116 protein-coding genes, 1 tRNA gene and 1 riboswitch (2 of these 118 only partly in view) are annotated in these 110,926 nt (G+C 68.2%); of the genes, 63 read left to right on the top strand and 54 right to left on the bottom strand.

Annotated elements, in window-relative coordinates:
• The 3 genes from EV653_RS26240 to EV653_RS26230 form a co-directional block, all read right to left on the bottom strand.
• Positions 1-365 carry the 5' portion of a PadR family transcriptional regulator gene (locus tag EV653_RS26240; RefSeq protein ID WP_134106325.1) on the bottom strand. Its footprint begins 331 nt before the window's first position, so the window shows 365 of its 696 coding nt (coding positions 1-365); its start codon is at positions 363-365; the stop codon falls past the left edge of the window.
• Positions 366-471: 106 nt separating this feature from the next.
• Positions 472-888: a GNAT family N-acetyltransferase gene (locus EV653_RS26235; protein ID WP_134106324.1), complete on the bottom strand. Its 417-nt coding sequence runs from the start codon at positions 886-888 to the stop codon at positions 472-474.
• Entirely contained in the window at positions 888-1,841 is a 954-nt protein-coding gene (locus EV653_RS26230) for a GlxA family transcriptional regulator (protein ID WP_134106323.1), read from the bottom strand. The genes EV653_RS26235 and EV653_RS26230 overlap by 1 nt, the downstream gene beginning before the upstream one ends.
• A gap of 82 nt (positions 1,842-1,923) precedes the next feature.
• On the opposite strand from EV653_RS26230, the gene EV653_RS26225 reads away from it, so the two are divergent.
• The gene (locus EV653_RS26225) at positions 1,924-2,187 is read left to right on the top strand and encodes a hypothetical protein (protein ID WP_134106322.1); all 264 of its coding nucleotides are present in this window, start codon (positions 1,924-1,926) and stop codon (positions 2,185-2,187) included.
• Here the strand turns inward: EV653_RS26225 and EV653_RS26220 are convergent.
• Complete coding sequence (locus EV653_RS26220) at positions 2,175-3,353, bottom strand: DUF418 domain-containing protein (protein WP_134106321.1); 1,179 nt, start codon at positions 3,351-3,353, stop codon at positions 2,175-2,177. The two genes, EV653_RS26225 and EV653_RS26220, sit on opposite strands and share 13 nt — an antisense overlap.
• A gap of 94 nt (positions 3,354-3,447) precedes the next feature.
• Between EV653_RS26220 and EV653_RS26215 the strand changes: the two genes are divergently transcribed.
• Positions 3,448-4,272 (top strand): class I SAM-dependent methyltransferase, encoded by an 825-nt coding sequence (locus EV653_RS26215; RefSeq protein ID WP_134106320.1) that lies wholly within the window; start codon positions 3,448-3,450, stop codon positions 4,270-4,272.
• 7 nt (positions 4,273-4,279) lie between these two features.
• On the opposite strand, the gene EV653_RS41330 is transcribed toward EV653_RS26215, so the two are convergent.
• Complete coding sequence (locus tag EV653_RS41330; RefSeq protein WP_166679560.1) at positions 4,280-4,420, bottom strand: hypothetical protein; 141 nt, start codon at positions 4,418-4,420, stop codon at positions 4,280-4,282.
• Between the two features lie 103 nt (positions 4,421-4,523).
• On the opposite strand from EV653_RS41330, the gene EV653_RS26210 reads away from it, so the two are divergent.
• Positions 4,524-5,381: a DNA-formamidopyrimidine glycosylase family protein gene (locus EV653_RS26210; RefSeq protein ID WP_134106319.1), complete on the top strand. Its 858-nt coding sequence runs from the start codon at positions 4,524-4,526 to the stop codon at positions 5,379-5,381.
• A 37-nt stretch (positions 5,382-5,418) separates the two neighbouring features.
• Positions 5,419-5,844 carry a DUF2871 domain-containing protein gene (locus tag EV653_RS26205; protein WP_134106318.1) on the top strand — a complete coding sequence of 142 codons (426 nt, stop codon included), beginning with the start codon at positions 5,419-5,421 and terminating at the stop codon, positions 5,842-5,844.
• Positions 5,845-5,861: 17 nt separating this feature from the next.
• Here EV653_RS26205 and EV653_RS26200 read toward each other — a convergent pair whose 3' ends face one another.
• Entirely contained in the window at positions 5,862-6,698 is an 837-nt protein-coding gene (locus EV653_RS26200; RefSeq protein ID WP_134106317.1) for a hypothetical protein, read from the bottom strand.
• A 124-nt stretch (positions 6,699-6,822) separates the two neighbouring features.
• Between EV653_RS26200 and EV653_RS26195 the strand changes: the two genes are divergently transcribed.
• Positions 6,823-7,146 carry a rhodanese-like domain-containing protein gene (locus EV653_RS26195; protein ID WP_130445605.1) on the top strand — a complete coding sequence of 108 codons (324 nt, stop codon included), beginning with the start codon at positions 6,823-6,825 and terminating at the stop codon, positions 7,144-7,146.
• Between the two features lie 42 nt (positions 7,147-7,188).
• Here the strand turns inward: EV653_RS26195 and EV653_RS26190 are convergent, their stop codons facing one another.
• Genes EV653_RS26190 through EV653_RS26180 form a run of 3 tightly spaced genes read right to left on the bottom strand, consistent with a single transcriptional unit; the run spans position 7,189 to position 10,067 of the window.
• Positions 7,189-8,313 carry a sensor histidine kinase gene (locus EV653_RS26190; RefSeq protein ID WP_166679559.1) on the bottom strand — a complete coding sequence of 375 codons (1,125 nt, stop codon included), beginning with the start codon at positions 8,311-8,313 and terminating at the stop codon, positions 7,189-7,191.
• 32 nt (positions 8,314-8,345) lie between these two features.
• Positions 8,346-9,497, bottom strand: a complete 1,152-nt coding sequence (locus EV653_RS26185) for a sensor histidine kinase (RefSeq protein ID WP_134106315.1) — start codon at positions 9,495-9,497, stop codon at positions 8,346-8,348.
• A 27-nt stretch (positions 9,498-9,524) separates the two neighbouring features.
• A complete protein-coding gene (locus EV653_RS26180; RefSeq protein WP_134106314.1) occupies positions 9,525-10,067 on the bottom strand; it encodes a hypothetical protein in 543 nt (180 codons plus the stop codon).
• A gap of 155 nt (positions 10,068-10,222) precedes the next feature.
• On the opposite strand from EV653_RS26180, the gene EV653_RS26175 reads away from it, so the two are divergent.
• The 3 genes from EV653_RS26175 (at position 10,223) to EV653_RS26165 (ending at position 15,246) form a co-directional block, all read left to right on the top strand.
• Positions 10,223-10,882: a response regulator gene (locus EV653_RS26175; protein WP_238160088.1), complete on the top strand. Its 660-nt coding sequence runs from the start codon at positions 10,223-10,225 to the stop codon at positions 10,880-10,882.
• A gap of 78 nt (positions 10,883-10,960) precedes the next feature.
• Positions 10,961-14,326, top strand: a complete 3,366-nt coding sequence (locus EV653_RS26170) for a phosphodiester glycosidase family protein (protein ID WP_134106312.1) — start codon at positions 10,961-10,963, stop codon at positions 14,324-14,326.
• Between the two features lie 11 nt (positions 14,327-14,337).
• Entirely contained in the window at positions 14,338-15,246 is a 909-nt protein-coding gene (locus tag EV653_RS26165) for a S66 peptidase family protein (protein WP_134106311.1), read from the top strand.
• Here the strand turns inward: EV653_RS26165 and EV653_RS26160 are convergent.
• The 3 genes from EV653_RS26160 to EV653_RS26145 form a co-directional block, all read right to left on the bottom strand.
• On the bottom strand, positions 15,218-16,996 hold the full coding sequence (locus EV653_RS26160; RefSeq protein ID WP_238160087.1) for a S9 family peptidase: 1,779 nt from the start codon (positions 16,994-16,996) through the stop codon (positions 15,218-15,220). The two genes, EV653_RS26165 and EV653_RS26160, sit on opposite strands and share 29 nt — an antisense overlap.
• A 1,113-nt stretch (positions 16,997-18,109) precedes the next feature.
• Positions 18,110-19,888, bottom strand: coding sequence for an ABC transporter ATP-binding protein (locus EV653_RS26150; protein ID WP_134106309.1), 1,779 nt, complete (start codon positions 19,886-19,888; stop codon positions 18,110-18,112).
• Positions 19,885-21,645, bottom strand: a complete 1,761-nt coding sequence (locus tag EV653_RS26145) for an ABC transporter transmembrane domain-containing protein (RefSeq protein ID WP_134106308.1) — start codon at positions 21,643-21,645, stop codon at positions 19,885-19,887. Before EV653_RS26145 ends, EV653_RS26150 begins: the two co-directional genes overlap by 4 nt.
• A 139-nt stretch (positions 21,646-21,784) precedes the next feature.
• On the opposite strand from EV653_RS26145, the gene EV653_RS26140 reads away from it, so the two are divergent.
• Positions 21,785-23,194: an MFS transporter gene (locus EV653_RS26140; protein WP_134106307.1), complete on the top strand. Its 1,410-nt coding sequence runs from the start codon at positions 21,785-21,787 to the stop codon at positions 23,192-23,194.
• Here EV653_RS26140 and EV653_RS26135 read toward each other — a convergent pair.
• Entirely contained in the window at positions 23,181-24,194 is a 1,014-nt protein-coding gene (locus tag EV653_RS26135) for a GTP pyrophosphokinase (RefSeq protein WP_134106306.1), read from the bottom strand. The two genes, EV653_RS26140 and EV653_RS26135, sit on opposite strands and share 14 nt — an antisense overlap.
• 149 nt (positions 24,195-24,343) lie before the next feature.
• Between EV653_RS26135 and EV653_RS26130 the strand changes: the two genes are divergently transcribed.
• The 5 genes from EV653_RS26130 (at position 24,344) to EV653_RS26110 (ending at position 29,431) form a co-directional block, all read left to right on the top strand.
• Entirely contained in the window at positions 24,344-25,537 is a 1,194-nt protein-coding gene (locus EV653_RS26130; RefSeq protein ID WP_134106305.1) for an ATP-binding protein, read from the top strand.
• A 147-nt stretch (positions 25,538-25,684) separates the two neighbouring features.
• Complete coding sequence (locus EV653_RS26125; RefSeq protein WP_238160086.1) at positions 25,685-26,449, top strand: DUF3152 domain-containing protein; 765 nt, start codon at positions 25,685-25,687, stop codon at positions 26,447-26,449.
• A gap of 31 nt (positions 26,450-26,480) precedes the next feature.
• The gene (locus EV653_RS26120; RefSeq protein WP_134106303.1) at positions 26,481-27,314 is read left to right on the top strand and encodes a hypothetical protein; all 834 of its coding nucleotides are present in this window, start codon (positions 26,481-26,483) and stop codon (positions 27,312-27,314) included.
• The gene (locus EV653_RS26115; protein ID WP_134106302.1) at positions 27,311-27,973 is read left to right on the top strand and encodes an alpha/beta fold hydrolase; all 663 of its coding nucleotides are present in this window, start codon (positions 27,311-27,313) and stop codon (positions 27,971-27,973) included. Before EV653_RS26120 ends, EV653_RS26115 begins: the two co-directional genes overlap by 4 nt.
• A gap of 18 nt (positions 27,974-27,991) precedes the next feature.
• Positions 27,992-28,110: riboswitch (TPP riboswitch) on the top strand.
• Positions 28,106-29,431 (top strand): purine-cytosine permease family protein, encoded by a 1,326-nt coding sequence (locus EV653_RS26110; RefSeq protein WP_134106301.1) that lies wholly within the window; start codon positions 28,106-28,108, stop codon positions 29,429-29,431. Its footprint overlaps the riboswitch before it by 5 nt.
• Here EV653_RS26110 and EV653_RS26105 read toward each other — a convergent pair.
• The 5 genes from EV653_RS26105 to EV653_RS26085 are packed head-to-tail and all read right to left on the bottom strand — an operon-like array spanning position 29,373 to position 34,150.
• Entirely contained in the window at positions 29,373-30,590 is a 1,218-nt protein-coding gene (locus tag EV653_RS26105; RefSeq protein WP_134106300.1) for a cation:proton antiporter, read from the bottom strand. The genes EV653_RS26110 and EV653_RS26105 overlap by 59 nt on opposite strands.
• Before the next feature lie 38 nt (positions 30,591-30,628).
• Positions 30,629-30,859: an anti-sigma factor family protein gene (locus EV653_RS26100; RefSeq protein ID WP_134106299.1), complete on the bottom strand. Its 231-nt coding sequence runs from the start codon at positions 30,857-30,859 to the stop codon at positions 30,629-30,631.
• Complete coding sequence (locus tag EV653_RS26095) at positions 30,856-31,485, bottom strand: RNA polymerase sigma factor (RefSeq protein WP_238160084.1); 630 nt, start codon at positions 31,483-31,485, stop codon at positions 30,856-30,858. Before EV653_RS26095 ends, EV653_RS26100 begins: the two co-directional genes overlap by 4 nt.
• A 23-nt stretch (positions 31,486-31,508) precedes the next feature.
• On the bottom strand, positions 31,509-32,213 hold the full coding sequence (locus EV653_RS26090; protein ID WP_134106297.1) for a flavodoxin family protein: 705 nt from the start codon (positions 32,211-32,213) through the stop codon (positions 31,509-31,511).
• Positions 32,214-32,221: 8 nt separating this feature from the next.
• Complete coding sequence (locus EV653_RS26085; RefSeq protein ID WP_134106296.1) at positions 32,222-34,150, bottom strand: thiamine pyrophosphate-binding protein; 1,929 nt, start codon at positions 34,148-34,150, stop codon at positions 32,222-32,224.
• Between the two features lie 86 nt (positions 34,151-34,236).
• Here EV653_RS26085 and EV653_RS26080 point away from each other — a divergent pair, with 86 nt between their 5' ends.
• Both EV653_RS26080 and EV653_RS26075 read left to right on the top strand, forming a co-directional pair.
• Entirely contained in the window at positions 34,237-34,854 is a 618-nt protein-coding gene (locus EV653_RS26080) for a hypothetical protein (protein ID WP_134106295.1), read from the top strand.
• Between the two features lie 16 nt (positions 34,855-34,870).
• The gene (locus EV653_RS26075) at positions 34,871-35,554 is read left to right on the top strand and encodes a class I SAM-dependent methyltransferase (protein ID WP_134106294.1); all 684 of its coding nucleotides are present in this window, start codon (positions 34,871-34,873) and stop codon (positions 35,552-35,554) included.
• A 90-nt stretch (positions 35,555-35,644) separates the two neighbouring features.
• Here EV653_RS26075 and EV653_RS26070 read toward each other — a convergent pair whose 3' ends face one another.
• Together EV653_RS26070 and EV653_RS26065 are read right to left on the bottom strand one after the other, a co-directional pair.
• Positions 35,645-36,226: a methylated-DNA--[protein]-cysteine S-methyltransferase gene (locus EV653_RS26070; protein WP_134106293.1), complete on the bottom strand. Its 582-nt coding sequence runs from the start codon at positions 36,224-36,226 to the stop codon at positions 35,645-35,647.
• On the bottom strand, positions 36,219-36,713 hold the full coding sequence (locus tag EV653_RS26065; RefSeq protein ID WP_134106292.1) for an RNA polymerase sigma factor: 495 nt from the start codon (positions 36,711-36,713) through the stop codon (positions 36,219-36,221). Before EV653_RS26065 ends, EV653_RS26070 begins: the two co-directional genes overlap by 8 nt.
• 313 nt (positions 36,714-37,026) lie before the next feature.
• On the opposite strand from EV653_RS26065, the gene EV653_RS26060 reads away from it, so the two are divergent.
• From EV653_RS26060 to EV653_RS26040, 5 genes are read left to right on the top strand one after another with little or no spacing between them, the layout of a single operon-like run.
• A complete protein-coding gene (locus tag EV653_RS26060; protein ID WP_134106291.1) occupies positions 37,027-37,569 on the top strand; it encodes a flavin reductase family protein in 543 nt (180 codons plus the stop codon).
• The gene (locus EV653_RS26055; protein ID WP_134106290.1) at positions 37,562-38,605 is read left to right on the top strand and encodes an ABC transporter substrate-binding protein; all 1,044 of its coding nucleotides are present in this window, start codon (positions 37,562-37,564) and stop codon (positions 38,603-38,605) included. Before EV653_RS26060 ends, EV653_RS26055 begins: the two co-directional genes overlap by 8 nt.
• Entirely contained in the window at positions 38,602-39,441 is an 840-nt protein-coding gene (locus EV653_RS26050) for an ABC transporter permease (RefSeq protein ID WP_134106289.1), read from the top strand. Before EV653_RS26055 ends, EV653_RS26050 begins: the two co-directional genes overlap by 4 nt.
• Positions 39,417-40,130 carry an ABC transporter ATP-binding protein gene (locus EV653_RS26045; RefSeq protein ID WP_134106288.1) on the top strand — a complete coding sequence of 238 codons (714 nt, stop codon included), beginning with the start codon at positions 39,417-39,419 and terminating at the stop codon, positions 40,128-40,130. Before EV653_RS26050 ends, EV653_RS26045 begins: the two co-directional genes overlap by 25 nt.
• Positions 40,127-41,464: an LLM class flavin-dependent oxidoreductase gene (locus tag EV653_RS26040; protein WP_134106287.1), complete on the top strand. Its 1,338-nt coding sequence runs from the start codon at positions 40,127-40,129 to the stop codon at positions 41,462-41,464. The genes EV653_RS26045 and EV653_RS26040 overlap by 4 nt, the downstream gene beginning before the upstream one ends.
• Positions 41,465-41,512: 48 nt before the next feature.
• Here EV653_RS26040 and EV653_RS26035 read toward each other — a convergent pair whose 3' ends face one another.
• Entirely contained in the window at positions 41,513-42,490 is a 978-nt protein-coding gene (locus EV653_RS26035; protein WP_166679558.1) for a zinc-binding alcohol dehydrogenase family protein, read from the bottom strand.
• Between the two features lie 39 nt (positions 42,491-42,529).
• Between EV653_RS26035 and EV653_RS26030 the strand changes: the two genes are divergently transcribed.
• The 3 genes from EV653_RS26030 (at position 42,530) to EV653_RS26020 (ending at position 45,046) form a co-directional block, all read left to right on the top strand.
• A complete protein-coding gene (locus tag EV653_RS26030; protein ID WP_134106286.1) occupies positions 42,530-43,354 on the top strand; it encodes a glycerophosphodiester phosphodiesterase in 825 nt (274 codons plus the stop codon).
• Positions 43,355-43,594: 240 nt separating this feature from the next.
• Positions 43,595-44,011 (top strand): ATP-binding protein, encoded by a 417-nt coding sequence (locus tag EV653_RS26025; protein WP_134106285.1) that lies wholly within the window; start codon positions 43,595-43,597, stop codon positions 44,009-44,011.
• Between the two features lie 66 nt (positions 44,012-44,077).
• Positions 44,078-45,046, top strand: coding sequence for a DUF5926 family protein (locus EV653_RS26020; protein ID WP_134106284.1), 969 nt, complete (start codon positions 44,078-44,080; stop codon positions 45,044-45,046).
• Between the two features lie 253 nt (positions 45,047-45,299).
• On the opposite strand, the gene EV653_RS26015 is transcribed toward EV653_RS26020, so the two are convergent.
• Both EV653_RS26015 and EV653_RS26010 read right to left on the bottom strand, forming a co-directional pair.
• Positions 45,300-46,517: an arginine deiminase gene (locus EV653_RS26015; protein WP_134106283.1), complete on the bottom strand. Its 1,218-nt coding sequence runs from the start codon at positions 46,515-46,517 to the stop codon at positions 45,300-45,302.
• Positions 46,518-46,653: 136 nt separating this feature from the next.
• Positions 46,654-47,241: a dihydrofolate reductase family protein gene (locus EV653_RS26010; RefSeq protein WP_134106282.1), complete on the bottom strand. Its 588-nt coding sequence runs from the start codon at positions 47,239-47,241 to the stop codon at positions 46,654-46,656.
• Between the two features lie 199 nt (positions 47,242-47,440).
• On the opposite strand from EV653_RS26010, the gene EV653_RS26005 reads away from it, so the two are divergent.
• Both EV653_RS26005 and EV653_RS26000 read left to right on the top strand, forming a co-directional pair.
• Entirely contained in the window at positions 47,441-48,247 is an 807-nt protein-coding gene (locus EV653_RS26005; protein WP_238160083.1) for a glycosyltransferase family 2 protein, read from the top strand.
• Positions 48,244-49,788 carry a DUF2029 domain-containing protein gene (locus EV653_RS26000; RefSeq protein WP_134106281.1) on the top strand — a complete coding sequence of 515 codons (1,545 nt, stop codon included), beginning with the start codon at positions 48,244-48,246 and terminating at the stop codon, positions 49,786-49,788. Before EV653_RS26005 ends, EV653_RS26000 begins: the two co-directional genes overlap by 4 nt.
• A gap of 26 nt (positions 49,789-49,814) precedes the next feature.
• On the opposite strand, the gene larC is transcribed toward EV653_RS26000, so the two are convergent.
• Positions 49,815-51,152: a nickel pincer cofactor biosynthesis protein LarC gene (gene larC / locus EV653_RS25995; RefSeq protein ID WP_134106280.1), complete on the bottom strand. Its 1,338-nt coding sequence runs from the start codon at positions 51,150-51,152 to the stop codon at positions 49,815-49,817.
• Positions 51,152-51,868: a nickel pincer cofactor biosynthesis protein LarB gene (gene larB / locus EV653_RS25990; RefSeq protein ID WP_134106279.1), complete on the bottom strand. Its 717-nt coding sequence runs from the start codon at positions 51,866-51,868 to the stop codon at positions 51,152-51,154. Before larB ends, larC begins: the two co-directional genes overlap by 1 nt.
• Positions 51,869-51,979: 111 nt before the next feature.
• Between larB and EV653_RS25985 the strand changes: the two genes are divergently transcribed.
• Entirely contained in the window at positions 51,980-52,456 is a 477-nt protein-coding gene (locus EV653_RS25985) for a DUF4446 family protein (RefSeq protein ID WP_134106278.1), read from the top strand.
• A gap of 1,446 nt (positions 52,457-53,902) precedes the next feature.
• Here EV653_RS25985 and EV653_RS25980 read toward each other — a convergent pair.
• A complete protein-coding gene (locus EV653_RS25980; protein ID WP_134106277.1) occupies positions 53,903-55,495 on the bottom strand; it encodes a diacylglycerol kinase family protein in 1,593 nt (530 codons plus the stop codon).
• Between the two features lie 138 nt (positions 55,496-55,633).
• Here EV653_RS25980 and serS point away from each other — a divergent pair, with 138 nt between their 5' ends.
• Positions 55,634-56,908, top strand: coding sequence for a serine--tRNA ligase (serS, locus tag EV653_RS25975; protein WP_134106276.1), 1,275 nt, complete (start codon positions 55,634-55,636; stop codon positions 56,906-56,908).
• Positions 56,905-57,693: an HAD family hydrolase gene (locus tag EV653_RS25970; RefSeq protein WP_134106275.1), complete on the top strand. Its 789-nt coding sequence runs from the start codon at positions 56,905-56,907 to the stop codon at positions 57,691-57,693. The genes serS and EV653_RS25970 overlap by 4 nt, the downstream gene beginning before the upstream one ends.
• Positions 57,694-57,831: 138 nt before the next feature.
• Here EV653_RS25970 and EV653_RS25965 read toward each other — a convergent pair whose 3' ends face one another.
• Positions 57,832-58,386 carry a WhiB family transcriptional regulator gene (locus EV653_RS25965; protein WP_238160081.1) on the bottom strand — a complete coding sequence of 185 codons (555 nt, stop codon included), beginning with the start codon at positions 58,384-58,386 and terminating at the stop codon, positions 57,832-57,834.
• A 575-nt stretch (positions 58,387-58,961) separates the two neighbouring features.
• Here EV653_RS25965 and EV653_RS25960 point away from each other — a divergent pair.
• On the top strand, positions 58,962-59,771 hold the full coding sequence (locus EV653_RS25960) for an HAD family hydrolase (protein ID WP_238160080.1): 810 nt from the start codon (positions 58,962-58,964) through the stop codon (positions 59,769-59,771).
• A gap of 5 nt (positions 59,772-59,776) precedes the next feature.
• Here EV653_RS25960 and EV653_RS25955 read toward each other — a convergent pair whose 3' ends face one another.
• Positions 59,777-60,391: a bacterial proteasome activator family protein gene (locus tag EV653_RS25955; RefSeq protein WP_134106273.1), complete on the bottom strand. Its 615-nt coding sequence runs from the start codon at positions 60,389-60,391 to the stop codon at positions 59,777-59,779.
• An 86-nt stretch (positions 60,392-60,477) separates the two neighbouring features.
• On the bottom strand, positions 60,478-61,008 hold the full coding sequence (locus EV653_RS25950) for a CGNR zinc finger domain-containing protein (protein ID WP_134106272.1): 531 nt from the start codon (positions 61,006-61,008) through the stop codon (positions 60,478-60,480).
• Between the two features lie 25 nt (positions 61,009-61,033).
• Here EV653_RS25950 and EV653_RS41325 point away from each other — a divergent pair, with 25 nt between their 5' ends.
• Positions 61,034-61,195 carry a hypothetical protein gene (locus EV653_RS41325; RefSeq protein ID WP_166679557.1) on the top strand — a complete coding sequence of 54 codons (162 nt, stop codon included), beginning with the start codon at positions 61,034-61,036 and terminating at the stop codon, positions 61,193-61,195.
• On the opposite strand, the gene EV653_RS25945 is transcribed toward EV653_RS41325, so the two are convergent.
• Complete coding sequence (locus EV653_RS25945; protein ID WP_134106271.1) at positions 61,179-61,751, bottom strand: TetR/AcrR family transcriptional regulator; 573 nt, start codon at positions 61,749-61,751, stop codon at positions 61,179-61,181. The genes EV653_RS41325 and EV653_RS25945 overlap by 17 nt on opposite strands.
• Before the next feature lie 71 nt (positions 61,752-61,822).
• Between EV653_RS25945 and EV653_RS25940 the strand changes: the two genes are divergently transcribed.
• The gene (locus tag EV653_RS25940) at positions 61,823-62,239 is read left to right on the top strand and encodes a VOC family protein (protein ID WP_134106270.1); all 417 of its coding nucleotides are present in this window, start codon (positions 61,823-61,825) and stop codon (positions 62,237-62,239) included.
• A 103-nt stretch (positions 62,240-62,342) separates the two neighbouring features.
• Here the strand turns inward: EV653_RS25940 and EV653_RS25935 are convergent, their stop codons facing one another.
• The 3 genes from EV653_RS25935 to mobA are packed head-to-tail and all read right to left on the bottom strand — an operon-like array spanning position 62,343 to position 64,773.
• On the bottom strand, positions 62,343-63,320 hold the full coding sequence (locus EV653_RS25935) for an NAD(P)H-quinone oxidoreductase (RefSeq protein ID WP_134106269.1): 978 nt from the start codon (positions 63,318-63,320) through the stop codon (positions 62,343-62,345).
• 16 nt (positions 63,321-63,336) lie between these two features.
• The gene (locus EV653_RS25930; RefSeq protein ID WP_238160079.1) at positions 63,337-64,200 is read right to left on the bottom strand and encodes a phosphotransferase family protein; all 864 of its coding nucleotides are present in this window, start codon (positions 64,198-64,200) and stop codon (positions 63,337-63,339) included.
• A 33-nt stretch (positions 64,201-64,233) separates the two neighbouring features.
• Positions 64,234-64,773, bottom strand: coding sequence for a molybdenum cofactor guanylyltransferase (gene mobA, locus EV653_RS25925; protein WP_134106267.1), 540 nt, complete (start codon positions 64,771-64,773; stop codon positions 64,234-64,236).
• A 41-nt stretch (positions 64,774-64,814) separates the two neighbouring features.
• Between mobA and EV653_RS25920 the strand changes: the two genes are divergently transcribed.
• From EV653_RS25920 to EV653_RS25900, 5 genes are all read left to right on the top strand, one after another.
• Positions 64,815-65,606: a carbon-nitrogen hydrolase family protein gene (locus EV653_RS25920; protein ID WP_134106266.1), complete on the top strand. Its 792-nt coding sequence runs from the start codon at positions 64,815-64,817 to the stop codon at positions 65,604-65,606.
• 58 nt (positions 65,607-65,664) lie between these two features.
• Positions 65,665-66,693, top strand: coding sequence for an Rv2231c family pyridoxal phosphate-dependent protein CobC (gene cobC, locus EV653_RS25915; RefSeq protein ID WP_134106265.1), 1,029 nt, complete (start codon positions 65,665-65,667; stop codon positions 66,691-66,693).
• A gap of 147 nt (positions 66,694-66,840) precedes the next feature.
• Complete coding sequence (locus tag EV653_RS25910; protein WP_134106264.1) at positions 66,841-67,419, top strand: BatC protein; 579 nt, start codon at positions 66,841-66,843, stop codon at positions 67,417-67,419.
• A 440-nt stretch (positions 67,420-67,859) separates the two neighbouring features.
• Entirely contained in the window at positions 67,860-69,092 is a 1,233-nt protein-coding gene (locus EV653_RS25905; protein WP_134106263.1) for a cupin domain-containing protein, read from the top strand.
• Between the two features lie 460 nt (positions 69,093-69,552).
• Positions 69,553-70,479 (top strand): sucrase ferredoxin, encoded by a 927-nt coding sequence (locus EV653_RS25900; protein ID WP_134106262.1) that lies wholly within the window; start codon positions 69,553-69,555, stop codon positions 70,477-70,479.
• An 18-nt stretch (positions 70,480-70,497) separates the two neighbouring features.
• Here EV653_RS25900 and EV653_RS25895 read toward each other — a convergent pair whose 3' ends face one another.
• On the bottom strand, positions 70,498-71,097 hold the full coding sequence (locus EV653_RS25895; protein ID WP_134106261.1) for a gamma carbonic anhydrase family protein: 600 nt from the start codon (positions 71,095-71,097) through the stop codon (positions 70,498-70,500).
• A 413-nt stretch (positions 71,098-71,510) separates the two neighbouring features.
• Here EV653_RS25895 and EV653_RS25890 point away from each other — a divergent pair, with 413 nt between their 5' ends.
• A complete protein-coding gene (locus tag EV653_RS25890; RefSeq protein WP_134106260.1) occupies positions 71,511-71,714 on the top strand; it encodes a hypothetical protein in 204 nt (67 codons plus the stop codon).
• Here the strand turns inward: EV653_RS25890 and EV653_RS25885 are convergent.
• The 4 genes from EV653_RS25885 to EV653_RS25870 all read right to left on the bottom strand — a co-directional run bounded on the left by EV653_RS25885 (position 71,696) and on the right by EV653_RS25870 (position 76,218).
• Positions 71,696-72,238 (bottom strand): DUF3224 domain-containing protein, encoded by a 543-nt coding sequence (locus EV653_RS25885; protein WP_134106259.1) that lies wholly within the window; start codon positions 72,236-72,238, stop codon positions 71,696-71,698. The genes EV653_RS25890 and EV653_RS25885 overlap by 19 nt on opposite strands.
• A gap of 485 nt (positions 72,239-72,723) precedes the next feature.
• Positions 72,724-73,638, bottom strand: coding sequence for an aminoglycoside phosphotransferase family protein (locus EV653_RS25880; RefSeq protein ID WP_238160078.1), 915 nt, complete (start codon positions 73,636-73,638; stop codon positions 72,724-72,726).
• A gap of 52 nt (positions 73,639-73,690) precedes the next feature.
• The gene (locus tag EV653_RS25875) at positions 73,691-74,908 is read right to left on the bottom strand and encodes an MFS transporter (protein WP_134106257.1); all 1,218 of its coding nucleotides are present in this window, start codon (positions 74,906-74,908) and stop codon (positions 73,691-73,693) included.
• A gap of 74 nt (positions 74,909-74,982) precedes the next feature.
• Complete coding sequence (locus EV653_RS25870; RefSeq protein WP_134106256.1) at positions 74,983-76,218, bottom strand: MFS transporter; 1,236 nt, start codon at positions 76,216-76,218, stop codon at positions 74,983-74,985.
• 92 nt (positions 76,219-76,310) lie between these two features.
• On the opposite strand from EV653_RS25870, the gene EV653_RS25865 reads away from it, so the two are divergent.
• Positions 76,311-76,399: transfer RNA gene (locus EV653_RS25865), tRNA-Ser, on the top strand.
• Between the two features lie 100 nt (positions 76,400-76,499).
• On the opposite strand, the gene EV653_RS25860 is transcribed toward EV653_RS25865, so the two are convergent.
• Positions 76,500-77,312 carry a hypothetical protein gene (locus EV653_RS25860; RefSeq protein ID WP_134106255.1) on the bottom strand — a complete coding sequence of 271 codons (813 nt, stop codon included), beginning with the start codon at positions 77,310-77,312 and terminating at the stop codon, positions 76,500-76,502.
• 519 nt (positions 77,313-77,831) lie between these two features.
• On the opposite strand from EV653_RS25860, the gene EV653_RS25855 reads away from it, so the two are divergent.
• The 6 genes from EV653_RS25855 (at position 77,832) to EV653_RS25825 (ending at position 81,101) form a co-directional block, all read left to right on the top strand.
• The gene (locus EV653_RS25855; RefSeq protein WP_134106254.1) at positions 77,832-78,137 is read left to right on the top strand and encodes a hypothetical protein; all 306 of its coding nucleotides are present in this window, start codon (positions 77,832-77,834) and stop codon (positions 78,135-78,137) included.
• A 458-nt stretch (positions 78,138-78,595) separates the two neighbouring features.
• A complete protein-coding gene (locus EV653_RS25845; protein ID WP_134106253.1) occupies positions 78,596-78,937 on the top strand; it encodes an ArsR/SmtB family transcription factor in 342 nt (113 codons plus the stop codon).
• A gap of 3 nt (positions 78,938-78,940) precedes the next feature.
• Positions 78,941-79,447, top strand: coding sequence for an SRPBCC family protein (locus EV653_RS25840; protein ID WP_134106252.1), 507 nt, complete (start codon positions 78,941-78,943; stop codon positions 79,445-79,447).
• Complete coding sequence (locus tag EV653_RS25835) at positions 79,447-80,112, top strand: dihydrofolate reductase family protein (protein WP_134106251.1); 666 nt, start codon at positions 79,447-79,449, stop codon at positions 80,110-80,112. The genes EV653_RS25840 and EV653_RS25835 overlap by 1 nt, the downstream gene beginning before the upstream one ends.
• A 51-nt stretch (positions 80,113-80,163) precedes the next feature.
• Positions 80,164-80,685, top strand: coding sequence for a GNAT family N-acetyltransferase (locus EV653_RS25830; RefSeq protein WP_134106250.1), 522 nt, complete (start codon positions 80,164-80,166; stop codon positions 80,683-80,685).
• Entirely contained in the window at positions 80,685-81,101 is a 417-nt protein-coding gene (locus EV653_RS25825; protein WP_134106249.1) for a hypothetical protein, read from the top strand. The genes EV653_RS25830 and EV653_RS25825 overlap by 1 nt, the downstream gene beginning before the upstream one ends.
• A gap of 17 nt (positions 81,102-81,118) precedes the next feature.
• Here the strand turns inward: EV653_RS25825 and EV653_RS25820 are convergent, their stop codons facing one another.
• Positions 81,119-81,847, bottom strand: coding sequence for a DinB family protein (locus tag EV653_RS25820; RefSeq protein ID WP_134106248.1), 729 nt, complete (start codon positions 81,845-81,847; stop codon positions 81,119-81,121).
• A 124-nt stretch (positions 81,848-81,971) separates the two neighbouring features.
• Between EV653_RS25820 and EV653_RS25815 the strand changes: the two genes are divergently transcribed.
• Entirely contained in the window at positions 81,972-82,961 is a 990-nt protein-coding gene (locus EV653_RS25815) for an acyltransferase domain-containing protein (protein WP_134106247.1), read from the top strand.
• Positions 82,952-83,713, top strand: a complete 762-nt coding sequence (locus EV653_RS25810; protein ID WP_134106246.1) for an alpha/beta fold hydrolase — start codon at positions 82,952-82,954, stop codon at positions 83,711-83,713. Before EV653_RS25815 ends, EV653_RS25810 begins: the two co-directional genes overlap by 10 nt.
• On the opposite strand, the gene trpD is transcribed toward EV653_RS25810, so the two are convergent.
• Together trpD and EV653_RS25800 are read right to left on the bottom strand one after the other, a co-directional pair.
• Positions 83,691-84,749, bottom strand: coding sequence for an anthranilate phosphoribosyltransferase (trpD, locus tag EV653_RS25805; protein ID WP_134106245.1), 1,059 nt, complete (start codon positions 84,747-84,749; stop codon positions 83,691-83,693). The genes EV653_RS25810 and trpD overlap by 23 nt on opposite strands.
• A 148-nt stretch (positions 84,750-84,897) precedes the next feature.
• A complete protein-coding gene (locus EV653_RS25800) occupies positions 84,898-85,686 on the bottom strand; it encodes a glycoside hydrolase family 16 protein (protein ID WP_134106244.1) in 789 nt (262 codons plus the stop codon).
• Positions 85,687-85,771: 85 nt separating this feature from the next.
• Between EV653_RS25800 and sigJ the strand changes: the two genes are divergently transcribed.
• On the top strand, positions 85,772-86,650 hold the full coding sequence (sigJ, locus tag EV653_RS25795) for an RNA polymerase sigma factor SigJ (protein ID WP_134106808.1): 879 nt from the start codon (positions 85,772-85,774) through the stop codon (positions 86,648-86,650).
• Here sigJ and EV653_RS25790 read toward each other — a convergent pair.
• On the bottom strand, positions 86,589-87,368 hold the full coding sequence (locus tag EV653_RS25790) for a phosphotransferase (RefSeq protein WP_134106243.1): 780 nt from the start codon (positions 87,366-87,368) through the stop codon (positions 86,589-86,591). The two genes, sigJ and EV653_RS25790, sit on opposite strands and share 62 nt — an antisense overlap.
• A gap of 76 nt (positions 87,369-87,444) precedes the next feature.
• On the opposite strand from EV653_RS25790, the gene EV653_RS25785 reads away from it, so the two are divergent.
• On the top strand, positions 87,445-88,713 hold the full coding sequence (locus EV653_RS25785) for an FAD-binding oxidoreductase (RefSeq protein WP_134106242.1): 1,269 nt from the start codon (positions 87,445-87,447) through the stop codon (positions 88,711-88,713).
• Between the two features lie 71 nt (positions 88,714-88,784).
• Here EV653_RS25785 and EV653_RS25780 read toward each other — a convergent pair whose 3' ends face one another.
• Both EV653_RS25780 and EV653_RS25775 read right to left on the bottom strand, forming a co-directional pair.
• Positions 88,785-89,720 carry an SH3 domain-containing protein gene (locus tag EV653_RS25780; RefSeq protein WP_238160075.1) on the bottom strand — a complete coding sequence of 312 codons (936 nt, stop codon included), beginning with the start codon at positions 89,718-89,720 and terminating at the stop codon, positions 88,785-88,787.
• A gap of 210 nt (positions 89,721-89,930) precedes the next feature.
• Positions 89,931-90,578, bottom strand: coding sequence for a TetR/AcrR family transcriptional regulator (locus EV653_RS25775; protein WP_134106241.1), 648 nt, complete (start codon positions 90,576-90,578; stop codon positions 89,931-89,933).
• Between the two features lie 56 nt (positions 90,579-90,634).
• On the opposite strand from EV653_RS25775, the gene EV653_RS25770 reads away from it, so the two are divergent.
• Together EV653_RS25770 and EV653_RS25765 are read left to right on the top strand one after the other, a co-directional pair.
• Positions 90,635-91,156, top strand: a complete 522-nt coding sequence (locus EV653_RS25770) for an ester cyclase (RefSeq protein WP_134106240.1) — start codon at positions 90,635-90,637, stop codon at positions 91,154-91,156.
• 143 nt (positions 91,157-91,299) lie between these two features.
• Positions 91,300-92,067 carry an enoyl-CoA hydratase/isomerase family protein gene (locus tag EV653_RS25765; protein WP_238160073.1) on the top strand — a complete coding sequence of 256 codons (768 nt, stop codon included), beginning with the start codon at positions 91,300-91,302 and terminating at the stop codon, positions 92,065-92,067.
• Here EV653_RS25765 and EV653_RS25760 read toward each other — a convergent pair.
• The 3 genes from EV653_RS25760 to EV653_RS25755 all read right to left on the bottom strand — a co-directional run bounded on the left by EV653_RS25760 (position 92,038) and on the right by EV653_RS25755 (position 94,127).
• Positions 92,038-92,400, bottom strand: a complete 363-nt coding sequence (locus EV653_RS25760; RefSeq protein ID WP_134106239.1) for a YciI family protein — start codon at positions 92,398-92,400, stop codon at positions 92,038-92,040. The genes EV653_RS25765 and EV653_RS25760 overlap by 30 nt on opposite strands.
• Positions 92,401-92,480: 80 nt before the next feature.
• Positions 92,481-92,636 carry a DUF6131 family protein gene (locus EV653_RS41320; RefSeq protein WP_166679556.1) on the bottom strand — a complete coding sequence of 52 codons (156 nt, stop codon included), beginning with the start codon at positions 92,634-92,636 and terminating at the stop codon, positions 92,481-92,483.
• Between the two features lie 96 nt (positions 92,637-92,732).
• Positions 92,733-94,127, bottom strand: a complete 1,395-nt coding sequence (locus EV653_RS25755) for an MFS transporter (protein WP_134106238.1) — start codon at positions 94,125-94,127, stop codon at positions 92,733-92,735.
• Between the two features lie 180 nt (positions 94,128-94,307).
• Between EV653_RS25755 and EV653_RS25750 the strand changes: the two genes are divergently transcribed.
• The 4 genes from EV653_RS25750 (at position 94,308) to EV653_RS25735 (ending at position 97,571) form a co-directional block, all read left to right on the top strand.
• Positions 94,308-94,661: a YciI family protein gene (locus EV653_RS25750; RefSeq protein WP_238160211.1), complete on the top strand. Its 354-nt coding sequence runs from the start codon at positions 94,308-94,310 to the stop codon at positions 94,659-94,661.
• Positions 94,658-95,884, top strand: a complete 1,227-nt coding sequence (locus tag EV653_RS25745; RefSeq protein WP_134106236.1) for an RNA polymerase sigma factor — start codon at positions 94,658-94,660, stop codon at positions 95,882-95,884. Before EV653_RS25750 ends, EV653_RS25745 begins: the two co-directional genes overlap by 4 nt.
• Positions 95,885-95,887: 3 nt before the next feature.
• Positions 95,888-96,553 carry a hypothetical protein gene (locus EV653_RS25740; RefSeq protein WP_134106235.1) on the top strand — a complete coding sequence of 222 codons (666 nt, stop codon included), beginning with the start codon at positions 95,888-95,890 and terminating at the stop codon, positions 96,551-96,553.
• Between the two features lie 700 nt (positions 96,554-97,253).
• Positions 97,254-97,571 (top strand): MerR family transcriptional regulator, encoded by a 318-nt coding sequence (locus EV653_RS25735; RefSeq protein WP_134106234.1) that lies wholly within the window; start codon positions 97,254-97,256, stop codon positions 97,569-97,571.
• A gap of 26 nt (positions 97,572-97,597) precedes the next feature.
• Here EV653_RS25735 and EV653_RS25730 read toward each other — a convergent pair whose 3' ends face one another.
• Both EV653_RS25730 and EV653_RS25725 read right to left on the bottom strand, forming a co-directional pair.
• The gene (locus tag EV653_RS25730) at positions 97,598-98,149 is read right to left on the bottom strand and encodes a DUF4240 domain-containing protein (RefSeq protein ID WP_134106233.1); all 552 of its coding nucleotides are present in this window, start codon (positions 98,147-98,149) and stop codon (positions 97,598-97,600) included.
• Between the two features lie 40 nt (positions 98,150-98,189).
• Positions 98,190-98,993: an alpha/beta fold hydrolase gene (locus EV653_RS25725; protein ID WP_134106232.1), complete on the bottom strand. Its 804-nt coding sequence runs from the start codon at positions 98,991-98,993 to the stop codon at positions 98,190-98,192.
• 78 nt (positions 98,994-99,071) lie between these two features.
• Between EV653_RS25725 and EV653_RS25720 the strand changes: the two genes are divergently transcribed.
• A complete protein-coding gene (locus EV653_RS25720) occupies positions 99,072-99,707 on the top strand; it encodes a TetR/AcrR family transcriptional regulator (protein WP_134106231.1) in 636 nt (211 codons plus the stop codon).
• Between the two features lie 3 nt (positions 99,708-99,710).
• Here EV653_RS25720 and EV653_RS25715 read toward each other — a convergent pair whose 3' ends face one another.
• Positions 99,711-100,760 carry a lysylphosphatidylglycerol synthase transmembrane domain-containing protein gene (locus EV653_RS25715; protein ID WP_134106230.1) on the bottom strand — a complete coding sequence of 350 codons (1,050 nt, stop codon included), beginning with the start codon at positions 100,758-100,760 and terminating at the stop codon, positions 99,711-99,713.
• 65 nt (positions 100,761-100,825) lie between these two features.
• Positions 100,826-101,902 carry a LacI family DNA-binding transcriptional regulator gene (locus EV653_RS25710; protein ID WP_238160072.1) on the bottom strand — a complete coding sequence of 359 codons (1,077 nt, stop codon included), beginning with the start codon at positions 101,900-101,902 and terminating at the stop codon, positions 100,826-100,828.
• Between the two features lie 197 nt (positions 101,903-102,099).
• On the opposite strand from EV653_RS25710, the gene EV653_RS25705 reads away from it, so the two are divergent.
• The 6 genes from EV653_RS25705 to EV653_RS25680 all read left to right on the top strand — a co-directional run bounded on the left by EV653_RS25705 (position 102,100) and on the right by EV653_RS25680 (position 107,672).
• Positions 102,100-102,447 (top strand): L-rhamnose mutarotase, encoded by a 348-nt coding sequence (locus tag EV653_RS25705; protein WP_134106229.1) that lies wholly within the window; start codon positions 102,100-102,102, stop codon positions 102,445-102,447.
• A gap of 15 nt (positions 102,448-102,462) precedes the next feature.
• The gene (gene rhaI / locus EV653_RS25700; protein ID WP_134106228.1) at positions 102,463-103,626 is read left to right on the top strand and encodes an L-rhamnose isomerase; all 1,164 of its coding nucleotides are present in this window, start codon (positions 102,463-102,465) and stop codon (positions 103,624-103,626) included.
• Entirely contained in the window at positions 103,627-105,660 is a 2,034-nt protein-coding gene (locus EV653_RS25695; RefSeq protein WP_134106227.1) for a bifunctional aldolase/short-chain dehydrogenase, read from the top strand.
• Positions 105,661-105,668: 8 nt separating this feature from the next.
• A complete protein-coding gene (locus EV653_RS25690) occupies positions 105,669-107,090 on the top strand; it encodes a rhamnulokinase (RefSeq protein ID WP_134106226.1) in 1,422 nt (473 codons plus the stop codon).
• Positions 107,091-107,095: 5 nt separating this feature from the next.
• Entirely contained in the window at positions 107,096-107,338 is a 243-nt protein-coding gene (locus EV653_RS25685; protein WP_130445686.1) for a helix-turn-helix domain-containing protein, read from the top strand.
• 67 nt (positions 107,339-107,405) lie between these two features.
• Complete coding sequence (locus EV653_RS25680) at positions 107,406-107,672, top strand: hypothetical protein (protein WP_134106225.1); 267 nt, start codon at positions 107,406-107,408, stop codon at positions 107,670-107,672.
• Between the two features lie 10 nt (positions 107,673-107,682).
• Here EV653_RS25680 and ilvA read toward each other — a convergent pair whose 3' ends face one another.
• Positions 107,683-108,957, bottom strand: coding sequence for a threonine ammonia-lyase IlvA (gene ilvA / locus EV653_RS25675; protein WP_134106224.1), 1,275 nt, complete (start codon positions 108,955-108,957; stop codon positions 107,683-107,685).
• Between the two features lie 232 nt (positions 108,958-109,189).
• On the opposite strand from ilvA, the gene EV653_RS25670 reads away from it, so the two are divergent.
• Complete coding sequence (locus tag EV653_RS25670) at positions 109,190-110,056, top strand: HIRAN domain-containing protein (protein ID WP_130445689.1); 867 nt, start codon at positions 109,190-109,192, stop codon at positions 110,054-110,056.
• Positions 110,057-110,103: 47 nt separating this feature from the next.
• Here EV653_RS25670 and EV653_RS25665 read toward each other — a convergent pair whose 3' ends face one another.
• Positions 110,104-110,926 carry the 3' portion of an NAD(P)H-binding protein gene (locus EV653_RS25665; protein ID WP_134106223.1) on the bottom strand. 2 nt of this gene lie beyond the right edge of the window, so the window shows 823 of its 825 coding nt (coding positions 3-825); its start codon straddles the right edge of the window (only 1 of its three bases is visible, at position 110,926); its stop codon occupies positions 110,104-110,106.

Raw genomic sequence — 110,926 nt, 5'->3', positions numbered from 1 at the left:
ACGGCACGATCCGGCGGCAGAGCGGGGAGATACGCGAGACCGGCCTCCAACGGGTGGAACTCGCGCGACGGCGTACCGACCAGCTCGGTCAGCCAGTCGCTGAACTCGGCCTCGCCGGCCGCGGTGATCTGGTAGACAGTCCGCTCGGGCCGGTTGCCCTCCCGGACCGTCTCCAGCGCCTCGATGAAGCCGTGCTTCTCGAGGGCCGACACGATCGAGTAGAGCGAGCCGTAGTTGACCTTGATGCTCTGGTCCTTGCCGCGGGCCTTGAGCATCGTGGAGATCTCGTAAGGGTGCATCGGCCGCTCGCCCAGACACCCGAGCACAGCGAACGCCAGCGGATTGCCGACCTTGCGCCTGGCCATGAGAACTCCTCGATCTCGATTACTCGAAATCGAGTATTAGGTCGCGAGTATCCGGTGTCAAGTATTGAGGCACGCGAACGCCCGGGCGCGGCGTCACGTGCGTCGGTCAGAGTGGCTTCACCCAGCGAGACCACTCGGGCTGGGGCGCGTAGCCGGCGGTCGACCAGACCCGATGGGCCGGCTCGTTGTCGTCGAGCACCATCGCGTCGGCCCGCGTCCCGCCGTACGACGCGAAACGGGCTTCGGCCCGGGCAACCAGCTCGCGGCCGATGCCCTGGCGCCGGTGCGACGGAGCGACCGCCAGCCGGTAGAGATGGCAACGCCACCCGTCCCACCCGACGATGATCGAGCCGACGACAACATCGTTGTCCACAGCAAGAATCAGCGCTTGCGGGTCGCGGTCGATCAGCCGCAGTACGGCGTCGGCGGAGTCCGGCGGACGATGCGAATCCTCGGCCGCACCGGCCCAGAACTCCATCACTGCAAGGGCATCCGACGACTCGGCGTTGCGGTAGGCGACCATCAGCTGGCGGTCTGGAATGTGCGGCGGTAGTCCTGGGGTGGGACGCCTACCACTCTGCGGAAGTGATGCCTCAGGAGCGCCGCTGTCCCGAATCCTGATTCGGACGCGATCTGCTCGATGCCCATCCGGGTCTGTTCGAGCAGCGTACGGGCGCGGAGCACGCGCTGGGTGGTGACCCATTTCAACGGCGTCGTCCCCGTCTCGGCCACGAAGCGGCGGGCGAAGGTGCGCTCGGACATCTGCGCGCGCCGGGCCAGCGCGGGCACGGTGTGATCGGTGGTGAGGTTGTCGATCATCCAGTCGAGCACCGGCTGCAGGCTCTCCCCCGACGACTCCGGCACCGGTACGTCGACGTACTGCCGCTGGCCGCCGTCACGCTGGGGCGGGACGACCATCCGGCGGGCGATCCGGGTCGCGACCGCACTGCCGAGCTCGCGGCGGACCAGGTGCAGGCACGCGTCGATGCCGGCCGCCGTACCGGCGCTGGTGATGATGTTGCCGTCGTCGACGAACAGCACGTCCGGGTCGACCTTCGCGGTCGGGAACTGGCGCTGAAACCCCTCGGTGTACCGCCAGTGCGTGGTGCACGGCCGGCCGTCGAGCAACCCTGCCGCGCCCAGGACGTACACCCCGGAGCACACGGTCAGCAGGATCGCCCCACGAGCCTCGGCCCGGCGGAGTGCCTCCAGGATCCGCTCGTCGTACTCATGCCGCCAGGTGGTCGCCGGGATGCCGATCAGATCCGCATCCTCGAGCTCCTCCAGCCCGTACGGCGCGATCACCTGCGAGTGGGTGCTGGTGTCCATCGGCCGGCCCGGGGTGGTCGAGCACACCTTGAAGTCGAACGGTGGCACGCCGTCGCCAGTGCGGTCGATCCCGAACACCTCCGCGAGCACGCCGAACTCGAACAGCGCGACGTCTTCCATGAGCACCACGGCGACTTTTTGCAGCATGGAGCCAGTATGGCAGGAATTTGTCGAACTATGTCAATAGTGCCACTGGTGGCAGGATCTCTATGGTAGAATCATTACTGCCATGACCGGATACGTAGTTTTCGTAGTACTCGTGCTGGCTGTGATCGCAGCTCTGGAGATCAGCAACAGGCGCCACGCGACCGGTCCGGCGGCCGGCCCGAAGGGTGCCTGGATCGCCGACGACCGCGACGTGGCCCGGACTAAGCTCGACCTGCTGGCGCTCGGCGCAGCGGCCAAGCCCTTTGCCCACAAGCCCGCATCGACCACCGGGACCGTGCACACGATCCGCACCGCCCGGCTGCACCACGGCCGTCACGCGGCCTGATCGATTCTTCGCCAGCTGGGGGCGGTCGCGTTCGTGACCGCCCTCAGTGCTCCTTCGACGGGGCCATAGCGGAAGTTGTTCAGCCACATGTGGCTGAGGATCACCTGCAGGACGAAGATCCCGACCGCGAAGCCCATCGTCTCCAGAGGCGACACCTGACCCACCAAGCCGAACCCGACGCCGGTGAAGAGCAACAGCGTCGCCACTGATTGCCCCAGGTAGTTCGACAACGCCATCCGGCCGGCCGGTGCCAGCAGGCGGCGGATGTCCTCGCCGCGATCGGTGTGCATGAACCGCAGCAGCGAAGCGGCGTAGGCGGCCGACAGGAACGGTGCGGTGAGCACGCTGATCAGTACGCCGCGGGTGTCGCTGTTGCCTCCGAGCGACGCGTAGTACACGCCGCCGGTGATGCCGACCGTGAAGCCGACCAGCTGGATCAGTCGTAGTACTGCCTCGTTGCCGTTGAGGTTCTTGAGCATGCGGCGCCGTCCGACCACCATGCCGACCAGGAAGGCAGCCAGTGTTGTCGGGCCTTGCACAGCCAGCAGAGACAGCCCGTACGTCGGCAGTGCGCGCACGTGCTCGCCGATGACGTCGCTGAACGAGCCGGCCAGGTTCGCAGTGGTCTGCTGCGCGGCTGAGACCGCAGCACTCGGGTCGAGGATCGCTGCGGTGTCCAGGAACACCGATGCGGCCGCCAGCGTGACGAAGAGGTACGCGTAGATCGCGCCGGCGACTATGAGCGCCGTACGGTCCTTCACTCGACGCATGCCCAGCAGGACGAGGCCGATGATCGCGTAGACGCTGAGGATGTCGCCGGTGATCAGGAAGACTCCGTGCAGTACGCCGATCACGAACAGCCCGCCGAGCCGCCGCAGCATCCGCGGCCTGAACGCAGCGCCCGCCCGCTGCGCCGCCTCCATCTGCAACTGGAAGCTGTAGCCGAACAGGAACGAGAACAGCAGGTAGAACTTCATGTCCACGAAGGCCGTCGAGAGCCAGCGCACCGACTGATCGAGCCAGGAGTTGTACGCCGGGTCTTCCGCAACGTGGATCGGGAACCCGGAGGCGGCGAAGGTGATGTTGACGACCAAGATGCCCAGGAGGGCGAAACCACGCAGCGCGTCGATGTCCTGAATGCGCGTCCGATCCAGTACCTGGCTCATGCCGTCCAGCACATCAGTCCGGCACCCGGCGCGCAGTCGCGCTGAATCCTCTTCGAGGGTGGAGTTACCTCTACCCCCGAATACCCTCGGACCTGTGACTGACTATCGGGACGTCAACCGGGCCAACTGGGACGAGCGGGTGCCGGCTCATGTGGCGTCGCCCAGCTACCACGTGGAGCAGTTCCTCGCCGACCCGTCGTACCTGAGTGAGGTCGTCCGGTTCGACCGGCCGCGGCTCGGTGATGTGAGCGGACTGCGCGGCGTACACCTGCAGTGCCACATCGGCACGGACACGGTGTCGTTGGCGCGGCTGGGTGCGCGGATGACTGGGCTGGACTTCTCACGGCCGGCAGTCGACCAGGCGCGGTCGATGGCGGATCGGCTCGGGTTGGCGATGGACTTCCACGTGGCCGATGTGTACGACGCGGTGGAGGTGCTCGGCGCGGCGGCGTACGACTTCGTCTACACCGGGATCGGGGCGTTGTGCTGGCTGCCCGACATCCAGCGGTGGGCGCAGGTCGTCGCCGGGTTGCTGAAGCCCGGCGGACGGCTGTTCATCCGCGAGGGGCATCCGATGGTGTGGGCGCTGAGCGCCGGCCCGGAGGTCCCCGAGTTGCGCTTCCCGTACTTCGAGACCGCGGAGGCGATCGTCTGGGACGAGGGCGGGACCTACGTCGAGACCGAGGTCGAGTTCAGCACCACTGTCACGCACGAGTGGAACCATGGGCTCGCCGAGACCATCACCGCCGTACAGCAGGCCGGGCTGGTGTTCGACTCACTGACCGAACACGACAGCGCACCCTGGAACGCCCTCCCCGGTCTCATGACCGAGGACGGCGACGGTGAGTGGCGCCTGACGGACAATCCGCACCATCTGGCCGCCACCTACACCCTCCAGGCCCACAAGCCCGCCCAGTAGGCCCGACTCAGCCGGCCCGGCGCTGCTGGACCTTCTGGAATGCCTGCTTGATCTTCTGCTGGTTCTCCGGCTTGCTCAGCTCCCGCTGCGCAACCTGCACCAACTTGGCGACCACAGCGCCCTTCACCAACGTCTTAACAAACCCCATCAGGGCCTCCCAAACTCTGTTGCCCCCGACGCTACCGTCCGCCACAACCCCCTTCCATGGGTAATCCTCCGGAACTGTCCCTGGCATCAGGCACACTAGGGGCGTGCCTGAGTTGCCGGAGGTGGAGTCGCTGGCCGCGTTTTTGCGGGAGCGGGCGGTTGGGCATGCGTTCGTGCGGGCTGACATCACCGCTATCAGTGCGCTGAAGACGTATGACCCGCCGGTGTCTGCGATGGTCGGGTTGCTGATCGACGACGTGCAGCGGCATGGGAAGTTCCTGGACATCTCCGCGCAGGGCGTGCACCTGGTGATCCACCTGGCTCGCGCCGGCTGGCTGCGGTGGAAAGAGGAGCAGAACACCGGACTGGTCCGGCCGGGCAAGGGGCCGATCGCGCTCCGGACCGTCCTGGACGACGGCTCAGGGTTCGACCTGACCGAGGCCGGGACCCAGAAGAAGCTCGCGGTGTACGTCGTCCGCGACGTCAACGAGGTCCCCGGGATCGCGCGGCTCGGGCCGGACCCGTTCACGCTGTCGCTCGAGGACTTCGGTGACATCCTCAAGCGCCAGGGCCGGGTCCAGCTCAAGGGCGTCCTGCGCAACCAGTCCGTGATCGCCGGCATCGGCAACGCCTACTCCGACGAGATCCTGCACGTCGCGAAGATGAGCCCGTTCAAACCCGCCTCGAACCTGTCGGAGGACGAGCTCAAGACGCTGTACGACGCGATGCGTGAGACCCTGCAGGACGCGGTCAGCCGCTCCGCGGGCCTCGCCGTACAGGACCTGAAGTCGGAGAAGAAGTCCGGCCTGCGCGTCCACGGCCGCAAGGGCGAGAAATGCCCGATCTGCGGCGACATCGTCCGCGAGGTCAGCTTCGCCGACTCCTCCCTGCAGTACTGCGCAACCTGCCAGACCGGCGGCAAGCCACTGGCCGACCGCCGATTGAGCAAACTGCTCAAGTAGAGCCGGGATAAGCCGCTCGGCTAGTAGGTTCCCGCCCATGCGGAAGATCTACGTGGCAGCACACGTCTATATGATTCTGGGGCTGGTCAGCGGGCTGTACTACCGCGAGCTCACGAAGGCCAAGGACTTCACCGGCGACTCCCAGCTCGGCATCGTCCACACGCACATCCTCGCGTTGGGCATGCTGTTCTTCCTGATCGTGCTCGTGCTGGAGAAGCAGTTCACGCTGACCTCGGGCAAGCTGTTCGACGCGTTCTTCTGGGTCTACAACGCTGGCCTCGCGCTCACGATCGGGATGATGCTCGTCCGGGGCACGATGACCGTGCTCGGTCACCAGGCCGGCGCCGCGCTCGACGGCATCTCTGGCCTGGGCCATATCGTCATCACGCTCGGCCTGATCTTCTTCTTCGTCAACCTCGGCAAATGCCTGCCCGTGAAGGAGAAGGCGGAAGCGCTCAAGTAGTCAGCTGGTCGAAGCGGTCACAGGGCCACGACGTACGGCGAGGAGGCCGACCGTCGGCCTGCCTCCAAGCGGACCCTCAGCTCGTGCCGGCCGGACGGGCCGGCGACGCGGGTCGCCCATCCGACGGATCGGCCCGGCTCGAGCCCGTCGAAGGTCCACGCGTGCTCGGTTGCGGACCATTCCGATGGCAGCGGCAGCTCGACCTCACCTCGCGCCGGCGTACGGCCGAAGTTCGTCACCACCACGGTGACCTCATCGCGGCCCGGATGGATCGAGGCCAGCACCGTGCCGACCTGCGCGACGAGCACCCGCCGTACGCCGATGGGTATCGCCAGCGGCATGACCCGAAGCGCAGGCATCGGGAAGGGGCCGATGGTGGTGCGGGTGAGTTGCTGGCCGGTCACGGCGTACCGGCGGCCGGCCAGGCGGATGTGGTGCTGGCTGTCCAGCTCGACCATCCCGACGAACCGTACGGCGACATCCATGGCGCGGCGCGCGACCAGGTGAGCCTTCGCGCCAGTTGGCGTGAGGTCCCAGACACCGTCGGCGTTGGCGGTAACCGTGTCCGGTGGCACGATCCGCAGCTTGCCCTGCAGGGCGACCCGGACGACAGGTGACTCGCCCGAATCGGGCAGCCGGACGACCAGGTCGTCACCGTCCTGACGCCAGGTCAACGCACGACCGGTGTGGTCCTCGACGACGTGCAGCGGGGTGGTCGCGAGACCAGGGAGGCGTACTTCGTGGTCGGGTGGACGGCGGGCGATCCGGAGCAGCAGCAGCTCACGACTCCGCAGGATTGCCTCACCCCAGGGTTGCGGTTCGAACTCTCCCGGGATCCCCTGAATCAGCGCCACCGCAGCCTCCTTCGAGCCACGGTCCGAAATCCGCCGCCCGGTGTCAAGAGCTTTCCGGACTCCGGGCAACCGCCTTCCGGAACCGGCCACCTGCGGGTACCACCGGTCTGCCATGCTTAGGGGTATGTTCCGGAACCAGGAGATCCCCGCGGTGGTCGTGGCCGAGCTCGACGACGAGCTGCTCGCCGAGGCGTTCGTGCTCGACGTGCGTGAGCCGGACGAGTGGGATCGCGGGCACATCGAGGGCGCCGTGCACATCCCGCTCGGCCAGTTGCAGGACCGGGTCGGCGAGGTGCCGCTCGACCAGAAGGTGCTCTGCGTCTGCGCCGTCGGCGGCCGCTCCGGCATGGCCACCCAGTTCCTGAACCAGCTCGGCCGCGAGGCGATCAACCTCGACGGCGGCATGCACGCCTGGCAGACCTCCGGCCGTCCCGTCAGCACCAACTGACGTTCAGCAGGAGCTGAAGCCGCAGCGTTTCCACCGGCTGGCTCAGCTGCGACGGCCCGCTCCCGCCCGCCAGGCACGTCGGCGGTCGCTGCCCGGCATCGTCGCCTCGACCAGCCAGCCGTCGGCGACCGGTCCGGCGATCAGCTGACCACCCAGCTCCTGCACGCGTTCCCGCAGCCCCGCCAGCCCGCGCCCGGTCCCGGACAGCAGCGGCCGCCGCTGGACTGCGTTCCCGTTCTCCACGCGAACGGTGAGATCCCGGCCGGCGCCGTTCACCACAACGCGAACCGCAGCACCCGGCGCGTACCGCAGGGCGTTCGTCAGACTCTCCTGCACGACGCGGAATGCCGCATGCGCGACCGGCGCCGACACCCCGTCGCGCGAACCCTCGAATCGGCACGAGACGTCCAGCCCGCTCCGCGCTGCCCGCGTGACGATCTCCTCGATCAGCGACAGATCCGGCCCGCCGACCTCCACTCCACCCAGCAGCTCGACCAGTCGTCGCAGGTCCTCGTGCCCTTGGCGCGCCGACTCGGCCAGCCCGGCGAACACCTGCGACGTACCGACCGGATCCCGATCCACCAGCCGCTGCCCTGCCGCTGCCTGGATCACCATCACGCTGATCGCGTGCCCGACGATGTCGTGCAGCTCGGAGGCGATCCGCGCCCGCTCATGCCGTACGGCGAGCTCGGCGAACAGCTCGCGCTCCTCCTCGAGCTCACGCCCGCGTCGTGCGAGCGCCTCGGCCGACTCCCGGTGCAACCGCAGTACCGTGCCGGCCAGGAAACTCGGCACGCTGAACATGATCAACGGCACCTCGATCTCGCCGCCGAGCACGAACCAGAGAACGGCCAGGTACGCCGCCAGCACGGCCGCGACCACCCACGACGCGCGCCCGGACCAGCCGAGCGCCGCGACCAGCGTGAGGAGCGCGAGGATCGCGAACGTGGTATCCGGGAACCAGCCGTATGCGTTGAGCGCGACCGGAACCAGCAGGAGCGCACCACCCGCAACGGCGACCAGCCGCGGATGGCTCCGCCACCACATCAACATGAGCCCACCTGCCAGCAGACCTGCGGTGAACAGGTTCCCGCCGACCGACGTGGGCCAGCCGTGGATCGCAGTCGGCACGGCGACGGCCGCGGCGACCAGCACCACGATCCCCACCTGCTCTAGCCTGCGTCCGGCGTTCATGTCGCTCAGCCGACCACCGGCAGTTGGGCGACCGCGCCCGCCCGCCCCTTGGTGACCTTCACGTCGACCGAACCGCCGAGCAACTTCGCACGTTCCTTGGCCCGGGCAACCGCGGCCTTCAGATCGGCCGCCTCGCCCACCTGTCCGTTCACCCGGATCTCGAGCGCATCGTCCTCGAACCGCACCGACACCACGATCGGCGCGTCGGCGTGATCGGCCAGTGCGGTGACGAGATGCTCGACGATCCGGTACGCCGAAAGCTCAACAGTTGCAGGCAATACGCGCGGGTCGCCGGTCACGACCAACTGCGAGTGCGCCGTACGAAGCCGTGCAAGCAACGTGTCGAGATGAGCCACCGTCGGCGTCGGAGCGAACGCGACATCATCGCCGCGCAGCAGCCCGACGATCTCCCGCATGTCGTCCAACGTCCGCCGGCTGCCCGACTCGATCGACTCCAGCACCGCCCTCGCCTCCGCGGGTGGCAATCCGTCCGCGGACTCGGCCGCCGTGGTCAGGTCGGCCAGCCGCTCCTGCAGCAGCCCGTCGAGTTGCCGCGAGAGTCGTGCCCGGTCGTCCGCGACGTCGAGCGCCGCCCGTTCGTCGCGCAATTGCCGCAACTCCGCCTCGCGGTCCGCGAGCTCTTGGTTCAGCGCCGTACGACGACGAGCCGCCAGCCCCACGCCGAACACGATGCAGACGATCGGCAGCGCCAGGATGATCGCGCCCGGGCCCGTGGTCGCGTCGATGACCAGCACCAGAACGGTCAGTACGACGCTGAGCCCGCACACGATCCACGCAGTTCTCCGCTTGGCCGCCAGCGCCCCGAGGAACGCGATCACGAATGCGAGCGGGAGACCCGCACCGCAGCGGGTCACCCACCCGAACAGCAGGTCGTGCGCGGCCATCGCGAGCACGGAGACCGTGGCGACGGCGAGGATTCCTCGCCGCCACCACAGCACCGGAATCGTCGCCGCCGCGAACACCGGAATCATCCAGAACGAGTGCGAGCTCTGGGCGTGCACCATCGATCCCTCCGCGATGGCGTTGCGCACCTGGGCCTCTGACGTCTGGGTGTTCTCAAGCATCAGCAGGACGCCGAGCAGGGTGAGACCACCCGCGATCCCCCAATCGCGAAGCTTGATCCCGGTGAAGACCATGGCCTGCTCCCTACTCCAGCGATCCGCTCAGGCGGCCGTGTGCTCGTGCACCGGCGCGATCCCCCCGGACCGCTTGGTGACTCGATTCTGCACGAGTACGCCGATCCCGTAGAAGAGCGCGATCCCCGGCAGTGCGATTGCCAGTGCGCCCGCCACCGTGTCGATCGACGCGTCCCGCCACAGCATCACGAGCTCGAGCACGACAATGCCGCCGAGACCGATCAGCTGGTTCAGCCACGAGCCGGCGAAACGCGCCACGGCGTACGCGAGCGCGAAGCCCAGCGGGATGACGACGCCGCAGCGGGTCACCCAGCCGAACGCGATCACGTGCGCCAGCGTGGCGACGGCGGTGACGCCGACCACCGCGAGGATGTTGCGCCGGCGCCACAGGATCGGCAGCGTCACCAGCAGGAAGACCGGCAGCATCGCCCACGTGGTCGTCGACAGCGGATGCGGCAGGTCGGCGTCGGTGGCCGTGATGTTCTCGACCATCAGCAGCACACCCGCAGCGGTCATGAGGCCGGCCAGCACGTAGTCGAGGGGCCTGATCCCCTTCAAGATCTCGTTCATCGGTTTGTCCCTTCGTCCCCGGGTCGTTTGACCCCATGCAGCGAAGGTAGATTTCGGCGTCCGTCGTCCACGTCTGGCGCAAGAACGATCCTGCCGGGGCGGTGTCGTCCGCAGGGATGACGGCGTAGGCCCCACGGATGACGCACAATCACCGTGTGTCCGAGAAGATCCGCGTGCTGGTCGCCGACGATCAGACCCTGGTGCGTACCGGGTTCCGGGTGATCCTGGAGGCCGAGGGCGATATCGAGGTCGTCGCCGAGGCCGACACGGGTACTGCGGCCATCCGGCAGGCTCAGCTGGTCGCGCCGGACGTGATCCTGATGGACATCCGGATGCCCGAGCTGGACGGGCTGTCGGCGACCGAGGAGATCCGCCGGCAGCCGGACCCGCCGACGATCATCGTGCTCACGACGTTCGACCAGAACGAGTACGTCTATCGCGCGCTCCAGGCCGGGGCGGCCGGGTTCCTGCTGAAGGACTCGCCGTCCACCCGCCTGATCGCCGCGGTCCGCGCGGCGGCGACCGGCGATTCACTGATCGAGCCCGCGATCACCCGGCGGCTGGTCGAGCGCTTCGTCGAACCGGTCGTCGCCCAGGGACTGCCGCCCGAGCTCGCGACGCTGACCGACCGGGAGCTCGACGTACTGCGGCTGATCGCGCGCGGGCTGTCCAACGCCGAGATCGCGGCGGAGCTCGTGGTGGCCGAGACGACTGTGAAGACGCACGTCGCCCGGCTGCTCACCAAGCTCGGGGTCCGCGACCGGGTCCAGGCCGTCGTGGTGGCGTACGAGACCGGATTCGCCAACCGCCACTGAACAATCGGTGAAGGACCTTCCGATTCCGTCGTAGAGAAGTTACTTTGTCACAGCTGTCCGTCCGCTGGGGAGGCTCCTGTGACGCTCGTTCGTGCTCTGACCACAGCCGTAGGCGTTGGCGGCCTACTCGCCGGCGTACTCGTCAATCCAGCCCTCGGGCAGACCGCCGACGGCATCTCGGACGCCGCGATCGCCGAGGACGGCGTCCTGACGTCGCGAGTGGACAGCCCGGTCGCGCCGGGGGTGAACTACACGTCCTTCGAGCGCCTCGACCCGAAGGGCTGGCAGCGCGGCGACATCCTCGACACCGACCTGGACAAGCACGGCGTGACCGTCGACCTGGTCAACAACGGCGGCAAGGTGTCGGGCGGCCAGCCGCTCAGTCAGCAGCTCGCCCGCAAGGGCGCGATCGCCGGTGTGAACGGCGACTTCTTCGACATCAACGACACCACCGCACCGCTCGGCGTGGGCGTGGAATCCGGGAAGCTGACGAACGCGCCGGCCGCCGGCCACAACGACACCGCTGTGATCGGCAAGGACGGGCTCGGCAAGATCGCCGAGCTGTTCCTGCAGGGCACGGTGACCGATGGCGCCACCAAGCTCGAGCTGACCAACCTGAACTCGCCGGCCGTCAACACCGGCGGCATCGGCCTCTATACCCCGGAGTGGGGCGACGCGGCCCGGACCCGGACCGTGGACGGCCTGCCGACCGTCCGCGAGGTGATCCTTCGCGACGGTGTGGTCGTCTCGTCGGCCACCACTCCGGCAACCACTCCGTTGGCCGCCGGCGAGCAGGCGCTGATCGGTCGCGAGGCCGGCGCCGACGCACTGACCGCGCTGCAGGTCGGCGACCACGTCGACGTCGCGTACGGCCTGCGTCCCGACGCCGCCGATGTCGCGGCCGCGGTCAGCGGCAACTACCAGCTCGCGAAGGACGGCAAGGTCCCCGACGACGTACCCGATGCGGATCTCGCGCCGCGGACCGCGATCGGGTTCGACGCCGACGGCAGCCGGATGATCCTGCTGACCGTCGACGGCCGGGCGACCGGATCGCGCGGGCTGTCGCTCAAGGAGATGGGCCGGCTGATGATCAGCCTCGGGGCTGACGACGCGCTGAACCTCGACGGCGGCGGCTCGTCCACGATGCTGGCCCGTACGCCGGGAAAGGCCGCGCCGGACGTGGTCAACGACCCGTCCGACGGCGGCGAGCGGCTGATCCCGAACGGTCTCGGGCTGCTGCCGGTCAAGGGTTCCGGCAAGCTGAAGGGCTTCCGCGTCGAGTCCGTCGGCACCTCCCAGGAAGGGCCCGACGCCGACGTCTCACGCAGTTCCCGCGTCCTCACCGGACTCAGCCGGGTCCTGAGCGCCACCGGGTACGACGAGACCTACGCACCCGCCTCCGGTACGCCGTCGTGGTACGCGGGCAGCAACGTCCGCGTCGACCAGCAGGGCGTCGTCACCGGCCGCCGCGCGGGCGACGTGATCGTGACCGCGACCCGCGGCGCGGCGAACGGAAGGTTCCCGATGACAGTCCTCGGTACGCCGACCCGCCTCGCCCCCTCGACGCGCCAGGTCTCGCTCGCCGACTCCACCGCCAAGGGCTTCTTCGAGGTCGACGGGTACGACGCCGACGGGTTCTCCACCTGGATCGAACCGCGGGACGTCAAGCTCAGCTACGACCCGGCCGTCGTCAAGGTCGTTGCCGCACGCAACGGTTTCGAGGTGAACGCGCTGACCGACGACGCGGTCTCGACCGTGGTCACCGCGAAGGTCGGTGCCCTGAGCACCCAGTTGAGCGTGACGTCCGGTCTGACCAGCACTGTGGTCGACAAGCTCGACGATCTGACCAAGTGGGCGGCGAACGCCGTACCGGTCGGTGCGGCGACGGCATCGCGCTCCGCTGCGGAAGGACATGACGGCGGACAGGCGATCGCGCTCGACTACTCGTTGACGGGCAGCACGGCCACGCGGGCGGCGTACCTCTCGCAGACTCCGCAGCAGACGCTGCCTGGTCAGCCGCAGAAGCTGGGCGCCTGGATCTACGGGGACGGCAAGGGCGCGTGGCTGCGGGCGAACGCGTACGACGCGGCCGGCGGTACGGCGCAGACGCTCAACCTTGCGGCCACGATCGACTGGACCGGCTGGAAGTACGTCGAGGGGGACATCCCGCCCGGGCTGACGTACCCGCTGCGGTTCTGGCGGATCTACGTCGTGGAGACCTCGCCGACGCGGCAGTACTCGGGCCGGATCATCATCGACGACCTGACCGTGCGGAGCGCGCCGCCGGTGACGATGACGCCGCCGGCGAAGGTGATCGACCCGATGGTCGTCACCGACGGAACGGTGACCGGCGGTGGCCGCTGGCGGTTCGCGGTGATGTCCGACGCGCAGTTCACCTCCGACGATCCGAACTCGGACTACGTGAAGCAGGCCCGGCGGACGATTCGCGAAGCGCTCGCGCAGAAGCCGGACTTCCTGGTGATCAACGGCGACTTCGTCGACCGGGCGTTCGGCCCGGACATCGCGCTCGCCAAGCAGATCATCGACGAAGAGGTGGCCGGCAAGGTGCCGGTCCATTACGTGCCGGGCAACCACGAGACCTACGGACCGGGCGACCTGTCCGAGTGGAAGAAGGTCTTCGGAGCAGCGACCAGCACGTTCGACCACAAGGGCACCCGGTTCATCCTGCGTGACTCGTCGCTCGGGTCGCTGCGGGCCGGCGGGTTCGACCAGATCCTCGACCTGCGCAAGCAGCTCGACTCGGCGGCGACCGATCGGTCCATCAAGAACGTCGTGGTGTTCGCGCATCACCCGATCGACGACCCGTCGCCGACGCAGAACTCCCAGCTCGGCGACCGCAAGGAAGCCGCCATGATCGTCCAGTGGCTGGCCGACTTCCGCGCCTCGACGGGCAAGGGTGCGGCGTACATGGCGGGCCACGCCGGGACGTTCGCCGCGACGCGGACCGATGGTGTGCTGCTGCCGCTGACGGGCAACTCGGGCAAGAGCCCGGCCGCTGCGCCGGACGCGGGCGGCTTCACCGGCTGGGCGCTGGTCGGGATCGACCCGCACGTGACGGCAGCACCGGCCGGCGAGCGGAACTGGTCGGCGCCCGAGCGGTCCTGGTTCCAGGTCGAGCTGCGACCGCACGTCGACTCGCTCGAGCTGGCTGCGCCTACTTCGCTCCGCCGCGGCCAGTCCGCGTTGGCGACCGCCACGGTGGTCCAGGAGGACCGGAGGATCCCGGTCAGCTTCCCGGTCTCCGCGGACTGGTGGGGCTCGACCCTCCTGTACATCGGTCCGGCTAAGACCGCTCCGTTCTGGGCAGTCGCGTCGTACGACCCGGCAACGGGCCAGCTGACCGCTCTGCACCCGGGCACCGCGCAGTTGGGTGTGACGGTGAATGGCGTCTCCAAGAGCGCGACGCTGCGAGTGGATTGGTAGCGTTCCTCGGCGTGACTGACGTGGTGGTGCCGCAACGACTGCGGAGTGGTGATCGGGTTGCTGTGGTGGCGCCGTCGGGCCGGGTGGACGGTGCACGCCTCCAGATCGGCTTGGAGCACCTGAGGTCGTGGGGCCTCGAGGTCGATGTGATGCCGTCCGTGCTGGCCGGGCACGAACGGTTCCAGTACCTGGCTGCGGACGACAAGGCGCGTGCGGAGGACCTGCGGAACGCCTGGCTCGATCCGCAGTACGTCGCGGTGTTCTGCGCGCGTGGTGGGTACGGCGTGCAGCGGATGCTCGAGTACGTCGACTTCGACGAGCTGGTCGCCGTACCGAAGTGGTTCCTCGGGTTCAGCGACATCACCGCACTGCACGAGCCGCTGAATGCACGTGGTCTGGTGACGCTGCACGGGCCGATGGCTGCTGCTGTTGAGCAGTTGGAGAACGAGGTCGGCAGGGAACGGCTGCGGGCGCTGCTGTTCGAGCCGGAAAGCGTGACTGATCTGCTGGCTCCGCACGGCGCGCGCACTGTGGTCGGTGGAGTTGCCGAGGGCCGCCTCTGCGGCGGCAACGTGGCGTTGCTCGCGTCCAGCATCGGTACGCCGACCTACGCGCCGCCTGTCGGCGTGGTCGTGCTGGAGGAGGTCGACGAGGCCGGCTATCGCGTCGACCGAATGCTCACGCAGCTGTTGCGCGCCGGGTGGTTCGACGAGGTGGCGGGACTTGTCATCGGCGACTTCAGCGGCGTGCAGGATCCAGTCGATGTAGTCCGCGAACGGCTCGAGCCTCTCGGCGTACCGATGGTCGAGGGTGCCGCGATCGGCCACGAGGCGCTCAACCTCGCCGTACCGCTAGGGCTGCCGGTACGGCTGGACGCAACCGCCGCGACTCTCAGCCCAGGTGCTCTCGCAGGAAACTGAAGGCCTGTGGGTACGCGTCGAGGCGGTTCTTGAGCTTGGCGAGGCCGTGGCCCTCGTCGGGGTAGACGAGCAGCTGGCACGGCACGCCGCGCTTCGTGAGCGCCTCTGTGATCTGCTCTGCCTCTGACAGCGGCACGCGCGGGTCGTTGGCGCCATGGATGACGAACAGCGGCGCTCGGATGTCGTCGACCCTGCTGAGCGGGCTCGCTGACTCCAGGAACTCGCGCTCGGTGGCCAGATAGCCGTACTCGCGCTCGCGCATGGCTCGCCGGTAGTCCGAGGTGTTCTCCAGGAACGTCACCAGCGAAGCGATTCCGACGATGTCGACACCAGCCGCCCACAGGTCCGGCTGGAACGCGACGCCTGCCAGCACCATGTACCCGCCGTACGAACCGCCCCACAGCGCGGCCTTCTTCGGGTCGCCGCCGATGGTCGGCAACCAAGCGTTGATCGCGGCCAGGTCCTTCACCGAGTCCAGCCGCAGCTGCCGGTCGTCGAGGGTGTACCAACGCTTGCCGTACCCGGCGGAGCCGCGGACGTTCGGCACGATGACCGTGTGCCCCTCGCCGGCCAGCGCCGAGATGATCGGGCTCCAGATCCGCAGCGCCGCACCCTCCGGACCGCCGTGCACATGGACCACGGTCGAGCCGAGGTCCGTGGCGGTCGGCCGGAACACGAACACCGGCACCTGCTCACCGTCGAACGACGGCACGCGCAGACTCTCCGGATGGTTCAGCTCGACCGGCACCTCCACCGGTCGAACCGCGGTCAGCTCATCGCTCGGGACGAACCGGTACACGGTCGGCGGTGTGACCGGTGAGTTATAGGTGATGGCCGCAAACGAACCGTCGGACGACCAGATCGGGTCCGGCGTCGCCATCGACAACGCCGCGACGCCGCCGGCCGGCAGGTCAAGCGGTGCGATGAGCGAGCCGTCCTCCATCCGGTGCAGCGCCAGCGCCACCTCGCCGTCCTCAAGGACGGCAACCAACAGGTGCTCACCGTCTGGCGAAGGCCACCCGGCCAGGTCGCGAGCGTCATCCACGAGTACGTCGCTCCACGCCGCATCGACCACGTCGTACCGCCGGAGGGCCATGCGGTCGCGGTCCGCGTTGGTCGACACCAGGAACGCCGACGAGTCCGGGAGCCAGGCGACGGCGCCCTGGTCGTTGTGCGCGTCCCCCGGGGTGAGCTCCCTGATGGTCCGGCTCGACGTCTCGATCAACAGCAGCTGCATCGAGTTCGCCGGGGTGCTCGCCTTCGCGAGGACGACCCACTTGTCGTCCGGGGACGGGGTAACGCCCATCACCCAGCCGCCCTGGTCGTACAGGACGGTCTCGCGACCGGTGGCGAGGTCGCGCGCGACCAGATCGAAGTCGACACCGTTGCGGCGGTTCGTGGTGTAGAGCACCCGCCCGGCCCCTGCGTCGACCAGATGATGGATGTACTCCGAGTCGTGGACCAGCGGGGTCAGCGTGGGCAGACCGGGCTCGTCGAGGTCGAGCATGGAGAGCTGACCGCGCTCGTCACCGCCGGTGTCGTGCTCGATGACCACGCGGCTGCTGCCCGGCACGAACCGGGCGCCGCGGCAGGTGTCACCGAGGTCGGTGAGCGCTCGCCAGCTCCCGTCCGGTGCGACTTCGTTGACCTGGCGGGTGCCTGTGCCGTCATACAGCACGAGCATCCGGCCCTCGTCGTCCACATCGAGGGCCATCGTGGTGGGCAGGGAGAACAGCGTCGTCAGCAGCACCCGTTCATCCTCACACGGGAACGGGTGGATCCGCCGGGACCGCAGTCGATCCTGTGGATAACTGTGGATCCGCCCGTCCGTGCGTCAGCGTTCGCCGTGCCAGGAGTTCCACAGCGCGGCGTATGTGCCGTGGGCGTCGACCGACTCGTCGTGGGCGCCCAGTTCGATCTGAAAAGAAGAGGAGAAGAAAGGGTAAGGGAAACAGGAAAAGGAGAAACGGAGAGCAGGCGAGGGTTATTCAGACGGTTTGAGTGGGTCTGTAGGCAAGAGATCAAGGAAAAGACCAGAGAAAGAAGAGACTTAGAGTGGTGGCTGGCTCGGGTGGCCGGCCGAAGGTCTGACTGCGCGGCGTCGGCCGCCCGCCGGTGCGCGGCCTGTACCGGCAGGTCGTACTCGTACTGCTGTACTTGCGGCAGAACGTGAGCCAGGCGATGCTGGCAGACCTGCACGGGATCACTGCCCACCGTGCCGTACAAACGCAGTAAATTCCACGAGCTCGCCGGCTACGAAATGGCCGTGAACAGAACAAGCTCCGCATCACCAGCCGCTCGAACTCCACCGACTCGACTAGTGACTTCTGAATAACCCTCGGTGTATCAAACGGGAGTCGCAGGAAGGGCAAGAGAAAGGAAACAAGAACCACGGCGGCTTGGTCGGCCGGAGGTCTGTGTGCACGGCGTCGGAGGCCAAAGCGTACGTCGGGGCGAGGGGCCCGTGACCAGCTTCTCGGAACATAGTTGCCCCTGGGCGCAAACTTCCTTCCGCAGAACCTGCCGGAACCGCCGGCCGATACGGCGGCTGGAGTTTTGAGATCGGCGTGGTCCGGACGTGAGTCACTCAGTAACCGAAGGTAGGCCGGTGGCCTCAGGGGTGCGGCGCCCTCTTCCGTGCCCGTGGTGTGGGTCTGCTGAGTGGTGGCGGTCCGCCTCCGCGTCTCTCGAAGCACGACGCCGCGCCGGGGCAGTTGGGCTGGGGAGGATCTTCTACCCGATTCGGCACATGATCCTCCCCAGGGTCCGGTCGTCGTCCTTCCCGGGCGGTAGTTTCGCGCCGCCGGCCGCTGGCTGTCACCCAGGCCTCCTGCACGGCCCTCTATCTACTTGATCTTTGCGGTCAGCGTTCGCCGTGCCAGGAGTGCCAAAGGGCGGCGTACGCACCCTGGGCGTCGACCAACTCGTCGTGGCCGCCCAGCTCGACGATCTTGCCGTCCTCGACGACGGCAATCACGTCCGCGTCGTGCGCAGTGTGCAGCCGGTGCGCGATGGCCACCACGGTCCTGCCCTCCAGAACGGTCGCCAACGACCGCTCCAAGTGCCGGGCCGCACGCGGGTCCATCAACGAGGTCGCCTCGTCCAGGACCAGCGTGTGCGGATCTGCCAGCACCAACCGGGCCAGCGCGACCTGCTGCGCCTGAGCCGGCGTCAGCGAGACCCCACCGGAGCCCACCTCGGTGTCCAGCCCGTCATCGAAGCCGGCCACCCAGCCGTCGGCGTCGACCGAACGCAGCGCTGCCCACAGGTCGGCGTCCGTCGCGCCCTGCTTGGCCAGCCGCAGGTTGTCGCGGACACTGCCCACGAACACGTGATGCTCCTGGTTGACCAGGGCAACGTGGCTGCGGACTTGCTCGGCAGACATCTGGTCCAGCGCCGCGCCACCCAAGGTGATATCACCGACGCGCGGCGAGTAGATGCCGGCCAGCAGCCGACCGAGCGTCGACTTCCCTGCACCAGAAGGCCCGACGAGCGCCACCCGCGCTCCCGGCTCGACCGTCAGCGTCACACCGTGCAGTACGTCGCGACCCTCCAGATAGCCGAACCGCACGTCGTCCGCCAGTACAGTCCGGCCCTCCGGCTCGGCATCGCCGTCCGTCGCGGCAGTCTCCACCTCACGGACGCCGACCAGCCGCGCCAGCGACACCTGGGCCACCTGCAGCTCGTCGTACCAGCGGATCATCATGTTGACCGGCTCGACCAGCATCTGGATGTACAGGGCACCTGTGGTGAGCGCGCCGACAGTGATCCAGCCCTGGATGGCGAAACCGCCACCGATCACCAGCACGGCCGCCAGCGCGACCGTGTGGGTCATGTTGATGACCGGGAACAGGATCATCCGCAGGTACAGCGTGTAGCGCTCCCACGCGACCCACTGACCGATCCGGGTGTCGCCGAGCTTGATCCGGCGGTCGCCGAGCCGGTGCGACTCGACGGTCCGGCCGGCGTCGACGGTCTCGGCGAGCGCGGACGCGACAGCGGCGTACCCGGCTGCCTCCGACCTGTATCCGGATGGTGCGCGCCGGAAGTACCAGCGGCCACCGATGATCAGGATCGGCGCAGCGATCACCACTGCCACAGCCAGCGGCGGTGCGGTGACCACGAGCGCACCGATCAGCAGTCCGGCCCAGATCACCGCGATCGTCAACTGCGGCACGGCGTCCCGCATGGCGTGCGACAGCCGGTCGATGTCCGTGGTGATGCGGGACAGCAGGTCACCGGTGCCGGCGCGCTCGAGCACGCCTGGCGGCAGCCCGACCGAGCGGACCAGGAAGTCCTCGCGGAGGTCCGCGAGCATCTCCTCGCCCATGACCGCACCGCGCAGTCGCGTCAGCCGGACGAAGATCGTCTGCACCACCAGGGCGATGACGAAGCCCGTCACGACGTACGGCAGGTTCACGTCGGTGTGACCCTGCGAGAGCTTCTCGACGACGTTGCCGAGCAGCCATGGGCCGACCATGCCGCTCAGCGCCGCCACTGCGTTGACCAGCGTGAGCCAGCCGAACGCACGGCGGTGCCGACGGAACAGTGTCTTGATGTAGGCGCGCACAGTCGCGCTGCCTGCCACCGGGAGCCGCACTACTTCCTGTGGGGCCGCCGGGTCATACAGGGGGCGCTTCACGCCAACTCCTCGAGAGTCTGTTCGTCTTCACGGGTCACGACCGCGCGGTACCGCGGACTCGTGTGCAGCAGCTCGTGGTGCGTACCGACTGCTTCGACGCGGCCTTCCGGCACGAACACCACGCGCTCCGCCCGGTCCAGCATCAGCGGACTGGACGTGAACACCACGGTGGTCCGGCCGGCACGCAGCAGTCGCAGACCGTCGGCGATGCGCGCTTCGGTGTGCGCGTCCACCGCACTGGTCGGCTCGTCCAGCACGAGCACCTGCGGGTCGACGTACAGCGAGCGAGCCAACGCCACGCGCTGCCGCTGACCACCGGACAAGGAGCGCCCGCGCTCAGTCAGCACCGCGTTCATCGGGTCGGACTCACTGTCAGGCAGCGTCTGCCGCAGTACGTCGAGAATGTCGGCGCACTGCGCTGCGTCGAGCGCCGTCTCCGGAGAAACCGCACCACTGGCCGGCACGTCGAACAGCTGGCGCACTGTCCCCGACAACAGCACCGGGTCCTTGTCCTGCACGAGCACGACAGTCCGCGCGGACGCCAGCGGGATGTCGTCGAGGCCGACGCCACCGAGCAGCACTGATGCCTCACCGTCAGCTGTCGGGCTGTGACCCCCCAACCGGTCGGCCAGCAGGCCACCGGCATCCGGATCGCCGGCAACGACCGCGGTGAAGCTGCCGGCCGGGATGTGCAGGCCGGTGACCGGGTCGAGCAGGTCGCCCTGCGGCAGCTGCGCCTCGGCGGTGCCCTTGGTCTCGTCGGTGCGCTGCAGCGACAGCACCCGCGCGGCCCGGCGGGCCGACACCTTCGAGAAGATGAACGCGCTCGCGGTCTCCTCGAACGTCTGCAGCGGCACCAGCATGAACGTGATGAACCCGTACGTCGTGACGAGCTCGCCGACCGAGATCCGCCCGGACGTCACGAGGTGCACGCCCATCCAGACCACGACCACCAGGAACAGTCCGAACAGCAGCACCTGCAGCGCCGCGATCAGCGACCACATCCGCGCACTGCGGACCGCGCTGCTCCTGTACTGCTGCGAGGCCTCGCGGTAGCGGTCCAGGAACAGCTGTTCGCCGCCGATGCCACGCAGTACGCGCAGACCGGCGACGGTGTCGGCAGCCAGCTCGGTGGCACGGCCGCCCTTGGCACGCTGCTCGTCCGCGCGACGCTCGGCGGGACCCATCAGCGGGACGATCGAGAAGGCCAGCACCGGCACCGCGACGGCGACCACCAGGCCGAGCTTGGGCTCGTAGAACAGCAGGCCGATGACGACCGCGAAGCAGGTCAGCAGCGCGGCGGCGAACCGGCCCAGCACCTCGACGAACCAGCCGATCTTCTCGACGTCGCCGCTGCTGACAGCGACGACCTCACCGGCGGCGATCCGGCGGGTCAGCAGCGAGCCCAGCTCCGCGGCCTTGCGCATGAGCAGCTGCTGCAGGCGGGACGCAGTGCTGATCCAGTTCGTCACCACGGCGCGGTGGAAGAACGAGTCGGCGCCGGCCTTTGCCGCGCCGAAGGCCAGCAACAGCCCACCGGCCAGCATCAGCTTGGGCCAGGACAGGTCGATCGCGGCCTGGACGGCCAGACCGACGGCAACCGGAGCGGCGGCGATACCGCCGAAGTAGACCAGCCCCCAGAACACTGCGAGGGCCTGCCCGCGCAGCTGCTGGTGCTCCAGCCAGATGATGAGTCGGAGGCCGGAGCGGGTGTCCGGCACACCCGGGTCGGCGAACGGGATGAGGCGCAAAGACATGACGTCTCACAAACAGGCATAGAGGGATGAAAGAAGGCACCTGACCAGGCGAATAGATCAAGCCTAGGTGGCCCCGCCGACAGTCCGTCAAACCGTTTTCCCGACGGGTAGTACAGTCTTCAAGCATGAAGGGAGCCGGGTGGAGGACCTGAGTCGCGGGCGCCGGTTGCTGGTGCTGGCGATCTGCTGTTCGAGCCTGTTCATCGTCGGGCTCGACTCGACGATCGTGAACCTGGCGCTCCCGGCGATCCGGTCCGAGTTCGGGGCCTCGGTCTCGAAGCTGCAGTGGACGATCGACGCCTACACGCTGGTGCTGGCGAGCCTGCTGATGGTCTCCGGGTCGACAGCGGACCGGGTCGGGCGGCGGCGGACGTTCCAGGCCGGTCTGGTGTTGTTCGGAGTCGGGTCGTTGCTGTGCGGGTTCGCGTCGAGCATCGACCTGCTGATCGCGTTCCGGGTGCTGCAGGCCGTCGGCGGGTCGATGCTGAACCCGGTGGCGATGTCGATCATCACCAACACGTTCACGAACCCACGTGAGCGCGCGCAGGCCATCGGTGTCTGGGGCGGCGTGGTCGGGCTGAGCATGGCGGTCGGACCGGTCGTGGGCGGTGCGCTGGTCGACGCGGCCGGATGGCGGTTCATCTTCTGGATCAACGTGCCGGTGACCGTGGCCGCCGTACTGATGACCGCGTTGTTCGTGCCGGAGTCTCGCGCGGCGGTCCCGCGACGGATGGACCCGGTCGGGCAGGTTCTCGTCGTACTGCTCCTCGGCGGGCTGACGTACGGGATCATCGAAGGCCGTACGGCGGGGTGGGGCTCGCCGCTGATCATCGGGTGCTTCGCGGTGTGCGTAGCGGCCGCGGTGACGCTGGTGTACTACGAACGCCGCCGCGAGGAGCCGCTGCTCGAACCGCGGTTCTTCCGGAGCGCGCCGTTCTCGGGAGCGACGCTGATCGCAGTGTGCGGGTTCTCGGCGCTGTCGGGGTTCCTGTTCCTCAACTCGCTCTATCTGCAGTCAGCACGTGGTTTCACCGCACTGCACGCCGGACTGCTGACGCTGCCGATGGCGGCGATGACTGTGGTGTTCGCACCGATCTCTGGTTGGCTGGTCGGCCACCGTGGTCCGCGCGTACCGCTGGTAGTCGCCGGGACGATGCTGACGGCGTCCGGCCTGATCCTGTCCCGGCTGGGGACCTCGACGTCCACTGCGCAGTTGCTGATCGGCTATCTGGTCTTCGGACTCGGCTTCGGCATGCTGAACGCCCCCATCACCAACGCGGCCGTCTCCGGCATGCCTCGCTCTCAGGCCGGCGTCGCAGCCGCCATCGCCTCGACCAGCCGCCAGGTGGGGGCGTCGCTGGGCGTCGCAATCGCCGGCACCGTGCTGACGGCCCGCCTGGTCGGCCCACTCGAAACAGGCTTCGTCGACGCCGCCCGCCTCTGCTGGTACATCATCGCCGGCTGCGGCGCCCTGGTCCTGATCCTCGGCCTGATCACGACCAGCGCATGGGCTCGACGTACTGCGGACGCACTCGTCAAGACTGGATGATGCCTGCGCGGGTCAGGGCCTTGAGGCGGCCGCGGAGGATCTTCTGGCGGCGCTCTTCGTCGGGGAACAGGGCTAGGTAGGCGGGGCCGTTGGCTGCGAGCAGGTCGTCGTCGAGGCGTCGTACCGTGCCGGCTGGGGCTCTGTGGGTCATGGCGGCCTGGACTGCTTCGCTGTCGATGCCGGTGAGGTGTTCGGTGAGCTGCTCCTCGGTGGTGACGCCGAGGCGGTGCAGGATGCCGAGGATCCACGCGTAGTGGGTGGTCTTCGCGTGCGGTGCGTCCGGGTACCGCCGGGTCAGGTACGTCGTCAGCGTGCCGGTCGCCAGGTCCAGCGGGGCCTTGTCCTCCGCGGTCGCGGCCAGCTCGCGGTACAGCCGGTCGATCTCGGTGAACTCGTTGTCGGCCAGCTCCATCAGCGCCGCGGCAAGGAGGAAGCGCCGGTCGAACTCCGGCTTGCGGTCCGGCGGGATGTCCAGCTTGTACCTGATGTCGTGCTCGAACTCGGCCCACGCGTGCTGGACCGCCGTACGGATCTGGATCTCCATCACCAGGTTCTTCAGTACGGCGTACTCCGGCAGCTCGCGGCGGTGCGCGTTCAGCCGGACCAGATAGTGCTTGCTGGCGTACCCGAACACGCCCTGCGCCCGGGTGTGCGCGCCCATGTCGGTGTGCTCGACGATCTCGAACTCTGCCTCGATCACCTCGCACACCCGGTCCACCGCCTCGACCAGGAACGTGATCACCCGCGCCGCCACCAGGTCGGTGATCTGGTTCAGCGGGTCGTCGTACTTCGGCTTGCCCGGATTGTCCGGGTGCGGCTTCGAGGCCTTCGCGAGGAACGACTCCGGGTCCTTGGCGCGGGCGGTCGCGGTCAGGTAGTTGATGCCTTCTTCTTCACCGATCAGCTCGTTGATGAGCGCCTCGAGCTTGCGCGCGCCGCCGACGTACTGCTGGTGCACCCGCTCGTACATCGCCCCGGCCTGCGAAGCCCACTCCACCATGGCGGAACCCTAGTGGTCTTGCGCTCGCTCGTGGTGTCTATCGCTTTCTAGTGGTTTCGCTAGAAAGCTGTAGAGAGCGGTCGCGACACGCTCTGGTCCTTGATCGGTCAATCTACGGAAAACGCTAGATGGGCTCATACAGTGAAAGCATGGATCCGATCCGGAATCCCTATGCGCCCGGCGCCGGTCAGCGGCCGCCTGAGCTGGCCGGGCGCGACACCGAGGTGCGGCAGTTCGAGGTGGTCCTCGAGCGGGTCGCGGCAGGCAGGCCGGAGCGGAGCCTGGTGCTCAGCGGGCTCCGGGGCGTGGGCAAGACGGTGCTGCTCAACACGTTGCGTTCGCAGGCGATCAAGCGGGCGTGGGGGACGGGAAAGATCGAGGCTCGGCCGGAGCAGAGCATCCGGCTGCCGATCGCGCAGGCGCTGCACACCGCGATGCGGGAGCTGGGTCACCGGCACCGCGACGATGACCGGGTCGACCAGTTCAGCGCCGTACTGAAGGCTTTTGCGTTGCGGACCGGGGCTGAGGACCGGAAGGGGATCCGGTGGCATCCGCCGGTGGACGTGGCCGCGGCGAAGGGGCGGGCTGATTCCGGTGACCTGGAGATGGACCTGATCGAGCTGTTCACCGACGCTGCTGATCTGGCTGGGGACCTGTCCGTCGGGGTCGGGCTGTTCATCGACGAGATGCAGGACATCAGTGCGGACGACCTGTCCGCGCTGTGCGCCGCGTGTCACGAGATCTCGCAGCAGAGTGCACCGTTGGTTGTTGTGGGTGCAGGGCTGCCGCACCTGCCCGCCGTACTGTCGGCCAGTAAGTCGTACTCCGAGCGGCTGTTTCGGTATGTCCGCGTCGATCGGTTGGCTCGTGAGGCATGCGACCGGGCGCTGATGGTGCCGGCCGAGAGCGAAGGCGTCCAGTACGACGAGGAGGCGCTCGACGAGCTGTATGCGCAAACCGACGGTTATCCGTACTTCGTGCAGGCCTTCGCGCACTCCACCTGGGACCACGCGCCGACGTCTCCCATCACCATCAAGGACGTCGCCGTAGCCGCCCCCGAGGCTTCTGCGGAGCTCACCGTCGGGTTCTTCGGCTCCCGCTACGAACGGGCCACACCGGCCGAACGCGAGTACATGCGCGCGATGGCCGAGCTGGGCATCGGCGTCGACGACGGCTCCGTCCCCACCGCCGAGGTGGCCAGCACCCTCAACCGCAAACCCCAGTCCCTCTCCCCAGCCCGAGACGGCCTCATCAAGAAAGGCCTGGTCTTCTCCGCCGAACGCGGCACCGTAGCCTTCACCGTCCCCCACTTCGGCAAATTCCTCCGCACCCGCACGGCTTAACCGAACTGGGGTTTCGTGACGTGTAGGGACTCGGTAGGGTCGAGTGTCATGACCACCCGGCGGAGCGGCCAGCAAGCTGGCGTGGCTGTGGGGGGCCGGGGTGGGCGGCATAGTCGGCGGAAGTCGTACAAGGGGCAGTGGTTTGCGGTGACTGCTCTGGCCGTGGTGGGAACCGTGGTGGTGGCGCATCCGGATGTGGCGCATCGGGCTAGTCTCGCGGCTGAGGTGGTTGCGGGGGCCAACGAATCGGTGAGCACGGCGCCGGTGGTGGAGACGCCTAGCGTGACGCCCAAGCCGGTGGTTACGCCGACGCAGAAGTTCACCACGCCATTGAGGCCGGCGCCGACCTTGACGCGGCAGCCGAAGAACGCGAAGCCGAACGTGCTGGTGTCGACCGGGAAGCTTGCCGTGGTGCCCGGGTTCAACAAGGCGAGTGGCGTGCGCGACAAGCTCACGTACCGCGTGGAGATCGAGCAGGGGTTGTCGGTCAACGGAGCCGCTGTCGCCGCGGCGATCCACAAGACGCTGACGGATCCGCGCGGGTGGCAGGCGCTGCACCCGGTGAGCTTCGAGCGGACCGACACGGTCAACGCCGATCTCCGGATCATCCTCGCGACGCCGGCGCTGACCGACAAGCTGTGTCTGCCGCTCGACACCGGCGGTGAGGTTTCCTGCCGGGTCGAGGACCGGGTCGTGCTCAACGCGAAGCGGTGGATGTACGGGATCCCGTCGTACAACGGCAACGTCGAGCTGTACCGCAGCTACCTGGTCAACCATGAGGTCGGTCACGCGCTCGGGCACGGGCACTCGACCTGCGCCAAGCCGAAGACCCCCGCGCCGGTGATGATGCAGCAGACCAAGGGTCTGGCCGGCTGCCTGCCCAACGCCTGGCCCACCATCAAGGCCACCTGAGAAACTAGGTACGGACGGGAGGAGCACAGCGATGTCGTCACAGGACTTCCCGACGTACGGCCGGGGCGAGCAACCCGATCAGGCCGACCAGCAGCCCGGCGAGGAACAGCACCACTACGCCCCGCCCACGCCGTACGGCGGTGGCACGTACGGCACCGGCCGCGCCACTCCGCCGGTCGAAGGCCCGTACGCGCCGCCCCAGCCCTACGGCACCCCACCAGGTCAGTACGGCGTCCCGCCCCACCCGCAGGCTGGTCCGCACCACGCCCAGCCGCCCAGCTACCGCCCCGGCATGCCGTACGGCGCACCGTCGAGCCCTGAGCCGCACGAGCTCCCCGTGTACGGAAGGGAGCAGCCGCGCGACCCCCGTGCCTACCGGGTCGTCGGACTGGCCACGGTCATCGCCGGCTTCTACGGCCTCCTCGTCATCTCGGTCCAGCGGGTCTCGCTGCGTGACATCTCGCAGGCACCGGGCTCACCCCTCAACCACCCGCTGCGCACCGACGTGATCGACGCGATCGGCCAGCTGCTGCTCGTGGTCGTAGGCGCCGCCGCGCTGTTCATGTGGATCCGCGACGTACTCGCCCGCCGCAAGGCCGGCCGCCAGCCTGAGCCGGCTGAGCTGGTCGGCCTGATCCTGGTCGCGATCTCCGCCGTACCGATCCTGGTCTGGCTGATCATGGTGCTGTCCACCGGCCTGGGATCCATCGACGGCGCGGTCGACCGGCTGCCCACGGCGTACGGCTGGGGCGGTGCCGGTCTGCTGATCCTCGCGGTCGGTCTGTTCCTCGGGTACCGCGAACTGAAGCCCGCCGTACCCAACCCGGTCGTCCAGGGCCCACCGATCAAGGCACCCTGGGAGTGAGCGCACCAGTCGTCCTGGTGCCCGGTCTGGGCCTCGGGCCCGAGTCGTACGCGCGGACCGTGGAGCACCTCGTCACGCCGTACCACGTGGTCACTCTGCCCGGGTACGGCGAACCGGCCGGCGCCCACGAGGACCTGCACCCGCGCGCACTGGCAGTAGCCCTCGCCGAGAAGATCCGCGAGCGGTCCGTCCTCGTCGGTCACTCCGCCAGCTGCCAGATCGTCGTCGAAACCGCAGTCCGGTACGCCGACCTCGTGCACGCAGTCGTACTTGCGGCGCCGTCGGGTGATGCGCGGATGTCCAGCTGGGTGGACCGAACTGTGCGCTGGCTGGGATCCGCCGTCCCGGACTCGCCCAAGCTGATCCGGACCGTCACCCCGCAGTACGTGCGGACCACGCTGCCGACCATGGCCCGCGCCGGTGAGGCGTCCCGGCAGCACGACCTGGCCGGAGTGATCTCGCAGGTCAAGGCACCGGTCTTCATCGTCCGCGGGAAGCACGACCTGCTGGCGACGGCGGAGTGGGTCCAACGGCTCGCAGAGCTGAGCCATGGTGAGGCGCGGACCTTCGACACCGGCGCGCACATGCCGGTCGTCACGAACGGCCCGGAGCTCGCCGCTCTCATAGAACGAGCAGCCGCCCTCCCAGAAACTAGCTGACGAGTTAGACTCAGCAGCACAAACCTATGCGGGAGCTCGCACCGATCATGCGCGGGCTGAGAGGGCGACAGCTTGGGTCGCCGACCGCCTGAACCTGACCGGGTAATGCCGGCGTAGGGATTGGGGTCACTGATGACCGATACCGCTGTTCGTGCTGCCGGCTCCACCGAGGCGCCGCTCGTCCTCACCACCGATGCGCCGCGGACGCTCGGCTTCTTCGACCAGTTCACGCTGTGGGGCAACTTCGGCATCTCGCTGTTCGGCCCGGTGACCGGTGCGCTCGTGGCGGCGTACACGGGCTCGCTGTGGCAAGGGCTGCTCGCGGTCGTGGTCGGCTGCGTGACCGGGGCGCTCGTGCTGGGCGGTGCGGCCGTCTTCGGGTCGCACACGGGTGCGCCGGCGATGGCGAGTCTGCGGGGTATGTTCGGCCGTCGCGGCTCGATCGCGCCGACCATCCTGAACATCGCGCAGAACGTCGGCTGGGCGACGATGGAGATCATCGTGATCTCGCAGGCCGCGGTCGCGGTGACGAGTGATCGCTGGCGCTGGCTGTTCGTCGTACTGGCCGGGATCATCGCGACGGCGATGGCGGTCCGGCCGCTGGGCAGTGTGCGGATCCTGCGGAAGTTCATGGTGTGGCTGGTGCTGATCGCGTCGGTCTACCTCTTCGTGCAGGTGCTCAGTAAGCCGGTGCACGCCCTGCCCCAGGACAGCGTGTTCGGCTTCTGGCCCGCCGTCGACCTCGCCGCCGCGGGTGTCGTCTCGTTCGCCCCGCTGGCCGCCGACTACACGCGGCACTCGCGCACCAACAAGGCTGCGTTCAGTGGGTCCGCACTCGGCTACGGCCTGGCAGCGATCGGGTACTACGCCCTCGGCGTCGTCGCGGTGGCCACCTTGCAGACCAACAGCGACGACGTGATCACCGCACTGGTCACCTTGCCCGCCGGAGCGATCGCACTGCTCGTGCTGCTGGTCGACGAGGTCGACGAGGCGTACGCGAACGTCTACTCGACCACGATGGCCGCGCACAACCTGATCGGCCACATCGACCGCCGGTGGATCTCGGTCGCGATCGGCGTGATCGCCACCGGTATCGCGCTGATGGTTGACCTGGGCAACTACACGCAGTTCCTGTACCTGATCGGCTCGGTCTTCATCCCGTTGTTCGCGGTCGCGATCGCGGACTTCTTCGTGGTCAGCAAGATGAACTGGGACGTCTCCGACACGGCGAAGTTCCGCTGGCAGCCGACGCTCGCCTGGCTGATCGGATTCGTCGCCTACCAGTTGGTGAACCCGGGCACCGTCGCCGGATGGTCCCCGTTCTGGACCGACGTACAACAGGCGCTCTTCAACAACCAACCGGTCCCGACCTGGCTCGGTGCGACGTACACGTCGATCGTCATCTCGATGCTGGCCGCGGTTCTTCTCGGCCGGATCGGTCGGCGGCAGGCTGCCTGAGCAGCACGAGAGCGATCGCCGGGAAGATCAGCACGGACAGCAGTCCGGCGCAGACCAGCGCGGCGGCGGTGACCGGAGTCATCAGGCCGGTCACCACGCCGATCTGCGTCGCGGTCACGATGAACGGCAACGACGTCGCCTGCAACAGCCCGACTGCCGCCGTACTCCGACCTCCCAGCGTCCGCACCGAGAGGTACGCCGGTACGCCGCGCACAACCAGCAACGCCAGCAAGAACAGCGGAACACGCAACAGCGCCGCCGGATCGTCGAGCAGCCCGCGCAGATCCAGCCGCAGACCACTGGTCACGAAGAACACCGGGATCAGGAAGCCGTAGCCGAGCGCCTCCAGCTTGGTCCGGAACCGGGGGTGCGAGGTCGCGTCGCGGTCGACCAGACCGACGACTGCCCCGGCCAGGAACGCCCCGAGGATCGTCTCCAGCCCGAACTGCTCGGCCAGAGCCACGAACGCGATCAGCAGTACGACGGCCGCCCGGACCCGGATCTCGGCAGTGGTGTCCTGCAACCGCAACAGGACCAGGCCGATCCGCTGCGACCTGCCCGCGGTCGCCACGACCAGTCCGGTGACCGCTACGAGCAGCGCGAACAGGCCGACCATGATCAGCCGCTCGCCCGCGCTCCCGCCCTCGGTCGAGAACACCAGCGACAACACGAGTACGGCGGCGAAGTCGGCGACCGACGCCGCCGCAATGGTGAACTGACCGACCATCCCGTCGGCCTGTCGGGCGTCCTTGAGCACCGGCACCACGAGCCCCAGCGAGGTCGCCGACAGCGTCACGGCGAGGAGCAACGCGCTGTGCACCCAGCCGACGGCCGAGAACACTGCACCGGCCGCCCCGCCGAGTGCCAGCGTGACCAGGTAGCCGAGTACGGCGAGCCGCAGGACCTGACCGCGCAGCCGGTGCACGTCGATCTCGAGCCCCGCGAGAAAGAGCAGGAACGCCAGACCCAGCACGGAGACGATCTGCACCGGCAGATCGACGTCGACCAGTCCGAGGCCATGAGGGCCGACGACGATCCCGGCCACGATCTCGAGTACGACGGCCGGCACCCGCAGGCGTGGGGTGAGTCCGAGCAGCAGCGGCGCCAGCAGCGCGATGACCGTGACCGCGAACAGGTTCGTGAACTCGACGTCCGGCATACCAGGTCAGTGCCGCCAGGCCTGCCGGGCGTTACAGGTCAGTCGCGCGGGAATGCGCGGAACGCCTCCAGCAGGCTGTCCCGGGTTTCGGTGCTGAGGGATTCGGGCTCGACCTGGCCGACCTCGGCGATGGTGCGGCGCATCTGCTCGACGTAGATCTCGCATCCGTCGCAGATCGCGAGGTGCTCGACGAAGCGCCGCTCGGCCTCCGGATCCAGCGCTCCGTCGAGGAACGCAGTGACAAGCTCGACCAGCTCCTCGCACGTCATGGCGCAACTCCGAAGTACTGTTCGAGCTCGCTGCGGACGGCGGCGCGGGCGCGGTGCAGCAGGACGCGCTGGTTCGCCGCCGAGATGCCGAGCAGGGTGCAGACCGCGCCGGCGTCCTGTCCGTCGATGTCACGCAAGGTCAGCACCACCTGTTGGCGGGTCGGGAGATTCTCGATCGCTTTGGCCACGGCCGCCCGGACCTCGTGCGCGAGGACCTCGGTCTCGGTGGACGGCCAGCGCTCGGGGAACGCCCGCCAGCCACCCGGGTACTGATCGTCGGGTCCATGGAAGCGGGCCGGGTCGACGGTCGGCCCCTGGTCCGGGGCCAGACTCGTCCACGGTACGGTCCGATGCTCGCGCGAACCGCGTTTGCGGGCGATGTTGACGAGGATCCGGTAGACCCAGGTCTGCAGCGACGCTCGCCCCTCGAACCGCTCGATGCCCTGCAGGACTGCCAGCCAGGTGTCCTGCACGACTTCCTCCGCACTGGCCGTGGTCGACACGAACGACCTGGCCAGCCGCAGCATCGAGCCGGACCAACTGTTCAGCAGGCAGGCGAACATCTCCTCGTCCCCGGCCCGGAGCCCGGCGACGAGGACGTCGTCCGTCGGCAGTACCGCCCCCACAGGGCGACGGTACAGCAGCACGGTCAGCGGTACTCCGGATTCTCGAAGTCGTAGCGGCATCCGGCGTCCCACTCCGACCGCTGGTTGCCGTACGCCGGGATCCCGCCGCTGTCGCGGATCATCCGGGCCAGGTGCAGCAGGTTCCACGTCATGAACGTCGCGTTCCGGTTGGTGAAGTCGTTGTCCGGCCCGCCCGATCCCTGGTCCAGGTACGACGGGCCCGGGCCGGCCTCACCGATCCAGCCGGCATCGGCCTGCGGGGGGACCGTGTACCCGAGGTGCTGCAACGAGTACAGGACGTTCATCGCGCAGTGCTTCACCCCGTCCTCGTTGCCGGTGATCAGGCAGCCGCCGACCCGCCCGTAGTACGCGTACTGTCCGTGCTCGTTGAGGATCGAGGAGTTGCCGTACAAGCGCTCGATCACGCGCTTGGTGACCGAGCTGTTGTCGCCCAGCCAGATCGGCCCGGCGATGACCAGGATGTCGGCCGCCATCACCTGTTCCTGGATCGCCGGCCAGGCGTCGGTCGCCCAGCCGTGCTCGGTCATGTCCGGCCAGACGCCGGTCGCGATGTCATGGTCGATCGCGCGGATCACGTCGACCTGGACGCCCTGCTTCTCCATGATCTTCCGGCTGACATCGATCAGACCCTCGGTGTGGCTGACCGCCGGCGACCGCTTCAGGGTGCAGTTCAGGTACAGCGCGCGCAGATCGTCGTATTCGGGCACGGTTTCTCCTAGAGAAGTTCGGCGTCCTGCTCGATGCAGAGCAGGCCTGGTCCAGTGGTGGCGAACAGTTCGGTCATCGCGTCGTCGAGGTCCTCGCGGCGGGTGACCCGGATCCCGGTCGCACCGCAGAGCTCGGCGTACGCGGCCCAGTCGGGGTTGTGCAGCGAGGTGTGCCAGACCGGGTAGTCCGCGGCGAGTTGTTCCTTGCTGATCTTGCCGAGCGAGTGGTTGTCGAGCAGGACATGCTTGATCGGTATGCCGTACTTCACCGCAGTGGTGAGCTCGGCGGCGTACTGCCCGAACCCGCCGTCGCCGGTGACCGCGACGACCGGCCGGCCCGGTGCTCCGGCCCAGGCGCCGAGCGCCGCCGGGTAGCCGAAGCCGATCGAGCCGAGGTAGCCGGACATCAGCACCGGCTGTCCCTTCGATTCCAGGTACCGGCCGAGCGAGTACGCATGGTTGCCGACGTCAACGGTGACGACCGCGTCGATCGGCAAGTGTTTGCCCAGGGCATCGAAGACGGCTGCCGCGGACACTCCACGGCCGCGGTCGTCCTGGACCCGGCGCGCCTTCTCCGCACGCCAGATGGCCCACCGGTCGGCGACGTCCGGTCGCTGGTCGGTGGCCTTGGTGTCGGTGAGCCGGTCCGTCAACGCCTGCAGGGTCAGCGCGGCGTCGCCGAGGACGTCGACCGTGACCGCGTCGAACCGTCCGATCGCGGCGTGGTGGTCGTCGATCTGCACGATCTGCTTGTAGTTCGCGATTCCGGTGTGGTTCGAGAACGATGCGCCGACCACGATCAGCAGGTCCGACTCGTTCATCAGCCAGCTCGCGACCGGCGTACCGCTGCGACCGAGCACTCCGGCGCCGAGCGGATGTGTGTCCGGGACCAGGCCCTTGGCCCTGAACGTGGTCAAGACCGGAGCGTTGAGTCGCTCGGCCAGCTCGCGGACCTCGGTCTCGGCGCCGCGCGCGCCGTGACCGACGATCACCACCGGACGCCGGGCGTCCCGAATCACGGCAGCGGCTCGGTCAAGGGTTTGCGAATCAGGCTGGATGCACCGCCGCGAGAGCCTGCCGGCCGGTGTCTTGGCGGTCGCGTCGGACGGGAGCACCTGCACCTCATCGGGCAGCACGAGGTGAGCGACGCCGCGTCCGTCGATCGCATGCTTGACCGCGAGCGCGGCGAGCTCGGCGTGGTCGCTGCCCGCCTGGACCGCGGTACTCGACACCGCGACATCCTTGAAGACCGCGGTCAGGTCGAGGTCCTGGAAGGCCCCGCGGCCGAGGACCTTGGACGGCACCTGCCCGGAGATCGCGATGACCGGCGACCCGTCGAGCTTGGCGTCGTACAGCCCGGTGAGCAGGTTGGTCGAGCCCGGTCCGGCGATCGCGAAGCAGGCGGCCGGGCGGCCGGTGAGCTTCCCGTACGCCGATGCCGCGAACGCCGCGGCTCCCTCGTGCCGGATGCCGACGTACGTCAGCTCGCCACGCTGTTCCGCGCGCCGCATCGCCTCGGCGAACCCGAGGTTGGAGTGACCCACCATGCCGAAGACATGACTGATGCCGTGGGCAACCAATGTCTCGACCAGTACGTCGGCCACCGTCCGGACCGGCGCCGGCGGGTCCGGCAGCTGCACGTACACGCCGTCCGCCCGTTCGTCCACCGGGTACGACGGAACACCGTCGGAGAACCCTTCCGGCGGCTGCCCGGTAATCGGGTCGTAGTCGTACCCGTGCCAGGGGCACCGCAGCAGACCCTTCTCGATCGAGCCCTCGCCCAACGGGCCGCCCTGGTGCGGGCACTTGTTCTCCAGCGCGCCGAGCCGCGCGCCGCAGCGCGCGAGAGCGACGCTCCGCCCGTCGACGACGACGCTGCGGACCCGCCCGTCCGCCGGTACGTCGTCCTGGTCCACCCGGTGCCAGTTGCCCGACATGTAACGCCTCCCACCCGCCGCGACACCAACCTTGTGAATGAACAGTGCCGTTCCGCGGCCAGGTGTTACAGGAGGAAACTGCGCTCATGGACGAACGTTCGCTGGCCGTAACCCGCCGATCCCTGCACGGCGTCGCCGAGCTCCTGCTGGCCGGACCGCAGTACCGCAGCGGAGGTGGCATCAGGCTGCGCGTCGTACCGGGCGGCTTCGCCACGCTTGCTGACCCTGGCGTCAGAGTGGACGTCGACCGCCTGGTCACGCCGGCCGGATCGCTCCCGCTGACCGGCACGTACGCCGAACTCGCCGCCGCGGCCGGACTCGAGGCGTCTCCGCTCGACGACGTCTACAGCGGCGGTCCCGGCGTACGACCCGGCGAGGAGCTGGAGGTCGACCCCGCGGCCGCGCGCCTGCTGGCGGACGCGTTCGCGCGTGGCGACGCCGCCCTGCGGCAGCTGGACCCCGACCAGACGCCCGTTCTCTGGCCGGAACACTTCGACGTCGGCATAACCCTTGACGAGGTCAACTACGGCCTGTCGCCGGGTGACGACGCCATCCCCGAGCCGTATGCGTACGTCGGTCCGTGGACGCCGCGGACAGGGGACTTCTGGAACACGTCGTTCGGCGCCGCCCGCCCGCTGGCCGAGCTGCCCGACGTACTCGCCTTCTTCCGGAAAGGCAGGGCGCTGGTCACTGACCCGGAGTAACCGGAATACTTGCGACATGCTGAATTCCGCACTGCGCAGCCGGGCCGAGTACGCGGAACTGGGGGCCGACGGATTGGCCGCGCGTACGACGCCTGAGCGGGACGCGCTGATCGTCAAGGCCGTCGAGGAGCTGCTGGACGGCAAGGAGTCGGTGCTCGACCTGTGCTGCGGGTACGGACGGATCGCGTTGCCGCTGCGCAAGGCCGGCAAGGTCGTCCGCGGGCTGGACATCTCGCCGAACCTGATCGAGGCCGGCCGGGCGAAGGCTGCCGAGGAGGAGCTTGCGATCGACTGGGCGATCGGCTCGATGACCGATCTCCCGTACAAGTGGGACTCGTTCGACGCGGTGATCTGCCTGTGGACGGCGTTCCACGAGCTGTTCGCCGAGGACGAGCAGATCTCGACGATCTGCGAGATCTCCCGGGTGCTGAAGCCGGGCGGGATCGCGATCATCGAAGGCCCCGCCTGGGGACCGGCGACCGCGGCCGAGATCGCGAACGGCATGCGGCAGGGACCGGAGCACCGGATCGTCACGACCGAGTTCAGCGACAACCGCAGCGGCGTGCACTTCATCCACGACGAGATCAGCTACGGGCGCCTGTGCGCTGCCGCCGGAATCAACGACTACAAGGTCTACAAACGCGACTGGGGCGGACGCCGCCGGCTCATCTTGGAGATCCACCAGCCAGCAACTTCCTGACACGTCAGGAGGAGCAGATCCCCACTCCACATTGGGGATCTGCTCCTTGTTTTACCGAGTCTAAAACCATTCCGGGCAATTCCGGAAAACTCAGCTTTTTGCTTCGAGATTCAGCAAGAATCGTTTTGCGTCCAACCCGCCGGCGTACCCGGTGAGAGCCCCGTTCGCGCCCACGACCCGGTGGCACGGCAGGACGACGCAGACCGGGTTCGCGCCCAGCGCCGTACCGACCGCGCGGGCCGCCTTGGGCTTGTCGATGTCGGCGGCAACAGTTCCGTACGTCGTCGTCGCGCCGTACGACGTGTGTGTCGGCAGATCTGTGAGGACGAGCCGCTGGAACGGTGTCGCCAGCGCGAGATCCACCTCCAGCTCGAAGGTCTGACGAGTGCCGGCGAGGTATTCGTCGAGCTGTCGTCGTACGTCGTCCAGCGGGCGGGCCTGCCGGAGTACGCGCGGGGACACGGCCCGCGCGAGGCGGTTGGTCATCGTCTCCTCGTCGCCGAACGAGCTGGCGACGACGCGGCCGTGGGTGATCGCGAGCAGCATCGTGCCGATCGGGGTGTCGTGCAGCGTGTAGGCGACGTCGGCGTCGGGAAGGACGGGTCGCTTGGGTTCGGTATGGCCCGGGTCGGGCATGGCGAGCCGGGTCAGCCGGCTCTCGAGATCAGTCATCTTCTACTCCGAGTTTGCTGCGCAGGGTCGCGAGCGCGTCGCTGACGAGCCGGCGCGATGCGGCGGGCGTGGTGTCCAGAGCGGCGGCCACGCCGTGGTGGTCCAGGTCGCCGACGTACTTGAGCGTGATCGCGAAGCGTTGCCGCTCCGGGAGTTCGTTGACCGCCCGCCAGAGATCGGGATCCGGCCACGCGGCGGCGTCCGGGCCCTCGACCGCCACCGGCGGCGCCTCCTCCAGCGGGCGCTGCGGTTTCCGCGCCCGGTGTACGTCGGTCGCGCACCGGGCCGTGATGGTGAGGAGCCAGCTGCGCAGGTTTTTCGCCGACGTCAGCGCCGGGTACGCCGCGTACGCCTTCTCCCAGGCGCGTTGCGCCGCGTCGTCGCCGTCCACCGGCCCGGCCATCGCCCGCGCCAGCCGGGCGACATCGCGCCAGTGCGCGTCGATCAGCGCCTGGAACGGCGGCAGCTCGACCTTCTCCCGAGTCATCACGACAGTAGAACGCACAGACCGGGCCGCGTGTGAGGGTGGTGGAGCATAGCCTCTGCTCCCACGCCACGCCCGTCGTCCGGATCACGAGATTGTCTAGTTAGCCGATAGACAATGGTGCGAAGATAGCTGACATGACGACGACACTCCTCACCCGCCGTCGCGTCATCGATCTGCTGCGGACGGCGAGCGCCACCTGTCGGTGACGCCTGTTCTGCCACTTCGCTCTGCATGAGGCCCCGTCGATACCGGCCTCCACCTCCCGCCCGGTAGTTGCTGCCGGTCGTCCCTGCCCCGATTCCGAGGGAGAGACATGTCTTTGCCTGCCCTGAATCGTCCTGCCCTGTCTGTCGTACCCGACCGTTCCGAAGAGCGGGTGGTGGACGCCGACGTCTACCGCTCCGTCTTCCGTCGCCACGCCGCCGGTGTCGTGGTGATCACCGCGGACGCCGGCCACGGCCCGGCCGGCTTCACCGCGACCTCGCTGGTCTCGATCAGCCTGCTGCCGCCGCTGGTGTCGTTCGCGATCGCCACCAGCGCATCCAGCTGGCCGACCGTGAGTACGGCGAACAGTCTGGTGATCAACTTCCTGTCCGCCGACCAGCATGCGATCGCCGGCCGGTTCGCTACCAGCGGGATCGACCGGTTCGCCGAGCCGACCAACTGGTCCCGGCTGGCGACCGGTGAGCCGGTCCTCGACGAGGCGCCGAGCTATCTGCGCGCCCAGGTCGAGCACCGCTTCGCCGTCGGCGACCACTACCTGGTCGTCGCGCGCCTTGCCACCCATACCGAACGACGTGAACACGAGCCGCTGCTCTACCACGACGGCCACTACGCGAAAGCCAACCATGTCTAGAAAACGCCTGTACGCCGCCCTTGCCCTTCTCGCCCTGGTCACCGGCTGCAGCGGGAACGCCTCCGCGGACGGAGCCGCCAAGCTCTCGCTGGACGCCGCTCTGCCGACCACCGTGCCCGACGGTCCGAAGATCGTCGTCGGCGACCCCACCACCGAGGTCGCGCTCAAGCTGTCCGGTCAGTACGACAAGGTCTCGAAGTACGTGCAGTTCGCGAACCTGAGCGGCGGTCCGCAGACCACCGAGGCGTTCCGGGCGCACGCTCTCGACGTCGGCTCGGTGGCTGAGATCCCACCGATCCACGCGACCTGGACCGGGCTGCACGTGAAGATCGTCGCCTCGAAGTTCCGCAAGGACCCGCTGAACCACCCGATCTACCAGTTGGGCATCGCGCCGGGGACCACGGTGAAGACGCTGTCCGACCTGCGCGGCAAGAAGATCGCCTACAGCCCCGGTCAGGCGCAGGGTGCGCTGGTGCTGAAGGTGCTGCAGAAGGCCGGTCTGACCAAGGAGGACGTGAAGCTGGTCGAGCTGCCGAGCACCGGTGACGTCTACGTGAACGCACTGGCCGCGAAGCAGGTCGAGGTCGCCCCGATCGGCGGCGTGCAGATCAAGCGGTACCTCGCGAAGTACAGCAAGGACGGCGCGACGACGATCCCGCACGGCATCCGTGACGACGCCGGCCACCTGTACGTGCCGACGGAGTCGCTCGAGGACAGCGGCAAGGCGGCCGCGATCCGTGCGTACGTCGCCGCGTGGGGCGTCGCGCAGATCTGGATCGACACGCACCCCAAGGAATGGATCCAGGGGTACTACGTGAAGGACCAGGGGCTGACCGAGTCCGACGGCCAATGGCTGGTCGACAACGCCGGCCACCCGGATATCAGCGCCGACTGGAGTGACGCGATCCAGCGCCAGCAGGCCACCATCGAGCTGCTCGCCAAGGAGACCGGCAACAAGGTGATCCAGGCCAAGGACCTGTACGACCTGCGGTTCCAGGCCGTCGCCGCGGACGCGATCAAGGCAGGTGCGAAATGAGCGCGACAACCCTCCCCGGGCTGCGGTCCCGCGAGGCGGCCGCGCGTCCCGTCGGACGGCGTCGCCGGCTCGGGTTGGGGAAGCCGATCAGGTTCGGGTCCGCGATCGGACCGGTACTGCTGCTGGCGATCTGGAGCATCGGATCGGCAACCGGTTGGATCGACCAACGAGTCCTGTCCGCGCCGTGGACGGTCGTGACCACGGCCGGTGAGCTGATCGCGGACGGCCGGCTGCAGTCGAACCTCTGGACGTCCGCCCAGCGAGCCCTGATCGGACTCGCCCTCGGGATCGTGCTCGGCGTCGTACTGGCGCTGATCTCCGGGCTGTCCCGCCTCGGCGAGGCCGTCCTGGACGGACCGATCCAGATCAAGCGGGCGATCCCGTCGCTGGCACTGCTGCCGCTGCTGATCCTCTGGCTGGGCATCGGCGAGTCGATGAAGATCGTCACGATCCTGCTCGGGGTGTTCATCCCGATCTACATCCACACCCACAACGGCCTGCGCACGATCGACAGCCGGTACGTCGAACTCGCGCAGACGGTCGGGCTGTCCCAGTGGGAGTTCATCCGGCGCGTGGTGCTGCCGGGCGCGCTGCCCGGGTTCCTGCTCGGTCTGCGGTTCGCGGTGACCGGCGCGTGGCTGTCGCTGGTCGTCGTCGAGCAGATCAACTCGACCAGCGGCATCGGTTACATGATGGAACTGGCCCGCACGTACGGGCAGACCGACATCATCATCGTCGGCCTCGTCGTGTACGGCGCCCTGGGTCTGATCTCCGACGCCGTCGTCCGCCTGATCCAGAGGAGGGCCCTGTCATGGCGCCGAACGCTAGCCTCGTAAGCACGGTCCAGGTCCGCGAGCTGGTCCGCCGGTACGACGATCGCGCCGTACTCGACGGGTTGGACCTGGATATCGCACCGGGTGAATTCGTTGCCCTGTTGGGAAAGAGCGGCTCCGGGAAGAGCACGCTGTTGCGGGCGCTGGCCGGGCTGGATTACGACGTCGAAGGGTCCGGTGAGCTCGCCGTACCGGAGAACGTCTCGGTCGTGTTCCAGGACTCGCGGTTGTTGCCCTGGGCGAGGGTGCTCGACAACGTCGTACTCGGGCTGAGCGGTGCCGATGATCGCGGTCTGCGGAGTCTGGACGAGGTTGGCCTCGCGGGTCGCGAGCAGGCCTGGCCGAACGAGTTGTCCGGTGGTGAGCAGCAACGCGTCGCACTGGCGCGATCGTTGGTGCGGGAGCCGGAGCTGCTGCTCGCGGACGAGCCGTTCGGGGCGCTGGACGCGCTGACCCGGTTGAAGATGCACGTGTTGCTGCGGAAGTTGTGCGCGGCGCACCAGCCCGCCGTACTGCTCGTCACGCACGACGTCGACGAGGCGATCGTGCTGGCCGATCGGGTGATCGTGCTCGATACCGGCCGGATCGTCGCCGAGGAGACGATCTCGTTGCCCGCACCGCGGAGTGCGGCCGATCCAGGATTCGCCGCGGTCCGGTCGCGGCTTCTCGACGCCTTGGGAGTTTCGGTATGACCAGACAGCTGCATCTGAACGCGTTCCTGATGAGCACCGGGCACCACGAGGCGTCGTGGCGGCTGCCGGAGAGCGATCCGTTCGCCAACACGTCGGTGGCGCATTACCAGGCCCTGGCGCAGCTGGCCGAGCGCGGGAAGTTCGACTCGATCTTCTTCGCGGATTCGCCGGTGCTGATCGGTACGGTCGGGCGCCGGCCGGCGGGATCGCTGGAGCCGACCGTGTTGCTGACCGCGATCGCGGCCGTGACGTCGCGGATCGGGCTGATCGCGACCGCGTCGACGACGTACAACGAGCCGTACAACCTGGCCCGGCGGTTCGCCAGCGTGGACCACGTGAGCGGTGGGCGTGCAGGCTGGAACGTGGTGACGACGGCCGGTCCGGATGCGGCGCTCAACTTCAACCTCGCGGACCAGCCGGCGCATGCGGAACGGTACGAGCGGGCGGCGGAGTTCCTCGAAGTCGCGTACAAGCTGTGGGACTCGTGGCAGGACGATGCGGCGATCGCTGACAAGTCTTCCGGTGTGTGGGCGGTGGACGACCGCGTGGTGCCGATCGATCACGTCGGACGGCATTTCCAGGTCCGTGGGCCGCTGAACCTGCCGCGGTCGCCGCAGGGACATCCGCTGATCGTGCAGGCTGGGTCGTCCGAGGACGGCAAGGGCCTGGCGGCGCGGTACGCCGAGGCGGTCTTCACCGCGCAGCAGACGCTGGAGGACGCGCAGGACTTCTACCGCGACCTGAAGGCGCGCACGGCCGCTCTCGGGCGGGATCCCTCCGAGGTGAAGATTCTGCCCGGGATCGTGCCGGTGATCGGCTCGACGGTCGCTGAGGCCGAGCGGCTGGAGCATCAGCTGGATTCGTTGATCCGGCCCGAGTACGCGCGGCTGCAGCTAGCGAAGACACTCAAGGTGGCGCCCGAGGATCTGCCGTTCGACCAGCAGTTGCCCGCCGACCTTCCGGACGAGGACGAGATCGAGGGCGCGAAGAGCCGCTACACGCTGATCGTGACGCTGGCCCGGCGCGAGAAGCTGACCGTTCGCGAGCTGATCGGCCGGCTAGGCGGCGGCCGCGGCCACCGCACCTTCACCGGTACGCCGGAACAGGTCGCGGACGCGATCCAGCACTGGTTCGAGGCGGGCGCAGCCGACGGCTTCAACATCATGCCGCCGGTCCTCCCGTCCGGCCTCCAGACGTTCGTGGACGAGGTGATCCCGATCCTCCAGTCCCGGGGCCTTTTCCGCACCGACTACACCGGCACCACCCTCCGCGACCACTACGGCCTACCCCGCCCAGCGGGCGGCACGACCGCCCTACAGGAAGCAACCGCCTGAACCCGGGCTGGTGCTGGGCCCGCCAGGTGGCCGGCCCAGCACCAGCCGTCACTGGACTCGGACGACGAGCTTTCCGACTGCGCGGCCGTCTTGCATGATGCGGTGGGCTTGGCCGATCTCGTTCATGGTGAAGACTCGGTCGATGCGGATCGGGAGTTTGCCGGTGGCTACGAGGTCGACGTACCGCTGGAACGCTTCGGCGGGCAGGTCGGAGCTCTCGCCGCCGTACGCCGTCAGCCGGACGCCGTTCGGGATGTAGTCCATCGGGTAGAAGTCCGGGATCGTCCAGTTGTCGCTGAGCATTCCGGTGAAACACACCGTGCCGTGGATCGCGGTTGCTTTCAGGGTGTCCGGCAGGACATTCGTGCCGACGAGTTCGAGTGCCGCGTGAACGCCGTCCGGGACAATCTCCCGGACCTTTTCCGCAACGTTGCCGTCGTCAACGATCGGATGATCGACACCGAGTTCGCGAAGAACGTCGAGCCGTTGCGGATTCCGCGTTGTCGAGAACACGGTCAGCCCGTGTTCCTTCGCGAGTACGGCGGCCGCGACGCCGACGGACGACGTACCGCCGCGAACCAGCAACGACTGGCCAGGCTCGATCGCGAGGCCGGTGTAGAGCGAGCCGTGAGCGGTCTGCAGCATCTCCGGCAGCGCGCCGAGTGTCGCCCAGTCGAGGTCGGTCGTCACCGGGATGACCGACGACGCGGGTACGACGGTGTACTCCGCGTACCCGCCGTCGTACTCGCGGCCCATCCCGCCCATCATCGCGACCACCTGCTGCCCGGGCGCGAACTCCCCGCCCGGCGCCGCGTCGACCGTCCCGGCCGCCTCGATCCCGGGGATGACCGGGAACCGCGCATTGGTCGCGAAGCCCGCGCGGAGGTGGTACTCGGACCGGTTCAGCCCGAACGCCTCCACCTTGATCCGCACCCACCCGGCCCGCGGCTCCGGCACGGCAACCCGTCGTACCCGCATCTCCTCCGGCTCGACCGGCCCGTCCAGCACCACCGCCCGCATGTCCATGTCGACAATCCTCACCCACCGTGTGAAAGAGTTTCTTCCATGCGGAAGCTCCCGCGCGTCGTAGCCCATCGCGGCGCCAGTGAAGTCGATCCGGAACACACCCTCGCGGCGTACCAGCGGGCGATCGAGATCGGCGCGGACGGACTCGAGTGCGACGTGCGGCTGACCGCCGACGGACATCTCGTCTGCGTCCACGACCGCCGGATCGATCGCACCTCGAACGGCCGCGGCGTGCTGTCCACGATGAGCCTCGAAGAGCTCGAGTCGTACGACTGGGGCTCGTGGAAGCGCCCGTGGGCCGACCTGGACGAGGAAGCCGAGCTGCCCGGCCTCGACGTACGGAAAGTGCTTACGCTCGACAGGCTGCTCGCGACCGTCCGGGACGCCGGCCGCCCGGTGGAGCTGGCCATCGAGACCAAGCACCCGACCCGGTACGCCGGACTCGTCGAACGCCGCCTGATCGAGGCGCTGGACCGGTATGGCTGGGCCCGACCGAAGCTCGGAACGGAGTCGCCGGTCCGGGTGATGAGCTTTTCCTGGCTGTCCCTGCGCCGGATGCGTACGGCGGCGCCCGGCCTGCGCACGGTCCTGCTGATGGACCGCATCCCGCTCCGCTTCCGGGACGGCTCGCTACCGACCGGGGTCTCGTACGCCGGTCCGAGCCTGGAGATCGTCACCGCCCACCCGGAGTACGTCGACCGCGCGCACAAGCACGGGCACCAGGTCCACGTGTGGACGGTGAACGCCGAGGAAGACGTACGCCGCTGCCGCGAGATCGGCGTCGACGTGGTGATCAGCGATCGCCCGGACGTCGCCCTGAGGGTCCTCGCGGAACCGCCGGAACAAGTAGGACGTCGTAGCTAGGCTCTCGGTTTGTGACACTTGCGAACGATTTTGTGTGGCATGTGTCACGTGGTCCGGATACGTAGTGAGACGAATGCGGGCGGTTATTGCAACGTTCAATTCTGTCGATTTCGTTACGGTTTCTTCGGATTTAGGCGGGATCTCCGGCGGCCTATGTAACGGAATACCTGCGGGTGTTTTCCAGGGCCGGATCGTGGGCAGAAGTCCCTGTGGCTGAACCCATCATCGAGGAGACCCTGCTTGTCCTCTGCGACCCTGCCCGCCGACGTTAGCGTCGTGGACGTCGTACTGCCGCATGAAGTGTCCGCGGTAGCGGATGCCCGTCGCCGTCTGGCCGCCTACCTGAAGCGCTACCGGGTCACCGATTCCGCTCGTGACGACGCGCAGTTGGTGCTGTCCGAGCTGCTGTCGAACGCGATCCGGTACGCGCCGCCGTTGCCGGCCGGAGAGGTCCGTGCGGCCTGGTGGATCGACCGGGCGGGGATCCACGTCGAGGTCACCGACGGTCGCGGGGACACCGAACCGCAGCGGATCAACGACACCCATCCGGAGTCGGTCGGCGGCCGCGGGCTGGCGATCGTCGACATGCTGACGTCCGGCTGGGACGTCCGCACCGCCGCCCACCACCGCACGGTCCACGCAATCGTCCCGGGCTAGACCGCCTGCCCCCCTGTCGGAAGCTGGTTGGCTCTGGGGTGCTGTTGGCTGCAAGACTGCGGAGTTATGGGAAAGAAGTCGCGGCAGCGCGCTAAGAACACGACGACTGTCACTCTGGATCCGGCCGACCTGGTGGACGTCGGCCCGCGCGAGCCTTGCCCGTGTGGTTCGGGCAAGCGATTCAAGCAATGCCACGGCAAGGACCTGGCCCAGGCCGCGGACGCGTTCGTGGTGCGGCCGTTCGAGGGCCTGCCGGCAGAGTGTGACCTGATCGCGTTCCGCGAGATCGTCCCGTCCGGCACCGTCGAGGTCGAGCTGACCGGTGACAACGCAGGCAAGAAGATCAACCTCGTCACGCTGCTCCCGATGGCGATGCCGGGCCTCGTGCGCGACGACGAGACGATCTGGATCGGCCTGCAGACGCACGCGTCCTCGGGCGACCCGAGCCGCGACCTCGGTCACGCGATCACCGCGGCCCTGCACACCGAGCCGGGCAACCCGATCCAGTTGGGCGACCTGATGAAGGACGGCCCGCGGTTGCAGGACCTGATCGACACGTCGAAGCCGCTCGAGGTCAAGGTGCACGAGGGCTTCGACTACTGGGTCGGCGAGAACGTCGAGGACCCGACCGGTGAGGTCGCCGCCGGCCTGGAGCGTGCGAACGCTGCGGCAGCTCCGACGGTGCGGCTGGAGTCGGTCGAGGCGGCGTACTGGACGCAGATCGGCGACCGCATCTACCTGCGCTGGGTCATGCCGCACACCGAGGACACCCTGCTCGACGCGCTGGCCCGCCTGCACGCCGCGGGTTCGTCCGCGCTGATCGACGGCAGCCGGTTGATCGGTTCGTTCCGTGCCCTCGGCGTACTCGCACCGGTCTGGGAGCTCCCGGCCGGCACCGAGGCAGCCGACGTCGAGAAGCCGGCCGCCGACTTCGCGACGGCGCTCGAGAAGGCGCTGGCCACCGAGGCACCGCTCACCACCGAGGAGCGCGCCGCCCGAGCCGGCCTTGCCAGCCGTCAGCTCACCATTCGCTGACCGAAACGACGAACGCCCGGCTGAGTCCTTCAGCCGGGCGTTTCGCTTACCTACAGTGGTCTAGGCCGCGGTGGTGATGCTCGGCCTAGGAACGTGGACGGCCCAAGTCCTGCTGACGGGGGAGCAACAGGGCCTGGGCCTAGACAGGAAGAGTACTCACGAAGGTCCTCCGCCACAAGCCCCGATCTCACTCCGCGTGTCGTAGGGCTCACGTGGCGGCCCGTAGGGCTCACATGGCGGCCGGAGCGAGCGCTCAGGCGGTCGCCGGCGCCCGGAGTACGGGGCAGGACATGCACCGGGGTCCGCCGCGGCCGGAGCCGAGTTCCGAGCCGGAGATCCGGATGACCTCGATCCCGGATTCCTCGAGGCGCGCATTGGTCTCGACGGTCCGCTCGTACGCGATGCAGACCCGCGGAGCGAGGGCGAGAGTGTTGTTCCCGTCGTCCCACTGCTCCCGCTCGGCTGTCACCGGGTCGAGGCCGGTGTCGATCCGCCGGAGCGTGTCGATGCCGAGCGCCTTCGCGGCCGCGACCAGGAACGGCTCGGGCTCCGCGATGTGCAGCTGGTCGCCGTCGGTGGTGACAGCGAGCGCGCGCATCTCCTCCGCCATGTTCGGATACATCAGCACCGCGTCCGTGTCGACCATCGTGCACACGGTGTCCAGGTGCATCGTGGCGCGCTGCTGAGCGATCGGTACGGCGAGAACCGTGTGCGCCAGGTCCTTCGAGAACACGCGTCGCGCCAGCCGCTCCACCCCGGCCGGCGTGGTCCGCTCCCCGACCCCGACCGCGAGTACGCCGGGACCGAGCGCGAGCACGTCACCGCCCTCGACATGTTCCAGCTGGTGGTCGTACACCTTGTCCGCGCCGGCGAACCGCGGGTGGAACGTGTAGATCAGCTCGGTCAGTTGTGTCTCGCGCATCCGGGCCGGCATCGCCAGCGACGTGACCGCCACCGAGTCTCGGATCCAGACGCTGGAGTCGCGGGTGAAGAGCAGGTTCGGCAGCGGGTCGATCAGGAAGTCCTCATGCGCGAGCAGCGACGTCACGAGCCCGCCTGCCCGGACCTCGTCGTTCCGTACGCCGGCCATCAGCGCCTCGGCCAACCCGGCCGGATCGAGCTCGCCGAGCGATGCCTGCAGGTAGTCGCGCAGGGTGTCGCCGAGCCGCAGGTCCTCGGTCGCGCCGGCGACTGCCTGGGCCCGGGCCGCCGGATCGGCGAGCGACTCGGTCAGCAGCTCGCCGAGGTACAGCACCTCGACGTCGCGGTCCCGGAGCGCCTGGGCGAACGCGTCGTGCTCGTCCTGCGCCCGGCCGACCCAGGGGATGCCGTCGAACAGCAGCTTGTCGTTGTTGCGCGGGGTGAGTCGACGGAGCTCGTTCCCGGGGCGGTGCAGCATCACGGTCCGAAGCGCACCGACCTCACTGTCGACGCCGTACGCCTTACCGCTGTGCTGCTGCGCCTCAGTCATCCCGTCCACCCTTCACTCCGTCGTGGCCCACCACGCTACGGCAGGCCGTGCAATCTGTCTGATTGTCCGACAATATCCCAGAACAACCAAATGCAGAAACCAACTACCCGCCTCGCTCCGCTCGGCGGGGAGGGCGTCAGCGAACGCGGTCGTAGAGGAGGCAGAGGGCGCCGGATTCGGTGGGGGTGGAGGTGCTGAGTTTCCAGGAGGTGGCGGGGAGGCCGTCCTCGAACAGGCGAGCGCCGCCGCCGACGAGCTCAGGGTCGAGGGTGATGCTCAGCCGGTCCACCTCGTCGGCGGCGAGCAGGGCCTGGATCACGCTCGTGCTGGCCAGGACGATGATGTCGCCGCCTTCCTGGGCGCGCAGTTCCTTGACCACATCCGCCGGCTCGCCGTCCGCGATCCGGGAGTTCTGCCACGGCGTCTCGGTCGTCGTCGTCGAGAAGACCACCTTCTCGGTCTCGTTCAGCCAGCGCGAGAAGGCCCGGTCCTGCGGTGCCGCGTTCTCGTCGTCGGCCACCGCGGGCCAGAAGCCGCCGAAGCCCTGGTAGTTCTTGCGGCCGAGCAGCACCGTCGTGGCCGGCTCGGTCACCCGGATCATGTGGTCGCGGGCACCCTCGGTGATCGCGTGGGGGACGATCCAGCTCATGTCGTAGTCGCCGCCTGCGCCGTTCACCCGTCCGTCGAGCGAGAGCGAGATGTTGGCGGTCACTGTGCGGGTCATTTCGGTACCTCTTTCGGTTTCGATCCGGTGTGCCTGACACCAGAAATCCTGCCGCCGCAACGACCCCGGAACATCTGCCACCTGGCCGATATCCACCAGCTTGCCTGGCCGGCCGGCACGTCGTACGAAAGAATGAATATCCACAGTCGGCCGACGCTGACGAGGTCGATCGGCTGGAGAGGAACTAGGCTGCGGTGCTGTGTCCGGTCATGCTGTGCCCAACAACGACGTGTCCCCCGAGCCGTTCGAGCGCGCCGTCGCCTGTGTGATCCCGGCGAAGGACGAGGCCGACCGGATCGCGGCGACCGTCGACGCGGTGCACAAGATCATCGGGGTGGACCTGGTCGTGGTCGTCGACGACGGCTCGACGGACGGTACGGCGGAGGCCGCAGAGCGCGCCGGTGCCGTCGTGGTCCGCCACGAGCGCAACCGCGGCAAGGCAGCCGCGATGGAGACCGGCGCGGCCGCGGTCGCCCAGCGCGACGGAGCCCGCGCGCGGCACCTGCTGTTCCTCGACGCCGACCTGACCGACACCGCGTCCGGCGCGGGCCCGTTGATCGAGCCGGTGCAGACCGGCCGAGCGGACATGACCATCGGCACGCTGCCTGCACAAGTCCGGGCCGACGGGTCCAAGGCCGGCGGCCACGGCTTCGTCGTACGGCTGTCGCGCGCCGGGATCGAGGAGGCGATCGGCTGGGCGCCTGAGCAGCCGTTGTCCGGCCAGCGCTGTTTGACGCGCGCCGCGTTCGATTCCGCCGTGCCGCTGGCCGCCGGGTTCGGGGTCGAGACCGCCCTGACGATCGACCTCGGTCGGAAGGGCTTCCGCATTCTCGAAGTGCCGATCGACGTCCGGCACCGGGCGACCGGGTCTGATCTGCGCGGTCAACTGCACCGCGCGAAGCAGTACTTGCACGTCCGGCGCGCGCTCGCCGCACGCAGTGCACTCCCCGCGGACGGTGGTGGCCCGTCGCTCCGCAGTCTCTTCCCGCGGAAGTCCGCGCAATGAGCACTGATCTCCAGCTCGGCAAGAAGTACGGTCGCCGGGCCGTCGCCCTCTACCTGGTCAGTACGGCGCTGATCGTCGCGGTCGGCCTGCTCGGACCGTCCGTCGTGGTGCTGACGCTGACCGGCCGGCACCCTTGGCTCCCGTCGTACTGGTTCGACGCGCACGCCAACGACTGGCTCGTGTCAGTGATGATCTACGTCGCGATCGCGCTCGGCGGGTACGGCGTTTTCCTTGCCACCAAGGCGCTCCGGCACGGCTGGGCACCGCGCGTCGACCGATTGATTGCCTTAGGCATCGGTACGATCGCGGCCATCACGTTGGTGCCACCCATGGCTTCCGGCGACGTGCTGATCTACGCGGCGTACGGGCGGATCATGGCGCTCGGCGGCGACCCGTACACGGCTTCGCCCGCGGACACGATCCGGCTCGGGTACGACCCGGTCATCGCCGCGACCGAGCGGCCGTGGCAGGGCGCGCGCAGTGTGTACGGGCCGATCGCGACCTGGATCCAGTGGCTCTCGTCGCTGATCGGCGGCGACTCCGCGCAGCTCACCGTGTGGATGCTGCAGTTGTCGATCGCGATCAGCCTGGTGGTCACCGGCCTCCTGCTGGTCAAGCTGGTTGGCAAGGACCTGCCGGCCCGGCGTCGCGTGATCATGCTCGGCCTCGCGAACCCGCTGATCCTGTGGTCGGTGCTGGCCGGCGCCCACAACGACGCGATCGCGGTGATGTTCGCGGTGATCGCGCTGGTGCTGTTCCGGCGGCACGTGTTCCTGGCAGGCATCCTGATCGGCGTCGCGGGCTGCACCAAGCTGTCGATCGGCCTGGTCGGCGTCGCCATGCTGTGGGCGCTGCGTGCGGATCGGCGGAAGGCCGCGTTCTTCTGCGGCGGCGGTGCGATCGCGATGGGCGGTCTGTACGCGATCGTCGGGCTGCAGGCGTTCCAGCAGGCTCGGTCCCAGACGTCGTTCATCTCGACCGGCACGCCGCACAAGGTGCTGCTGAGCTTCTTCACGCTCTTCCTGCCGAACGGGCTGGTCCGGACCTTCCTGGCGATCCTCGCGTGGGTCGGCCTGATCGTGGTCGCGATCCTGCTGTCTCAGGTGTTCCCGAAGTCGCTGGTCCCGCAGACGCATCCCGACGACCCGACGCCGGCCGCGATCCGGTACACCGCGATCTACGCGATCGCCTGGGTCCTCACCGCGATGTACTCATTGCCCTGGTACGACGTGATCGCCTGGGTCGCTCTCGCCGCCGTTGCCGCGTCGAAGGTGGACGGCCTGATGGTCGTCCGTACGACGATGCTCGCGATCGCGTACGTGCCGGGCCGCGACCCGAACGCGCGGCAGGTCGCGGCGAGTCTGTCGGACTCGCTCGAGTTCTTCAGCGCTCGGCTGCGGGACACTCTCTGCCCCGCAGTCGAGCTGGCGGTGCTGATCGGGTTGATCGTCTGGGCGCGACGCAGTGGTGCGCAGTGGTGGCCGTACGACTGGCCGCGCCGCAAACAGAAAGCCGTCCCGCAGAAGGCCGAAGCGCTGTAGTTCGTTCTAGTTCGCTGTAGTTCTCGCTAGTTCCAGAGGTCGTGGCCCGCTGCGACGGCCTTCGCGAGGATGCTCTTGACCGGCTTCTTCAGCGCGTTCGCGGCGGCGGCCACGTCGTCGTACTCCGGCTGCACGTTGACCACCTGACCGCCGTACCGCGCGATCTTGACGTGGATGCTCTGGCCCTCGACGTCGACCGTGGTGAACTCGCGGTCCGCAGCGTGCTTGCGGATGCCGAACTCACGCAGGCCGATCGCAGAGGTCTCGGACAGGATCACCGCTCGGACCATCTCGGCGTTCGCGCTGCCGACAAGGACCGAGAGCGTGTGCGCCGGGCGGCCCTTCTTCATCAGGATCGGCGTCAGCCACGCGTCCGCGGCGCCGGCTTCCATCAGCCGGGCGAGGACCTGCGGCCAGATCCGCGGGTCGAGATCGTCGACGTTCGTCTCGTAGACGAGCTCGGTTGCGGAGCTCTCGGTCGATTCGCCGAGCACGACGCGCAGAATGTTCGGCACCTCGACCGGGTCGCGCCCGCCGGCGCCGATGCCGGTCTGCTGGATCCGCATCGGCGGGAGCGTCCCGTACTCGTCCGCCAGGCTGGCCAGCAGGGCCGCGCCGGTCGGCGTCGTCATCTCGTACGGCGCTGTGCCGCCGGTGACCGGTGCTTGCGCCTCGGACATGATCGCGAGGACCGCCGGGCCGGGGATCGGGATCCCGCCATGCTGACCGCGAACCTGCCGTCCGCCGCCCAGCACGACCGTCGACACGACGATCCGGTCCAGGTCCAGCGAGACGGACGCCGCGGCTACGCCGACGATGTCCGCGATCGCATCCAGCGCGCCGACCTCGTGGAAGTGCACGGTGTCCGGCTCGACGCCGTGAGCGGCAGCCTCAGCCCTCGCGAGTCGCGCGAAGGTATCGAGAGCCCGCCTCCGCACTGCATCGTTCAGCGCTGCATCCTCGAGCAGCCGCCGAACGTCCGCCCACGCCCGCGTGGGGCCGGAGTGCACATGGTCCGCCCCATGCCCGGCGTCGTCGTGCCTGTGCCCGTGTCCATGACCCGCTGCGTCGGCGTGCTCGTGCTCGGCCGCTTCGTCAGCGGCGTGGGTGTGGCCGTGGCCTGCTGCGTGGCCGTGGCCGGCGTCTGGAGTGTTCTCTGGGTGGGGCTCGCCGTTGACCTCGACCGTGGCTTTGGTGGCGGCGATCTGGTGGCGGGCGGTTTGGGTGACCGTGACCGAGAGGGACGGATCCACGGCGGCCACTGCGGTGTTGATGGCCGCCAGGTCGGCCCCGGCGGCGATGAACGCGCCCAGGAGCATGTCCCCGGAGGCGCCGGCGGAGCAGTCGAGCCAAGCGATGCGCATCAGGCTTCCTTCGTTTCACGCGGAACGGACTGGCGGGCGACCCGAGCGGCGAAGACCCCGGCGCCGAATCCGTTGTCGATGTTCACGACCGACACCCCAGGCGCACACGAGTTCAGCATCCCGAGCAGCGCAGCCAGTCCGCCGAACGATGCGCCGTACCCGACCGACGTCGGCACAGCCACCAGCGGTACGCCGACCAGTCCGCCGACGACGCTGGGCAGCGCACCCTCCATACCGGCCACGACGATCAAGCAGTCCGCGGCGTTCAGCCGCTCCCGTACGCCGAGCACCCGGTGCAGTCCAGCCACACCGACGTCCGTGATGACGTCCACGTCAGCGCCGAAGACGCGAGCAGTCGTCGCCGCCTCAGCCGCAACCGGCGCATCCGAGGTACCAGCAGCAACCACGGCGACGGTTCCGCGCAGTGCGCCGGGCTCGCCGAGGACCGCCGTACGCCCGACCGGATCAACGACAGCTTCCGGCAGCGCAGCGGTCACCGCCTCCTGCGCCTCTTCGGTCAGCCGGGTCGCGAGGACGGCGTGTCCGGGGTGCGTGGCGTGCAGTGTGCGCAGCAGTTCCACCACCTGAGACGGCGTCTTGCCGGCTCCGTAGACGACTTCGGCGTCGCCGGTACGCTCCAAGCGGTCGGTGTCGAGGCGGGCATATCCGAGGTCGTGGACGCCCGGTTGTGGGCCCTGATCAGGCAAATGTGTCACGCCGCGAATCTACGTTGCCCCGGCCCGAGGTGCCGCATCCGTCCCACTCACACACGCTGTGCGATCGCCTGAACACTCAGGCATAACACCGGATGCTTTAGGCTCTCGTGCGTGTCTTCGACGTTAGCCGGTGCCTTCGGGGTCGCTGCCCTGTTCGTGGCGGTGCTTGCCCTGGTCTTCGCGATCCAGGCCCTGCGGGCCCGGACCGACACGTCGTCCGCGCCCGCTCCACTCCCCGAGCCGGAACCCGCACCCGAGCCCGAACCCAAGCCCGGCACGGTGAAGTCCGAACTCCGCAAACTCGGCAAGGAACTCGCCGTCACCCGTGCCGAACTGAAGGACACCCTCCAGCACCTCGCCGTCGTCCGGTACGACGCCTTCGGCGAAACCGGCGGAAAACTGTCGTGGTCCATGGCAATCCTCGACAACAACGGCGACGGCGTCGTCCTCACGTCGATCAACAGCCGCGCCGACGCCCGCACGTACGCCAAGGAAATCAAGTCCTTCACCAGCGAATCCAAACTCTCGCCGGAAGAAGAAGAAGCCATCGACACCCTCCACAAAGAATCCGGCCCAACAGTCAACTAAGGCCGCCCCGCCTGGCCCGCACTCGCCCGCGCTCCGCAGCCGCCTCTCGCCGCTCCACTCCTCGGCGCACCCACTACGCCCGCACCCCACCCACCCCCCGGCTACCGCCGGTGCATCCTTTCCGGCTACAGCCGGGTTCTTCCGGCTACCGCCGGGTGTGCGGGTTGCCGCCCGCGGGTGACTGCTGAGCGGCTGACCAGCCTGTTGTGAGCGTGACGACGGGGAGAGTGATGAGCGGCCTCCCGCGTGCCGCGCGGTCGCCTTCCGTCTTTGCGCTCCTTCGGTGCACCCGCTCCGGGCGCTCCCGCCCACCCCTGGCTGAGCGCCGGTGCACCCTTCCGGCTACCCTCCGGGTGCTCCGGCTGCGGCGCCGCGCCTTGGCGGCGGCGAACGTCGTACCGGCGAGGTCTTCTTCGGTCGCGGCGTCCGGCTGCCGTCGGGATCCTCGGACTGCGTGGGGATCTTCCGGCTGCCACCCGCACCGTCCCGGCTGCCACCGGGACCGTCTGGCTACCCGCCAGGTGCACGGGCTGCCACCCGGGGGTGACTGCTAGCTGGCTGCCGTGCTGCCGTGCTGCCGTGCTGCCGTGCTGCCGTGCTGCCGTGCTGCCGTGGATGGCGTGCATGCCGTGGATGCCATGGATGCCATGTCTCCTGTGGGCTGTGGGGGTGAGGAGTGTGGTTTGGCGGCGGCGGCCGTGCGCTGCTGCTGTGGTGCGTTGAGGGTTTGGCTCCTTTACCATCAGCGGGAAGGTCCGGGGGCCGGGACTTCGATGGTGCCTGGAGGCGGTGGGGTGTGGGGACTGGGCTGGGGCCAGCTGACTGGGCGGCGGAGTTCGGGCGGGCAGGTGAGGTGCGGATTCCGCCGCGGCGGAGGGTTACGGCGCTGAAGGCGGTGCTCTACGGGTTCTTGGTCGCGAACGAGGTTGCTTCCGTCGTATCTGCCGCGCTTGGTCGGCAGAGTTGGCGATGGTGGCCGCTCTTCTGCGTGGTCGCGGTGCCGACCGCGGTTCCGGTGGTCTGGATGTATGCCCGGATCTCCCTCTCAGGTCGGCCGATTCTGATCGTGGACAGGAGCGGGGTATCGCTCGGCCGGAAACGTCTCACCTGGGACGAGATCACGGCCATCGAAAGCCCGAGCTCCCGGCGCCGGCGCCCGTCCGATCCGCGCCGTCCGGTAGACGCGTCTCGCGGGTGGGTCGGGTTCGTCACCGTCGTCCCGGCCGTGGATCGCCGAAAGCGGCAGATCTCCGTGGGAGGGGATCACGTAAATGACCTCGAGGGCCTGGCGGTCTGGCTGGATGCGCTCGCCCGAGAGCATCAAGTCGGCAACCGGACCGCCTGAACCGGCCCAGGCCGCGAAGCCCACCAACCAGACCGCCTGAACCGGCCCAGGCCACGAAACCCACCCCCCCGGCCCGCCGTCGGGGTCTTCTGGCGGGGTGGCTACCTGCGCTTGGGGACTCGGGCGGTTAGTGCGCCGGGCTCGATCTCACACACCAAGTAGCGGCCTGGGCCGATGGGGTCGCCGTCGAGTTGGCGTTGGACGTCGACGGCTGCGTGGATCTCCACCTTCCGGCCGGTGAAGCGCTCGAGGTACATGTCCGTCCGGTTGGTCCGCGTCATCAGGCGCCAGAGGACGATCGGCCATTGCGTCACCCGCCTCGGTGCGATCACGACCACGTCCAGCAGGCCGTCGTCCGGCCGTGCGTCAGGCAGCAGCGGGATGTTCGCCTGCAGCATCCCGACGTTCCCGACCACGACCGTCCGGACCCGTCGTTCGAGTGGCTCCGCGTCGTCCAGCGCCAGGCTCACCCGCACCGACGGATGGTTGATGTTCTTCGCGGCCGACACCAGGTACGCCGTCCAGCCGATCTGCTTCTTCAGATGCGGCGGCGCGTCGGAGATGATCGCGGCGTCCAGCCCCAGGCCGGCCATCACAGCGAAGTGGTCCGTGTCCAGCTGATCGCCGTGCACCCGGACCAGGTCGATCCGGCGGTCGCGGCCTTCCAGCGTCCGCTCGAGGGCGTCGTCCAGGTCGAGCGGGATGTGCAGGTTGCGGGCCAGCAGATTGCCGGTGCCGGCCGGGATCACGCCGACCGGGATGCCGGTGTGCGCGAGCGCTGAGCAGACCACCCGGACCGTGCCGTCGCCTCCCGCGACCAGCACCAGATCCGATTCGTACTCGATCGCCTGCTTGGCCATCGCGTTGCCGGCGTCGTCCTCGCGGGTCTCCAGCCACAGCGGCTCGTCGTACCCACGGACCTCGAGGGCTCGCGTGACCTTCCGGCGGAACGCGACGCCGTCGCCGACCTTGATCGGGTTGACGATCACGGCTGCCCGCGGGGGAGCCGCCGTACCGTCGCCATCTGACGGCGTACGACGTCGGCGGCGGCGCAGCCCCGGTCGGAGACCGAACCCGATCGACGTCGCGGTCAGGATGGCCAGACCGAGCGCCCAGCCGCCGAGTACGTCGGACACGTAGTGGACGTTCAACGCGATCCGGTCGGCCGACACGATCCACACCACCGCGATCACCGGCAGCAGGACCAGCAGCCGGAACCGTCGCCGCCAACCCCGCACCGACGGCAGTACGACGCCGAGCGCGCCGGCCATCACGAACGCGGCCGTCGCGTGACCGGACACGTACGAGTAGCCGCTCGCCGTGACCAGCATCTGGGCCGGCGGCTCGCGCTCGAAGATCTGTTGAACCACTTGGACCAGCACGAGCTCGGCGGCCGCCGACGTGAGCAGCCAGAACGTCAGCAAGCGGGCGCGGCGATGCCAGAGGTACGCCGCGACGATCACGATCACCGCCCGCGACGTCCACGGCAGCACGACCGCCCCGACGACCTGCCAGAAGTCGACGACGCTCTCGTGCACGGCGCCGTACGAAGCGACTCGGTCGGCGACCGACTGGTCCCAGCGCGCCAGCGGCGGCCAGTGCTCGAACACCAGCAGCGTGATCACCGTGAACGGCAGCGCACCCAGCACGACCGTGAGCGCGCGGCCGACCGGACTGGGTGGGTGGTGGTTCATCGCCCCCTCAGGCCCCCTCCGTGATCGGGTGCACTCAGTGCTTCGTCGAGAAGCGTGCGGCACGCTCCTCGACGAGACACACCCCATCATCCCGAATAGACTTCGCCGCCGATGACACGCCCCGATACCCTCATGGGTGTGATTGACGCGAAACTGCTCCGTGAGAACCCCGATGTCGTCCGCGCGGCCCTGACCAAGCGCGGTGAGAGTACGGACCTGGTCGACCAGATCCTGGTTGCCGACAGTGAGCGTCGATCGTCCATCTCCGCCTTCGAGGCGCTGCGGGCCGAGCAGAAGTCGCTCGGCAAGGAGGTCGCCCGGGCGAAGGGTGACGAGCGGACCGCTCTGCTGGAGCGGACCAAAGCCGTGGCCGCGGACGTGAAGGCCAACGAGGCGGCTGCCAAGGAGGCCGAGCAGCGCTTCGACGAGCTCGCGAAGGCGCTGCCGAACCTGGTCTCCGACGAGGCTCCGGTCGGCGGCGAGGACGACTTCGTCGTGGTCGAGGAGGTCGGCAAGCCGCGTGACTTCGCGGCCGAGGGCTTCGAGCCCCGCGATCACCTCGAGCTGGGCGAACTGCTCGATGCGATCGACATGGAGCGCGGCGCCAAGATCTCGGGCAGCCGGTTCTACTTCCTCAAGGGCGCCGGTATGCTGCTCCAGCTCGGCATGCTGCAGCTGGCCGTCCAGCAGGCGGTGGAGAACGGCTTCACCCCGATGATCACGCCGACGCTGGTCAAGCCCGAGGTGATGGGCGGCACCGGGTACCTGTCGGCGCACGACGACGTGTACCGGCTCGAGGACCCCGAGCTGTACCTGACCGGTACGTCGGAGGTCGCGCTCGCCGGCTACCACATGGACGAGATCCTCGACCTGTCCAACGGCCCGATCCGGTACGCCGGCTGGTCGTCCTGCTACCGCAAGGAAGCCGGGTCGCACGGGAAGGACACCCGCGGGATCATCCGCGTCCACCAGTTCGACAAGGTTGAGATGTTCTCCTACTGCAAGCTCGAGGACGCCGCCGACGAGCACCTGCGGCTGCTGTCCTGGGAGAAGGAGATGCTCGACAAGATGGAGCTGAGCTACCGGGTGATCGACACCGCGACCGGTGACCTCGGCGTCTCGGCGTACCGGAAGTTCGACTGCGAGGCGTGGGTGCCGACGCAGGGCCGGTACCGCGAGCTGACGTCGACGTCGAACTGCACGGACTTCCAGGCCCGCCGGTTGAACATCCGGCACCGCGACGCCGACGGCAAGACGCAGCCGGTCGCGACGCTGAACGGGACGCTGGCCACCACCCGCTGGATCGTCGCCATCCTGGAGACACACCAGCTGGCCGACGGCTCGGTCCGGGTGCCGACGGCGCTCCAGCCGTACGTCGGCGGTCGCGAGGTCCTCGAACCGGTCGGTAAATGACCGGGAGGCCGACAGCCGTTGCCCTGGACATCGATGGCACGCTCATAGATCACGACGAGGGATTGTCGCCGGCAGTTCTGGACGCCGTTCGCCGTACGGCGGCGCAGGTTCCCGTCATCCTGGCCACCGGCCGGGCCTGGTCGACCACCAAGCCGGTGGCCGAGCGGCTCGGCCTGCCGGCCGGCGCATTCGTTGTCTGCAGCAACGGCGCGCGGACGATGCGGTTCCCGGACGGCGACGTCGTCGACGAGCGGACCTTCGACCCGTCGACGGTGATCACGTCGGTGCGCAAGCACGCGCCGAACGCACGGATGGCCGTCGAGGAGTTCGACGGCACCTACCTGGTGACCGCGCCGTTCCCGGACGGCGACCTCGGTCGTGATGCCAGGATCCGCGTTGTCGGCGACGACGAGCTCGCGCCGCAGCCCGTGACCCGGTTGATCATCCGTGACCCGGACCAGTCGGAGAGCGACTTCGTCCACCTGGCGGAACGCCTCGGCCTGCACGGCGTCAGCTATTTCGTCGGTTGGACCGCCTGGCTCGACATCGCCCCCGAAGGCGTCGACAAGTCGACCGGGCTGAAGGTCGCGCTCGCGCAGTACGACCTGGATCCGTCCGGCCTGCTGGCGATAGGTGACGGACGCAACGATATCGAGATGCTGACGTACGCCGGTCTCGGTATCGCCATGGGTTCGGCTCCTGAAGAGGTGAAGTCGGCCGCCGACGAGGTGACCAAATCCGTCCAGGACGACGGCGTGGCCACGATACTCAACCGCTGGTTCTGACCACAGGCTTTTCGGCGAGGATCGAATGGCCTGACGCGATCAACTTGCGGTAGGCAACCGAAAGGCCCGGAACCCCTGTGTATACAGGAGTTCCGGGCCCCGTGTCTCCGATAGTCCGCTGGCGGGCCGAGTATCGGATCAAGCAACCCGGCTGCTGCCGGTCCGGCGTGCCTGGGACTGCTGGTCGACGACGGCGTCGAACGCGTCGAGCACGGCGCTGACCTCGGGCCGCGGCCGCGGCGTCTTGGCTGCCGGGCTCTGGCCGCGCCGGGCACGGCGCAGGTGGCGCTTCACCGTCGACAGCGAGCAGCCCAGCCGCATGGCCAGGGACTCCAGGCTGTCGTTCGGGTACTGCGTGCGCAGCCGGAGGACCTCTTCGTGGCTCACCGGCCGGCGCGTGCCCCGTGCACCGGCGAGCTGGTCGAAGTCGTCGGCCTGCACCTCGACGTCGAGCAGGTTGCGGATCGAACGCCGTTGTACGGCAGTGGTTCCGGCGACGAAGCCGCTGACATCGTGCTCGGCGACGGCGCTGTACAGGCATTCGGTGAAGAGCGGGCAGGACGCGCACAACGCCTTTGCCTCGCGGACGAGTTGTTCGTACCGCTCCCGCGTACGGCGGGTTGCGGACGCGGGCGGCGGCTCTTCCATCAAGCGGTGCTGAAAGATGTCGGAGCGGGCGATGCAGCCGGTCATTGCCCCCTCCCTGATGGAAGATGTGTCGACAGCCGCTCGGGAGCTACTGCCCCCCGGCCCCGCTAGATTGGCGCTGTTGACGGTCATCAAGGCTCCCCAAGTATCAAGACCCGAGTGAACGAACGATGAACAACGTTCGCCCGCACGGATCCGCTAGCTGATGGACCCGCGCTTTGTTGCCGGCCCACCATGTCGTCCCGGGCGCGGGACGCACCGATCCATAACTGTTGACGCCACTGCCGGGGATTTGGTTGCAGCCAATTCCACAACAGTTCTTCGACGTTTCTGTGTGCTTCCGGAGCGGGGCGGCATCAGTCGCGCTGAACCAGAACACGCTTAGGACGCGGCCGAACAGCCGCCGGTTCCCCACCAGACCAACGCATGAAATCACGCGCCAACCGTGCCGCGCAGGGGAACTTGCTGCCTTTGCAGCATCCTGCCGTAACGGTCTGATGACGTTGTCAAAAGCTCAATCAGATAAGTCAAAACGGGCTGAAACCGACGTCCAACAGCTTGCGCCCGGGGCGTCGGGAGGAGTAGTGCGACGCCGGCTGCGACGAGGATACGGTGGCCTGGTGACGGCTTCGCAGTACCCCCGCCTGATTGCCACCGATCTCGACGGAACGCTGGTCCGCAGCGACGGCACCGTGTCCGAGCGGACGCGGTCCGCCGTACTCGCGGCACAGCACGCCGGAAGTGTTTTCGTGATGGTCACCGCCCGGCCACCTCGCTGGCTGCACGACCTGTCGTATCTGGTCGGCGATCACGGGATCGCGATAGTTGCCAACGGCGCTATTTTGTACGACGTCCTGCGTCGCAAGGCGATCCGGACCCGATTGATCGATCCCGCGGTCGCGCTCGACGTCGCGCAAGCGATCCGTACGGCGATCCCCGACGTGCAGTTCGCCATCGAGCGACCGGACCGCTACGGACAGGAACCGGTCTACCTCAACCGCTGGCCCAAACCTGACGACACGTTGGTCGCCGCGGTCGAGGAGCTGCTTTCGGAGCCGGCCGCAAAACTGCTCGTCCGGCATCCGAGCCTGCCCTCCGACGAGCTGCTGGCGCTGGTCACACCGTTGGTCGGCCAACGGGTCACGGCCAGCCACAGCGGCGGTCACGGATTGGTGGAGATTTCCGCAAGTGGTGTCTCGAAGGCGGCGATGCTGGCCGATTTCGCCGCAGAGCAAGGGATCTCGGCTGCTGAGACGATCGCGTTCGGTGATTCCGTCAACGATCTGCCGATGCTCGCCTGGGCGGGTACGTCGTACGGCGTGGCCAATGCACACCCCGAAGTTCTGGCAGTAGTGGACAAAGTCTGTCCTGCAAACGACGAGGACGGCGTCGCCGCCGTCCTCGAGGAGTTGTTGCAGCCTTTGAAATAAGGCGATTACAAATACATCCCGCCGGTGCGCGGGTCCTCGGTATTGGCGGCCTGCGGTGAGCCGGGGAAGCCCGGGTGCCCCTCGGGCAGCGGCTGGCCGCCGGGCAGTGCGCGCCGCATCTGCTCGAGCTGCTGCCGCGCGGCCATCTGCTGCGCGAACAGCGCGGTCTGGATGCCGTGGAACAAGCCCTCCAGCCAGCCCACCAGCTGCGCCTGCGCGATCCGCAACTCGGCGTCGGTCGGGGTGCTGTCGTCGGTGAAGTCGAGGCTGAGCCGCTCCAGCTCCTCGACGAGTTCCGGCGCCAGACCGCTCTCGAGCTCCTTGATCGACGCTTTGTGGATCGCGCGCAGCCGGGCCCGGGAGGCTTCGTCGAGCGGCGCCGACTTCACCTCTTCCAGCAGCTGCCGGATCATGTTGGCGACCCGCATGACCTTGGCCGGTTGCTCGACCAGTTCGGTCACCGAACGCGGCTCGTCCTCCTGCTCGTCGCGGTGGTCGTCGTCGGAGCGCGGCGGCCCTTCGACGGCCATGCCATCAGGCCCGACGATCAGCACCTTGCCGTCCTCGGTCTTCGCCCCAGTCATCGGAATTCCCTGGCGCTCGCTGCTGCTCTCGGTCATCTGCCCATCGTAGTTCGACCCCACTTTGAGCCCTCACCGACCATCGCCGGCATCGTCGGGTGGTTGGCCGGTGCTCAAGGAGGGGCTCAGGATGCGCGGGCGCGGTGGCGGCGTACGGCGTCGCGGTTGGCGCAGGTCGGGCTGCAGTAGCGTTGGCGCCCGGTGCGGGACAGGTCGGCGTACACGTTGTCGCAGCCGTCCGTGGCGCAGCGGCCGAGTCGCGTGATGCCGCGGCCGGCCAGATGCAGCGCCGTACCCGTGCTGATCAGTGTCGCGACCAATCGCCCGACCGGGACGTTCTCCGGGCGGTAGTGCATGTGCCAGCCGTCGCCCGCGTGGTTCGTGAGCCGCGGATGCTCGGTGTACTTCGCGAGCATCGCGTTCACCAGATCGACCCGCGTCTGCTCGTCCTCCGCGTCCACAACCTGCAGCCACTCCTCGATCGCGATGTTGACGGCCGCCAGGTCCGCCGCGGTCACGCGCCGTTCGCGCACCAGCCGGCTCTCGACGCCGCTCTCCTCGCACCGCTCGGCCAGCTCCTCCGGTGTGGTCGCCGGCCGAGTGACCAGGTTGACCGCCAGCAGAACCGCGTCCGCGCCGTAAGGGTTGAGATGCATAATGCCATTACATCACGATGGTTTCATGACAGAAACCCATCGGCACCGCTGGAGCGCAGTGTCCGCCCATCAGGTCAGCGAGGGTCTGGTCGTGTACCAGCGTTGCGCTTGCGGTCAATGGCGCATCGCCAGCACACCGCCGTACCCCGTCGCGTACCCCGAGGTCGCGATCAGTCCTTCGCGGTGAGACGGCGGACGAGGCGTGCGGTGGTCGCGTCGACGTCGTACGGATGGCCGGTCCCCGGGGTCAGTTGGTCGAGGACCAGGCCGTCGATCGCGAAGTGCAGCAGGCGAATCTCCTCGGCGCCGCCCGGCAGGCCGGCGTTCGCGTTGAACGCGACGTCCGCGTCGAAGCCCTGCCGGATTGTCCGCGACAGGATCTCGTTGAGACCCGGGCGGCGAGCTGCCTCCAGGCGGAGCTCCAGGAGAGCGAGCGAGAGCTCGGGGCGCCCGAGCAGACGCTCGACGATGTAGCGCACGTAGTCGGTCATCAGATCGACATCCGGCTTCCGCTGGGCCAGTGGCTCGAGGACGGCTGGGTCCGGCGCGAGCCGCTCGAAGATCCGCTCGCCGAGTGCACCGAGCAACGCGTCGCGGGTCTTGAAGTAGTTCGACGCAGTGCCGGCAGGGAGCCCGGCGGCGGCGTCGACGGCTCGATGGGTGAGTCCGCGGGCGCCGGCCTCCGCGAGGACGGCCAGGCCGGCGTCAGCGAGCTGGGCACGGCGTTCCGGGTTCCGCGGCATGTTGACAGGCTACCAGGGTTCCACTACAACTGTCGTACACAACAACAACAGCTGTAGTAGTCAGGAGATCTATGCAACCCGCGGCATTCGGCGCGACCGTGGTGACCGACCGGCCTTCGGACGTCGCCGCCTTCTACACGCAGTACCTGGATCTCCAGGTCGGTATCGACCTCGGCTGGTTCATCACGCTCCGCCGGGGTACGGCGGACTGGGAGCTCGCGATCTGCGAGCGGGGTCATCCGACCGTTCCGGCAGCGGTGTCGGCGCAAACCGAGAGTACGAATGTCTTCGGCTTCATCGTCGACGACGTGGACAAGGTCGCCGCTTTACTGGTCGAAGGTGGCGTCCGGCTCGAGACCGAGCCGGTGACCGAGGTGTTCGGGCAGCGGCATTTCTTCGTTCGCGACCCTGCCGGCACCTGGATCGACGTGATTCAGCTGGTGGAACCCGATCCGGAGTGGGCCACGGCCAACCTGGAATCGAGGTGAGCGAACTCCCCGCACTGACCAACCTCGCTCCAACGGACATGTCGATCAGCGGCTGAGCGTGAGCCCGGCCCGAGTGAGGGGTTTGGTCAGTGCGGCAGGTTCGCTAGATCGTCAGCAGGACCTTGCCCAGCTGGCTGGACTGCTCGAGGGTCTCGTGAGCCTTGGCGACCTCGGCGAGGGGGAAGGTGGTGTGGACGATCGGACGGACCTTCTTCTCCGCGATCAGCGGCCAGACGTGGCCGACGACCTCGGCGAGGATCCGCCCCTTGTCCTCGACCGAGCGGAACCGCAGGCCGGTGGCGATGATCGAGCCGCGCCGGCTCATCAGCCGGCCGAGGTCGACTTCGCCCCTCGCGCCGCCCTGCATCCCGATCACGACCAGGCGTCCGTCGTACGCGAGCGACTTCACGTTGTCGGTCAGGTACTTCGCGCCCATGATGTCGAGGATGACGTCGGCGCCGGCCTTCTTGGTCGCCTCCTGGACGACCGAGGCCCACTCGGCTTCCTTGTAGTTGATCGCGACGTCCGCACCGAGCCGGGTGCAGAACTCCATCTTCTCCTTGCTGCCGACCGTGGTCAGCACCCGTGCGCCGTGCGCGACCGCTAGCTGGATCGCCATCGAGCCGATCCCGGACGAGCCGCCGTGTACCAGCAGGGTCTCGCCGGCCTTGAGGTGTGCGGTCATGAAGATGTTCGACCAGACGGTCGCCACGACCTCGGGCAGCGCGGCGGCGCTGACCAGATCCAGGCCGTCAGGGACCGGCATCACCTGTGGAGCGGGTACGGCGACCTTCTCGGCGTACCCGCCGCCGGCGAGCAGCGCGCAGCACTCGTCGCCGACGGACCAGCCCTCGACCTCGGCGCCGACCGCGGAGATCCGGCCCGACACCTCGAGCCCGATCGTGCCGGGGGCGCCGGGCGGCGGCGGGTAGAAGCCCTGCCGCTGCATGAGATCGGCCCGGTTCACGCCGGCGGCGACGACGTCGATGACGACCTCGTCGACGGCTGGTTGCGGGTCCGGGATCTCGCCGATCCGGAGGACCTCGATTCCGCCGGCACCCTCACACACGACAGCTCGCATGCTTCACAACTTACCCTCAGGGTGCGACCAGCTGCTCCATGTCCCGGGCGATGCTGTCGAGGTAAGTAGTCTCGCCTATCGACTGGAACCAGTCCCATAGTTCGAGCGAATGGTAGAGCCGGTAGAGATCGGTCCGCTCCGCCGGCAGGTCGCCGTACCCATCGGCGAGGCCGGCGAGTTTCTCGGCGTTGTCGTGGGCGGAGTACTGGATCGTCTTGGCGATATCGATGAGCGGGTCGGCGGCGATCGCGTTCTCGACGTCGATGAACCCGGTGACGCGCCAGGTGTCCGGATCCACGAGCACGTTGCCTTCGTGGAAGTCGTTGTGGCACAGCACAGCGGCCTCGTTGTCGGCGAATAGGTGCCGATGCTGCGCGACGTACGCAGCGATCTTTGCTTGCAGTTTCGCGTCTCCGCCGAGCTGCTCGAACTCGCTCATCTTCTTCGCGAACTGCCGGTCCATGTACTGCTCGTTGTCCGGGAGCGGATCGAGGATCTGGTCAGTCAGATAGCCGTACTCCGGCTGTCCGATGCGATGGATACGAGCGAGCAGTTGGCCGAGCTGCGTGTACGTCGCACGCCAGTCCGGCGGCTCGAGCTCGGACAGCGGCACCCCGTCGAGCTTGGTGAGGATCGTGACGCTGTCGCCGACGTGGACCACTCGGGGGATCGAGCCGCTGAGTTCCTGCTCCAGCAGGCCGTAGACGTGGACTTCCTTCGCCTGCTTCCACGCCCACTCCGGCGCATAGACCTTCACGATCAGCGGATCGCTGTCCGTGCGTACTTCGTAGACGGTGCTGAGTTGGCCACCGGTGCGCTCGACGATTTCGACGATGTCGGTGCCGGGGCGGGCATCTGTCACGACGCGGGCGATATCCACAGGTTCGACGCTACGAGTCGTGTCCATTCATTTTCAGTCGTCCAGGTCGGCCCAGGTGTCGACGTCGTCGCCGGCCCGCGTCGGTTCGCTCCAGGCGATGTCGAGCCCGGCGAGCGTACGGCGTACCGACTTGTCCCGGGGATCGCCGACCTGATGGATCGCCTCTGTCAACGCTGTACGGCGGTACGCCGTCGCCAGCTGCTGCTCCTGCCCGGACGAGTCGCGCAGCCCGTACCCGTCGTACTCACCGAGCCCGTCGACGAGCGTGCTCACGTCGTCCTTCGTCAACCAGGGCAGGTCGCAGCTCACGACCACGACGATTGGCGCGGTACCTCGCTGAAGGCCGGCCGCAAGCCCCGCCACTGGTCCGCCCGCCGGCGGATCCTCCACGGTCCAGTCGACCTCGCGGTACGTCGTACGCACCGGACCGACCACTACCGTCGAGGTTGACCCTTCCGTTGCGGTCAGCACCCGATCCAGCAGGGTCATGCCGTCGAGCACCAACATCGCCTTGTCCACCCCACCGAACCGAGTGGACCCGCCCCCAGCCAGCACCACCGCGTCAAACTCCACGGAGGCAGTCTCGCACCCGAGTTGTGCGGCACCATGGAGAGATGAGGATCGCTGTGGTGCAGACCGCCAGTGGCTACGACAAGGCCGCCAACCGGGACCTGGTCGGTCGCCTGGTCGCGGACGCCGCACAGGGCAGGCCTGATGTCGTCGTGCTGCCGGAGGCGATGATGTCCGACTTCGCTGTCGAGGGTGAGTCGGTGGCTGAGGCGGCCGAGTCGCTCGACGGTGAGTTCGTGGCGACGCTACGGAAGGCTGCGGTCGAGCACAGCGTGGCGATTGTGGCCGGCATGTTCGAACGCAGCTGTGACCAGCACCGTCCCTACAACACCCTGCTGGCCGTTGGTGCGGACGGGTCACTGCTCGGCGCGTATCGCAAGATCCACCTCTACGACGCGTTCGGATACAAGGAGTCCGACCAGCTCACCGCTGGCGATGTAGTTCCGGTGGTCGTGCAGGTCGGCGACCGGAAGCTCGGACTGATGACCTGCTACGACCTGCGCTTCCCAGAGCTCTCCCGCGCACTGATCGACGCTGGAGCGGAGGTGCTCGTCGTCCCGGCGGCCTGGGTGCGCGGACCGCTCAAAGAGCACCACTGGACCACTCTGCTCACTGCGCGCGCGGTGGAGAACACCTGCTACGTCGCAGCCGCCGCACAGAACGGCAAGAAGTACTGCGGCCTCAGCCAGGTCGTGGATCCGCAGGGGATCGCACTGGCTTCGGTAGGCGAGTCGGACGGGCACGCGTTCGCCGAGATCACGGGCGAGCGGCTGGCCGACGTACGCAAACGCAACCCGTCTCTCCAGAACCGCCGGTACTCCGTCACGCCACGCTGAGCGACCAGTGCGCGGACCGACTGGTCCGAAATGGTCATTGACACGTTAACCTCCTGGCGTGGTCGATGCGTTTGATCTGGAGCATCACGGTGATCTAGAGGTCGGCGAGGGTCTTGTCGACCTCGCCGTCAACGTTCGCGCGGGCACTCCGCCGCCCTGGCTGGTCGACGCGATCACGGCGAGCCTGACGGAGCTCGCGGCGTACCCACGTCCTGGGGCGGCGGTCGACGCGGTCGCGCGCCGCCATGGCGTGTCGCCGGATCGGGTGCTGCTCACCGCCGGCGCTGCGGAGGCGTTCGTGCTGATCGCGCGGGCCTTCCGGCCGCGGCATCCGGTCGTCGTTCATCCCCAGTTCACCGAGCCCGAGGCGGCGTTGCGTTCGGCCGGGCACCTGGTCGACCGGGTGATCCTGCGGCCCGAGGACGGGTTCGTGCTGGACCCGTCCGCCGTACCGCGGGATGCCGACCTCGTCGTCATCGGCAACCCGACCAACCCGACCTCTGTGCTGCACCCAGCTGACTCGCTGCGTGAACTGGCACGGCCCGACCGGATCCTGGTCGTCGACGAGGCGTTCATGGACGCGGTGCCGGGTGAACCCGAATCGCTCGCCTGCGCATCGATCCCGGGGCTCGTGGTGGTACGTAGCCTGACCAAGACCTGGGGGCTTGCCGGGCTGCGGGTCGGATATGTCCTCGCGGCGCCGAGTTTGATCGAACAATTGTCAGCCGTTCAACCTCAGTGGCCGGTGTCCACTCCTGCTCTCGCGGCGGCAATTGCCTGCAGCAACGAGCGGGCCGTGGCGGAAGCGGCACAGGCCGCGCTGGACATTTCCCGGCAACGTGTCCACCTGCTTGACAAGCTCGCGACGGCACCCGGCCTTTCGACGTACGGCGCGGCGTCGGCGCCGTTCGTTCTCGTCCACGTCCGGGGTGCTGCGGAATTGCGGGAATCCCTACGTGCGCAGGGGTTTGCGGTCCGTCGCGGGGACACGTTCCCCGGGCTGGGGCCGGACTGGTTACGGGTCGCCGTACGGCCGGAGGACGTCACCGATGGCTTCGTGAAGGTACTCGCGGATCTCCTTCGCTGAACCGACCCTGTACCCGCTGCTGAATCGAGTTGGCGCTGTAACGCTCGAGGGGTTTAGCGGAGCTCCACTTTGCGCACAAGATGGCCAGGGTGCCCCCTTGACGATGTCCCGGGCATCTTTCTGGCCATTCGCGAAGGGAGCAGCACAATGGGTCTCAGCGACGACGACATGAACACCTCATCCGAAGGTGGCGAAGGCCTGGCCGACGGGGGCGCCAACGTCGGCGGCACCGATGGCGGAGCCGACGGCGGCGCGGGCGGCAACACGTCCGGTGGGTACGGCGACAGCTCGTCCTCCGACGGCGGCGCCGACGGTGGTGCCGATGGTGGCGCTGGTGGCACTGGGGAGGGGCCGGCTGACGGTGGTGCCTCGCCGGGTGCGCAGGACGGTGGCGCCGATGGCGGTGCGGGTGACGGCGCGGGTGGCGGCTCGGGCAACTACGGCGAGGGCACCGCGGACGGCGGCGCCAACGAGGGCGCAAGCGACGGCGGCGCTGATGGTGGTGCTGGCGGTGGATCCGGCTCCGGCGAAGGGCTGGCTGACGGCGGCGCTTCCCAGGGTGCGCAGGATGGTGGCGCGGACGGCGGTGCCGGTGGCGAAGGTACTGCGGATGGCGGCGCGAACCCGAGCGGCTCCGACGGCGGCGCTGACGGTGGCGCAGATGGCGGTGCCGACAGAGGTGCCGGTGGCGGCGAAGGCGGCGGCGGGAACTCCGGGAGCTGGTGACCCCCATGCCGGACGCCGGGCCCGACCCCACCCCCGCCACCCCCGCGACCTCCGAGTCCCCGGAGGCTGGGAGCTCCGGGACCCCGGGGGCTGGGACCTCCGGGAGCCCTGGGAACCTCGGGAGCCCGGGGAGCCTCGGGACTCCCGATAGCCTCGGGAACCCGGCGAACCTCGGGACCTCCGGGAGCCTCGGGAACCCGGCGAACCTCGAGAACCCCGTAAGCCTCGGGACCTCCGGGACTCCGGATAACCTTGGCAACCGGGCGAACCTCGGGAACCCGGGGAGCCTCGGGAACCCGGCGAACCTCGAGAACCTCGGGACCTCCGGGACCCCGGATAACCTTGGCAACCGGGCGAACCTCGGGACCCCGGGGAGCCTCGGGAGCTCCCGGGACCGCGGGAATCCTCGGCCTCTGGCTGACGGGTCGTCGCCGGACGGGTTGCGGGGTCAGCTGCGGGATGAGCGCCCGGCGCTCCGGCGTTGTGTAGCAGGAGATCTGGACGAGTTCGCGACCTCGTACTGGGGTACGCGGGCGCTGCTGTCCCACGGCCCGGATTTACCTGCGCCGTACGACGATCTGTTCAGCCTGGAGGCGGTCGACGAACTGCTGTCCCGTCGCGGTCTGCGGACGCCGTTCTTGCGGATCGCCAAGAACGGCGCGGTCGTGGGGGACAGTCAGTTCACCGGCCCGGCTGGTGTGGGTGCTGAGATCGCCGACCAAGTCCAGGACGACAAGGTGGCGGCCTTGTTCGCCAGCGGGCACACCGTCGTACTCCAGGCACTGCACCGGACCTGGCCTGCCTTGGTCGACTTCTCGACCCAGCTATCCGCGGACTCTGGGCATCCGGTGCAGATCAACGCGTACATCACCCCTGCCGAGTCGCAGGGGTTCTCGGCGCACTACGACGTACACGACGTCTTCGTACTCCAAGTGGCAGGCGAGAAGCACTGGACCGTGCATGAGCCCGTCCACGTCGACCCACTGCGGAACCAGCCGTGGACCGATCACGCCCAAGCGGTCGCAGCTGCTGCGCGTGACAACGCTCCTGTGATCGACGAGGTATTGCGTCCCGGCGACGCGCTGTATGTCCCGCGCGGGTTCCTGCACTCCGCCAAGGCACTGGGCGGCGTCAGCGCACATCTAACAGTCGGAATGCACACCCTGACGCGCTACCTCCTCGTGCAAGAGCTCGCCGCGCTAGCCGCCAACGAGCCAGCCCTGCGCACTGCACTCCCGCTCGGCTTCGACCCGGGTGACCCCGACCAGCTCGCCGAGATCCTCCCTGCGGTAGCCGAGCTCTTCGCCCAGCAGATCCGGTCCGCAATTCCCGACGCATTGGCCGCCCGCCTACGCCGCCGTACCTGGTCCAGCAACCGACCAGCCCCCCTTCCTCCGCTGGCTCACGCGGCGTCAATCGCGTCCCTATCCATAGGCACAACAGTCCGCCTACGCCCAGGCCTCCGCTGCCGCGTCATCCCCGGCGACCCAGTAGTCCTCCAACTACCCGACCGCACAGTCACCTTCCCCCCATCCACCCAACCAGCCCTCACCGAACTAACCTCCGGCACCGACTGCAAAGTGGGCACCCTCCCCGCCCTACCCAGCCCCGACCAACTAGTCCTAGTCCGCCGCCTCCTAAAAGAAGCCGTCCTAGTAGCAACCACCAACTAACCCGCCATACCGGCAACTGCGGACTGACCCGCGGCGGCAACCAACCAGTGCGCCGCCGCGGCGGCAACCAACGACTGACCCGCGGAGCGGCAACCGACAACTGAGGCGTCGGAGGTGGCGCTGACAGCTGAGGTGTCGGCGGTGGCGACCGACAGGTGAGCTGCCGGGGTGCCAACTGGGGACCGAGTCGGCTGGGTGGCAACAAACAACTGAGCCGCCGTTCCGGCGATCGAGAACTGAGCCGTCTTGGCAGCAACTAACGAACCCAGCCGTCGCGGTGGGCAGCTGACAGATCAGTCGCCGAGGTGGCAACCGGCGGGTGAGTCGTCGTGTCGGCACTGCGAACTGAGGCGTCGCCGTGGCAACCAAGAACTGAGCTGGCGAGGTGGTAGTCGGCAATTGAGGTTCGTGGAGTGACTGGTTGAAGGTGGTTTGGGGTGGTGTGGAATTGTGAGGTGTCGTGGACGACGGGGACGCTCGGTACCGACCGGAAACGGGCTGCGCGGCCCGAGCTGACCTCCGGCACGACTCGCTGACAGCGACCGCCCCGCCCGCACAACGCTGGCTCCTCATCGAATCCCACACCGCCTGGCCACGCCAGGCCCTCACCGCCCTCGAACGCACCCTCGCCGACGCGGTTGCGCGGTTGTGTCGGGAGGTGGGGATTCGGCCGGTGTTGGTTCGGCGGTATGGGCGGGTGGATCGGACGCGGGGGCGGCGGTGGGGGTTGGTGGACTGTCGGCCGGGGCGTGAAGAAGTTCGTTGGGGACCGTTGCCGACGGATGAGCACCTGCTCGACGTGCTTGCCGGCAAGGTTGCAGGCACGGTCAGCACCGAGCCGGTCTACCTCGTCTGCACGCACGGGCGTCACGACGCGTGTTGCGCCGTGCGAGGTCGCCCGGTCGCTGCGGCGCTCGCGGCGGCGTACCCGGAGCGCACCTGGGAATGCAGCCACATCGGCGGCGATCGCTTCGCGGCGAACGTCGTCGTACTCCCGCACGGGCTGTTCTACGGCCACGTCCCACCGAGCCGCGCCGTCGAACTCGCCAGCCAATACGACAAGGGCCTCGTCGTACCCGATCTCCTCCGTGGATCAGGTGCGTTCACCCCGCCCGTCCAAGCCGCCCAGCATTTCGCCCGAGAAGCCGGTCACTCACCAACCGTCGACAACCTCCTACCGCAGTCCGTCGAACAACTCCCAAACCACCACTACCGAATCCTCCTCAAAACGACGGACCCCGCGACGCCGCCGAACGCAACTCCGAGCGGATCGATCACCGTCGAGGTCTCAGCTCACCTCGACACCATCGACGCCCGCCTGACCTGCGCAGGAACCTCCCCTGCGCAGATCCGCCGCTTCGAACTCCACACCCTCACCACCGCCTGAACCGCCAGACGGGCTGGTTCAGGTTGGGTCGATGAGGCGATCCTCGAGGTGCGCACCGTAGAAGGCGGATTGGCGGGCCATGATCTCGCGCAGAGGTGTGCCACGAGGGACGCCGTACACCGTGCCCGGGAAGTCCATCTCGCGCTGGACCTGCCACAGCTCCTCATGCCGGTCGGGGGAGAAGAGCTGTGCCGGATTGCCGGCCGCGATCCAGCCGATCGGGAGGATCGTGCCTGCCTCCAGGTGCGAGTTCACGTGCAGCACGCTGTTGATCCGGAGTTCTGCGCCTGTGCCGGCGACGGAACCGGGGAACAACGCGGCGCCCGTGGCGATGAAGACCTCGTTCTCGACCGTGGCGCCGTTCACGTGTGCATGGGGACCTACCAGGACCGCGTCGCCGATCAGAGCGGGATGGTCGGCCCGGCCGCGCACCAGGGCGTTCTCCATCACCACACTGTTCTCGCCGAGTCTGACCTCGCCGTTCTCCGCGGTCAGCACAGCACCGTGCAGGACTCTGCTGCCTTCGCCAAGGACGACGGCGCCGCAGAGCACGGCCGATGGTGCGACGTACGCGGATTCGGGCACGACCGGTCGTCGGCCGCGGTGTTCGAGCAGCATCTGTCGCTGTCCTTTCGTTGCGTGACCACCTCGCTCCAGCTGTACCAGTGTCGTCTGCGAACCCTGCGAACCTGCGGACTCTCCACAGCCCGGGTCCTCACAACCCCGGGCGGCGGTGTCCTCCGGCCCGTCCACATCAGAGGTGGGAGGCTCGGTCCATCGGACAATCCGGGTGGAGAACCGCGAACTGAGGCCAACATTAGAACAGATGTTCGACACAACGCAACGCATTCTGACAGGTCAGCGATCGGCGGCGACACGGGCACCTCGGACAACGCGCCGGACAGTTTCCCGGCCGGCCTGAGCTATCGAGAGACCTGGATCGGCATGCCCGCCACGAGCAAAGCCACGCTCGCTGCCTACACGGTGTGGCCATCGGGTCTGTGGGTTGAGGCAGCGCCCTGTTCGCGGTCATGGGTCTGATGCGTGCCGCGTCCCGCAAGGTTTGGCTGACTGATAAGTTCCGAATGCTCCACGAGGCGGATGCGGCGAATCCCCCGGACGCCGACCATCGGATCCAGGTGGACGCACTCAACGTGCAGAACCAGACCGAGAAGGTGGCAAGACTCTGGCAGTACGTCGATGATTCGCTGCCGAATTACGTCAGCGTGATATGACCCCGGTAAACGTAGGTGACTGGTTCTCCGATGATGTCCTTGAAGTCGAGACGGCCGGTGGCGCCGGCGAAACCGCCAGTGCCACTGCCTGCCACGATCGGGTGTTGACAACGCCCGCGAATCTCCGCGCCATCGGGTTCGAATTTGGCTTCGAACTTGTATGTGGTGGCGAATGTTCCCTCGGGACCACCGTTGAGTCTGCCGACGAAGACCTCCGCACCGGTCTCCAGGTATGCGCCGCTCGGCGTCTGATGGGCGGAGTCGACTCTGGTGTACCAGCAGCCGTCCAGGCTGCCAGTTATGTCGAGCCCTGGGTAGCTGACGAATTCCTCGTACCCCGTGGGCGGGGCAGGGCACTGGACCGCGTCATACACCGCGTCCCCGGAGAGTTGATTCGTCGCGGCTTGCGCATTCACAGGGAGCGCTATCAGTACGCTCATCACCAAGGCGAACAGGAACATGAGTCGTTGATTCTTCAGCACGGTTTTCCCCCATTCGGCAGGGACGAATTGGTCGCCCGCCACATTTCACCATCACGCAGATAACGCGCCGTGTCCATGGCCGCGTGCACCTAACCGTCCGCGATCGTACGTGCGACTTCGCGAACCATCGTGGAGAGTTCAGCTGGGGCGATGACCACGACGTCGCCGGCTTGGGCCAGGACGGCAGCGCAGGCTTCGTGGGGGGTTCTCCAGGTCGACGTGGATGATCCAAGCTGCTCCGGGCCGGCATCGCATACGTTCTGGCAGTGATCATGTGATGTCTCAGGACATGGGTGACAGTTCTGTATCAAGACATCGGTGACGGTTGGTGTGTCAGGACATCGGTGACGTTCAGCCGGTCTTGGGCGTTGTCCGGGAGGTCGGCCGTTGCCGAGGTTAGTCACGCCGGACGCCGGTTGGGTGTCCTCGACGAGCTTGGTCAGGCTCCCGCGGCTGACCAAGCTGGTGGAGCGTCTATCGGGCTCGGAGATTCGGGAGTTGGCGCGTCGACCGCCAGCTCAGAGACCTTATCGAGGAGGTGCGAGCACCTCGCCGATGACGTGCCGCGCGTAGTTCGCGATCGCCGGGTTGGTGTCCTTCTGGTGCGACCACACGATCAGGGCCTGGGACAGCACGCGCCCACGTCCGCGGAGCCACGTCGCGTCGTCCACGTCCAACGCCGCACGGAACTCGTCGCGCACTTCAGCGGGCAAGAGGTGCCACACGGGGAACAGGTCGCACGCCGGATCGCCGACACCGCATGTCTCGAAGTCGAGTACCGCGGTCAGCCGGCCCTCCGCCGACACGAGCAGGTTGCCCGGCGTCAGGTCCGAGTGCACCCACACCTCGCGCCCGTCGTACGGCGCCGCGAGCGACTCCTCCCACGACGCCAGCGCTGCACGGGTGTCGATCAGGCCGTCCAGCTCGCCGATCGCCTTCCGCGTCGAGGAGTCCAGCTCGACCATAGGAGCGCGCGTGCGGCGCTCGCCCGGATACGCCGGCGGCCGGTCCGGCAGGTCGATCCGCCGGAACGCGTCGACGAACGCTGCGAGGTCCGTCGCCAGCCCGCGTGGGTCGGCGAGCGCGTCGGGGGAGGGGTGCCGACCGGTGAGCCAGCGGTGGACGGACCACTCGCCCGGGTACGCGTCGGTGGGTGAGCCGATCGCCTCGACAGAGGGGATGGCGACAGGCAGGAACGGCGCGAGTGTCGCGAGTTTTGCCTGCTCCCGTCGGATTGCGTCGATGCTCGAGGGCCGGAGCGGCAGCCGTACGGACAGGTCGGAACCGAGGCGGTAGATCGCGTTCACCAATCCGCTGGAGTCGACCGGCTCCAGCGGCAACCCGGCCCACTGCGGGAACTGAGCGGCCACCAGTTCGCGGACGAGCGGTGTGTCGATCTCGGCCTGATCGGCGTAGACCTTGCGGTGACTCACGAGCCCCATCGGACCGGTCGGCCCGTCCGGCTGTCAACCAGTTTCGGATCGAGTGGGCGACTCAGATGCGCGCGGAACTGAGCCGCGGCGCGACTCGCGCAAGCACATAGATCGTCAGGCTCGCCACCAGCGCCAGCCCGGCCAGCACCAGCCACGGCAGCTCGTGATGGACCTCGAAGAGCTGCGCGAAGAACCCCGGCGCCAGCACGCTCGAGAACGCGAACGAGTACTGCCAGTACGACAGGTACTTCCCGCGTCCAACCACAGGCGAGACCGCGGCCGACAGGGCGTTGTTGGTCGCCGCATGCAGTACGTCGGCGAACGCATAGCAAGCAGTCGCGAGCACTAGCACCGGCACGACCCACCCCGCCGCAATGTGGAGCTGCAGTGCCATCAGCACCGCCCACACTGCGTAGGTGATCCCAGCGACCACCATGACGTTCGTACGACGCCTCCGCTCGGTGTGCCGCACCACCAGCGTCTGACCGGTCGCCAGTACGACAGATGTCGCTGCAATCAGCACACCGACCAGCCACTTCGGCACGGTCAGTGCCTCAGTGACATACACGGGTACGCCGACGCCGAGCATCATCGTGCAGAGCGCGAGCAACGTGTTCGCGCCGATCAGTACCAGGAACGTCTTGTCCTCGCGGAGTAGCGGAGCCGGCCCGCTGTCCTGGTTGGCACGCTCGTGGTGTGAGGGGTGCAGCCGTAGCAGGAGCAGACCGGCGACGTAGAACGACACCGCGTTCACTGCCATCGCGACAAGGAACGCTATGTCGCCACCGATGGCCAGCAGCCAGCCCGCTACCAGAGCGCCGAGCGCCAGACCGCCGGCTTGCATCATCCCGCCCAGCCCGAACCACTTGTCCCGCTCGCCCTCGTCGGCGACGTCGGCAAGCAGACTGAAGATCGCCGACCAGAACACCCGCTGCCCGGTTGTCGTCACCAGCGAGCACAGGAACAGCACCCAGATCGATCGCCCGAAGAAGAACCCGGTGAACGCCAGCCCCTGGGCGAACTGCGCGGCCACGACGATGTTGCGCGGTCCGACTCGATCGATCACCACTCCCACCGCGGCGGGTGCGGCGATGGAGAACAGCGTCGCGATGGTCAGCATCAATCCGGCCGTGCCGAGCTGGATGCCGGCGACCTTGTTGAAGAACAGCAGCAGGAGCGGCCCCGCGCAGCCGCCGCCGAACGAGTCGATCGCGAGGCCGGCCAGCAGCGGTACTCGGCCACGGACGTTCGGGAGGCCGAGTGACGTGGCTGCGGGCATGGCGGAGCGCTCCCATCGGTCATCTCGGCGGCTGGCGAACCTTAGCAAGCGCTGTCCGGCCGTACCATCCGATTTCAGTCTGCTGCAGACACCCGCCGTACGGAGATATGCCGGAGCGGACGCCATGCGATTGCTGTCATGAACACCATGGCCACGAAGGCGATCGCGAACGGAGCAGCCAGCCCGAACTGCTGCGCCAGTACGCCGCCGAGCGCCGAACCGATCGCAGCACCGCCGACCGAGGCCAGCAGGTAGACGCTGTTCACCCTGCCCATCAACGCATCCGGAGTCACGAGCTGACGTGTCGTGGTCGAGACGATGCCCCACACCACGGCGTGGACGCCGAACACGGCCATAGTGACGCCGGCGACCCACGGGTTCCTGGTGAGCGCCAGGACCAGGTGGACCGTCGTTTCGATGACCAGGCCGGCACGGAGCAGAGTCACCGAGCCGACGCGAGGCTCCAGGAAGTGGTACGTCGGCATGCCGAGCACGCCACCGACCGCGCCGACAGCTATGAGCAGGCCGAACTGTGTCTCCGTCAGACCGAGCCGCTCGCGAGCGAAGAGCACCCAGGTCGCAAAGGCTGCACAGAAGGTGATGTTCATGACCAGGATCGACAGTGCGAGCGTCCGTACGCCGGAGTGCTGCCAGAGCCAGCGGACTCCTTCGTGAACCTCCTGCCAGAGCGCTCCGCGCGTGGAGCGGTCGGGAAGCGGTGGACGTACGGCGACGCGCACGATCAGAGCCGCTGCGGCGGCGAAGGTGACCGCATCGAAGAACAGCGGAATGCCGGCGCCCGCCGCGAACAACAGCGCGCCAAGCGGAGGCCCGCCGAGCTGTTGGATGGTGGCGCTGGCGAACAGCCGTGAGTTGGCCTTGCCGAGGTGATCCTTCGGTACGGCGCTGACGAGCAACGCGCCGGATGCGTTATCTGCCAGGGTTTCCGCCGTACCAAGCAGGAACAAGGCGAGGTAGATCGCCCAGAGCGGCGAGGTGCCGAGCAGTACGGCGACACCCAGCACGACCAGGACAACCGCGCGAAAGGTGTCAGCGGCAACAATCATCAACCTGCGATCGAGTCGATCGACGAGCACGCCACTGAACAACGCGAACAGCAACCACGGCAGCTGCTGGACGAACGCCGCAGCCCCCACCGCCGCGGGCTCCTTGGTAATCGAGGCAACAAGCAACGGCCCGGCGGCCAGCATGGCGCCGTCGCCGAGATTGGAGATGAGCGCCGCCGGCCAGATCTTCCGGAAGTCCGACCCGAGCTCAACCGGGAACGCAACCGCGCCAAGCGAACGCATGAGACTCCAGACCCTACCGGCGGCCTCGCACCGCCGCACTCCGATTACCTCACCCCACCTGCGCTATCCTCGACCCTCGGCGGCAACCGCCGGGAGGGTTCGCATAGTGGCCGAGTGCGCTGGTCTTGAAAACCGGTATGGCGGGTGACCGTCATCGTGGGTTCGAATCCCACACCCTCCGCTCACGTGGGGCATCGATCGCTCGTGACCTGCGACAACGTGCTTTCCTGGCTCCGGAGTCAGGTGTCCGGCGGACGCTGTCCGCCATACCCGCAATGCTGTTAATCTCCGCGGGCGGTCCCGTGGACATCGCGAGTCCCGGCAGTGCGCGGTCTCGCTCCGGTGCCCTGCGACCTGCCGTCGACGGCCGCGAAGGATCCCGCTTGCTGGGTGAACTTCTCGACGGCGTCTCGTCCGGGGGTTTCGCCCGTACGCTCAGCCCGCCAAGTCAGCGGCTGAGCCGTCACGACGCCGTCCGCGCCAGGGACGATGAGGTGGATCCGGTGCGTCTCCGGCAGATCCTCGTACGGCGGCTTGACCCGATGGTCGTACGGCGGCGTCCCCTGCTCCCAGAAGGCGCGATCGAGGCCACCCCGTTCGAGGACCAGCCGCTCCGCGACCTCGCGAGCCACCAGCGGATCGTCCTCGATCATCGTCATCAGACGGTCGGCCACCGGCTTCGGCAGCACCGCCTGCACCACCAGGAGATTCCCGGGTCGAGGGCCCTTGGTTTCGGGGTACGCCGGTAGTCGGTCCATCTCCTTGGGACCGGCGAGCTCTGGGTTGAAGGCGTAGCCGAACCGCACCGTGTCTGCCGGATCTGCCGGCCGATCGGCGCTGACGTCCTCGAACATCACCACCTCAGCCGCGCCCACGCGATCCCCAGCAGCGTCGCGGAACCCGCCGAAGCGATGCGGCGGACCTTCGAGGTACGGCGACAATCGCGATCCGCTCCCGACGCCGTCGCCGAACGTCTTGAACCCGCCACTGTCGATCCTCATCCGACCGTCGCCCCAGTGCACCGTCATGCCCGTCGAGGTGTCGGTGTGCACCAGCACACTGCCTTCCGCCGCCTCCACCACCGGGTCGAGCACGCTCTCCTCCTCCGCCGCACACCGTCCCGAAATCGTAGAACCAAACCGGGCCGTCAGCTGATCAGTCCAACCAGGGTCGTGCCTGCCGGAGTTCGGTACGTCGGGGGCGCCCTGTTCCGCCACGCTTTCCCCTGAGGAGCTGGCCAGTCATCATCATCCGAGTAGAACTGCAGGCAGCTGCGGATGGAGGTCCACGGTGAGCGTTGCGGTTGAGCTGATCAAGGAAGGTCGCAGCTACGCTGTCGCGCTCGGCGGGCTCATCGTCGGGTGCGTGGGTCAAGCCGGGCCGGGAGCTCGCCACCACGCCCGCGTCGAGATGCTGTACATGCAGATGCTTGACGGCCTCGAGGCCGGGCCCGGCGGGTGTAGCGGGGGCGGTGGTTCCGGCGTAGGATGTAAGGTCAACGACTCTGGACCTCGGCCGCCCCCCTTGCGTGCAGGAAGTATGCGAATCCCGAGGTCAATGTGACTACTCTCAGCACCCGTTACCATCAGAGCACGAGACTCTCGGACCCCGGCTTGAGCCTGCCTGAGTCGTTACGGGATTCTCTGCAGCACATCAGACTGCTGCAGAATAAGCGGCGGACCCTGGCCGACGCGCAGGTGGGGGCCGAACTGCAGTTTCTGGCCGCGTTGCGCCGCGAGTGCAACACGGGTCATACCACGTGGCGAGAGCTGCGCCATGCCTATGCCGCGCTGGACGCCGGGCGAGTGCGCGGCATGGAGGCCCGCTGGATGGACGCCATCGGGATCAGCCCGGAGAAGGTGGTCGCCAACGCCAAGCGGGAAGCGACTAGGGCTCGCGGGGTGCGGAAGAGGCGCTAGCCGCTGCCCTCGGACGCTCACGGATGTCGTCCAGGCGCTGGGTCTTCCCGAATCCGTACGCGCGGCCGGCTCGACCGGCGCGCGGTGCCGGGTCGAAGACAGCAGAACTCGCCGTCGACGCTCGACCCCTGTCGGTGCACCCGCTCGCCGGGAATGGTCGGCTACCCACGTCGCGCCGGTCGCCAGCGTCAGCGCGGCGTGGACGTGGAGGTGGCACGGACGCAGGGAGAAACGCCGTACTTCGCGGTCTTCGAAGCCGAGTTCGCTGACGCCGTGGCTGTGACCGCTTCCCGGTCATGGCCGCAAGGCCATATGAGGTAGCCCCGATGTCGCCAACTACGCCACCGGCGGCGCGGTCGTCATCCACTATCAGGTACACGACGAAACCGCCTGGCGACCTGACGAAGCGCGGAACAACTAGCGCTTGACGCATGCCTATATGGGCATATGATGGGTTCATGGCACGGGCAGCGACGACGTCGGATGTGTTCAATGCGATTGCGGAGCCGCAGCGGCGGGAGATCTTGGTGTTGCTGCGGGGTGGTGAGCGGCCGGTGACGGAGTTGGCCGAGGAGTTGGGGATGACCCAGCCGGGGGCGTCGAAACACCTGCGGGTGCTTCGGGAGGTCGGGCTGGTGCGGGATCGGAAGGCGGGCAAGCAGCGGCTGTACGGCCTGGATGCCCGCGGGCTGCGGCCTGTCCACGAGTGGACCGGCGGGTTCGAGCAGTTCTGGAACGAGAGCTTCGGCCGGTTGGACGCGTATGTGCAGGACCTCAAGCAGGCAAGGCAGGAGGACTAGTTGATGAGCACGACAGGACAGGGAACGCCGGCGCAGTCCGCGACGGCCGATCGGGAGATCGTCGTCTCCCGGGTCATCGACGCACCGCGGGAGCTGGTGTTCGAGGCGTTCACCGAGATCCGGCACCTGTCGCAGTGGTGGGGGCCGGAGGGCTTCACCACGACCACGCGGGCGTTCGAGTTCCGCGCCGGCGGCGAGTGGGACTTCCTGATGCACGGGCCGGACGGGACGGACTACACCGAGTGGATCACCTGGACCGAGATCGTCCCGCCGGAGCGGATCGCGCTGCTGCACGGTGAATCGCGCGACGACCCGAACGCCTTCGACTCGGTGCTGACGTTCGAGCCGGACGGGACGGCGACCCGGATTGAGATGCGCACGGTGTTCCCCACCAGGGAACTGCGCGACGAGGCGGTCGAGAAGTACCACGCGATCGAGGGCGGTCAGCAGACCCTCGGCAACCTGGCTGCGTACGTGGCCGAGATCGTTCGGAAGGGAGCGGAGGACTGATGGCCGGAAAGGTGTACTTCAGTGTGACGATGTCGCTCGACGGCTTCGTGGCGCCGGACGAGGTGGCCGTCGCGGATGTGTTCTCGCCCGAGGGGCAGAACGACCCGAGGGTCCAGCGCTGGATGTCGAAGTGGTCGGAGCTGCAGGCGTGGATCTTCCCGCAGCGGTTCTTCCGGGAGAACCTCCAGCTCGGCGAGGGCGGCGAGGAAGGGCTCGACAACGACATCGCCCGGGCGACGTACGAGCGCACTGGTGCGAGCGTGATGGGCAAGCGGATGTTCGACGGCGGCGCGCTGGCCTGGCCGGAGGAAGCGCCGTTCCACACGCCGGTCTTCGTCGTGACGCACGAGACGCGTGACCCTTGGGAGCGGCCGGGCGGGACCACGTTCCACTTCGTCAACGACGGCATCGAGAAGGCGCTCGACCAGGCCCGCGAGGCGGCCGGGGAACGGGACGTCCGCATCGCCGGCGGCGGCGCGACGATCCTGGAGTACCTGAACGCCGGCCTGATCGACGAGTTCACGATCGCGCTCGCACCCGTGCTGTTCGGCAGCGGGATCCGCCTGTTCGAGGGCGTGGACGATGATCGCGTGGCTCTCGAGCCCGTCCGCGCGGAGCCCAGCCCGCGGACGACGCACCTGACCTACACGGTCCGGGAGCGGTAGGCGCTTCCAAATTCGATTGCTGATCGGTTGTGCCCGCCGGACGATGCGGGCATGACCATCAGGCAGCTGGATCCGGCGGACGCCGCGGCGATGGAGCAGTCGTACCAGCTGGCGGTCGCGGTCACGCAGTACGACGTACCCGACTTCCCAACGCCCAGCCGGCAGGACCACCTGGCCCGGTTCGAGGATCCGTTGGCCGCAGCGCTGCTTGCCTGGGAGGGCGGCCGGGTTGTCGGTGCGGCGTCGTACCAGCTGCCACAGTCGGAGAATCTGATGTACCTCGACCTCGTCGTGCATCCGCAGTACCGCTGTCGCGGCATCGGCACCAGGTTGCTGGAAGAGGTCTATGCGGTGGCCCGGCAGCACGAGCGGGGACTGATCGAGGTCGAGGCGGTTCGGGCGCTGCCGGGCGGTGTTGCTCGTGACGAGGCGGGGTATCGCTACCTCACCAACCGCTCTCATCGGCCTGGCGCGACCAGCATCAGGTCCCGGTGCCAGATCGCCGACCACGCGGGAGGAGACGCGGCGACACTCGCCGACGGCTACTCGTCGCCGCGTTGCAGAGCCGGCTGATGCTCGACGCTCCGACCGGTGACCTGGCGGTCGTGCAGCAGGTGCATGACGCCGCGCGAGTACGCCGTCAGGAGGCGGACGAGCTGCGACGTGGCTACCGCTCCTACTCGACCGCTGCGCGGCATGACGCGACCGGACAGGTCGTCGCGCGGACCAAGCTGTCGTTCGAGTCCGAGGACGACACCCACGCACGGCAGCGGATCACGATCGTCGAGCCCGCGCACCGCGGGCGGCGTCTCGGTCTGGCCGTGAAGTCGGCCAATCACGCGTACACACGGGCGAACGAGCCCGCGCTCGTCTTCATCGACGCCTGGAACGCCGAGGACAACACGCACATGCGCGCGGTCAACGCAGCACTCGGCTTCGAGCCGGTGGATCGCTGGTCGGTCTTCCAGCTAGCGGTGCCGAGCGCGTAGGTCAGCTACCACTCGGGTCAGCGGGACGCGAGGGTGTCCAGGTCCCGAGTGGCGAAGCGGAGGTGTTCCCATTCCTCTTCGATGATCACGTGCAGGCAGTGGCGGACGGTCTCGGGGTTCTCAGGGCTGTGCGGGTTCTTCCGCGGGGCGTCGAGCTCGGTCGGGGTGGTGGCGGCGATGAAGTCGCGGACCATGGCGACGCGGCCGGCACGGCCCTCGAGAACATCGGCGTACGGCGGCGCCTCCGCTCCCGGGTCGTCCGTGCCGAGGTACTTAAGACCGAGCGGGTGGAACGGGTCGTCGAGCTCCATGATCGCCTGGCCGAACCAGATGTCCGTGGCGTGGATGAGGTGTCGCTCCGTCTGCGCGAACGACCACTCGCCGTCCACCGAGGTGTCGACAGTGCCGGTCGGCATGGCGTTGACGCGTTCGCGGGCGGCCGCCCATGCTTGCTCGACCTGAGCCCAGGCTGCGCGCAGACCGTCCGGGGCCGTCGCGCGCCGGTTCTCGCGACCGGGGAAACGCCGGTTGAGCTCCGCGTCGACGAACGGTACGACGTCGACGCCGTTGATCGTCAGGGTGGCGTCCTCCGTGCCCAGCCATGGCGCGTCGATGTCGCCGGCTTGGATGTCGACGCCGCGCATCACGACCTGGGACAGATCGGACTCGACGAACCGAGCCCCGCGCAGGTTCGCCTCCACGAACTCGGCTCCCTGCAAGTCGTCGGACCGACCGAACTTCGTCATGCCATCTCCCAAACTGTCGAGGTTGGGGCGAGCGTAGCGGTGACCTAGGACACAAAAGTCGTGCGCGAGACCTGCGGCCCGTGGTGGGGTCGAGGAACTGACAACGCGGCGGAGGGAACTGGTTGTGGACGTTCTGAGTGCAGCGGAACGGCTGGGCTTCTCGGAGCAGGCTCGAGCGCGATTCCAGGGTCTGCAGGTAGGCGACGGACTACGGGTGCCGGAGGACGCTGAGGCGTTGATCGAGTACTGCGGGGTGCCGGCGGCCGATCGGGAGCTGATGCTCGCGGCGCGGCCGGATCCGGAGCACGACCCGGACTGGTGGGCTATCGCGTCCGCACTGGCCGGCGAGATCGAACGGGACATGGGGCTCGCGGTGCCGTCGACAGGCTTCCGAGGCTGGCCCGCAGTACCGCAGGACGCGTCGGCGGTCGGCCTGTTCGCGAACGCCTGGGCCCTGCTGGCCAACCTGCCGCGCTTGCTGGAGCTGCACGCAGAGCGGGGCGTGCCGGATTCGGTGACCAGAGCGACTGTCTCCGCGCTAGGTGGGGTGATGGCGACACACCGGCACGTCTTCGGTCGTCCTGGCGTCGGACTGATGCCGCTCTGGGGTCCACCGCTGCGGTTCCGTGGCGCTGACTACGAGATCGGTCGGCACGACTTCACCCGCGCCCAGCTGGGGCTGGGCGACGGCGTCTCCGGATATCTGCTGATGATTCACATCCCACCGAGCGGCCCACTCGACGTACGGGAGTCGGAGGAGTCTGTCGCCACTGCGGTCGAGTCGTTCAAGCGCTGGTATCCGGAGGAACCGGTCCACGCGTTCGTGTGCCACTCGTGGCTGCTGGATCCGCAGTTGGCCGAGTACCTGCGGCCTGACTCGAACATCATCCGTTTCCAGCAGCGATTCGACCTGCTGCCGCTACTGCCACCAGAGGACCCGGCTGAGGGCGATCGCGAGCTGATGCGGCTCGGGCTGCATTTGCCGGTGCCCGAGGGCGCTCCGGACCTGGACAGCATTCCGCAGGACACCTCGCTGCAGCGTGCGTTCGTGTCGCACCTGCGCGCCGGGCGGCACTGGTACGGGCGCACGGGCATGCTGAAGGGATGGAGCTAAGGATTCCGGTTGGACAAGACGACCTGTGGACCGAGCATCTGGCCGGGGACGGCGTGCCGATCGTGTTCCTGCATCCGGGCACTGGCGACTCCCGGGTGTGGGACCCGGTGGTGGCCGGCCTCAGCGGACGCCGCATGGTCCGCTACGACGTACGCGGCTATGGACGGTCTTCGCTGCCGACCGAGGAGTTCTCGCTGCTGGACGACCTGGTGACCGTGCTGGAGCAGCTGGACCTGCAGCGGGTCGTCCTGGTCGGTTGCTCGATGGGCGGCGGTACTGCGCTCAGCTTTGCGCTCACGCATCCGGACCGGGTCCACGGCCTCGTGCTGCTCTGCCCGAGCGTCCGCGGTTTTCCCGTCCTTGAGGAGCCCGACCTGGATGCGCAGTACGCCGAGCTGATCGCCAACCGCGACGTGGACGGCCTGGTGCAGTTCGGCCTACCGGTCTGGGCGGCGACCGTCGTCGACGACGCTGTGGTCGACCAGCTCCGCGCTGCCGCCCCAGCCTGGTTCGAACAGGGCATGTACCTCAAGGCCGAGCCGCCTGTGTACGACCGACTGAACGAGATCCACGCATCCACCACGGTGATGGTCGGCGACCGGGATCGCCCGATCGCCACAGCCTCAGCCGGTGCAGCCGCGGCCCGCATCCCCGGCGCCCGCTTCACCTGGATGCCCGGCGCCGACCACTACCCCAGCCTCCGCAACCCACAACTGGTCATCGATGCCATCAACAACTATGTAGCCGAGTAGGTCGCGCCCGACTGGTCCAGGCCGCCAGGACTCGTGCGGCTTCGCCGGTGTCCACGGCGCGACGGCAGCGCTCCAACGCACCTGCCAGCAAGTCGAGCAGCGGTGCCGTGCCCAGCGAGAGAGCGGCCACGGCAGCCGCGGCGTTGAGCAGTACGACGTCCCGCAGCGGACCCGGTGCTCCCTGGACGAGGGCGTGTAGAGCCTTTGCGTTGAATGCGGGCTCACCGCCTTGCAGGTCGGACAGCGTCGACGGACGGAGGCCGAATGAGCGTGGATCGAAGACGGTTTCGGTTGCCGAGCCGCCATGCACTATCCACAGCCGTGAATAGCCAGTAGTGGTCAGCTTGTCGAGACCGTCCTCGCCGCGCGCCACCAGCGCCGACTTCCCCTGCTTGGCGAGCGCACCCGCCAGCACTGGCAGCATCTGCGCGTTGGCGACGCCCACGAGCTGATGTGCAGGGTTTGCCGGATTGAGCAACGGCGCGAGCACATTGAACGCGGTGGGAACGGCCAGCTCACGCCGTACGACCGCAACCTGCCGTAGCGCCGGGTTGAAGTGTGGAGCGAACAGATAGGTCAGACCGACGTCAGCCGCGACGCCGGCAGCTTCTGAGGCAGACAGGTCGAGCGGCACCCCCAAGTGCTCCACCAAATCACCAGAGCCGCCGGCCGACGAAGATGCGGCGCGCCCACCGTGCTTCACGACGGTGACACCGGCAGCGGCGGCGACGACTGCAGCCATGGTGGAGATGTTCGCCGCACCAGTCCGGTCGCCGCCCGTCCCCACGATGTCCACGAACGGCCCGCGGATGCGCACCGGCGTCGCGTGCGAACGGAGTACGTCGGCCAGTCCGGTCAGCTCGTCAGGCGTCTCGCCCTTGGCCCGCAAGGCGATCAGGAACCCGGAGATCTGGGCCGGTGACGCGTCGCCCAGCACCAGTTGGTCCATCGCCCAGCCGGTGTCCGCCGACGACAGGTCGGAGCCGGCCAGGAGCGCGGAGATCAGGCCGGACCAGGTCCGGAGTGTTGTCGCCATCGGGTGTCCTCGAGGGTGCTGGGCCGCCCACGAGGAGACATCACAACGGCCGCCTCGCAGGAGACGGCCGGGTGGGTACGCGCGGAGTCAGGCCGTCAGTCGACGGCCCACCACATACTCGCGCGCTTGAACATGACACCGACCTTAGTCAGGCCACCAAAGCCTCCGCAACGTTCCATCCACGGATGGAGTCGACGACGAACGTGGGCACGTGCTGCTCGTCACCGGACCGTTGTGGGAAGTCGAACACGGCCAGCATCAACTGCACCGGGTACGTCGGCGCGCCCTCACAACTGCGGATCGCAGCTCCGTCCACGAAGAACGTCGCCTCACCACCGGTCCACTCGACCGAGTACGTGTGGAACTGACGCACGTCGATCGGCAGCCGGACCGCCTCGAAGTCCTGCGGTACGGCGGGGTCGCGGATCGTCTTCAGACCCATACCGACGTCTGCCGACCGGCCCGGTACCAGAGCGTCGCCGAACACCTCCATGACGCAGATCTCGCCGCACTGCTCCGGCTGCTCCTCCAGTCCGACCATCCAGAGCGACACCATCGACCGTGGACTCAGATCGGCGCGGGCGCGGAGTTCGACGTACCCGCCGTTCGGGGTCCAGCCCCAGAACGGCTCCTGCTCTTCCCGGACGACCAGCCCCTCGCGGTACGGCTGTTGCCCGACCACGCTGCCCACCGGGCCCGAGTAGTTGCCCGACTGGATGCCGGAGACGCGCAGGTCGGGCTTATGGTCGCCCTCGCACCACAGGCCCTGGCTGACCGGGATGCTGAGCGTCAAGCACGAGTCGCCCAGCTCGTACGTCGCTGCCGATGCCGCGCGCGAACTCCACTGCGGCAGGTAATGCGGTGACCAGGCGGACCGGTCGAGCGACGACGCATCAAAGTCGTCCTCGAACACCAAGTCGCCACGCACCTGACTCATGACCCCATCATGAGCGGATCGGGCGCGTTGTCACATCATGGTGCTCCCATTCGTCAGGGAAGTGATGCGACAGGAGAAGGCACCGGTGGACGACCACGAGCAGCTGGCGCGGCAGTTCGAGCAGAACCGCGGGCACTTGCGCGCGGTCGCGTACCGGATGCTCGGGTCGGTCGCCGAGGCGGAGGATGCCGTACAGGAGGCATGGCTGCGGCTGAGCCGGACTGACGTGAGTGATGTCGGCAATCTGGCGGGCTGGCTGACCACTGTGGTGTCGCGGGTCTGTCTGGACCTGCTGCGCAGCCGGAAGTCGAGGCGCGAGGACTCACTGGACACGTACGTGCCGGACCCGATCATCGGCGAGCTGGGGCCGGAGGACGAGGTGGTCCACGCCGATGCGATCGGGCTGGCGCTGCTGGTCGTACTGGAGACGCTGTCGCCGGCGGAGCGGTTGGCGTTCGTGCTGCACGACATGTTCGGCGTCGGGTTCGACGAGATCGCGACCATCGTGGACAAGTCGCCCGCTGCGACGCGTCAGCTGGCCAGCCGGGCGCGGCGGAGGGTCCAGGGCGCTCCTGCGAGTGACGGGGACGTCAGTCGGCAGCGAGCGGTCGTCGAGGCGTTCATGGCGGCGTCGCGTGGCGGTGACTTCGAGGCGCTGCTCGAGTTGCTCGACCCGGACGTAGTACTGCGCGCGGACGCTGGTGCGGCGACCGCGGAGTTCGCCGGGCCGGCGGTGTCGAAGCTGGTGCGCGGCGCGAAGGCTGTTGTGGAGCAGGCGCTGCTGTTCAGCCGGATGGCGCCGTACAACCAGATGGTGTTGGTCAATGGCGTGCCCGGGGTCATCACCGTGGTCAACGACCGCCTTCTGGGTGTCATGGCGGTCACGGTCACCGACGGCAAGATCACTCAGATCGACATCCTGGCCGACCTGGAACGCCTCGAGGTCCTCCCGCTACCAGCGTGAGCACCCGCCCCGCCTGAGCCTCTGCGGTGCCAGGTGGGTTGCGGTGGGCGCTGGGTCCGCCCGGCGCGATCAGAGTCAGCCAGAAGCCGGCCCACAGTCGCCGGGCCGCGTGGAAGCGGTCGGGGTCCGGGGCGAAGCGTCGTACCAGTGGGGTCCAGTCGGTGCCACGGCCGGACAAGTGCTCGACGAGGTTGGCCAGCTCGACGGCGCGGTCCCCTTGGCCGGCATCTTCGAAGTCGACGATGCGGACGCGGGTGCCGTCCCAGAGGTAGTTAGCGAGGTTCGGGTCGCCGTGGGCGACCACAGGCTCGTGTACGGCGGTGAGGTCGGCCGGCTCGCTGTTGAGCCAGGCGGAAGCCGCACGAGCAATCACGCCGTCTCCGTCCTGCAGCGTGATCAGACCGGTGCGGGTGCGTTCCACGAGCGCGGCGAGATCGATCCGTTGCAAGGTGTCGGACGGGATGGACCAGAGGGTCTCGATCGCATCGCCCAGGGCTGTCAGGTGGGGAGGGTGCAGAGGGGCGGCGAGGGGGTGACCGGGAAGCGTGGTCATGGTCAGCGACGGGGCAGGGGTCCTGGAGATGGGGTGGGGCACCAGGTCAGGGATTGCCTCGGACAGGAGGGTCAGGGCGGCCCACTCTCGAGCGGGTTCGTTGCGGGACCAAGAGGTGTACTGCTTGGTCAGCACCGGGCCGGAGACCGAGATTGTGTGGGTCATCGGGACAGTGTGTCGATAACGGGGTGCCTTCTTCGACGTATGGGCAGGAGCTGATACGGCGAGGGAGTGGGATCGGATGTCTACGCAGGCGATTGCAGCGGTTGTCAGTGACGTTGTTGCGGGGCTGCTGGGGGCCGGGTTCAACGGCGCGGTCCGGCTGCCCGGAGAGGTCGAGTACGACGAGCAGCGGCGCTCCGTGATCCCGTCGGTGGACTCACGCCCGCTCGTCGTCGCCGAGGCGCACAGCCGGACCGACGTACAAGCCGCAGTCCGGACCGCCCGCGAGTACGGCGTACCGATCGCCGTGCAGGCCACCGGGCACGGGACTCGCGTGCCGGCGGACGGCGGGATCCTGCTGAAGACCACGCCGATGACGTCGGTGCTGATCGACCCGGAGCGGCGCATCGCCAAGGTCGCGCCCGGTGCTCGCTGGGGCGCGGTGCTGGATGCGGCGAGGCAGTTCGGGCTCGCACCGTTGTCCGGCTCGCACCGCGACGTCGGCGTCACCGGGTACACGCTCGGCGGCGGTGTCGGCTGGCTGGCCCGCAAGTACGGGTTCGCGGCCGACAGCGTGATCCGGGCCGAGGTCGTCACCGCCGACGGACGAGCGGTCACCGCAAGCGCGGAACACCACGCGGACCTGTTCTGGGCGATCCGCGGTGGCACCGGCAACTTCGGGGTCGTCACGTCGCTCGAGTTCCGCCTGTACCCGGTCCGCCAGGTCCACGCCGGCATCGTGTACTTCGGCATCGACCGCGCCGCGGCGATCCTGCGCAAGTACCGCGACTGGACCGCGACGATCCCCAACGAGCTGAGCACCGCCGTCGTCCTGACCCGTATCCCCGGCACCGAACAGCCCGCCGTCGCGCTCAAGGTCATGTACGCCGGCCCCGCCGACGTCGCCGAGCACCTGCTCAAGCCGCTCTTCGCGACGGCCGGCCAGCGTCTTGCCGGCGAGCTGCAGACGATCGAGTACGCCGATGCCGCGATGGGCGGCACGCCCGCGCGACACCTCGACTTCCTGGACACGTTGACCGACGAGGTGATCGACATCGTCACCGAGCTCGAGGACGCCACCGTCGAGGTCCGGCACTGGGGCGGCGCGATGGCCCACCCCGGCCCCGGCGCAGGTCCGGCCGGTCACCGGCAGGCGTCGTACTCGCTGATCATCGACCGCGAGGTCGCCGGTCTGCCGAGCTCCGGCCGCACGTTCGTGAACTTCCTCGGCGACCCGGGCCGCGCGGACACGGCGTACGACGCCAAGGATCTGCACCGGCTGCGCGAGGTCAAGCGCGCCTACGACCCGACGAACTTCTTCCACCTGAACGCCAACATCCGGCCATGACAACCGCATGAAAAAGCGACCCGGTCCCCAGGAGGGTCAAGGGACCGGATCGCTCAGGGCGCCTCAGGAAATCAGACGGTGCCGGAGTTGCCGTAGACGGAGACGTGGACGTGGTCCATGTGGTTCGCGGTCGCGCTGCCGCGGTCCTCCATCGCGCGCCAGCCCTCGCTGCTGCGCTGGACCGTCCAGATGTGCTGCTCCCAGATCAGCTGGCTGACGCCGAGCTTCTTGTAGTTCGCCTTCAGCCAGTCGGCGATCTCCTGGCCCTCCGACGAGCTGTTGATCATGATGTCGACCGCGCGGCCGCTGGAGTGCTCCGAACCGCTGTCGCCGGACCGCAGCCCGCCGTACGTCGAGATGTCGGGGAACATCGCACAGATCGCCCGGTGCACCCGGATCGCGTCCGGGGTCAGGCCGGACTCCATCGCGGAGCCGGACTTGCAGGCCGCCTGCGAGATCGAGCCGCCGCCGCCGACGCTCGCGACCGGCTTGGTGGCGGACAGGTACTGCGCCTTGACCCAGCGGGACTTGCCGTCGCTGACGACCTCGGCCCAGATGCCGTCGAGCTTGCCGGTGACCGAGACCTTGGTGCCCTTCGGCAGCACGTCCAGCAGCGTGCCGGTCAACGGCAGCGACCAGAGATTCACGTCCGTGGTGGTGTACTTCGTGCCGCTGATCTTCGGCGGCGCCGCGTTCAGCGCTTCGGCGGCGCGGGTCTTCACCGAGGTCGGCGTCGGGATCGGCGCCTGCTTCTTCAGATGCTTCGCGGTCGGTGACGGCTTCGGCTTGGGAGCCGCGCTGGGCGTCGTCGACGTGGTGCCGATCGGCGGACGCAGAGCGTCCCGGCTGATCGTGGTGTCGCGCGACAGCTGCAGGGACGAGCTGGCGATCGACGGGTCGAGCTTGACGTGCTGGGCGGGGAGTGCGGCGGCCGAACCGGTGGCCACGAGGGCGACAGCCGCGCCGGGGATCACAACCTTTGCGAGACCTGGCTGGATCACCCTCATGCGCTGTTGCCGGTGCCGCGCCTGTCTATGCCGTCCTTCAGCCACTTGTCCGAACCCAATCTGCCGAGACCAAAACGTTATCGACCCCGGGGAGTCAAGCACACTTCGCCGCGCCGGTTCGAATCGGCCCCCACTCTTAACGCATTACGAACATCCACAGGCTCGCCGCGACCGTGATTTGCCCGCTATTCGGATGTAACCGTTCCGAGATCAAACGCTTGGTCGACAAATGGCCGTCGTGATCGCGGTTGTGACGTGTTCGGCGTACCGCTCCGGGCTCCAGCCGCGGAGCAGGACGAGGAGCTCGTAGAGCTCGACCGAGATGTACGTCCACAGGACGTCCGCGACTTCCTCGAGGGTGATCCCGGGACGCAGGTCGCCGGTCTCGAGCAGGTGGCGGCCGAACAGGGTCATCCCGGTCAGACGCTCGTCGAGCAAGGTCTGCCACGTCTCCCGCAAGGTCTCGTCGCTGTGCCGGCCGTCGCGGATCAGGATCTGCACGCGGGCCGACCGCTGCTGTCGCTCGACCAGGCCGGCGACGTACAGCTGGAGTTTCCGCCGTACGTCGGGTTCTTGCTGGACGGCGAGGATCTCGGGACGTTGCGCCATCGGGACCGGCTCGTCGTCGCCGGCGATCACGAAGTCGAAGACCGCCTTGGCCAGCGCAGCCTTCGTGCCGAAGCCCTTGTAGATGCTCTCCGCCGAGACGCCGGCCCGCCGGGCGACAGCACTGATCGTCGTCGCCCGGAACCCGTTGGCCTCGAACAGCTCCTGGGCCGCGAGCACGACGTCGCGGCGCCGCTGCCGGGCGCGTTCGCGACGGGTCGTCGCGTCGTAGTTCCTCTTGACGTCAGCCATGTCAGATCCCATGCTTTTGAGTACAGTCACACTGTATCGAATTATTGGGGGCCACCATGAGTACGACGGCAGGCGTGTCGGCCGGTGAGATCGCCGTCCGCAGCATCCTGATCATGGCCGACGGGGAGCGGTCCGACTTCGACGAGCTGATCCATCCGCGCGCGGTGAATCAGGAGGGCAAGGTCGAGCCGCCGGAGTGCCGGGTGGGTGGACCGGAGGCGTTCTACGCCACCGCGCGCTGGCTGCGGACCGCGTTCGAGGGACTGGCGTACGAGATCCACCATGTCGTTGCCGACGGCAACCTGGTGGCGGTGAACACGACGATGAGCGGCCGGCACGTGGCGCCGTTCGTCGTCTACACCCCGGACGGCGCGGTGGACACGGCGTTCCCGCCGACCGGGAAGACGTTCGCGGTCACGCAGTCGCACTGGTTCCGGATCGAGGACGACAAGGTCGTCGAGCACTGGGCCAACCGCGACGACCTCGGCCAGGCGCAGCAACTCGGCTGGGTGCCGCCGACGCCCGCGTACCTGTTCCGGATGGCTCGCGCGAAGTCGCGGGCCAAGCGGGCTGGCTAAGGCGGATTTCCAGGCCATCGCAATCGGCGCGTACGCCGTCTCGCGCACGGGCGTCGCCTTGGAGGGAGCGATTGTGATGGCCTGGGGATCCGGGTGTGATCCAGCGCGCGGCGCCCGCCAGTACTTGCTGGTTGACTGCCCGCGTGGACTTTCGGATCGAGCGTGGCGCGGTCGCCCGGCTGGTGATCGACCGGGTCGCGAAGCGGAACGCGTTGACCCGCGCGATGTGGGAGGCGCTGCCCGAGCTGCTCGCGGAGCTGGCGGGTGACGACGAGGTCAAGGTCCTCCTCGTCACCGGTGAAGGGCCCAGCTTCTCGGCGGGCGCGGACATCCGGGAGCTGATCTCCGGTGACGATCCGGCGGATCCGATGGCCGAGCTGCGGGCGTTCAACCTGCGGGCACAGGCGGCGTTGCGGGAGTTCCCGAAGCCGACGATCGCGGTCGTCCGCGGGCACTGCATCGGCGGCGGTCTGGAGATCGCGGTGAACTGCGACTTCCGGTTCGCCGCCCGCGATGCGAGCTTCGGGGTCACGCCGGCGCGGATCGGCGTCGTCTACCCGCCGGCCGCGATCAAGGTCCTGCTCGACCTGGTCGGTCCGGCAACCACGAAGTACCTGCTGTTCAGTGGGGAATTGCTGACGGCCGACGAGGCCGAGCTGAAGGGGTTGGTCGATCGGGTGGCCGACGACCCGATGGCGACGGCCGAGGCGTTCGCGGAGACGTTGGTGTCGCGTTCGCAGCTGACGATCCGCTCGGCCAAGGAGTCGGTGAACGCTCTGTTGGCGGGCGAGAACGCCGATGTGGCAGCGGTACGCCGGTACCGCGAGACGATCGCGTCCGGTGAGCTCGCGGAAGGCATCGACGCCTTCACGCAGAAGCGGTCACCCGAGTTCGTCTGGCATCCCCGCTGAGATCAGCGTGCCGCGGAGCTCGACCCGGTCGCCGACCGCGGCCGACACCAGGGAGGCGATCGCCTGGGCTCGCTCGTCGTCGACGGCGTCGACCAGGAAGTATCCGGCGAGCTGCTCCTTCGCCTCACCGAACGGCCCGTCGGTGACGACCTGCTCGCCGTCGCGGACCTGCACGATCCGGCCTTCCTCGGGTGGCAGCAGGCCCTCCGAGCTGACCAGCTCGCCGGACTCGTCGAGCTCGCGCTTGAGCCGCGTCAGGCGAACCACGGCCTGCTGGTCCGCTTCGGTCCAGACGCGGTCGAGATTGCGGAAGATCATCACGACGTACTTCATGGGTTCACCGTAGCGACGCGGACGGACAGAACCCCGCGGACGTGTGGTCCGCGGGGTCCGTCCGTTCAGGTCGGGGTGGATCAGTACCAATGGCGGCGGCCGCCGACAGCACGGCCCGTCGATCCGAGCAGGAAGAGCACTGCTCCGACCACCAGCAACACAATGCCGATGGTCCACAGGATCGGGATACTCAGCAAGAATCCCAGAATCAGCAGGATCAAACCGAGGATGAGCATGAAGCCTCCTTCTCAAGGGCCACCGGGCGGTTGCTGGCAGCCACAGGATCCAGGTGCCCACACTTCCGGCTCCGAACCTCCAACGAGCGTTTGATATCACGATGCCGCCGGCTCGAGCCGGAGTGAACGCTTGCGCGTGAGCAGCAGTCCGCAGCCGGCCAGACCGATCGCGATGAAGACCCAGACGGTCGCGAACGCGATCCGGTACCCGTGCGTCAGCGCGAGTGGCGAAGTTCCCGATGTACTCGCGGAAGCCACCGCCGAGACCACGGCGACGCCGACCGCGCCGCCGATCTGGAAGCTGGCGTTCTGCAGCCCGGACGCGACGCCGGAGTCCTCACCCGGTACGTCGCTGAGCGCTGCGATCGAGCCTGCGACCGTCCCGGCACCCAGTCCGGCGCCGAAGATCGTCAGGCCCCAGAACGCCAGCTCGAAGTACCCGGAGTCCACGGTCAGCTGAGTCATGAGAGTCGTACCGGCTCCGGCGATCAGGAGCGACACAGACGCGACCCAGCGTGGTCCGACGCGCGTGACGAGGTGCTGGCCGATGATCGACCCGCCGACCGCGGCAGCCGCGAGTACCGCGGACATGAGGCCGTAGCGGACCGCTGACGCACCTAGAGCCAGCTGGGCGTACTGCGTGTAGACGAAGTTGAGTCCGAACGCCGCCAGGCCCCAGGCGATCGTGATGAGGTTGCCCCCGACCAAAGCGCGGGACCGGAAGATCCGCAGTGGTACGAGCGGTGCAGCGGATCGCTTCTCCACCAGGACGAACGCTGCGAACAGGACGGCCGACAGGATGACCAGCAGCGCGGTCCGCAGCGCCGACGACGCGGGTGCCTCGATGACGGCGTACACCAGGACGATGAGCGCTGCGGTCACCGTGCCTGCGCCCGCGACGTCGAAACCGCGGCGTCCCGGTCCACGGCTGTCCATCAGCAGCGTGGGTGCGAGTGCGACGACCAGCAAGCAGACCGGCACGTTGATGAAGAAGATCCACTGCCAGCCGAGTCCGTCGGTCACAGGTCCGCCGATGAGCGACCCCGCCGTACCTCCGACTCCGCTGGTCGCGCCCCAGATGCCGAGTGCCTTGTTGCGATCCGCACCGGACGGGAACGTCGTCATCACGATCGACAACGCACTCGGTGCCAGTACGGCGGCCGCCGCGCCCTGCAGGCCACGGGCGAGGACCAGCGCGTCTCCGCTCCACGCGAACCCGCACAGCAGGGAGGACCCCGCGAACAACAGCAGACCGGTCATGAACACGCGCCGGCGACCCAACAGGTCCGAGATCCGGCCGCCGAGGAGCAGGAGGCCGCCGAACATCAGCGCGTACCCACTCGGCACCCACTGCACGCCGCCGGTCGAGAACGTCAGCTCGCGCTCGATCGACGGTACGGCGACCAGCACGATCGACGCGTCCAGAATGATCATGAAACCGGTCAGACAGAGCAGCGCCAGCGCCAGCCAGCGTTTCGAATCCGAAACCATCAGAAATCTCCCGTACGCCGGGACGCCCAGGCTGAGCGTCACTCGGGGGAGACGTCGGTGCCGATCGGGAGGAGTTCGACATTCTGAATCTGTCGAAGTTCGGTGACCTGGTTTCGACGTACCGGGTGACAGGGGGTCACAGGGGCCTCCGCGAGGGACAGGATGGTGCCTGTGAAGTACATGCTGCTGATCTACAGCAACCCGGAGAGCTGGGCGAGCCTGTCCGCCGAGCAACGCGAGGGACTGACCACTGCGCACGAGACCCTGACGCGGGAGCTGACCGAGCAAGGCCTCCTGGTCAGTGCGGCCGGTCTCGCCGACCCGATCACCACACGGACCGTGCAGGTGCGTGACGACACCACGACCACGACGGACGGCCCGTACGCCGAGGCCAAGGAGCACCTGGCCGGCTTCTACCTGGTGGAGTGTGACGACATCGACCAAGCGATCGGCTACGCGGCCCGGATGCCTGACGCGGAGTACGTTGCGGTGGAGGTGCGGCCGGTGATGGATGCGTCTGGGCTGGAGATGTGAACGACTTCGACCTCCTGCTCCGGGAGCAGGCGCCGCAGGTGCTGAGTGCGCTGGTCCGGCACTACGGGCACTTCGACCTGGCCGAAGAGGCGGTCCAGGAGGCTCTGCTTGCGGCGACGCAGCAGTGGCCGAGCGAGGGCGTGCCGGACAACCCGCGGGGTTGGCTGATCCGGGTCGGGTCGCGGCGGCTGACCGATCTGCTGCGCAGTGAGTCTGCGCGGCGGCGGCGGGAGGAGAACGCGGCCCAGCTCGCCGCCCCGGAGGAATTCGTTGCCTCAGGCCCGGAGATCGACGATCCGGGGGGCCGGGACGACACGCTGACGTTGTTGTTCCTCTGCTGTCACCCGGCGTTGTCGCCGGCGTCGCAGATCGCCCTGACGCTGCGTGCGGTCGGTGGTCTGACGACCGCGCAGATCGCGGCGGCGTTTTTGGTGCCCGAGGCAACGATGGCACAGCGGATCAGCCGCGCGAAGCGGAGCATCAAACAGGCGGGCAGTTCGTTCGAGATGCCGCCCGAAGCGGAGCGGGACGAGCGGATGGGCGCAGTACTGCATGTGCTCTATCTGATCTTCAACGAGGGTTACACCGCCTCATCCGGTACGTCGTTGCACAGTGCGGAGCTCACCACTGAGGCGATCCGGCTGGTGCGTGGCGTGCGGAAGCTGCTACCGGATGACGGTGAGGTGGCGGGGCTGTTGGCGCTGATGCTGCTCACTGACGCCCGTCGGCCGGCGCGGACCGGGCCCGACGGCTCGCTGGTTCCGTTGGCCGAGCAGGACCGGTCCAAGTGGAACAAGGCGACCATCGTCGAGGGCGAGGCGCTGGTGACCGATGCGCTGTCCCGCTCACAGCTAGGGCCGTATCAGGTGCAGGCCGCGATCGCTGCGGTGCATGACACGGCTGAGCACGCTGACGACACCGACTGGCGGCAGATCGTCGCGCTGTACGACGTACTCGAGCAGCTGGTCGACAACCCAATGGTGAAGCTCAACCACGCGGTCGCTGTTGCTATGGCGGTCGGTCCGAAGGAAGGACTCGCCGTACTCGAGCCGCTCGAGGCCGACGACCGGATGAACCACCGGCTGGAGGCAGTGCGCGCGCATCTGCTCGAGATGTCCGGTGACACCGCGGCCGCGCGCGAGAGCTACCTGCTGGCGGCCCGTCGTACGACGAGTGTGCCGGAACGGAACTACCTGCAGTCGAAGGCGGACCGGTTAGCCTGAGGTGTGGATCTGACCAGAGCCTCACTCCTCCGGGAGATGCTGAGCAGTACTGAGCTGGCGACTCGGACGACCGAGTTCGGCTATGCACTGCGACGGTTCACGACCAGACGCAGTGGGCTCATGCTCTTCGGGCCGGTCGACGACGAGCCGTGGCACCTGACCGCGCATCTGGACGACGAGCTCCACCGGGCCGGCATCGAGGACGCCCGCCCGTCACTGGTCCGCTGGGCACCGCCAGCGGGTGCACCGCCGCACCTGGCGATCGGTCTGGACCGGCTGCACGACGCCGGGCGTGGTGAGTCGCTGCTGGTGGTCGCCGAGGACAATCCGGCCGAGACGCTGCTGGAGCGCGTCAGCGACGTACGCCGACGCGGTACGACGATCTTCAGCATCGGCAACGGTGACAAGGAGCTGATGTCGCTCAGCCACGAGACGCTCGTACCGGAGCTGCTGGTGCCGGACGGGTTCGGGTGGCGGAGCCGGTCGCTCGGATACGACCACGACGAGCCGCAGTCGGCGTTGACCGACGTCGAGCCGCAGACCGACGAGAGCTTCGAGATGGCGCAGCATCTGGTCAGCCTGGCCGCTGCCGACGAGGAGGCCGGCCAGTCCGGCTGGCGCCGCCGTCTCCGCACGGCCATCGAACGCCTGAGTGGCGAGCCTGCCTGAGGCCGTCCGGCCCGCAACTGCCTGGCCGAAGCTCATCTGCGGGATCCTCAAAATCTATGGTGGCGAGATTAGACATTCGGTGCTGGGGTGTGTAATGTCCCTGGTGTTGACAGTGAAGAACATCGAAGCTGAGCTGGACAGCTACCGACCTGTCCAGAGTTGTTGCAGTAGGTAGGACGGCGGACTCCGCCGAGCCGATCAGTGAAGGGGCTCGGGTTTCACGCCAGGATCCGGTGCGAGCTGGGGCCAGTGGTTGAGAAGGGTTCCAGGCTCGACGGATGCAGTTGCAGTTCGTAGTTGCAGTTCGTAGTTGCAGTTCGTAGTTGCAGTTCGTAGTTGCAGTTCGTAGTTGCAGTTCGTAGTTGCAGTTCGTAGTTGTTGTTGCGGTTTGTAGTTGTAGTTGCAGTTGTAGTTCTAGTAGTTCGCGACATGAAGGGTCAGGATCACGCCGTCGGATTGCCCGTCTGTGCCAGTACTTCGCTGGGCGGGTGCCGCGGTTACGTCAATGGGAGGTGGTCTTCGGTTACGCAAGCTGGTAATCCCGCAGGGTCAAGCTTCCAAGTGGCACGCTGCGGATCTGTAAGGGCCGGCCTCACGGCCGGTCGACGGTGACAATTCCAAACCCAGGGCCCCGGTGCTTCGGCACCGGGGCCCATCGACATGGAGGTGTGATGCCCCAAACCTGCACACGGAGACACTGATGAGTTCAACCCCGACCACGGGCCCGGCCAACTTCGACGACGAGGACTACCCGGCCTTCACCATGGGACGCGCTGCCGAGATGCTCGGCACCACCCCGGGCTTCCTGCGAAGCCTGGACGAAGCCAAGCTGATCACCCCCCAGCGTTCCGAGGGCGGCCACCGCCGCTACTCCCGCTACCAGCTGCGCCTGGCTGCCCGCGCCCGCGAACTCGTCGACCAGGGGACCGCGCTCGAGGCCGCCTGCCGGATCATCATCCTGGAAGACCAGCTCGCCGAAGCCCTCCGCATCAACGAAGAGATGCGCAAGCAGGACTAGCGACGGGACTGGACGCGGTGAAGCAGTCAGGCTTCCAGGTAGAGGGCCGCGAGGCGGGGCAGGTGCGTTTCGAGATCGTCCGGATCGTCGAAGTCGATCTCCTCGCCGGCCGGTAGATCCGGGGTGTCCGGGGCGTTCGCGTCGACGGCCTTCCAGTACGCCGCTTCGTCGCCGGTCACGTTCTTGTACGCGTGACTGCCGACGTGCAGCATCCCTTCGCCGTCGAACCCCTCGAACCCCTCCGGCCGGTCCTCGTCGACCACGTCCGCGAGCGAGTCCGGACCCGCCAGCGCGGCGTCCCAGACCTCGCGCCCCTGGGCGATCAACCACCCGCGGAACGAATCGAACCCGTCCTCCGAAGCACCGGAGTTGATCAGGTACGCCGCCGCCCACAGGTCCCACCGGTACGACTCCACCAGCAACCGCGCGAGTTCGACGCCGAACCCCGCGATCTCCTCGGCCTCCGCCGCGGCCAGCACCTTGGTCAACGCGTCCGCAACCCCGTCCGGATCAGCCACGGTGTCGTCCACCGAGGCTCGCGCATCCTCGACAAGATCCCAGAACCCATCCTTGTCCACCCCCAAACCATCTCACCCACCCAGGGTCCAACGGGAGGGGTCAGAGGCTGCGGGCGAAGGTCCGCAGTACCGGAGCCAGGGTGCTGGGGTCGGTGCTGTGGTTCTCGCCGGGGATGGCGTTGAGGGTGGCGGTGGGGAGGTGGGCGGCTACGGCCTGGGCGCCGGATGACAGGGCGGGCCAGGTTTTGTCGCCGTGGAGGACGAGGACCGGGAGTTTTACCGCGGACCAGCGGTCTTCGGGGAGAGGCGTGCCGGACATGGTGGTGCCCATGATGCGGCCGTCGTAGGCGATGGTGTGGGCGATCTCTTCGACCGGCGCCCAGTACGGGGACTGCTTCATGCCGGCGACGGCTTCTGCGGGGAGGCCCGCGGCGGCGGTCATGAAGAGTTCGGCGGCCTTGTCGCGGCGACCCGCGGCGACGAAGGCGTCCAGTTGCTCGACGTAGTCGGACGGCAGGGGCGGGCGGATGTCGTCGACAACGACGGGCGGCTCGAAGAGGACCAGGCCGGCGATCGGGAGGTCGGCTGCGGCCGCGTCCAGGGCCAGGAGGGCACCGGACGACCAGCCGAAGAGAATGGCCGGCTGGCCGGCGTCGTCGATCAGGGAGGCGATGTCCTCGATCTCCCGCTCGATCGCGTACGGCGCGGTGTCGGTGCTCTGGCCGCGGCCGCGCCGGTCGTACACGTAGGTCCGGAACTCGTCGCTCAGCAGCTGTCCGACCTCTGCGTTCGCCGGGTTGACGGCGCGATGCGCGGTGGCTCCGTCGATCAGGATCAGCGGCCGGCCCTCGCCGTACGCGTCGAAAGCGATCGTGGTGCCGTCGGCCGATGTCACGGTGCTCATTGGTCTTCTCCTCATGTGGCAGGGAACTAGACCGTACAGTACTCACCAGAGAACTGGACTGTCTAGTATGATTTCGGCATGGAGCAGGTTGAGATCGAAGGACGGACGCCCCGCAAACGCCGCGCGATCCTGGCCGCCGCGACCACGGCCTTCCTCCAGCACGGCTACCTCGGCGCGAGCATGGACGAGGTCGCCGCGAAGGCCGGCGTCTCCAAACAGACCGTCTACAAGCAGTTCGAGAACAAGGAACGCCTGTTCGCCGAGATCGTGCTCGGCACCAGCGACCAGCTGATGGACGGCCTGCTCCAGGCGTACGTCGACACGCTCGAGGGAGCCACTGACGCTCGCGAGGCCCTGCGTGCGCTGGCCCATCGGCTGCTCCAGAGCCTTACCGCCGACAGCGTGCTGCAGCTGCGCCGGCTGGTGATCGCGGAGGCCGACCGGTTCCCGGAGGTGTGTGGCGCGTGGTTCAACCAAGGCTTCGAGCAGTCGTTGGTCGCGCTCGGTGAAGCGCTGACGAGGCTGAGCGATCGCGGTCTGCTGAAGGAGCTCGACGACCCGACGCTGGCGGCGTATCAGTTCGCCGGCCTCGTCATGTATAAGCCGATGAACCGCGCCATGTTCGCCGGCACCCGCCAGCGCCCCAAGCCCGGCGAGCTGGAGAAGCTGGCCGACCAGGCGGCCGACGTCTTCCTGGCGGCGTACGGCGCCTGAGATCTACCCGTCGTCAGTTCTCGATGGCCTGGTGACATGCAGATGGATCCGCCAGCCCGCCCAGGCCAGCAGGCCCACCGGGATCGGTAGCCAGAAGGACGCCAGCCGGTACAGGAGCGTCCCGATGAGTGCGGCGTCCGGGCTGATTCCGATCAGGACGAGAAGTGCGGTGAGGCCGGCGTCGACGAAGCCGAGACCACCCGGCGTGATCGGGATCATCGCGAGGGCCTGGGCGACGACATAGGCCAGCAGCACCATCGAAGGGCGAGCGTGCACATCGAGAGCCGCCAGCGCGGCCACGAGTGCGGCGTAGTCGAACATGCGGTTCGCTGCTGCCGCCAAGGCCGCGGCCCACCAGCGGCCCTCGAACGCGGCGGCAACCCGGGCCCGCTGCGCGACCAGCTGCGCGGCGCAACTCTCGGCTGTCACGCTGCGCTTGACGACGTGGATGACGTGTCCGGCTCCCCGACCGACCAGCACCACGAACCGGGGCCAGGTGAGCGCGGCCACTCCGAGACCGACGATGAGGACCGCCATGATCAGCGAGACCAGGAGGCCGAGCTCGAGTTGGCGGGCCGGCGGTGGACCGATCAGTACGGCGGGGACGGTCAGAATCGGCAACAGCAACAGCACGCCGGTCGTGATCAGGCCGATGGCGGTCACGGCGGAGGCGACGACCGCGGCCGGTTGGCCACCGGTGATCAAGAGCCTGGCTTGGAGGACGCTTCCGGTCGCCGCGCCGCCGGGAAGGACCTTGCTGGCGGCGTTCCCGGCCAGCTGCGCCGTGGCAATCGTTCCCCAGCCAGGCGGCTGCTGATCGCCGGTGTGCTGGGCCAGGGCCAGCCTGGCAAGCCACCACAACGCGGCGAAGCTGCAGCCCTCGAGCACCACCAGGACCGGGAACCACCAGGGATCAATGTCCGCGAGGCGTGGCCAGGTTCCGAAGAGTGACAGGATGCTCGGCGCGACGATGTACAGGCCGACACCGGTGATCGCCAGGCCGACAGCGCGGCCGCCCCAGCGCCGCACCAAACCCCCGCCAGCGACGCGCATGATTCACCTCGCCCAGAGAACCCCTCGCCCCCGCCACCATAGCGCGACGCCTTGCGGCCTCCGGGCTAGAGAGTCCCGCGCGTGGACGTGCGAACCACCAGCTCGGGCGTGAAGGTGACGCGCTGGTGCTCGTGATCCGGGTTCGACGACTCGTCCAGCAACAGCTCCGCCGCCGTCCGTCCGAGCAGCTGTCGCGGCTGACGCACCGACGTCAGCGGTACGGCGGCTGCCTCGGCGAACTCGATGTCGTCGTACCCGACGATCGCCAGATCCTCCGGAACGCGCAGCCCGAGACTCACGCACTGTTGCAGCAATCCCAAGGCCAGCAGGTCGTTCGCACAGAAGGCCGCGGTAGGTCGCCGATCCGCCGGCAGGCCCGCAAGTCGTTGCCCTGCGCCCCTACCTTCGGCGACGGTGAGCGCGCCGGTGGTCAGCTCGACCAGATCCGCTGCGGGCCGCCCGGCCGTTCTCAATGCCCGGCGGGCGCCTTCGCGCCGGTCGACGACCTGGCCGATGGTGTTCGGGCCGCCGACGTACGCAATCCGTTCGTGGCCGAGCTCGAGCAGATGCGAGATCGCGAGCTCGCCGCCGAGGACGTCGTTCACCGCGACCGAGCAGTGCTCGCCCTCGTCGAGGGCCCGGTCGACCACGACTACCGGCGTACCGCGGGAGGGCAGTTTGCGCAGGCGGGACGAGTTCTGGTCGATGGGGGTGATCAGGATGCCCTGCACCCGCTGCTGCTCGAGCAGATCGAGGTACGCCGCCTCGCGGTCGGCGTCCTCGCTGCTGGTGCAGAGGAAGACCGACAGCCCGGCCGCCTGCGCTGCCTCCTCGACGCCCTTCGCGACGTCGGTGAAGAAGGGGTTGCCGGCGTCGAGCATCAGGTAGGCGAGGATCCGGCTGGAGCCCGCGCGCAACTGCCGGGCCGACTCGTTCCGGACGAAGCCGAGCGATGCCATCGCCGACTCGACCTTCGCGCGGGTCAGCGGACTGACCACCTCGGGCCGGTTCAGCACGTTGGAAACGGTCCCCAGCGAAACACCGGCCGCCGCGGCCACGGCTTTCACGCCGGCGGCGTGCGGCTTCGGGGTCCGGCGCCGCCTGGGCCGCTCAGGCAGGGTTTCCGCATCGTCCACGGACACGAGAACCTCCCTGCGCACTTGAAACGTGTTAGCTGCCGAAGAATACCCGCTCCGTGCAGATTCTCCGCGGCGGCAGTCCGGGATCGGCCGCAAAAGATGGGCAGGCACTTGACGGCCACCGGCCACCACGCTTAGCGTCGTGGGACGCTGTTGAAACCTTTCATAGCCTTCCCGCCCGCTCAGACACAGGTGCCGCCGTGAATCGTTACTGCTTCTGCCTGCAGGTCCGGCCGGACCGGTTGGCCGAGTACGTCGACCGCCACCGCAACGTCTGGCCCGACATGCAGGCCGCGTTGCGGGACTCCGGGTGGCACAACTACTCGCTGTTCCTCCGCGACGACGGGTTGCTGATCGGGTACGTCGAGGCCGAGGACCTGGACGCCGCCCGGAAGGCGATGGCGGCCACGGAAGTCAACGCGCGCTGGCAGTCGGAGATGACCGAATTCTTCACGAGCAAAGAAGACGGCACAGATGACGGGCGGCCGCCGGACGAGTCGTTCCTCCTGCTTCCCGAGATCTTCCACCTGACTGCACTGGATTCCTGAAAGAGGGGCTGACCCATGACGACCGATGCCGTGAAGGCTGCGCTGAGCCGCCAGGAGATCGAGCTGCCCTCGTGGGCGTTCGGCAACTCCGGCACCCGGTTCAAGGTGTTCGCCCAGCCCGGCGTACCGCGCTCGCCGGAGGAGAAGATCGCCGACGCCGCCGTCGTCCACCGGTACACCGGGGTCGCGCCGAGCGTCGCGCTGCACATCCCGTGGGACAAGGTCGACGACTACGCGGCGCTCGCGGCGTACGCGAAGGAGCAGGGCGTCCGGCTCGGGGCGATCAACAGCAATGTCTTCCAGGACGACGACTACAAGCTCGGCAGCGTGACGAACCCGGATCCCGCGGTACGCCGGAAGGCCACCGACCACCTGCTCGAATGCGTCGACATCATGGACGCGACCGGGTCGCGCGACCTGAAGCTGTGGTTCTCCGACGGCACGAACTACCCGGGCCAGGACGACATCCAGGACCGGCAGGACCGGCTCGCCACCGCGTTGAAGGAGGTGTACGACCGGCTCGGCGACGACCAGCGGATGCTGCTCGAGTACAAGCTGTTCGAGCCGGCCTTCTACACCACCGACGTGCCGGACTGGGGTACGTCGTACGCTCACTGTCTCGAACTGGGGCCGAAGGCAACGGTCTGCATCGACACCGGGCATCACGCGCCGGGGACGAACATCGAGTTCATCGTCGCGTTCCTGCTGCGGACCAAGAAGCTCGGCGCATTCGACTTCAACAGCCGGTTCTACGCCGACGACGACCTGATGGTCGGGGCGGCGGACCCGTTCCAGCTGTTCCGGATCATGAACGAGATCGTCCGCGGCGACGCGCTCGACCCGGAGCGCGGGATCGCGTTCATGCTCGACCAGTGCCACAACATTGAGGAGAAGATCCCCGCGATCATCCGCTCGGTGATGAACGTGCAGGAGGCGACCGCCAAGGCGCTGCTGGTCGACCGCGACGTACTGCGGAAGGCCCAGCAGGAAGGCGACGTCCTGGGTGCGAACGCGGCGCTGATGGATGCCTACAACACCGACGTCCGCCCGCTGCTCGCCGAGCTGCGTGAGTCGCAGGGGCTGGAGCCGGACCCGGTCGCGGCGTACAAGCGCAGCGGCTACTTCGAACAGATCACGAAGGACCGCGTGGGCGGCAGGCAAGCTGGATGGGGAGCATAAGTGAGTGACACTGCGGCCGAGCTCGTTGCGCGGAGCAACCGACTGGGTGCCGATCCACGCAACACCAACTACGCCGGCGGCAACACGTCGGCGAAGGGTACGGCGACCGATCCGGTCACGCAGAACCTCGTGGAGCTGTTGTGGGTCAAGGGATCCGGCGGCGACCTCGGCACGCTGACCGAGAAGGGTCTCGCCGTCCTGCGGCTCGACCGGCTGACCGCTCTGGTCGACACCTATCCGGGTGTCGACCGCGAGGACGAGATGGTCGCCGCGTTCGACTACTGCCTGCACGGGAAGGGCGGCGCGGCGCCGTCGATCGACACCGCGATGCACGGGCTGGTCGACGCCCCGCATGTCGACCATCTGCACCCGGACTCCGGGATCGCGCTGGCGACCGCGGCGGACGGCGAGAAGCTGACGGCCGAGTGTTTCGGCGACCGGGTGGTGTGGGTGCCGTGGCGGCGGCCCGGGTTCCAGCTCGGGCTGGACATCGCGGCGGTCAAGCGCGAGAACCCTGCCGCGATCGGCTGCGTGCTCGGCGGCCACGGGATTACCGCGTGGGGCAACACGTCCGAGGAGTGCGAGGCCAACTCGCTGGACATCATCCGCACGGCGGAACGCTTCCTCGCTGAGAATGGCAAGGCCGAGCCGTTCGGTGCGGTTGTCCCAGGTTTCGAGGCGCTGTCGGCCGACGAACGCCGGGCGCGTGCCGCTGCCTTGGCCCCCGTGATCCGTGGGCTCGCGTCGACCGACAAGCCTCAGGTCGGACACTTCAACGACTCCGACGTCGTGCTCGAGTTCACCGCCCGGGAGAGGCTGGCTGAGCTGGCCGCTCTCGGCACTTCCTGCCCGGACCACTTCCTGCGGACCAAGGTGCGTCCACTGGTGCTGGACCTGCCGGCTACCGCGCCGCTCGAGGATGCGGTGGCGCGGCTTCGCGAACTCCACGCGGCTTATCGCGAGGACTACGCGGCGTACTACAACAGGCATGCGGACGCCGACAGCCCAGCGATGCGGGGCGCCGACCCGGCGATCGTGCTCGTGCCCGGCGTCGGCATGTTCAGCTTCGGGAAGGACAAGCAGACGGCGCGGGTGGCCGGCGAGTTCTACGTGAATGCGATCAACGTGATGCGCGGCGCCGAGGCGGTGTCGACGTACGCGCCGATCGATGAGCGGGAGAAGTTCCGGATCGAGTACTGGGCGCTGGAAGAGGCGAAGCTGCAGCGGATGCCGAAGCCCAAACCGCTCGCGACCCGGGTTGCGCTGGTGACCGGTGGTGGATCGGGGATCGGCAAGGCGATCGCGCAACGGCTCGCTGCCGAGGGCGCCTGTGTCGTCGTCGCGGACCTGGACCTGGCGGCCGCCGAGGCAGTCGCGAAAGAGCTCGGTTCGTCCGACGTGGCAGTTGCCGTGGGCGCCGATGTGTCGTCGGCGGAGGCGGTCGAGGCAGCGCTGCGGGACGCCGTACTGGCGTTCGGTGGGGTGGACCTGATCGTCAACAATGCCGGTCTTTCCATCTCGAAGTCGTTGCTTGAGACAACGGAACGCGACTGGGACCTGCAGCACGACGTGATGGCGAAGGGCTCGTTCCTGGTCTCGCGGGCGGCCGCGAAGGTGCTGATCGACCAGGGGATGGGCGGCGACATCATCTACATCTCCAGCAAGAACTCGGTCTTCGCCGGCCCGAACAACGTCGCGTACGGCGCGGCGAAGGCGGACCAGGCCCATCAGGTCCGGCTGCTCGCGGCCGAGCTCGGCGAGCACGGAATCCGCGTCAACGGCGTGAACCCCGACGGCGTCGTCCGCGGTTCCGGGATCTTCGCCGGCGGCTGGGGTGCCCAGCGGGCCGCGGTGTACGGCGTACCTGAGTCGGAGCTCGGTGCGTTCTATGCGCAGCGAACTCTGCTGAAGCGTGAGGTCCTGCCGGAGAACGTGGCTGCCGCGGTGTTCGCGCTGACCGGTGGCGACCTCACCCACACAACCGGTCTGCACGTGCCTGTCGACGCCGGCGTGGCAGCCGCCTTCCTGCGGTAGGCGCTGCCATGAAGCGGGTCGCGGCGGTGGATCTGGGCGCGTCGAGCGGTCGGGTGATGCTCGGCGAGGTCGGCGCGCACGTCCTCGAGCTGCGCGAGGTGCACCGGTTCTGGAACGGACCGGTGCGCGCCCACGGCCGGCTGCACTGGGACATCCTGCAGCTGTACCGCTCGACACTGGACGGCCTGCGTACGGCGGGCGCACTCGACGGGATCGGGATCGACTCGTGGGCGGTCGACTACGGCCTGCTCGACGCCGACGGCCGCCTGCTGCGCAACCCGGTCCACTACCGCGATTCGCGCACCGACGGCGTGATGGAGCGTGTCCTGGAGAAGGTGCCGGCCGCGGATCTGTACGCCGTGACCGGTCTCCAGCAACTGCCCTTCAACACGATCTACCAGCTGACTGCCGAGGCGCTCGAGGGCGCGACGAGTCTGCTGATGATTCCCGACCTGCTCGGGTATTGGCTGACCGGGGAGATCGGGGTGGAACGGACCAACGCCTCGACCACGCAGCTCTTCGACGTCCGTTCGCGGGAGTGGAGTGACGAGCTGATCTCGCGGGTGGGTCTTCCGCGCCGGGTGTTTCCACAGCTGCGCGAGCCGGGGGACGTGATTGGCAATGCGCTGCCCGATGAGACCGGGCTGGCCCCAGGGATCCCGGTGATTGCGGTGGGGTCGCACGACACGGCTTCGTCCGTGGTCGCGGTGCCTGCTGCGGATGAGCGGTTCGCCTACATCTCGTCCGGGACCTGGTCGCTCGTCGGGCTCGAGTTGGACGCGCCCGTCCTGACCGATGCAGCGCGCGAGGCCAACTTCACCAACGAAGGTGGAGTCGACGGGCGGATCCGGTTCCTGCGGAACGTCATGGGCCTGTGGATCCTCCAGGAATGCCAGCGGGTGTGGGGCGACGACGACCTTGACGGCCTCCTGAGAGACGCTGCCGCAGCCCCGTCGTTCACCACTCTCATCGATCCGGACGCACCCGAATTCCTTGCCCCGGGCAACATGCCGAAGAGGATCGAGGAGCACTGTCGCGCGACCGGGCAGGAGCCTCCGCGGAGCAGGGGTGCGATGGTGCGTTGCATCCTGGAGAGCCTCGCGCTGGCCTACCGGCGTACCTTGCGAGCGGCGCAGTCGATCGCCGGCCGTGAGGTCGACGTACTGCATGTCATCGGTGGCGGCTCCCAGAATGAACTGCTCTGCCAGTTGACCGCCGACGCGTGTGGACTGCCTGTCCTGGCCGGCCCGGTCGAGGCATCCGCGCTCGGCAACGTACTCGTCCAAGCTCGCGCGCTCGGCGAGCCCCTGCCGGACCTGGCCGCCATGCGCGCGCTGGTCCGCTCCACCCATCGCCTGCGGACCTACACCCCGCAGGGCAAACCGGCCGACTGGGACGCCGCCGAGTCCCGGATGTTCGGAACCAGGTGATCTGTATGACCGTCCTCCCCCAAGAACTTCGACCGCTCGCGCGACGGGTGCCGCCGCGCGAGATCAGCCACGATGATCTGCAACTTCTCCGACTCCTCGCCACCGGGCTGCCGGTCGACGCGGTCGCGCGCCGGCTCGACCTGTCCGAGCGGACCGTTCGTCGCCGTACCCGCTTGATCTGCGACCGCCTCGGCTTCAGCACTGCGATCGAGGCGATCGTCTGGGCAGCCCGCCGCGGCCTCGTCTGAGGTACGGCGTTAAGCCGCGCCCGGCCCGGGTACCGGGTCGTTCTGATCATCGAGCTGAGGAGGAGCGATGAGCGGAATGACCATCGTCTGGATCGTCGTCGCAGTCGCCGCGCTGGTGATCGTGGTCGCCCTGATCGCCGGGGCGGTGTCGAAGACATCCAAACACCGGGCCGAGGCACGGCCGCCGTCAACCGATGCGCCACCGTCAGCCAACGAGACCGAACGCAGCGAGTCGCACGGGCGCCGTCACCGGACCCAGAACCTGTGGCCCGAGGACTCCGACGAGGGCAGTCATCCGCGCGACCCGCGGCGTTCGAAACACACCAAGCACTGACTCGGGGGCACTAGATCAAGTACCTGAACTCGGGGGAGTTCGGGTTGATCCGTTCGATGTCGAGGGGAGCGGCCTCCATCCGGGCCAGGAGTCCGGGGAGGTCGTCGCGGTTGCTGATCTCGATACCGACCAGCGCGACGCCGGTCTCCCGGTTGTTGCGCTTCACGTACTCGAACAGCGTGATGTCGTCATCCGGGCCGAGCGCGCCGTCGAGGAACGTGCGCAGGGCGCCGGGCTCCTGGGGGAACGTCACCAGGAAGTAGTGCTTCAGGCCCTCGTACACCAGCGAGCGCTCGAGGATCTCGCCGTACCGGCTGACGTCGTTGTTGCCGCCGGAGAGCAGGCAGACGACGGTCTCACCGGGCCGTACGTCGAGGCCGTTGCCGAGGGCACTTGTCGACAAAGCGCCCGCCGGCTCGGCGATCAACCCGTCGGCCTGGTACAGCTCGAGCATCTCCGAGCACACCAGTCCCTCGGGGACCGACCTGAGCTCCACACCGGTCTGTCGCACCAACGGCAGCGTTACCGCACCGACCCGGCGTACTGCGGCGCCGTCGACGAAGCTGTCGAGATGCGGCAGCGCCACCGGCTCGCCGGCCTCGAACGCCGCCGCCATACTCGCCGCGCCGGCCGGCTCGACCCCGACGATGCGTACGCCGGGATGCCGCTCGGCGATCCACGTTGCAACCCCTGCAACGAGACCGCCACCACCGACCGGAACCACGAGTACGTCGGGAGCGTGGCCGAGCTGATCGACCAGCTCGACGGCCACGGTCCCCTGCCCTGCAACGGTTCGCGGATCGTCGAACGCCGGCACCATCGTTGCCCCGGTCGCCTGACCTTCGGCAAGAGCGGCGGCCGCCGCGTCGTCGTACGTGTCGCCGGTGACGATCACCTTGATCTGCTTGCCGCCGAGGGCCGCGATCCGGTCCCGCTTCTGCCGCGGCGTCGTCCGCGGTACGAACACTTTGCCCTGGACGCCGAGGATGTGGCACGAATACGCCAAGCCCTGACCATGGTTGCCAGCGCTCGCGCAGACCACACCGGCCGCCTTCGCGGTGTCGTCGAGCTGGGCGATCAGGTTGTACGCCCCGCGGAGCTTGTAGGAACGGCCGATCTGCAGGTCCTCCCGCTTCAGCCAGACCTGCGCGCCGGTGCGTTCCGACAGGCGGAGGTTGCGTTGCAACGGTGTGCGCACGGCGACACCGTCCAGACGGTCCACCGCCGCCTCGATCGCTGCCGCGTCAACGGCGGTCGATCGAGCGACTGAACTACTGCCCTGCATGACGTTCCTTCCCGTGCATGTGCACGATCTTCGCCGATTCGCTCGCTGCACAAGACGATCCGCGTCCACAGTCCGGACCGGCGCATACCCTTTGCGCATCAGACTCTTGCACCATGCGTGAAACGGCTCTTCACTGGGCAGTCTAGTTTTCATACGCTCACTCGGTGTAACGACCAGGCCCCTGGAACAGATGAGCCGAGTAAAGCCGGTCAGTGAGGACTGGAGGGCAAGAATGGAACTGATTCCGTTCAGTCTGTGGGGAGACGCCCTGTGGTGTGGTCAGGAGGTCGTGCGGGAGGCTCCGCACGAGCAGGCGATCCGTAGCCTGTTTCCCGATCCCATCCCAGCGCGTGGCGCAGATCTGGACACCGAGGCGGACCTCGTCCCGGAACCGCACAACCGTTTCGACCCGCGGTCGATCGCCGTCCGGGTGCAGGGCAAGGTTGTCGGCTATCTGCCGAGGGACGACGCGCACCGGTACCACCCGGTGCTGTCAGAACTGGTGGCCCAAGGCCTGCAACCGCAGGTCCCGTGTCACCTGTGGGTCAGCGAGTGGGAGCCGGCGGACTGGGACGGCAAGGGCGCCCAGGGCACCGAGTTCCACGCCAGTGTCGCGGTCGCCCTCGGGCAGCCGCACATGCTCGTGCCGGTGAACCTGCCCCCGCCAGGCAGTTTTCACCTGCTACCGCCCGGCAGCGGCATCGTCGTACCAGGCAGCGAGGTGCATCCCGACGTACTGGCGCCGTTCTTCCGGGCGGAAGGCGAGTGCTGGGTGTACGCCACCATGCATGCGGTCGAGGAGGAGGACGGTATCCAGGACCGGCACCGGATCGTGGTCGAGATCCGGCTCGACGACGAACCCGTCGGCCGGCTCAGTCCACGGCTGAGCGCCGAGTTCCTGCCCGCGATCCACTACCTCGCCGACATGCGTGCCGAGACCGCCGCACGTGTCGCCGTCCGCGGCGACCGCACCGCATCGGAGGTGATCCTCTACGCGGCGCGGAGTCATGACCTCCCGGCAACCTGGCCGGACGGGCTGGCCCGCTCCCCAGTCGCTTCTCCGCAATGGCATTACTGGGCAACCAAGGAAGCCAACTAGGCGGCTGCGCAGTACTGACCATGCCTCACCAGGCCGGTACTGCGGAGCTACTTGAACAACCGCACATTGTCGCCGCACCAGGCCGCGAACGTCCGTGGTTCGCGCCTGGTGAGGCGGCGTACGGCGTCCGTGCGGAGGCCGACCGTATCGGCGCGCATGAGCTGCAGGCCCTCGACGATCGCCGCTGCCAGGTCCGGCGGCGCGCCGTCGGGGTAGCGGAAGCGGACCGCCTCTTCCGGGGTCTCGATCGGTCGTACGTCGAGCCTGCGGCCGATCGCCTCGCCGAGGATCGCGACCTGCTCGGCGAGCGTGAACGCCTCGGGACCGGTCAGGGTGTACTCCTGCTTCTCGTGCCCGTCCTCGGTGAGAACGGCCGCCGCGACGGCCGCGATGTCCGCCGGATCGATCGGCGCGGACCGGCCCGGGCCGATCGGGTCGAGCACGTAGCCGCCGGCGCGGATCGTCGGCAGCCAGTCGACGGCGTTCGTCATGAAGCCGGTCGGCCGGAGGAAGGTTGCCGGGATCCCCGAGTTGCGGATGAGCTGCTCGCGCTCGTGATGCCAGTGCCCCATCGCGGGGATCGGGTCGCCGAGCACGGCGTACGACGAGAGGTAGACGAGATGCCGTACTCCGGCCTCGCGGGCTGCGGCGACCACGTTGACGGTGTGGTCGAGGCCCGTGCCGGGGACGAGCAGGAACACCTTGTCGACGCCGTGCAGATCGAGCGGTCCGTCCAGGTCGCCGATCTGTTGCTCCGCGGGGAGATCGGGGCGCGCGCTGCGGACCAGGGCGCGGAAGTCGGCGCCGCGGCGGTTGAGCTCGCCGACGAGCTCGCGGCCGATGTGTCCTCCTGCGCCGGTGATGAGTAGC

Origin of the sequence: Kribbella pratensis, from assembly GCF_004365355.1 — a bacterium.
Taxonomy (GTDB): Bacteria; Actinomycetota; Actinomycetes; order Propionibacteriales; family Kribbellaceae; genus Kribbella.
This window is presented reverse-complemented; position numbering and strand designations above follow the sequence as displayed.

What these genes read in the sequence shown, in the direction of transcription:
- EV653_RS26235 (WP_134106324.1), bottom strand. Translation starts at nt 888, where the DNA reads ATGGTCGCCTACCGCAACGCCGAGTCGTCGGATGCCCTTGCAGTGATG.
- EV653_RS26230 (WP_134106323.1), bottom strand. Translation starts at nt 1,841, where the DNA reads ATGCTGCAAAAAGTCGCCGTGGTGCTCATGGAAGACGTCGCGCTGTTC.
- EV653_RS26225 (WP_134106322.1), top strand. Translation starts at nt 1,924, where the DNA reads ATGACCGGATACGTAGTTTTCGTAGTACTCGTGCTGGCTGTGATCGCA.
- EV653_RS26220 (WP_134106321.1), bottom strand. Translation starts at nt 3,353, where the DNA reads ATGAGCCAGGTACTGGATCGGACGCGCATTCAGGACATCGACGCGCTG.
- EV653_RS41330 (WP_166679560.1), bottom strand. Translation starts at nt 4,420, where the DNA reads ATGGGGTTTGTTAAGACGTTGGTGAAGGGCGCTGTGGTCGCCAAGTTG.
- EV653_RS26205 (WP_134106318.1), top strand. Translation starts at nt 5,419, where the DNA reads ATGCGGAAGATCTACGTGGCAGCACACGTCTATATGATTCTGGGGCTG.
- EV653_RS26195 (WP_130445605.1), top strand. Translation starts at nt 6,823, where the DNA reads ATGTTCCGGAACCAGGAGATCCCCGCGGTGGTCGTGGCCGAGCTCGAC.
- EV653_RS26185 (WP_134106315.1), bottom strand. Translation starts at nt 9,497, where the DNA reads ATGGTCTTCACCGGGATCAAGCTTCGCGATTGGGGGATCGCGGGTGGT.
- EV653_RS26180 (WP_134106314.1), bottom strand. Translation starts at nt 10,067, where the DNA reads ATGAACGAGATCTTGAAGGGGATCAGGCCCCTCGACTACGTGCTGGCC.
- EV653_RS26145 (WP_134106308.1), bottom strand. Translation starts at nt 21,645, where the DNA reads ATGTCTTTGCGCCTCATCCCGTTCGCCGACCCGGGTGTGCCGGACACC.
- EV653_RS26135 (WP_134106306.1), bottom strand. Translation starts at nt 24,194, where the DNA reads ATGGTGGAGTGGGCTTCGCAGGCCGGGGCGATGTACGAGCGGGTGCAC.
- EV653_RS26130 (WP_134106305.1), top strand. Translation starts at nt 24,344, where the DNA reads ATGGATCCGATCCGGAATCCCTATGCGCCCGGCGCCGGTCAGCGGCCG.
- EV653_RS26120 (WP_134106303.1), top strand. Translation starts at nt 26,481, where the DNA reads ATGTCGTCACAGGACTTCCCGACGTACGGCCGGGGCGAGCAACCCGAT.
- EV653_RS26110 (WP_134106301.1), top strand. Translation starts at nt 28,106, where the DNA reads ATGACCGATACCGCTGTTCGTGCTGCCGGCTCCACCGAGGCGCCGCTC.
- EV653_RS26105 (WP_134106300.1), bottom strand. Translation starts at nt 30,590, where the DNA reads ATGCCGGACGTCGAGTTCACGAACCTGTTCGCGGTCACGGTCATCGCG.
- EV653_RS26100 (WP_134106299.1), bottom strand. Translation starts at nt 30,859, where the DNA reads ATGACGTGCGAGGAGCTGGTCGAGCTTGTCACTGCGTTCCTCGACGGA.
- EV653_RS26085 (WP_134106296.1), bottom strand. Translation starts at nt 34,150, where the DNA reads ATGTCGGGCAACTGGCACCGGGTGGACCAGGACGACGTACCGGCGGAC.
- EV653_RS26080 (WP_134106295.1), top strand. Translation starts at nt 34,237, where the DNA reads ATGGACGAACGTTCGCTGGCCGTAACCCGCCGATCCCTGCACGGCGTC.
- EV653_RS26075 (WP_134106294.1), top strand. Translation starts at nt 34,871, where the DNA reads ATGCTGAATTCCGCACTGCGCAGCCGGGCCGAGTACGCGGAACTGGGG.
- EV653_RS26070 (WP_134106293.1), bottom strand. Translation starts at nt 36,226, where the DNA reads ATGACTGATCTCGAGAGCCGGCTGACCCGGCTCGCCATGCCCGACCCG.
- EV653_RS26065 (WP_134106292.1), bottom strand. Translation starts at nt 36,713, where the DNA reads ATGACTCGGGAGAAGGTCGAGCTGCCGCCGTTCCAGGCGCTGATCGAC.
- EV653_RS26060 (WP_134106291.1), top strand. Translation starts at nt 37,027, where the DNA reads ATGTCTTTGCCTGCCCTGAATCGTCCTGCCCTGTCTGTCGTACCCGAC.
- EV653_RS26055 (WP_134106290.1), top strand. Translation starts at nt 37,562, where the DNA reads ATGTCTAGAAAACGCCTGTACGCCGCCCTTGCCCTTCTCGCCCTGGTC.
- EV653_RS26050 (WP_134106289.1), top strand. Translation starts at nt 38,602, where the DNA reads ATGAGCGCGACAACCCTCCCCGGGCTGCGGTCCCGCGAGGCGGCCGCG.
- EV653_RS26045 (WP_134106288.1), top strand. Translation starts at nt 39,417, where the DNA reads ATGGCGCCGAACGCTAGCCTCGTAAGCACGGTCCAGGTCCGCGAGCTG.
- EV653_RS26040 (WP_134106287.1), top strand. Translation starts at nt 40,127, where the DNA reads ATGACCAGACAGCTGCATCTGAACGCGTTCCTGATGAGCACCGGGCAC.
- EV653_RS26035 (WP_166679558.1), bottom strand. Translation starts at nt 42,490, where the DNA reads ATGGACATGCGGGCGGTGGTGCTGGACGGGCCGGTCGAGCCGGAGGAG.
- EV653_RS26030 (WP_134106286.1), top strand. Translation starts at nt 42,530, where the DNA reads ATGCGGAAGCTCCCGCGCGTCGTAGCCCATCGCGGCGCCAGTGAAGTC.
- EV653_RS26020 (WP_134106284.1), top strand. Translation starts at nt 44,078, where the DNA reads ATGGGAAAGAAGTCGCGGCAGCGCGCTAAGAACACGACGACTGTCACT.
- EV653_RS26015 (WP_134106283.1), bottom strand. Translation starts at nt 46,517, where the DNA reads ATGACTGAGGCGCAGCAGCACAGCGGTAAGGCGTACGGCGTCGACAGT.
- EV653_RS26010 (WP_134106282.1), bottom strand. Translation starts at nt 47,241, where the DNA reads ATGACCCGCACAGTGACCGCCAACATCTCGCTCTCGCTCGACGGACGG.
- EV653_RS26000 (WP_134106281.1), top strand. Translation starts at nt 48,244, where the DNA reads ATGAGCACTGATCTCCAGCTCGGCAAGAAGTACGGTCGCCGGGCCGTC.
- larC (WP_134106280.1), bottom strand. Translation starts at nt 51,152, where the DNA reads ATGCGCATCGCTTGGCTCGACTGCTCCGCCGGCGCCTCCGGGGACATG.
- EV653_RS25980 (WP_134106277.1), bottom strand. Translation starts at nt 55,495, where the DNA reads ATGAACCACCACCCACCCAGTCCGGTCGGCCGCGCGCTCACGGTCGTG.
- EV653_RS25970 (WP_134106275.1), top strand. Translation starts at nt 56,905, where the DNA reads ATGACCGGGAGGCCGACAGCCGTTGCCCTGGACATCGATGGCACGCTC.
- EV653_RS25965 (WP_238160081.1), bottom strand. Translation starts at nt 58,386, where the DNA reads ATGACCGGCTGCATCGCCCGCTCCGACATCTTTCAGCACCGCTTGATG.
- EV653_RS25955 (WP_134106273.1), bottom strand. Translation starts at nt 60,391, where the DNA reads ATGACCGAGAGCAGCAGCGAGCGCCAGGGAATTCCGATGACTGGGGCG.
- EV653_RS25950 (WP_134106272.1), bottom strand. Translation starts at nt 61,008, where the DNA reads ATGCATCTCAACCCTTACGGCGCGGACGCGGTTCTGCTGGCGGTCAAC.
- EV653_RS41325 (WP_166679557.1), top strand. Translation starts at nt 61,034, where the DNA reads ATGACAGAAACCCATCGGCACCGCTGGAGCGCAGTGTCCGCCCATCAG.
- EV653_RS25945 (WP_134106271.1), bottom strand. Translation starts at nt 61,751, where the DNA reads ATGCCGCGGAACCCGGAACGCCGTGCCCAGCTCGCTGACGCCGGCCTG.
- EV653_RS25940 (WP_134106270.1), top strand. Translation starts at nt 61,823, where the DNA reads ATGCAACCCGCGGCATTCGGCGCGACCGTGGTGACCGACCGGCCTTCG.
- EV653_RS25935 (WP_134106269.1), bottom strand. Translation starts at nt 63,320, where the DNA reads ATGCGAGCTGTCGTGTGTGAGGGTGCCGGCGGAATCGAGGTCCTCCGG.
- EV653_RS25920 (WP_134106266.1), top strand. Translation starts at nt 64,815, where the DNA reads ATGAGGATCGCTGTGGTGCAGACCGCCAGTGGCTACGACAAGGCCGCC.
- EV653_RS25910 (WP_134106264.1), top strand. Translation starts at nt 66,841, where the DNA reads ATGGGTCTCAGCGACGACGACATGAACACCTCATCCGAAGGTGGCGAA.
- EV653_RS25895 (WP_134106261.1), bottom strand. Translation starts at nt 71,097, where the DNA reads ATGCTGCTCGAACACCGCGGCCGACGACCGGTCGTGCCCGAATCCGCG.
- EV653_RS25890 (WP_134106260.1), top strand. Translation starts at nt 71,511, where the DNA reads ATGGGTCTGATGCGTGCCGCGTCCCGCAAGGTTTGGCTGACTGATAAG.
- EV653_RS25880 (WP_238160078.1), bottom strand. Translation starts at nt 73,638, where the DNA reads ATGGGGCTCGTGAGTCACCGCAAGGTCTACGCCGATCAGGCCGAGATC.
- EV653_RS25875 (WP_134106257.1), bottom strand. Translation starts at nt 74,908, where the DNA reads ATGCCCGCAGCCACGTCACTCGGCCTCCCGAACGTCCGTGGCCGAGTA.
- EV653_RS25870 (WP_134106256.1), bottom strand. Translation starts at nt 76,218, where the DNA reads ATGCGTTCGCTTGGCGCGGTTGCGTTCCCGGTTGAGCTCGGGTCGGAC.
- EV653_RS25845 (WP_134106253.1), top strand. Translation starts at nt 78,596, where the DNA reads ATGGCACGGGCAGCGACGACGTCGGATGTGTTCAATGCGATTGCGGAG.
- EV653_RS25840 (WP_134106252.1), top strand. Translation starts at nt 78,941, where the DNA reads ATGAGCACGACAGGACAGGGAACGCCGGCGCAGTCCGCGACGGCCGAT.
- EV653_RS25835 (WP_134106251.1), top strand. Translation starts at nt 79,447, where the DNA reads ATGGCCGGAAAGGTGTACTTCAGTGTGACGATGTCGCTCGACGGCTTC.
- EV653_RS25830 (WP_134106250.1), top strand. Translation starts at nt 80,164, where the DNA reads ATGACCATCAGGCAGCTGGATCCGGCGGACGCCGCGGCGATGGAGCAG.
- EV653_RS25825 (WP_134106249.1), top strand. Translation starts at nt 80,685, where the DNA reads ATGCTCGACGCTCCGACCGGTGACCTGGCGGTCGTGCAGCAGGTGCAT.
- EV653_RS25820 (WP_134106248.1), bottom strand. Translation starts at nt 81,847, where the DNA reads ATGACGAAGTTCGGTCGGTCCGACGACTTGCAGGGAGCCGAGTTCGTG.
- EV653_RS25810 (WP_134106246.1), top strand. Translation starts at nt 82,952, where the DNA reads ATGGAGCTAAGGATTCCGGTTGGACAAGACGACCTGTGGACCGAGCAT.
- trpD (WP_134106245.1), bottom strand. Translation starts at nt 84,749, where the DNA reads ATGGCGACAACACTCCGGACCTGGTCCGGCCTGATCTCCGCGCTCCTG.
- EV653_RS25800 (WP_134106244.1), bottom strand. Translation starts at nt 85,686, where the DNA reads ATGAGTCAGGTGCGTGGCGACTTGGTGTTCGAGGACGACTTTGATGCG.
- EV653_RS25790 (WP_134106243.1), bottom strand. Translation starts at nt 87,368, where the DNA reads ATGACCCACACAATCTCGGTCTCCGGCCCGGTGCTGACCAAGCAGTAC.
- EV653_RS25785 (WP_134106242.1), top strand. Translation starts at nt 87,445, where the DNA reads ATGTCTACGCAGGCGATTGCAGCGGTTGTCAGTGACGTTGTTGCGGGG.
- EV653_RS25780 (WP_238160075.1), bottom strand. Translation starts at nt 89,720, where the DNA reads ATGAGGGTGATCCAGCCAGGTCTCGCAAAGGTTGTGATCCCCGGCGCG.
- EV653_RS25775 (WP_134106241.1), bottom strand. Translation starts at nt 90,578, where the DNA reads ATGGCTGACGTCAAGAGGAACTACGACGCGACGACCCGTCGCGAACGC.
- EV653_RS25770 (WP_134106240.1), top strand. Translation starts at nt 90,635, where the DNA reads ATGAGTACGACGGCAGGCGTGTCGGCCGGTGAGATCGCCGTCCGCAGC.
- EV653_RS25760 (WP_134106239.1), bottom strand. Translation starts at nt 92,400, where the DNA reads ATGAAGTACGTCGTGATGATCTTCCGCAATCTCGACCGCGTCTGGACC.
- EV653_RS41320 (WP_166679556.1), bottom strand. Translation starts at nt 92,636, where the DNA reads ATGCTCATCCTCGGTTTGATCCTGCTGATTCTGGGATTCTTGCTGAGT.
- EV653_RS25755 (WP_134106238.1), bottom strand. Translation starts at nt 94,127, where the DNA reads ATGGTTTCGGATTCGAAACGCTGGCTGGCGCTGGCGCTGCTCTGTCTG.
- EV653_RS25750 (WP_238160211.1), top strand. Translation starts at nt 94,308, where the DNA reads ATGCTGCTGATCTACAGCAACCCGGAGAGCTGGGCGAGCCTGTCCGCC.
- EV653_RS25735 (WP_134106234.1), top strand. Translation starts at nt 97,254, where the DNA reads ATGAGTTCAACCCCGACCACGGGCCCGGCCAACTTCGACGACGAGGAC.
- EV653_RS25725 (WP_134106232.1), bottom strand. Translation starts at nt 98,993, where the DNA reads ATGAGCACCGTGACATCGGCCGACGGCACCACGATCGCTTTCGACGCG.
- EV653_RS25720 (WP_134106231.1), top strand. Translation starts at nt 99,072, where the DNA reads ATGGAGCAGGTTGAGATCGAAGGACGGACGCCCCGCAAACGCCGCGCG.
- EV653_RS25715 (WP_134106230.1), bottom strand. Translation starts at nt 100,760, where the DNA reads ATGCGCGTCGCTGGCGGGGGTTTGGTGCGGCGCTGGGGCGGCCGCGCT.
- rhaI (WP_134106228.1), top strand. Translation starts at nt 102,463, where the DNA reads ATGACGACCGATGCCGTGAAGGCTGCGCTGAGCCGCCAGGAGATCGAG.
- EV653_RS25690 (WP_134106226.1), top strand. Translation starts at nt 105,669, where the DNA reads ATGAAGCGGGTCGCGGCGGTGGATCTGGGCGCGTCGAGCGGTCGGGTG.
- EV653_RS25685 (WP_130445686.1), top strand. Translation starts at nt 107,096, where the DNA reads ATGACCGTCCTCCCCCAAGAACTTCGACCGCTCGCGCGACGGGTGCCG.
- EV653_RS25680 (WP_134106225.1), top strand. Translation starts at nt 107,406, where the DNA reads ATGAGCGGAATGACCATCGTCTGGATCGTCGTCGCAGTCGCCGCGCTG.
- ilvA (WP_134106224.1), bottom strand. Translation starts at nt 108,957, where the DNA reads ATGCAGGGCAGTAGTTCAGTCGCTCGATCGACCGCCGTTGACGCGGCA.
- EV653_RS25670 (WP_130445689.1), top strand. Translation starts at nt 109,190, where the DNA reads ATGGAACTGATTCCGTTCAGTCTGTGGGGAGACGCCCTGTGGTGTGGT.